The sequence below is a fragment of the Alkalihalophilus marmarensis DSM 21297 genome, assembly GCF_000474275.2.
Classification (GTDB): Bacteria; Bacillota; Bacilli; order Bacillales; family Bacillaceae_D; genus Alkalihalophilus; species Alkalihalophilus marmarensis.
Genome location: NZ_ATAE01000008.1, coordinates 173,014 through 288,356, shown reverse-complemented (window position 1 = coordinate 288,356; position 115,343 = coordinate 173,014). Strand labels below are relative to the sequence as shown.

The 115,343-nt window shown below is 38.0% G+C and carries 128 protein-coding genes, 1 tRNA gene, 1 other RNA gene and 3 pseudogenes (2 of these 133 only partly in view); 53 read left to right on the top strand and 80 right to left on the bottom strand.

All coding sequences use genetic code 11. The annotated features are described in order from the left end of the window. A protein-coding gene (locus tag A33I_RS05040; protein ID WP_022627377.1) for an STAS domain-containing protein crosses the window boundary here: on the bottom strand, positions 1 to 59 show its 5' end (the start). 754 nt of this gene lie to the left of the window's left edge; 59 of the gene's 813 nt are visible here — the first part of the coding sequence; its start codon is at positions 57 to 59; its stop codon lies beyond the left edge, outside the window. A 202-nt stretch (positions 60 to 261) separates the two neighbouring features. Between A33I_RS05040 and A33I_RS05035 the strand changes: the two genes are divergently transcribed. Then, positions 262 to 696, top strand: a complete 435-nt coding sequence (locus A33I_RS05035; RefSeq protein ID WP_022627376.1) for a hypothetical protein — start codon at positions 262 to 264, stop codon at positions 694 to 696. Positions 697 to 815: 119 nt separating this feature from the next. Here A33I_RS05035 and A33I_RS05030 read toward each other — a convergent pair whose 3' ends face one another. Beyond that, positions 816 to 1,793 (bottom strand): helix-turn-helix transcriptional regulator, encoded by a 978-nt coding sequence (locus A33I_RS05030; RefSeq protein WP_022627375.1) that lies wholly within the window; start codon positions 1,791 to 1,793, stop codon positions 816 to 818. A gap of 107 nt (positions 1,794 to 1,900) precedes the next feature. Between A33I_RS05030 and A33I_RS05025 the strand changes: the two genes are divergently transcribed. From A33I_RS05025 to A33I_RS04955, 15 genes are all read left to right on the top strand, one after another. Then, the gene (locus tag A33I_RS05025; RefSeq protein WP_022627374.1) at positions 1,901 to 2,812 is read left to right on the top strand and encodes an SDR family oxidoreductase; all 912 of its coding nucleotides are present in this window, start codon (positions 1,901 to 1,903) and stop codon (positions 2,810 to 2,812) included. 141 nt (positions 2,813 to 2,953) lie between these two features. Continuing rightward, entirely contained in the window at positions 2,954 to 3,679 is a 726-nt protein-coding gene (locus tag A33I_RS05020; protein WP_031311426.1) for an alpha/beta fold hydrolase, read from the top strand. 17 nt (positions 3,680 to 3,696) lie between these two features. Then, complete coding sequence (locus A33I_RS05015) at positions 3,697 to 4,317, top strand: NUDIX hydrolase (RefSeq protein ID WP_022627372.1); 621 nt, start codon at positions 3,697 to 3,699, stop codon at positions 4,315 to 4,317. Beyond that, positions 4,314 to 4,937 (top strand): class I SAM-dependent methyltransferase, encoded by a 624-nt coding sequence (locus A33I_RS05010; protein ID WP_022627371.1) that lies wholly within the window; start codon positions 4,314 to 4,316, stop codon positions 4,935 to 4,937. The genes A33I_RS05015 and A33I_RS05010 overlap by 4 nt, the downstream gene beginning before the upstream one ends. Before the next feature lie 11 nt (positions 4,938 to 4,948). Continuing rightward, positions 4,949 to 5,485 carry a GNAT family N-acetyltransferase gene (locus A33I_RS05005; protein ID WP_022627370.1) on the top strand — a complete coding sequence of 179 codons (537 nt, stop codon included), beginning with the start codon at positions 4,949 to 4,951 and terminating at the stop codon, positions 5,483 to 5,485. A gap of 3 nt (positions 5,486 to 5,488) precedes the next feature. Next, on the top strand, positions 5,489 to 5,941 hold the full coding sequence (locus tag A33I_RS05000; RefSeq protein WP_022627369.1) for a DinB family protein: 453 nt from the start codon (positions 5,489 to 5,491) through the stop codon (positions 5,939 to 5,941). Further along, complete coding sequence (locus tag A33I_RS04995) at positions 5,938 to 6,300, top strand: DUF4181 domain-containing protein (RefSeq protein WP_022627368.1); 363 nt, start codon at positions 5,938 to 5,940, stop codon at positions 6,298 to 6,300. The genes A33I_RS05000 and A33I_RS04995 overlap by 4 nt, the downstream gene beginning before the upstream one ends. A gap of 15 nt (positions 6,301 to 6,315) precedes the next feature. Further along, on the top strand, positions 6,316 to 6,666 hold the full coding sequence (locus A33I_RS04990) for a cupin domain-containing protein (protein ID WP_022627367.1): 351 nt from the start codon (positions 6,316 to 6,318) through the stop codon (positions 6,664 to 6,666). An 85-nt stretch (positions 6,667 to 6,751) separates the two neighbouring features. Further along, positions 6,752 to 6,952 carry a hypothetical protein gene (locus A33I_RS04985; protein ID WP_022627366.1) on the top strand — a complete coding sequence of 67 codons (201 nt, stop codon included), beginning with the start codon at positions 6,752 to 6,754 and terminating at the stop codon, positions 6,950 to 6,952. Positions 6,953 to 7,180: 228 nt separating this feature from the next. Beyond that, positions 7,181 to 8,725 (top strand): pyridoxal phosphate-dependent decarboxylase family protein, encoded by a 1,545-nt coding sequence (locus A33I_RS04980; protein WP_022627365.1) that lies wholly within the window; start codon positions 7,181 to 7,183, stop codon positions 8,723 to 8,725. Beyond that, on the top strand, positions 8,712 to 10,559 hold the full coding sequence (locus tag A33I_RS04975) for an IucA/IucC family protein (protein ID WP_152976434.1): 1,848 nt from the start codon (positions 8,712 to 8,714) through the stop codon (positions 10,557 to 10,559). The genes A33I_RS04980 and A33I_RS04975 overlap by 14 nt, the downstream gene beginning before the upstream one ends. Then, on the top strand, positions 10,534 to 11,112 hold the full coding sequence (locus A33I_RS04970) for a GNAT family N-acetyltransferase (RefSeq protein WP_022627363.1): 579 nt from the start codon (positions 10,534 to 10,536) through the stop codon (positions 11,110 to 11,112). Before A33I_RS04975 ends, A33I_RS04970 begins: the two co-directional genes overlap by 26 nt. Then, positions 11,081 to 12,394: a lysine N(6)-hydroxylase/L-ornithine N(5)-oxygenase family protein gene (locus A33I_RS04965; protein WP_022627362.1), complete on the top strand. Its 1,314-nt coding sequence runs from the start codon at positions 11,081 to 11,083 to the stop codon at positions 12,392 to 12,394. The genes A33I_RS04970 and A33I_RS04965 overlap by 32 nt, the downstream gene beginning before the upstream one ends. Further along, positions 12,391 to 13,566 carry an MFS transporter gene (locus A33I_RS04960; protein ID WP_022627361.1) on the top strand — a complete coding sequence of 392 codons (1,176 nt, stop codon included), beginning with the start codon at positions 12,391 to 12,393 and terminating at the stop codon, positions 13,564 to 13,566. Before A33I_RS04965 ends, A33I_RS04960 begins: the two co-directional genes overlap by 4 nt. Before the next feature lie 21 nt (positions 13,567 to 13,587). Then, positions 13,588 to 15,417, top strand: a complete 1,830-nt coding sequence (locus tag A33I_RS04955; protein WP_022627360.1) for an IucA/IucC family protein — start codon at positions 13,588 to 13,590, stop codon at positions 15,415 to 15,417. Between the two features lie 73 nt (positions 15,418 to 15,490). Here the strand turns inward: A33I_RS04955 and A33I_RS04950 are convergent. Both A33I_RS04950 and A33I_RS21240 read right to left on the bottom strand, forming a co-directional pair. Continuing rightward, a pseudogene (locus A33I_RS04950) lies at positions 15,491 to 16,140 on the bottom strand (PTS sugar transporter subunit IIB domain-containing protein). Between the two features lie 15 nt (positions 16,141 to 16,155). Beyond that, positions 16,156 to 16,788, bottom strand: a pseudogene (locus tag A33I_RS21240) (BglG family transcription antiterminator); the annotation flags it as partial. Between the two features lie 503 nt (positions 16,789 to 17,291). Between A33I_RS21240 and A33I_RS04945 the strand changes: the two are divergent. The 16 genes from A33I_RS04945 (at position 17,292) to A33I_RS04870 (ending at position 33,047) form a co-directional block, all read left to right on the top strand. Beyond that, positions 17,292 to 17,840, top strand: coding sequence for a hypothetical protein (locus A33I_RS04945; protein WP_022627358.1), 549 nt, complete (start codon positions 17,292 to 17,294; stop codon positions 17,838 to 17,840). 14 nt (positions 17,841 to 17,854) lie between these two features. Then, positions 17,855 to 18,427, top strand: coding sequence for a sugar O-acetyltransferase (locus A33I_RS04940; protein WP_022627357.1), 573 nt, complete (start codon positions 17,855 to 17,857; stop codon positions 18,425 to 18,427). 217 nt (positions 18,428 to 18,644) lie between these two features. Continuing rightward, a complete protein-coding gene (locus A33I_RS04935; protein WP_022627356.1) occupies positions 18,645 to 19,976 on the top strand; it encodes an aminotransferase family protein in 1,332 nt (443 codons plus the stop codon). 21 nt (positions 19,977 to 19,997) lie between these two features. Further along, a complete protein-coding gene (locus A33I_RS04930; protein WP_083477589.1) occupies positions 19,998 to 21,422 on the top strand; it encodes an aldehyde dehydrogenase family protein in 1,425 nt (474 codons plus the stop codon). 240 nt (positions 21,423 to 21,662) lie between these two features. After that, positions 21,663 to 23,090 carry a sigma-54 interaction domain-containing protein gene (locus A33I_RS04925; RefSeq protein WP_022627354.1) on the top strand — a complete coding sequence of 476 codons (1,428 nt, stop codon included), beginning with the start codon at positions 21,663 to 21,665 and terminating at the stop codon, positions 23,088 to 23,090. Between the two features lie 153 nt (positions 23,091 to 23,243). After that, positions 23,244 to 24,224: an agmatinase gene (gene speB / locus A33I_RS04920; RefSeq protein WP_031311423.1), complete on the top strand. Its 981-nt coding sequence runs from the start codon at positions 23,244 to 23,246 to the stop codon at positions 24,222 to 24,224. A 15-nt stretch (positions 24,225 to 24,239) separates the two neighbouring features. Further along, positions 24,240 to 25,691, top strand: a complete 1,452-nt coding sequence (locus A33I_RS04915) for an aldehyde dehydrogenase family protein (RefSeq protein WP_022627352.1) — start codon at positions 24,240 to 24,242, stop codon at positions 25,689 to 25,691. 27 nt (positions 25,692 to 25,718) lie between these two features. Next, the gene (locus A33I_RS04910; RefSeq protein ID WP_022627351.1) at positions 25,719 to 27,086 is read left to right on the top strand and encodes a purine-cytosine permease family protein; all 1,368 of its coding nucleotides are present in this window, start codon (positions 25,719 to 25,721) and stop codon (positions 27,084 to 27,086) included. Positions 27,087 to 27,088: 2 nt separating this feature from the next. Further along, positions 27,089 to 27,889, top strand: coding sequence for a carbon-nitrogen hydrolase family protein (locus A33I_RS04905; RefSeq protein ID WP_022627350.1), 801 nt, complete (start codon positions 27,089 to 27,091; stop codon positions 27,887 to 27,889). 50 nt (positions 27,890 to 27,939) lie between these two features. Further along, complete coding sequence (locus A33I_RS04900; protein ID WP_031311422.1) at positions 27,940 to 28,563, top strand: cyclase family protein; 624 nt, start codon at positions 27,940 to 27,942, stop codon at positions 28,561 to 28,563. A gap of 57 nt (positions 28,564 to 28,620) precedes the next feature. Beyond that, positions 28,621 to 29,085 (top strand): DUF1801 domain-containing protein, encoded by a 465-nt coding sequence (locus A33I_RS04895; protein WP_051320803.1) that lies wholly within the window; start codon positions 28,621 to 28,623, stop codon positions 29,083 to 29,085. Between the two features lie 170 nt (positions 29,086 to 29,255). Then, a complete protein-coding gene (locus A33I_RS04890) occupies positions 29,256 to 29,603 on the top strand; it encodes a DUF1904 family protein (RefSeq protein ID WP_012958655.1) in 348 nt (115 codons plus the stop codon). Positions 29,604 to 29,636: 33 nt separating this feature from the next. Next, complete coding sequence (locus tag A33I_RS04885; RefSeq protein WP_022627347.1) at positions 29,637 to 30,374, top strand: sulfite exporter TauE/SafE family protein; 738 nt, start codon at positions 29,637 to 29,639, stop codon at positions 30,372 to 30,374. Between the two features lie 130 nt (positions 30,375 to 30,504). Beyond that, a complete protein-coding gene (locus A33I_RS04880; protein WP_022627346.1) occupies positions 30,505 to 31,392 on the top strand; it encodes a TIGR01777 family oxidoreductase in 888 nt (295 codons plus the stop codon). A gap of 342 nt (positions 31,393 to 31,734) precedes the next feature. Continuing rightward, positions 31,735 to 32,313 (top strand): histidine phosphatase family protein, encoded by a 579-nt coding sequence (locus tag A33I_RS04875; protein ID WP_022627345.1) that lies wholly within the window; start codon positions 31,735 to 31,737, stop codon positions 32,311 to 32,313. Beyond that, positions 32,310 to 33,047: an alpha/beta fold hydrolase gene (locus A33I_RS04870; protein WP_022627344.1), complete on the top strand. Its 738-nt coding sequence runs from the start codon at positions 32,310 to 32,312 to the stop codon at positions 33,045 to 33,047. Before A33I_RS04875 ends, A33I_RS04870 begins: the two co-directional genes overlap by 4 nt. 16 nt (positions 33,048 to 33,063) lie before the next feature. Here A33I_RS04870 and A33I_RS21050 read toward each other — a convergent pair whose 3' ends face one another. Beyond that, complete coding sequence (locus A33I_RS21050; protein WP_012958650.1) at positions 33,064 to 33,255, bottom strand: YuzK family famiily protein; 192 nt, start codon at positions 33,253 to 33,255, stop codon at positions 33,064 to 33,066. 147 nt (positions 33,256 to 33,402) lie between these two features. On the opposite strand from A33I_RS21050, the gene A33I_RS04860 reads away from it, so the two are divergent. The 8 genes and pseudogenes from A33I_RS04860 (at position 33,403) to ytvI (ending at position 38,936) form a co-directional block, all read left to right on the top strand. Continuing rightward, entirely contained in the window at positions 33,403 to 33,759 is a 357-nt protein-coding gene (locus A33I_RS04860) for a SpoIIAA family protein (RefSeq protein WP_022627343.1), read from the top strand. Positions 33,760 to 33,904: 145 nt separating this feature from the next. Beyond that, positions 33,905 to 34,517, top strand: a pseudogene (locus A33I_RS20165) (MBL fold metallo-hydrolase); the annotation flags it as partial. Between the two features lie 41 nt (positions 34,518 to 34,558). Next, on the top strand, positions 34,559 to 34,711 hold the full coding sequence (locus tag A33I_RS21045; RefSeq protein ID WP_022627340.1) for a hypothetical protein: 153 nt from the start codon (positions 34,559 to 34,561) through the stop codon (positions 34,709 to 34,711). A 94-nt stretch (positions 34,712 to 34,805) separates the two neighbouring features. Next, positions 34,806 to 35,003 carry a hypothetical protein gene (locus A33I_RS04855; protein WP_235806157.1) on the top strand — a complete coding sequence of 66 codons (198 nt, stop codon included), beginning with the start codon at positions 34,806 to 34,808 and terminating at the stop codon, positions 35,001 to 35,003. A gap of 18 nt (positions 35,004 to 35,021) precedes the next feature. Beyond that, positions 35,022 to 35,321, top strand: a complete 300-nt coding sequence (locus A33I_RS04850) for a spore coat protein (protein ID WP_022627338.1) — start codon at positions 35,022 to 35,024, stop codon at positions 35,319 to 35,321. Positions 35,322 to 35,443: 122 nt separating this feature from the next. After that, a complete protein-coding gene (locus tag A33I_RS04845) occupies positions 35,444 to 36,292 on the top strand; it encodes an alpha/beta fold hydrolase (RefSeq protein ID WP_022627337.1) in 849 nt (282 codons plus the stop codon). A gap of 134 nt (positions 36,293 to 36,426) precedes the next feature. Continuing rightward, a complete protein-coding gene (locus A33I_RS04840) occupies positions 36,427 to 37,188 on the top strand; it encodes an LAGLIDADG family homing endonuclease (RefSeq protein ID WP_022627336.1) in 762 nt (253 codons plus the stop codon). 623 nt (positions 37,189 to 37,811) lie between these two features. Continuing rightward, the gene (ytvI, locus tag A33I_RS04835; protein ID WP_022627335.1) at positions 37,812 to 38,936 is read left to right on the top strand and encodes a sporulation integral membrane protein YtvI; all 1,125 of its coding nucleotides are present in this window, start codon (positions 37,812 to 37,814) and stop codon (positions 38,934 to 38,936) included. A gap of 32 nt (positions 38,937 to 38,968) precedes the next feature. Here the strand turns inward: ytvI and parC are convergent, their stop codons facing one another. Beyond that, positions 38,969 to 41,401 carry a DNA topoisomerase IV subunit A gene (gene parC, locus A33I_RS04830; protein WP_022627334.1) on the bottom strand — a complete coding sequence of 811 codons (2,433 nt, stop codon included), beginning with the start codon at positions 41,399 to 41,401 and terminating at the stop codon, positions 38,969 to 38,971. A 2-nt stretch (positions 41,402 to 41,403) separates the two neighbouring features. Beyond that, on the bottom strand, positions 41,404 to 43,395 hold the full coding sequence (parE, locus tag A33I_RS04825; RefSeq protein ID WP_201783208.1) for a DNA topoisomerase IV subunit B: 1,992 nt from the start codon (positions 43,393 to 43,395) through the stop codon (positions 41,404 to 41,406). A gap of 252 nt (positions 43,396 to 43,647) precedes the next feature. Between parE and A33I_RS04820 the strand changes: the two genes are divergently transcribed. Next, positions 43,648 to 44,205: a GNAT family N-acetyltransferase gene (locus A33I_RS04820; protein ID WP_022627332.1), complete on the top strand. Its 558-nt coding sequence runs from the start codon at positions 43,648 to 43,650 to the stop codon at positions 44,203 to 44,205. Between the two features lie 38 nt (positions 44,206 to 44,243). Here the strand turns inward: A33I_RS04820 and A33I_RS04815 are convergent, their stop codons facing one another. Further along, positions 44,244 to 44,657, bottom strand: coding sequence for a CoA-binding protein (locus A33I_RS04815; RefSeq protein WP_022627331.1), 414 nt, complete (start codon positions 44,655 to 44,657; stop codon positions 44,244 to 44,246). Between the two features lie 139 nt (positions 44,658 to 44,796). Between A33I_RS04815 and A33I_RS04810 the strand changes: the two genes are divergently transcribed. Further along, positions 44,797 to 46,116 (top strand): DUF2254 domain-containing protein, encoded by a 1,320-nt coding sequence (locus A33I_RS04810; protein WP_022627330.1) that lies wholly within the window; start codon positions 44,797 to 44,799, stop codon positions 46,114 to 46,116. A 50-nt stretch (positions 46,117 to 46,166) separates the two neighbouring features. Here the strand turns inward: A33I_RS04810 and A33I_RS04805 are convergent, their stop codons facing one another. The 12 genes from A33I_RS04805 to A33I_RS04750 all read right to left on the bottom strand — a co-directional run bounded on the left by A33I_RS04805 (position 46,167) and on the right by A33I_RS04750 (position 61,140). Beyond that, positions 46,167 to 47,708 carry an ABC transporter permease/substrate-binding protein gene (locus A33I_RS04805; RefSeq protein ID WP_022627329.1) on the bottom strand — a complete coding sequence of 514 codons (1,542 nt, stop codon included), beginning with the start codon at positions 47,706 to 47,708 and terminating at the stop codon, positions 46,167 to 46,169. Next, positions 47,705 to 48,682, bottom strand: coding sequence for an ABC transporter ATP-binding protein (locus A33I_RS04800; RefSeq protein ID WP_041203335.1), 978 nt, complete (start codon positions 48,680 to 48,682; stop codon positions 47,705 to 47,707). Before A33I_RS04800 ends, A33I_RS04805 begins: the two co-directional genes overlap by 4 nt. A 159-nt stretch (positions 48,683 to 48,841) precedes the next feature. Next, positions 48,842 to 49,612, bottom strand: a complete 771-nt coding sequence (gene fadH / locus A33I_RS04795) for a 2,4-dienoyl-CoA reductase (RefSeq protein WP_012958633.1) — start codon at positions 49,610 to 49,612, stop codon at positions 48,842 to 48,844. A gap of 173 nt (positions 49,613 to 49,785) precedes the next feature. Next, positions 49,786 to 50,526: a 3-oxoacyl-[acyl-carrier-protein] reductase gene (gene fabG / locus A33I_RS04790; RefSeq protein WP_022627327.1), complete on the bottom strand. Its 741-nt coding sequence runs from the start codon at positions 50,524 to 50,526 to the stop codon at positions 49,786 to 49,788. A gap of 37 nt (positions 50,527 to 50,563) precedes the next feature. Further along, positions 50,564 to 51,850, bottom strand: coding sequence for a GntP family permease (locus tag A33I_RS04785; RefSeq protein WP_022627326.1), 1,287 nt, complete (start codon positions 51,848 to 51,850; stop codon positions 50,564 to 50,566). Between the two features lie 21 nt (positions 51,851 to 51,871). Further along, entirely contained in the window at positions 51,872 to 53,449 is a 1,578-nt protein-coding gene (locus A33I_RS04780; protein ID WP_022627325.1) for an acyl CoA:acetate/3-ketoacid CoA transferase, read from the bottom strand. Between the two features lie 344 nt (positions 53,450 to 53,793). Next, positions 53,794 to 55,497, bottom strand: a complete 1,704-nt coding sequence (locus tag A33I_RS04775; protein ID WP_022627324.1) for a sigma-54-dependent Fis family transcriptional regulator — start codon at positions 55,495 to 55,497, stop codon at positions 53,794 to 53,796. Between the two features lie 109 nt (positions 55,498 to 55,606). Beyond that, positions 55,607 to 56,788: an acetyl-CoA C-acetyltransferase gene (locus A33I_RS04770; RefSeq protein WP_022627323.1), complete on the bottom strand. Its 1,182-nt coding sequence runs from the start codon at positions 56,786 to 56,788 to the stop codon at positions 55,607 to 55,609. 134 nt (positions 56,789 to 56,922) lie between these two features. After that, positions 56,923 to 57,882: a D-2-hydroxyacid dehydrogenase gene (locus tag A33I_RS04765; RefSeq protein ID WP_022627322.1), complete on the bottom strand. Its 960-nt coding sequence runs from the start codon at positions 57,880 to 57,882 to the stop codon at positions 56,923 to 56,925. Positions 57,883 to 57,940: 58 nt separating this feature from the next. Next, a complete protein-coding gene (locus A33I_RS04760; RefSeq protein WP_022627321.1) occupies positions 57,941 to 59,149 on the bottom strand; it encodes a cytochrome P450 in 1,209 nt (402 codons plus the stop codon). Further along, positions 59,136 to 60,356, bottom strand: coding sequence for an 8-amino-7-oxononanoate synthase (gene bioF / locus A33I_RS04755; RefSeq protein WP_022627320.1), 1,221 nt, complete (start codon positions 60,354 to 60,356; stop codon positions 59,136 to 59,138). Before bioF ends, A33I_RS04760 begins: the two co-directional genes overlap by 14 nt. Then, positions 60,319 to 61,140, bottom strand: coding sequence for a 6-carboxyhexanoate--CoA ligase (locus A33I_RS04750; protein ID WP_022627319.1), 822 nt, complete (start codon positions 61,138 to 61,140; stop codon positions 60,319 to 60,321). Before A33I_RS04750 ends, bioF begins: the two co-directional genes overlap by 38 nt. A gap of 182 nt (positions 61,141 to 61,322) precedes the next feature. Between A33I_RS04750 and A33I_RS04745 the strand changes: the two genes are divergently transcribed. Together A33I_RS04745 and A33I_RS04740 are read left to right on the top strand one after the other, a co-directional pair. Further along, positions 61,323 to 62,411 carry a tyrosine-type recombinase/integrase gene (locus A33I_RS04745; protein WP_022627318.1) on the top strand — a complete coding sequence of 363 codons (1,089 nt, stop codon included), beginning with the start codon at positions 61,323 to 61,325 and terminating at the stop codon, positions 62,409 to 62,411. A 109-nt stretch (positions 62,412 to 62,520) separates the two neighbouring features. Next, positions 62,521 to 63,201 carry a YwaF family protein gene (locus A33I_RS04740; RefSeq protein ID WP_031311416.1) on the top strand — a complete coding sequence of 227 codons (681 nt, stop codon included), beginning with the start codon at positions 62,521 to 62,523 and terminating at the stop codon, positions 63,199 to 63,201. 87 nt (positions 63,202 to 63,288) lie between these two features. Here the strand turns inward: A33I_RS04740 and A33I_RS04735 are convergent, their stop codons facing one another. Continuing rightward, on the bottom strand, positions 63,289 to 63,582 hold the full coding sequence (locus tag A33I_RS04735; RefSeq protein WP_022627316.1) for a hypothetical protein: 294 nt from the start codon (positions 63,580 to 63,582) through the stop codon (positions 63,289 to 63,291). A gap of 167 nt (positions 63,583 to 63,749) precedes the next feature. Continuing rightward, positions 63,750 to 65,267, bottom strand: coding sequence for a carboxypeptidase M32 (locus tag A33I_RS04730; protein WP_022627315.1), 1,518 nt, complete (start codon positions 65,265 to 65,267; stop codon positions 63,750 to 63,752). 182 nt (positions 65,268 to 65,449) lie between these two features. Between A33I_RS04730 and A33I_RS04725 the strand changes: the two genes are divergently transcribed. Beyond that, a complete protein-coding gene (locus tag A33I_RS04725; protein WP_022627314.1) occupies positions 65,450 to 65,776 on the top strand; it encodes an iron-sulfur cluster biosynthesis family protein in 327 nt (108 codons plus the stop codon). 19 nt (positions 65,777 to 65,795) lie between these two features. Here A33I_RS04725 and A33I_RS04720 read toward each other — a convergent pair whose 3' ends face one another. Further along, positions 65,796 to 66,050 (bottom strand): DUF2564 family protein, encoded by a 255-nt coding sequence (locus A33I_RS04720; RefSeq protein WP_041203333.1) that lies wholly within the window; start codon positions 66,048 to 66,050, stop codon positions 65,796 to 65,798. Positions 66,051 to 66,487: 437 nt separating this feature from the next. Beyond that, positions 66,488 to 66,700: a hypothetical protein gene (locus tag A33I_RS04715; RefSeq protein WP_022627312.1), complete on the bottom strand. Its 213-nt coding sequence runs from the start codon at positions 66,698 to 66,700 to the stop codon at positions 66,488 to 66,490. Between the two features lie 239 nt (positions 66,701 to 66,939). On the opposite strand from A33I_RS04715, the gene A33I_RS04710 reads away from it, so the two are divergent. After that, positions 66,940 to 67,155 carry a helix-turn-helix domain-containing protein gene (locus tag A33I_RS04710; RefSeq protein WP_022627311.1) on the top strand — a complete coding sequence of 72 codons (216 nt, stop codon included), beginning with the start codon at positions 66,940 to 66,942 and terminating at the stop codon, positions 67,153 to 67,155. A gap of 21 nt (positions 67,156 to 67,176) precedes the next feature. Here the strand turns inward: A33I_RS04710 and A33I_RS04705 are convergent, their stop codons facing one another. The 4 genes from A33I_RS04705 to A33I_RS20760 form a co-directional block, all read right to left on the bottom strand. Next, complete coding sequence (locus A33I_RS04705) at positions 67,177 to 67,734, bottom strand: hypothetical protein (RefSeq protein WP_022627310.1); 558 nt, start codon at positions 67,732 to 67,734, stop codon at positions 67,177 to 67,179. Further along, entirely contained in the window at positions 67,718 to 68,101 is a 384-nt protein-coding gene (locus tag A33I_RS04700; protein ID WP_022627309.1) for a hypothetical protein, read from the bottom strand. Before A33I_RS04700 ends, A33I_RS04705 begins: the two co-directional genes overlap by 17 nt. Before the next feature lie 119 nt (positions 68,102 to 68,220). Beyond that, positions 68,221 to 68,427 (bottom strand): hypothetical protein, encoded by a 207-nt coding sequence (locus A33I_RS20155; protein WP_083477586.1) that lies wholly within the window; start codon positions 68,425 to 68,427, stop codon positions 68,221 to 68,223. Continuing rightward, positions 68,387 to 68,536, bottom strand: a complete 150-nt coding sequence (locus tag A33I_RS20760; protein WP_022627308.1) for a hypothetical protein — start codon at positions 68,534 to 68,536, stop codon at positions 68,387 to 68,389. The genes A33I_RS20155 and A33I_RS20760 overlap by 41 nt, the downstream gene beginning before the upstream one ends. A 197-nt stretch (positions 68,537 to 68,733) precedes the next feature. On the opposite strand from A33I_RS20760, the gene A33I_RS04695 reads away from it, so the two are divergent. Next, positions 68,734 to 68,934 carry a helix-turn-helix transcriptional regulator gene (locus tag A33I_RS04695; RefSeq protein ID WP_022627307.1) on the top strand — a complete coding sequence of 67 codons (201 nt, stop codon included), beginning with the start codon at positions 68,734 to 68,736 and terminating at the stop codon, positions 68,932 to 68,934. A gap of 139 nt (positions 68,935 to 69,073) precedes the next feature. Continuing rightward, entirely contained in the window at positions 69,074 to 69,547 is a 474-nt protein-coding gene (locus A33I_RS04690) for a hypothetical protein (protein WP_152976433.1), read from the top strand. Positions 69,548 to 69,589: 42 nt separating this feature from the next. On the opposite strand, the gene A33I_RS04685 is transcribed toward A33I_RS04690, so the two are convergent. Together A33I_RS04685 and A33I_RS04680 are read right to left on the bottom strand one after the other, a co-directional pair. After that, a complete protein-coding gene (locus A33I_RS04685) occupies positions 69,590 to 69,841 on the bottom strand; it encodes a DUF3006 domain-containing protein (protein WP_022627305.1) in 252 nt (83 codons plus the stop codon). 15 nt (positions 69,842 to 69,856) lie between these two features. Then, positions 69,857 to 71,488 (bottom strand): S-layer homology domain-containing protein, encoded by a 1,632-nt coding sequence (locus A33I_RS04680; RefSeq protein WP_022627304.1) that lies wholly within the window; start codon positions 71,486 to 71,488, stop codon positions 69,857 to 69,859. A 478-nt stretch (positions 71,489 to 71,966) separates the two neighbouring features. On the opposite strand from A33I_RS04680, the gene A33I_RS21405 reads away from it, so the two are divergent. Both A33I_RS21405 and A33I_RS04675 read left to right on the top strand, forming a co-directional pair. Next, positions 71,967 to 72,095, top strand: coding sequence for a hypothetical protein (locus A33I_RS21405; protein WP_022627303.1), 129 nt, complete (start codon positions 71,967 to 71,969; stop codon positions 72,093 to 72,095). Between the two features lie 120 nt (positions 72,096 to 72,215). Beyond that, positions 72,216 to 72,536 (top strand): hypothetical protein, encoded by a 321-nt coding sequence (locus A33I_RS04675; RefSeq protein ID WP_022627302.1) that lies wholly within the window; start codon positions 72,216 to 72,218, stop codon positions 72,534 to 72,536. A gap of 76 nt (positions 72,537 to 72,612) precedes the next feature. Here A33I_RS04675 and A33I_RS04670 read toward each other — a convergent pair whose 3' ends face one another. The 19 genes from A33I_RS04670 to A33I_RS21500 all read right to left on the bottom strand — a co-directional run bounded on the left by A33I_RS04670 (position 72,613) and on the right by A33I_RS21500 (position 89,206). Beyond that, complete coding sequence (locus A33I_RS04670) at positions 72,613 to 73,605, bottom strand: hypothetical protein (protein WP_022627301.1); 993 nt, start codon at positions 73,603 to 73,605, stop codon at positions 72,613 to 72,615. Between the two features lie 148 nt (positions 73,606 to 73,753). After that, positions 73,754 to 74,110 carry a hypothetical protein gene (locus A33I_RS04665; RefSeq protein WP_022627300.1) on the bottom strand — a complete coding sequence of 119 codons (357 nt, stop codon included), beginning with the start codon at positions 74,108 to 74,110 and terminating at the stop codon, positions 73,754 to 73,756. Between the two features lie 112 nt (positions 74,111 to 74,222). Continuing rightward, complete coding sequence (locus tag A33I_RS04660; RefSeq protein WP_022627299.1) at positions 74,223 to 74,801, bottom strand: hypothetical protein; 579 nt, start codon at positions 74,799 to 74,801, stop codon at positions 74,223 to 74,225. Positions 74,802 to 74,946: 145 nt separating this feature from the next. Next, entirely contained in the window at positions 74,947 to 75,999 is a 1,053-nt protein-coding gene (locus A33I_RS04655; protein WP_022627298.1) for a stalk domain-containing protein, read from the bottom strand. Between the two features lie 93 nt (positions 76,000 to 76,092). Next, positions 76,093 to 77,238 carry a restriction endonuclease gene (locus A33I_RS04650; RefSeq protein ID WP_022627297.1) on the bottom strand — a complete coding sequence of 382 codons (1,146 nt, stop codon included), beginning with the start codon at positions 77,236 to 77,238 and terminating at the stop codon, positions 76,093 to 76,095. 291 nt (positions 77,239 to 77,529) lie between these two features. Further along, complete coding sequence (locus tag A33I_RS04645) at positions 77,530 to 80,868, bottom strand: phage tail tape measure protein (RefSeq protein WP_022627296.1); 3,339 nt, start codon at positions 80,866 to 80,868, stop codon at positions 77,530 to 77,532. Positions 80,869 to 81,047: 179 nt separating this feature from the next. Then, positions 81,048 to 81,425, bottom strand: coding sequence for a phage tail assembly chaperone G (gpG, locus tag A33I_RS04640; RefSeq protein ID WP_022627294.1), 378 nt, complete (start codon positions 81,423 to 81,425; stop codon positions 81,048 to 81,050). A gap of 75 nt (positions 81,426 to 81,500) precedes the next feature. Then, positions 81,501 to 82,055, bottom strand: a complete 555-nt coding sequence (locus A33I_RS04635) for a major tail protein (protein WP_022627293.1) — start codon at positions 82,053 to 82,055, stop codon at positions 81,501 to 81,503. A gap of 18 nt (positions 82,056 to 82,073) precedes the next feature. Further along, entirely contained in the window at positions 82,074 to 82,397 is a 324-nt protein-coding gene (locus tag A33I_RS04630) for a hypothetical protein (RefSeq protein WP_022627292.1), read from the bottom strand. Beyond that, positions 82,394 to 82,759 (bottom strand): HK97-gp10 family putative phage morphogenesis protein, encoded by a 366-nt coding sequence (locus tag A33I_RS04625; protein WP_022627291.1) that lies wholly within the window; start codon positions 82,757 to 82,759, stop codon positions 82,394 to 82,396. The genes A33I_RS04630 and A33I_RS04625 overlap by 4 nt, the downstream gene beginning before the upstream one ends. A 5-nt stretch (positions 82,760 to 82,764) precedes the next feature. Beyond that, positions 82,765 to 83,112 carry a phage head closure protein gene (locus tag A33I_RS04620; protein WP_161808674.1) on the bottom strand — a complete coding sequence of 116 codons (348 nt, stop codon included), beginning with the start codon at positions 83,110 to 83,112 and terminating at the stop codon, positions 82,765 to 82,767. Then, on the bottom strand, positions 83,099 to 83,404 hold the full coding sequence (locus tag A33I_RS04615; RefSeq protein WP_022627289.1) for a head-tail connector protein: 306 nt from the start codon (positions 83,402 to 83,404) through the stop codon (positions 83,099 to 83,101). Before A33I_RS04615 ends, A33I_RS04620 begins: the two co-directional genes overlap by 14 nt. A gap of 48 nt (positions 83,405 to 83,452) precedes the next feature. Beyond that, complete coding sequence (locus A33I_RS04610) at positions 83,453 to 84,607, bottom strand: phage major capsid protein (RefSeq protein WP_022627288.1); 1,155 nt, start codon at positions 84,605 to 84,607, stop codon at positions 83,453 to 83,455. A 50-nt stretch (positions 84,608 to 84,657) separates the two neighbouring features. Next, the gene (locus tag A33I_RS04605; protein ID WP_022627287.1) at positions 84,658 to 85,248 is read right to left on the bottom strand and encodes an HK97 family phage prohead protease; all 591 of its coding nucleotides are present in this window, start codon (positions 85,246 to 85,248) and stop codon (positions 84,658 to 84,660) included. After that, entirely contained in the window at positions 85,214 to 86,464 is a 1,251-nt protein-coding gene (locus tag A33I_RS04600; protein WP_022627286.1) for a phage portal protein, read from the bottom strand. Before A33I_RS04600 ends, A33I_RS04605 begins: the two co-directional genes overlap by 35 nt. Before the next feature lie 4 nt (positions 86,465 to 86,468). Continuing rightward, positions 86,469 to 86,642, bottom strand: coding sequence for a hypothetical protein (locus tag A33I_RS20525; protein ID WP_022627285.1), 174 nt, complete (start codon positions 86,640 to 86,642; stop codon positions 86,469 to 86,471). 2 nt (positions 86,643 to 86,644) lie between these two features. Further along, positions 86,645 to 88,357: a terminase large subunit gene (locus A33I_RS04595; RefSeq protein ID WP_022627284.1), complete on the bottom strand. Its 1,713-nt coding sequence runs from the start codon at positions 88,355 to 88,357 to the stop codon at positions 86,645 to 86,647. Beyond that, the gene (locus A33I_RS04590; protein ID WP_031311410.1) at positions 88,354 to 88,851 is read right to left on the bottom strand and encodes a phage terminase small subunit P27 family; all 498 of its coding nucleotides are present in this window, start codon (positions 88,849 to 88,851) and stop codon (positions 88,354 to 88,356) included. Before A33I_RS04590 ends, A33I_RS04595 begins: the two co-directional genes overlap by 4 nt. A 163-nt stretch (positions 88,852 to 89,014) precedes the next feature. After that, entirely contained in the window at positions 89,015 to 89,206 is a 192-nt protein-coding gene (locus A33I_RS21500) for an HNH endonuclease signature motif containing protein (protein ID WP_420796749.1), read from the bottom strand. Positions 89,207 to 89,815: 609 nt separating this feature from the next. Between A33I_RS21500 and A33I_RS04580 the strand changes: the two genes are divergently transcribed. After that, the gene (locus A33I_RS04580) at positions 89,816 to 90,373 is read left to right on the top strand and encodes a hypothetical protein (RefSeq protein ID WP_022627282.1); all 558 of its coding nucleotides are present in this window, start codon (positions 89,816 to 89,818) and stop codon (positions 90,371 to 90,373) included. 130 nt (positions 90,374 to 90,503) lie between these two features. Here the strand turns inward: A33I_RS04580 and A33I_RS04575 are convergent, their stop codons facing one another. The 3 genes from A33I_RS04575 to A33I_RS04565 form a co-directional block, all read right to left on the bottom strand. Next, positions 90,504 to 90,752 (bottom strand): hypothetical protein, encoded by a 249-nt coding sequence (locus A33I_RS04575; RefSeq protein ID WP_022627281.1) that lies wholly within the window; start codon positions 90,750 to 90,752, stop codon positions 90,504 to 90,506. 84 nt (positions 90,753 to 90,836) lie between these two features. Continuing rightward, positions 90,837 to 91,169 (bottom strand): hypothetical protein, encoded by a 333-nt coding sequence (locus A33I_RS04570; protein ID WP_022627280.1) that lies wholly within the window; start codon positions 91,167 to 91,169, stop codon positions 90,837 to 90,839. Beyond that, on the bottom strand, positions 91,162 to 91,473 hold the full coding sequence (locus A33I_RS04565; protein WP_022627279.1) for a hypothetical protein: 312 nt from the start codon (positions 91,471 to 91,473) through the stop codon (positions 91,162 to 91,164). The genes A33I_RS04570 and A33I_RS04565 overlap by 8 nt, the downstream gene beginning before the upstream one ends. 616 nt (positions 91,474 to 92,089) lie before the next feature. Here A33I_RS04565 and A33I_RS04560 point away from each other — a divergent pair. Next, complete coding sequence (locus A33I_RS04560) at positions 92,090 to 92,500, top strand: helix-turn-helix transcriptional regulator (protein WP_022627276.1); 411 nt, start codon at positions 92,090 to 92,092, stop codon at positions 92,498 to 92,500. Here A33I_RS04560 and A33I_RS04555 read toward each other — a convergent pair. The 25 genes from A33I_RS04555 to A33I_RS04455 form a co-directional block, all read right to left on the bottom strand. Then, a tRNA-Ile gene (locus A33I_RS04555) sits at positions 92,501 to 92,576 on the bottom strand. A gap of 114 nt (positions 92,577 to 92,690) precedes the next feature. Then, positions 92,691 to 92,852, bottom strand: coding sequence for a hypothetical protein (locus A33I_RS20755; RefSeq protein WP_022627275.1), 162 nt, complete (start codon positions 92,850 to 92,852; stop codon positions 92,691 to 92,693). 67 nt (positions 92,853 to 92,919) lie between these two features. Next, positions 92,920 to 93,045: a hypothetical protein gene (locus tag A33I_RS21400; protein ID WP_022627274.1), complete on the bottom strand. Its 126-nt coding sequence runs from the start codon at positions 93,043 to 93,045 to the stop codon at positions 92,920 to 92,922. Positions 93,046 to 93,140: 95 nt separating this feature from the next. After that, the gene (locus A33I_RS04550) at positions 93,141 to 93,566 is read right to left on the bottom strand and encodes a hypothetical protein (RefSeq protein ID WP_022627273.1); all 426 of its coding nucleotides are present in this window, start codon (positions 93,564 to 93,566) and stop codon (positions 93,141 to 93,143) included. A 1-nt stretch (position 93,567) separates the two neighbouring features. After that, positions 93,568 to 93,969 (bottom strand): hypothetical protein, encoded by a 402-nt coding sequence (locus A33I_RS04545; protein WP_022627272.1) that lies wholly within the window; start codon positions 93,967 to 93,969, stop codon positions 93,568 to 93,570. Positions 93,970 to 94,216: 247 nt separating this feature from the next. After that, positions 94,217 to 94,402, bottom strand: coding sequence for a TniB family NTP-binding protein (locus tag A33I_RS04540; RefSeq protein WP_022627271.1), 186 nt, complete (start codon positions 94,400 to 94,402; stop codon positions 94,217 to 94,219). 244 nt (positions 94,403 to 94,646) lie between these two features. Next, entirely contained in the window at positions 94,647 to 97,520 is a 2,874-nt protein-coding gene (locus tag A33I_RS04535) for a hypothetical protein (RefSeq protein WP_022627270.1), read from the bottom strand. 259 nt (positions 97,521 to 97,779) lie between these two features. Next, positions 97,780 to 98,838, bottom strand: a complete 1,059-nt coding sequence (locus A33I_RS04530) for a hypothetical protein (protein WP_022627269.1) — start codon at positions 98,836 to 98,838, stop codon at positions 97,780 to 97,782. An 11-nt stretch (positions 98,839 to 98,849) separates the two neighbouring features. After that, entirely contained in the window at positions 98,850 to 99,440 is a 591-nt protein-coding gene (locus tag A33I_RS04525; RefSeq protein WP_022627268.1) for a hypothetical protein, read from the bottom strand. 54 nt (positions 99,441 to 99,494) lie between these two features. After that, complete coding sequence (locus A33I_RS04520; protein ID WP_022627267.1) at positions 99,495 to 99,884, bottom strand: hypothetical protein; 390 nt, start codon at positions 99,882 to 99,884, stop codon at positions 99,495 to 99,497. Continuing rightward, positions 99,884 to 100,261, bottom strand: a complete 378-nt coding sequence (locus A33I_RS04515) for a hypothetical protein (protein WP_022627266.1) — start codon at positions 100,259 to 100,261, stop codon at positions 99,884 to 99,886. Before A33I_RS04515 ends, A33I_RS04520 begins: the two co-directional genes overlap by 1 nt. Positions 100,262 to 100,676: 415 nt before the next feature. Continuing rightward, positions 100,677 to 101,198 (bottom strand): hypothetical protein, encoded by a 522-nt coding sequence (locus A33I_RS04510; protein WP_022627265.1) that lies wholly within the window; start codon positions 101,196 to 101,198, stop codon positions 100,677 to 100,679. Between the two features lie 504 nt (positions 101,199 to 101,702). Further along, positions 101,703 to 101,999: a hypothetical protein gene (locus tag A33I_RS04505; protein WP_022627264.1), complete on the bottom strand. Its 297-nt coding sequence runs from the start codon at positions 101,997 to 101,999 to the stop codon at positions 101,703 to 101,705. A gap of 111 nt (positions 102,000 to 102,110) precedes the next feature. Beyond that, positions 102,111 to 102,929, bottom strand: a complete 819-nt coding sequence (locus tag A33I_RS04500) for a helix-turn-helix domain-containing protein (RefSeq protein WP_022627262.1) — start codon at positions 102,927 to 102,929, stop codon at positions 102,111 to 102,113. 172 nt (positions 102,930 to 103,101) lie between these two features. Continuing rightward, positions 103,102 to 104,007 carry a tyrosine-type recombinase/integrase gene (locus A33I_RS04495; RefSeq protein ID WP_022627261.1) on the bottom strand — a complete coding sequence of 302 codons (906 nt, stop codon included), beginning with the start codon at positions 104,005 to 104,007 and terminating at the stop codon, positions 103,102 to 103,104. A 95-nt stretch (positions 104,008 to 104,102) separates the two neighbouring features. Continuing rightward, positions 104,103 to 105,257: a THUMP domain-containing class I SAM-dependent RNA methyltransferase gene (locus A33I_RS04490; RefSeq protein ID WP_022627260.1), complete on the bottom strand. Its 1,155-nt coding sequence runs from the start codon at positions 105,255 to 105,257 to the stop codon at positions 104,103 to 104,105. Between the two features lie 144 nt (positions 105,258 to 105,401). Beyond that, positions 105,402 to 105,790, bottom strand: an RNA gene (gene rnpB / locus A33I_RS20150) — RNase P RNA component class B. Between the two features lie 65 nt (positions 105,791 to 105,855). Continuing rightward, positions 105,856 to 106,248: a reverse transcriptase-like protein gene (locus A33I_RS04485; RefSeq protein WP_022627259.1), complete on the bottom strand. Its 393-nt coding sequence runs from the start codon at positions 106,246 to 106,248 to the stop codon at positions 105,856 to 105,858. Positions 106,249 to 106,279: 31 nt separating this feature from the next. Next, positions 106,280 to 106,591, bottom strand: coding sequence for a cell division regulator GpsB (gene gpsB, locus A33I_RS04480; RefSeq protein ID WP_012958615.1), 312 nt, complete (start codon positions 106,589 to 106,591; stop codon positions 106,280 to 106,282). A gap of 102 nt (positions 106,592 to 106,693) precedes the next feature. Continuing rightward, a complete protein-coding gene (locus A33I_RS04475) occupies positions 106,694 to 107,254 on the bottom strand; it encodes an SLOG family protein (protein ID WP_022627258.1) in 561 nt (186 codons plus the stop codon). A 73-nt stretch (positions 107,255 to 107,327) separates the two neighbouring features. Then, entirely contained in the window at positions 107,328 to 107,882 is a 555-nt protein-coding gene (locus A33I_RS20145) for a spore coat protein (RefSeq protein ID WP_022627257.1), read from the bottom strand. A 77-nt stretch (positions 107,883 to 107,959) separates the two neighbouring features. Next, complete coding sequence (locus A33I_RS21040; protein WP_158305558.1) at positions 107,960 to 108,118, bottom strand: hypothetical protein; 159 nt, start codon at positions 108,116 to 108,118, stop codon at positions 107,960 to 107,962. A 206-nt stretch (positions 108,119 to 108,324) separates the two neighbouring features. Continuing rightward, on the bottom strand, positions 108,325 to 109,650 hold the full coding sequence (locus A33I_RS04465; RefSeq protein WP_022627256.1) for a ribonuclease H-like domain-containing protein: 1,326 nt from the start codon (positions 109,648 to 109,650) through the stop codon (positions 108,325 to 108,327). Next, a complete protein-coding gene (locus tag A33I_RS04460) occupies positions 109,650 to 111,941 on the bottom strand; it encodes a DEAD/DEAH box helicase (RefSeq protein WP_022627255.1) in 2,292 nt (763 codons plus the stop codon). Before A33I_RS04460 ends, A33I_RS04465 begins: the two co-directional genes overlap by 1 nt. Positions 111,942 to 112,049: 108 nt before the next feature. After that, complete coding sequence (locus A33I_RS04455) at positions 112,050 to 112,961, bottom strand: ketopantoate reductase family protein (RefSeq protein WP_022627254.1); 912 nt, start codon at positions 112,959 to 112,961, stop codon at positions 112,050 to 112,052. 275 nt (positions 112,962 to 113,236) lie between these two features. Here A33I_RS04455 and A33I_RS04450 point away from each other — a divergent pair, with 275 nt between their 5' ends. Continuing rightward, positions 113,237 to 113,683 carry a hypothetical protein gene (locus A33I_RS04450; protein WP_022627253.1) on the top strand — a complete coding sequence of 149 codons (447 nt, stop codon included), beginning with the start codon at positions 113,237 to 113,239 and terminating at the stop codon, positions 113,681 to 113,683. A 90-nt stretch (positions 113,684 to 113,773) separates the two neighbouring features. Here the strand turns inward: A33I_RS04450 and A33I_RS04445 are convergent, their stop codons facing one another. The 3 genes in view from A33I_RS04445 to A33I_RS04435 are tightly spaced (each overlapping or abutting the next) and all read right to left on the bottom strand, a layout consistent with a single transcriptional unit that may run on beyond the window. Next, positions 113,774 to 114,496, bottom strand: coding sequence for a P-II family nitrogen regulator (locus A33I_RS04445; RefSeq protein ID WP_022627252.1), 723 nt, complete (start codon positions 114,494 to 114,496; stop codon positions 113,774 to 113,776). Continuing rightward, entirely contained in the window at positions 114,486 to 115,220 is a 735-nt protein-coding gene (locus A33I_RS04440; protein WP_022627251.1) for a DUF1538 domain-containing protein, read from the bottom strand. Before A33I_RS04440 ends, A33I_RS04445 begins: the two co-directional genes overlap by 11 nt. Beyond that, positions 115,217 to 115,343 carry the 3' end of a DUF1538 domain-containing protein gene (locus A33I_RS04435; RefSeq protein ID WP_022627250.1) on the bottom strand. 566 nt of this gene lie beyond the right edge of the window, so 127 of the gene's 693 nt are visible here — the last part of the coding sequence; its start codon lies beyond the right edge, outside the window — the gene reads right to left on this strand; its stop codon occupies positions 115,217 to 115,219. Before A33I_RS04435 ends, A33I_RS04440 begins: the two co-directional genes overlap by 4 nt.

Below are 115,343 nucleotides of genomic sequence, written 5' to 3'. Positions count from 1 at the left end.
TCGGCAAGCTGTGATGCATTTTCTTTAATATGACCTGCAAGTTTATTTATGTGCGGCATAAAAGAAATACCTCTCTTTTTAGCTATAATTATAATAGAATATGAACAAATGTAAAAGATATTAAACAAATTTTAGTATATTCTCCTTGTTGAAACCGTAAGCGCATGATTTTAAGACTGTATTTCTTGAATAATTTCATAGTAACGCACCTTTTTCCTATTAATACCGTCTATACTTACAAAGGGAAGAAGGGTTAGCATTATGAATGATCACGACCTAATTCGTGAAATTCTATCAGGTGATGAAGAAGCTGTGAATGAGCTGCATAACCGCTATGTCGACCGGTTATTTCATTTTACCGAGTGGCGTTTTAGCGAAGAAGGGGTATCAGAAAACAGCTTTTACGCATTTGGAAAGTTAGAAGCTGACTTCCCGTTTCAACGCAGCATGCAAACGATGTTTGGGGCATTCGATATTGATCTTTCCTATTATGAAGATTTAGGGGGCGGCACTCCTTACCATTATGGCTATTACAGCGGTATGGAAGAAGCTTTTATCGATGGTTATATTACTCTTCTAGAAACCCCCGATGGCTGGTATTACAAACATAGCCATGCTGACCGACAAGATTATAACGGAATTCATTATTCTCAAAAGTTACAAATGTTTTTAGAATTCATGGAGTGGCATGATTAGATATAAATGAACTGTATGATGCAAGCCTGCTTGAAGATGGGGAGTACAACCCTGAAGATAGTTGTAGTAAGTAAATGTTAATGCAAATCAATAACATAGCGAACAGGAATGAGCTTATTTCATTCCTGTTTTGCTTTTTCATACATACGAAGCACAGCAGCTGCCATTTGTGTGACTTTTATTTTTAGTTCCTCCGGTTGATTAATTTGAACATGATCACCAAAACCAAGCACATACTGGGCTGCTTCTTCTTTTGTATCAAAGGAAAGAATAGCAGGAAACCAGCCGTCTTCATTTTCCTCGTCTAAGTGAATCACCTGTACAAATCGCCCAGTAAACGTTAAGCGCTTCACAATAGAAGGTGATATGAGAGCTTCTACCTCATAGTTAGGCAGATTCTCGATGAATGACTGTTTAGATTCTTGCCAATACTCAGCAAGATTAAAATCTACAGGCCGGTTAAACGATTCACTTAACATGGTAACAGAATGAATTCTTGAAACCTTAAAATTCCTCAGCTGCCCATTTGATAATGCCACCACATACCATGTGCTTCCTTTGGCCACTAATCCGAGCGGGGAGATAACTCTAGTGCTTCGTTTGCCATCAGCTTTTTCATAGTCAATCTCTACGTTTACGTCATTCCAGACAGCCTGCTGCAATTCCTTAAGCCCATCTTCTTTCGTCATAGCATTCCTTTTTCTCCAAGTACTTGAATCAATATGGACGCGATCCCAGTTGTGTGTTAATTCATGTTTTTTCTTTGCTGGATATGTTGCCAAGAGCTTTTTTCTCGCTTCACTCCATTCATGTTCGATTCCTAAATCAGTCAGCAAGTGAGAAGAAGGGGAGAGGAATAGTGTTTTAAGTTCACTCTCTTTTAAACCTGAAAAAGCCTTCTTATATTCCTCGACTACTTTCCATCCGCCATACTTTCCTCTTTCTGCAAACACAGGAATCCCTGCTGCACTTAATGCGTCCATATCACGATGGATCGTTCTTTCCGTCACTTCTAATTGCGTTGCCAGTTCTTTTGTGGTCATTTTTTCATTCTGCTGTAGAGAGAATAAAATAGATAGTAAACGATCAGCTCGCACAATAACAACCTTCTTTCGCTTCGTACATAAATAAATTTTTAAATATGACATAAGGTGTCAACATTAATAGGTATACTTAAGATAGTTCAAGAAGGAGGAGAATGCAAATGACACATTTAAAAGGCAAGGTCGCTTTAGTTGCTGGTGGTACTAGGGGGGCTGGACGCGGAATCGCGATGGAGCTTGGAGCAGTTGGTGCGACTGTCTACATTACAGGCAGGACAACAAGAAAGGAACGCTCAGAATATAATAGACCAGAGACAATAGAAGAGACAGCAGAACTTGTTAATAAGCTTGGCGGAGTCGGTATTGCTGTGCAGGTTGATCATCTTATTCCTCAAGAAGTAGACGCTTTAATCAAGAAGATAGAAAAGGAGCACGGTAGACTTGATATTCTCGTAAACGATATATGGGGCGGGGAGCATCTTGTTGAGTGGAATACACCTATTTGGGAGCATTCACTTGAAAATGGCTTGCGTCTTCTAAGGCTGGCCATTGACACTCATCTCATCACAAATCATTATGCTCTTCCGCTTCTAATTAAACAAAAAGGAGGCTTAGTTGTTGAAGTCACTGATGGCACTGAACACTATAATAAAGAGAATTACCGCCTATCGATGTATTATGATTTAGCAAAAATATCAATCAATCGAATTGCAAAATCCCTCGCCCATGAACTCGGTCCACATGGTTGTACTGCTATCTCACTCACCCCGGGATGGCTGCGTTCTGAGTTGATGCTCGAACTTTTCAATGTAGGAGAGGAGAACTGGATGGATGCTACAGATGAGGAGCCCCACTTTGTCATTTCAGAATCACCGAGATATATCGGACGAGCCGTTAGTGCACTTGCATTGGATCAAGAAAAAGAGAAGCTTAATGGTCAATCCTTTTCAAGCGGAGAACTCGCTAAAAAATATAACTTTACCGATATCGATGGCTCTCAACCTGATTGTTTCAGGTATTTAGTTGAGGTACAGGAAGCAGGTAAGCCAGCTGATGCGAGAGGATATAGATAATGTTTTTAGGCTGCCAAACTTCTATGGCAGCTTTTTATTTAGATGAATAATGTCGAATCAATGGTCAAATCAATGAAGGATTTAAAAGATTAGAAGAGAAAGGTATACTATACATATATTGGTTTCATTGTGGAGGTAACTATTTTTAAGGAAAAGTACATAAAAGCAGCAGGTACTACTTTTTATACGAAAAGAATAGATGTACCTGAAAGTGATTTAACCATTATAATGGATGCTGGTTACGGTGATGATTCCTCCACCTGGGAAAACCTTTTACCTAACATGAAGATCAAAACATCCGTATTTATGTATGATCGTGCAGGTTTAGGAAAAAGTGAATCTACTCCATCTCCTAGAACGAGCTTACATATGATTAAGGAATTAAAAGACGTCTTAGAGAAAGCTGGTCTAAAGCCACCGTACCTATTAGTGGGGCACTCATTTGGCGGTGTAAATATGAGCCTTTTTGCTTGTACATACCCAAGTGATGTATATGGGCTGATTCTAATTGATTCAACACCAGCTGATTATCAAAAGAGATTTCTGCCATTAATGCCTTCTGAATTTCAGCAAGCGTATAAGAAACAATTTACGCTTGAAGGAACTTATGATGAGTTTGCAACAAGTCTGGCTCAATTAGAAGAAAGTAAGTACAAACTTACCATTCCTGTAGCCATTCTTTCAGCAGGCAATAAAACACATTACACAGAGGAAACACAGGAAATTTGGCATGATTTACAAAGAGAAATGGCAGCAATCTCAACCCGAAGCAAATTCATGATTGCCGTGAACTCTTCCCACTACATTCATCAAGATGAGCCGGAGTTTGTTATCAATACCATCTTAGAAATGATTAAAAGTAAATAAACTAGGAGTTTACAATAATGGATACAGAGCATATAACAATCGTTGATGAACAAAGAAAACCAATCGGGGTCGCCTCACGGGCAGAAATACATAAAAATGGTCTCTGGCATGAAACGTTCCATTGCTGGATTGCAGGGAGGGAAGGAGACCATTATTATATTTATCTTCAGCGAAGAAGTGACCACAAAAAAGATTTCCCAAGTCTGTTCGATATAACGGCTGCCGGTCATATTTTGGCCAATGAAACAATAGAAGATGGTGTGCGTGAAGTCCATGAAGAATTAGGAATTGAAGTGACAATGAATGAACTGATCCCTCTTGGTGCGATAGAAGACTGCATCACAACGGAGCAATTTATTGACCGTGAATTTGCACATGTTTATTTATATTTTTTAAAGAACAATGACCTTTTCACTTTACAACAGGAAGAAGTTTCAGAGATTGTTAAAGTTGCTTTTATTGATTTCTATGATTTCTGTCTAGGATTAAAAAGCACCTTGGAGATTCAGCATGTAACAAAAAAAGGGAAAGAAAACGAAATCATAGGGATAACAGACTTTGTACCGCATCCCGACCAGTATTTAATTGAAGTTGCAGAAGCGATTAAAAAGGAGCTAGAAGAGGGGGGAGACGGGTGAACCATACTTGGAATAAGGTCATCTATAAGATATGGTCGCCTTTTTATGATTCGTTCTTTAACTCAGGGCTGTTTCTTAAAGCTCGCAAACAAGTATTATCAGATATTCCTTTTAAAGAAGGACAGAAGGTATTATTTGTCGGGGTGGGTACGGGGGCCGATTTAGAATTAATCGAATCCACTAAAATTGATATTACTGCCATTGATTTTTCTCCTGATATGCTGAATAAAGCTGAACTTAAATTTGCGAATTCATCGATTACATTTATTCAAATGGATGCTCTGAATATGGACTTTGTTGAGAATTCTTTTGACATCGTTGTGGGCAGTCTTATTTTATCGGTCGTCCCAAATCCAGATGCCTGTTTTAGCGAGATGAAACGAGTATTGAAGCGTGATGGAAAAGTCATCCTGTTTGATAAATTTGCACCCGAGACGAAGCAGCTTTCTTTACCGAAAAAAATAATAAGACCTATCGTAAAACTCTTAGGAACTGATATTGGGTTAAAGTTTGAGAGTATTTATATGCATCATAAAGAACAGGTCCAGATTATATTAGATCAACCCGTTATGCTAAATGGCATGTACCGAAAAATTATCCTAAAGAAAAAAGCTAATTAGGGGGCTAATAGATGATAGAAACGAGCAGATTACAATTGCGTCCGGTAGTATTAGAGGATGCCTGGCGTATCGAAGAGTTAGCGAGCGATTATGAGCTAGCTAAAACGACTTCAAATGTCCCGCACCCCTACCCAAAAGGCGGTGCCATAGACTTTATTAAAATAGTTGGCGAAAAAGAAAAGAAGGGCGAGATCATCCTTCTATCTGTAATAGAGAAATCTTCCAATCAGCTAATTGGTTTAATAAATATTAATATCAACCTCACCCATAATAGAGGAGAATTAGGCTATTGGATTGGAGTGCCTTATTGGGGCAAAGGCTATGGAACAGAAGCTGCCAAAGCTCTCTTAACATATGGATTTGAAGAGACTGGACTTAACCGAATCTATGCTGCTGCATACACAATCAATCCAGCTTCTTGGAAGGTGATGGAGAAAATTGGACTTAAGAGAGAAGGGGTCTTAAAGCAGCATTTAGCAAGGGCTGGTACATATTATGATGTCGTGTATTATGGCATGACGAGAGATGAATATGATGAAAGGAGCTAACTCATGAACAAAACCTTAATCTCCTATCACCAAACGATAGAACCTATTAAGAGCTTAGCTGTTCATCCTGCTAATGTACTTACTGACCCTATTGGCAAACACAAGTGGGCCATCAGGGAAATTATCGCACATATGTATTACTGGGATCATTTTATTCTTCAGAAAATGGTCCCACACATGGAAGACGGGGCTGATTTAGTCCCATTCCCTGACCATGATTCACATAACAGCGAAGGATTAAAATTGCTTGAAAATGAATCCATTCGATCGATTATTGACCGTTTTTCTAATGTACGTGAAGAGCTTGTTCAACGTTTAACAGAGCTAGAGCCGGATGTTCGGTTTACAATCGGTGGAGGCAAGCGTCAATTCTCCCCTGAGAGCTTCGTGAAGATTTTTGTGAAACATGATCAACATCACTTAAAGCAAATCAATGAAAAACTAAATAACTCATGAAGTTTTTTCTATATTTAATCATTGTTGCATTGATCATTTTTTTAGTAGAGAGAATGTTGCGTAAGAAGCTTGGTATTAAACATCGATATTTCAGTGAAACGAATGGGGAAAAAATTTATAACTGGGTGAAGCTTAGCATGCTCATTGTATTTATTATTGGATTAATTCCAGTGGTAAGCCTGGATGAATATGGCGAACTTTTCTTGTGGTATATCTTTAGTTATTTAATCCTCTCTAATGCTTTTGATACTTTCATGGAATGGAAGTACTTGAAGAGGTCTAAACAATATGTAATCAGCAGCACGATTTGGGTTATCGGTCTTTCAGCTATGCTTATATATGTGTTTGTATTGCAATAATAAGGGGGATCTCATTTGCAACTATTCCGTTTTGAAAAAGAAACTGGTCAAAAAGTAACACATTTTAACTCAAACTTCATTATGACAAAAATCGCAAAACTTGATTCTCCTGCACAAATTGGCTGCATGAATTTGGGTGAAGGAGGACTTATTGGCTATCACCAAGCGGCTGTACCCCAGCTTTTTTTGATAATAGAAGGGGAAGGCTGGGTTCGTACGGAGGATGAAAGGCTTTCCATCAAAAAAGGAGATGCAGTGTTTTGGGAGAAAGGCGAATGGCATGAAACCGGGACAGATAACGGACTGACGGCTATTTCGATAGAATCTCCGGGGTTAAACCCTGAGGAGTTTTTGGTGAAAAGATGATAAATCATTAAGAAATGTTGTTTATATACACTTATCTTTAATGATACACTTACATAAGATAAAGAATGTATAAGCGAGGTTTCCAATGATTGATTATGTAATTCGTGCAGCAGCTGGTTTTGTTATTTTATTGATTTTATTATTTTTGGGGCCATATACGAATATTGAATGGCTTCAACCGACCAGTCCTTACCGGTTTCTCATTGTTCCAATTGCCTTAATTGGCAGCTGGGTGTGCCTATACCTGTTCCGTAAGCTGAAACAAAAAAAGAGTGCAAGTGCTTAGAAAGAACGTGTGTTGATCAGTCAACACACGTTCTTTCTTTATGAATTTAGGACTGTAATGATAAGCATGAGTGTAAATAATCAAAGTGCTTTTCTAAATAGGTGACCATTTTACTGAATTTTCATTTTCAATTGACAATGATTATCACTTAAACTAACATAGCCAACAAGAGTTATTGATAATGATTTTCATTATCTTTTGATTTTTAAAATACTAGGAGGGATAAAAATGGGATTGACTCAGCTTGAGGAATTCAAAACGACCCTAATAAACAATGACCACTTTAAACGTTTTTTTCCGCAACAGGATATTGAAAGTATGTCTGAATATAATGCAGCGATCCAAACAGCAAAAGACGTGTTTTCACAAATAGTAACTAGTCAACCTCATCCATACACCGGACTTTCTCAAGCATCCATAGAGCAAGGCTTAGAATTAGCTTTCCCGGATGTCGTACCAGAAAGAGGTCTCTCAATCGATAAAGTAATGGAGAAAATCGGGGAAACCGTTATTGCTCACTCCATTCAAGTGACGAATTTAAGATGTTTGGCCCATTTGCATTGCCCGCCGTTAACATCAGCTTTAGCAGCAGAAGTACTGATAAGCGCATCCAATCAATCAATGGATTCATGGGATCAAAGTACATCTGCTACGGTCGTAGAAGAAAAAATGGTGAAGTGGCTGCGTGACCTCTTTTATGAAGATAAAACAGCAAATGGTGTTTTCACAAGCGGGGGTACCCAATCCAATTTAATGGGACTATTACTTGCACGGGATCATTTTTTACATAAGAAGTTTCATTGGGATACCCAACAAAATGGACTTCCAAAAGAAGCTGGGAGAATGAGAATTTTCTGCTCAGCTGATGCCCATTTTACTGTACGTCAATCAGCCTTCTTGCTTGGTTTAGGTGAACAAGCCGTGATTCCTGTAGAGACGAATCAGCATCACCGAATGTCCATAGATAAACTTAAAGAGAAGCTGCATCAAGCAGAAAAAGAAGATCTTATTCCATTTGCAATCATCGCAACTGCTGGTACAACGGACTTCGGCAGCATTGATCCTCTGAACGAATTAGCACGAGTTGCTGATCAATACAATGTTTGGCTTCATGTTGATGCTGCATATGGCGGGGCATTGATGCTTAGCGAACAACATAGTCACAAATTAGAAGGAATTAAACAAGCTGATTCGATCACGGTTGATTTTCACAAATTATTTTATCAACCAATCAGCTGCGGGGCTTTTCTATTAAAAGATGAGGAGCATTTCAATTACCTTAAACTTCATGCCGATTATTTAAATCCTGAAGAAGATGAAGATGAGGGTATACCTAATCTTGTAACCAAATCTATCCAAACAACAAGACGATTTGATGCACTTAAATTGTTTGCTTCTCTACAAGTGTTAGGAAAGGACACATTTGCTCAAATGGTAGATTACACAATAGACCTAGCCCAACATACAGCTGCTTTATTAGAAGAGGATTCCAACTTTGAAATCATTCATCAACCTGAAATAAATGCAGTTGTATATCGGTACTTTCCCAAAGAGCATAGAGAGGACCCTGTTTGGCTTAATGATACAAATGCATTTATACGTTCAAAGTTATTTGAAGCAGGAGCTGCAGTCATAGCAAAAACCCGAGTGAACAAATCTATTTACTTGAAATTCACCCTTTTAAACCCGTTGACAACAATAGAAGATATCAAAGAAATCATAAATCAAATGAAACAACTAGGAGAAGAAAGGGGTAGACATAATGATCGCTAAACAAATAGCTGAAAAAGCCACGATTCAAAGCTTTTTGAACTGCTACCTGCGCGAAACAGGAAAGGGGTCTTTAATTAATAAAAGTCAATTTAACGAATTAACAAATGATCACCTCTTTGCACATAGTGAAGTGAGCCAGGTAATCCATACCAAGCTCGCTTATCAAAATATGGATTTATTTATCCCGCTTGAATATTGGTCGCTCACTGGGAGACATCTTTTTTCCTTCCCGCTATATTATGCACAAAATACAGAGCAGAGCGACCTGCTTGAACTTGATTATCTGACTCTTGTAAGTCTTGTCATTAAGGAATTAACACTTGAATCTGGCGGGGGATCAACACGTGAGCAAGATGAACTCATGATGAGAGTCATTTTAAGTTGTCAAAATATCGAGATGTTTGTACGAGAAAGATTAGAGGAAGCCGATGAACTAACTGCTTTCGATATGGATTTTATTGATGCGGAACAGGCATTATTATTAGGCCATTTATTGCATCCCACACCTAAAAGCCGCCAAGGGATCAGCGAGTGGGATAGAGCCCAATATTCTCCAGAGTTAAGAGGATCGTTTCAACTGCACTATTTCCGTGTTCATCGCTCGCTCGTTTATGAACGATCAGCCCTGCAGCATTCAACTACTCATTTAATAAAGCAGAAGCTTATAGATCATTCAGATACATCAAGTGATTTTAAAGAGAAATACTGCGAGAAAGATGAGTATTCATTAATACCTGTTCACCCATGGCAGGCTGACTATTTAATGAGAAAACCACAGGTACAGCGAGCCATTAATGACGGATTGATTGAAAATCTAGGTAAGCAGGGGGCAGCGTATGAGCCGACTTCCTCCGTTCGAACAGTCTATCATCCCAACGAGGATTATATGTATAAATTCTCTTTAAATATAAAGATTACGAATTCAGTTCGTGCCAATAAAAATATGGAGTTAGAACGAGGAGTTGAAGTAAAGCACTTATTAGACACAGAGATAGGAAAAGATTTAAAAAGACGATTTCCTAATTTTGAAGTAATTAAAGATCCGGCCTTTATAACAGTAAAACTAGATGGGGAAAATGAATCAGGCTTTGAGGTCATATTGCGAGAAAATCTATTTAAAAAAGAAGAAGCTAGGAATGCCACACCAATTGCCGCGCTTTGCCAAGATACAGTCAGCGGACCTCCTTCGAGACTTGCTGCTATTATTCAACGTTTGGCTGAGAAGGAAGGGCGTTCTGTTGAAGCAGTCAGCATAGATTGGTTTACTCGTTATCTCAATAGGTCCCTTAAACCTATTTTTTGGCTTTACTTAAATCATGGCATTGCATTAGAAGCCCATCAACAGAACAGTGTCATCCATTTAAAAGATGGGTATCCTGACCGGTTTTATTATCGTGATAATCAAGGCTACTACTTTTCGGAATCCTTCTATGAAAAGTTAAGCCACGTGCTGCCTGGCATTAGTGAAAAGAGTAATACAGTTTGCTCGGATGCTATAGCTGATGAAAGGCTGCGTTATTATTTTTATTTTAATAATATTCTCGGTTTAATCAACGCTTTCGGGGTAGCTCGGTTAGTAGATGAAAGTATTCTTTTAGAGACATTACGGGAAGCGATATTAGAGATAGAGATTCCGGCTAAAAGTTCTTCAATGCTTATTGAAAGTTTATTATATGAAAAAACACTTCCTTGCAAAGCGAATTTACTTACTCGCTTTCATGATATGGATGAATTGACTGGTTCACTAGAAACTCAGTCTGTTTACGTCGAAATTGATAATCCTCTTGTCAGAAAGGAGCTTGTAACCAGTGAATACCCGAGAAGGAGAGTTTGATCATCTCATCACGTTTCGGGAAGTTGAGTTTGATAAAGACGTTGCTCGTTTGCATGAGTGGCATCATAAGCCTCATGTTATTCCTTTTTGGCAGCAGAACTTTCCGTACGACCACTATCAAATACATTTAAAAAAGCTTTTAGCAGATACACACCAGACTTTGTATATTGGCGAACTTGATGGTATCCCAATGTGCTATTGGGAAAGTTACTGGGCTAGTGATGATGCGATTGCCAATTATTATGACGCAGACGAAACAGACCAAGGCATCCATTTATTAATCGGCCCTGAATGTTATCTAGGTAAAGGATTATCCTTGCCTATACTTCGCGCAATGACAGCCTATCAGTTTACTGAGGAACAAACGATGAGAATCGTAGCGGAACCTGATATACGAAATAAAAAGATGATCCATGTTTTTAAAAAATGCGGATTTACACCTATAAAAGAGATCGATTTGCCAGATAAAAAAGGACTTTTAATGGTTTGTGAGCGAGAGGTGTTTTTCAGGAGGTGGAAGGATGTCCCATTTAGAAACGGACAATGTGTATGACGTAATAGGTATAGGCCTTGGCCCCTTTAACTTAGGCTTAGCAGCGCTTATTGAGGAAGGAACAGACCTTAACACAATATTCCTAGAACAAAAACCAGAATTTGAATGGCATGGAGGCCTTTTGATAGAAGAGACAACTTTACAAGTCCCTTTTTTAGCAGATGTGGTTACCATGGTGAACCCAAAAAGCCACTACAGCTTCCTTAATTATTTGCATGAAATGGACAGGCTCTATAAATTTTACTTTCTTGAAAGATTTCACATCCCAAGAAGAGAGTACAACCATTATTGTAAATGGGTTTCTAAACAGCTTTCCAATTGTCAATTTGAAACGCGTGTAGAATCAATTGAACATGATAAGACACAGCAGCTCTTCAGAATAGAAACGATACAAATGAAAACGGGGAAAAATAATACTTTTTACGCGAAAGACGTGGTACTGGGTATCGGGAGCTCTCCAGTCATGCCAGCAAACTTAAAGGCACAAGAAGGGAAGGACTTGTTTCACTCTGCACAATTTTTACATCACCGTGAGCGATTAAGAGAAGCCAATTCCATTACAGTCATTGGCTCAGGTCAAAGTGCAGCAGAGGTATTCCTTGAATTGTTAAAGGAGCAGCCTAATTATCAGTACAAGCTTGATTGGTTCACACGATCAAAAGGATTCCACCCAATGGAATACTCAAAGCTTGGTCTTGAACATTTTTCACCTGAATATATAAATTATTTCTATAAACTTCCGCAATCAGTAAAAGATGTGCAGCTTCCAAAGCAAGACCTGCTGTATAAAGGGATCAGCGCTCAGACCATATCCGATATTTACGACCTGTTGTATGAACATTCAATCGGCGGGGATAAACCTGATGTCCGCTTGCTTGCTAAAACAGAAGTAACTGATGTAGTGAGAATTGAGAACGGATTTACACTTCATTGCAATCAGTGGGAACAAAATGAGAGGTTTGAGCATAAAAGCGAGGTTATCATAGCGGCGACGGGATACTCACACCCGATCCCTCCTTTTATTAAGAATGTAGAGTCGATCATTAATTGGGATCAGGAAGCTCGCTACCTAATTACACACGACTATGAATTGAAATTAAAAGAATTGACCGATAACAGATTATTTGTTCAAAACGGAGAAATGCATACTCATGGGGTTGGTGCACCTGACTTAGGGTTAGGAGCTTATCGTAATGCTGTGATAATAAACAAGCTGGCACACAAGGAAGTGTACCCTGTTCGCAAGCGAAATGTGTTTCAGCAATTTGGAGTTCTTACGTGACTTCAACTAAAGTCCAGCAAGCTGTGCTCTTTCTATTAATCTACTATTTCATCTTAGCTGATGTCATTTTATCACCATTTTATCCACAATTTTTTTCTAAGGTGTTTGGAGTAGAAGACTTAGAATTTACGGCTCTGTATATCTTCATTTCTAGATTGACAGTCGTCATTTCCGTCCCAATATGGGGGATTTTATCTAAGCGTTTTGAAGTAAAGCACCTCATTTATACGGGGCAATGGATCTCAGCTGTGATGCTTTTATGCATGGCTATTTCACAGCATGAGATTCAATTCATGATATTCACCGTTTTATTATTAATAGGAAAAAGCAGCTTGTTTCTTATTTATCCGTTATTAATTCAATTAAATGAGGAAAAAAAGCGCACTCGAGTAGTTGGTATGTATCACATGGTATTTCATGCAGCAGTAATCACCGGCACGTTGACTGGAGCTTGGATCATTGCGCTAGAACAACCCTTATACTTGTTCATCGGTTTAGCAGCCATTGAACTTTTATTATGGTTCACTGCCTTTGTCACATTAAGATATTTAAATACACATACGACCCGCCCTCCAAAAGGTAAGCAGGGCTTTAGCCGAAAGCATGGATTTATACTAGCGGGCATAGGATTGATTTTGCTGCTCTTTCACACAGCAAACAACATGATCCGTCCCTATTTCACTCTTTATACTATGAATGAATTTCAGCTATCTAGCTTTGAGGGCAGCTTATTGTTTATGATGCCAAGTGCAATGGCGATCCTTGCTTTTCCTTTCATACAAAAGGGATGGTGCAAACACCGTGCACCGCTGATCTTTACCGTATCACTCACAGTATTAGCATTTACTCTTATTGTGCAAGGCTTGACAGATCAACTCATCTGGCTATGGGCGAGTAGAATAGTGTACGGCTTTTGTTTAATCATCTCACAAGCCGCACTAGAGCTGACCATCTTTAATCGAAGCACAAATCACGTTCAAATGTACGCTGCAGCTTCAACGTTTCAGAATGCCGGACTTCTCATTGCACCGCTCGCAGCTTCTAGTACAGCCGCTGCATTCACTCTAGCTTCACCACTTACCAGTGCAGGACTAGTATGTGTAACAGCCGTAATCGTTGCGTTATTCACATTTAATATGAGTGCTCAAACCGAAAAAAACAAAGCAGCTTAATTTTTATAAGGAGAGTGGAAAATGAATACTCAAACTCGTATACAGGATATAGTGACTGAAGAAGTATGGACCGAAGCAGGAAGACAGCTTCTCACTAAAATGATTACCGAATTTATGTATGAGGATATGATACACCCCACTGTAGTTCGTGAGGAAGAGGGGGGCGCTCTGTATCAGCTTTCTTTAACAAAGGATAACGGTAAGAAAGCGCAATATCAATTTAAAGCGAAGAAGCGATTAATGGGCAGCTATCATATTTTTCCAGAATCTATAACGTTCTTAAAAGACGGTGAATGGATTCATGCAAAAGATCCTATTCAATTTATTTTAGATATACAGCATGATGTCGGAATGAACCCCGTCACAACAGGCCACTTAATTAAAGAATACAACAATACTCTTTTAGCTGATGCTCACATTTTGCATAAGAAAAAAGCGACTACAGCTGATGAGTTGGTTGATCTTGATTATGCAGAGCTTGAAGGAGAGATGGAAGGGCATCCTTGGATCACCTATAATAAAGGACGGATTGGTTTTAATTATAATGACTATCTCTCGTATGCTCCGGAACAAAAAAAGGAAGTACAGCTCTCATGGATTGCTGCTCACCTGGATCACGCAACGTTTCATTCCGTCTCATCTGTAGATTATGAATCGATGATTAAAGGTGAGCTAGGTGAGGATAACTATCAACATTTTGTACAGATGATTGAATCTGAGGGAGTGGATGCAAGTAAGTATTATTTGATCCCAGTTCATGAATGGCAGTGGAATGAGATGATTGTATATTATTTCGCATCAGAAATTGCTTATAAACATATCATTCATTTAGGAAAAAGCGATGATCTCTATCTGCCCCAGCAATCGATTCGTACTTTTGTGAACCGTAGTGCCAAGCATAAGCATCATGTAAAGCTGCCGATGAGCATACTAAACACACTTGTCTACCGCGGTTTACCAGGTGAGCGGACAGTAGTCGCACCTACGATCACGGAGTACATTCACGACATACGCGATAAAGATACATTTTTAAACAAAGAATGCCGTATCATTTTACCTGGAGAAATTGCAAGTATGAATTATGAGCATCCTTACTTTTCCAAATTAACTGGTGCTCCTTATCAATACCATGAAATGCTCGGAACGATCTGGAGGGAGAGTATATACAGTTTCTTAGATGAAAACGAGCATGCTGTTACATTAGCGTCTCTTCTTTATGTAGACGATAAAAAGAAGCCGTTCGTAGCAGCACTAATCGAACGATCCGGCTTAACAACCAAAGAGTGGATGAATGCATTATTTGATGTGGTCGTGCAGCCGCTCCTTCATTTCCTCTACAAGTATGGTACGGTTTTCTCGCCGCACGGACAAAATACCGTGGTTGTGTTAAAGAATCATATCCCGCACCGCTTAGCGATGAAAGACTTTGTTGATGATGTAAATGTCAGTGATGAGCCTCTGCCTGAACTTGAGCATTTGCCAAAAGAATTGAAACCCGTTCTTCGCAGCGAGGGAAGAGAAGGTCTTTGCCAGTTTATATTTACCGGGCTGTTCGTCTGCCACTTCAGGTATCTCGCTGATATTTTAGATACTTTTGAGTACATGGATGAAGAGCAATTCTGGCTTTCGCTCAGAAACACGATCATTGACTACCAGAATCGTTTTCCGGAGTTAAAAGACCGCTTCACACTGTTTGATTTGCTTAGACCTCAATTCACAAAATTATGCTTGAACCGTAACCGTATGATTGATTATGGATATGAGGATGATGACGATCGTCCCCATGCTTCAGAATACGGTAAAGTCCAAAATCCATTGCATATAGCTGCAACTAGGTTAGCAGCTTTTTAAGCACAATCGGGCTGCCCCTGAGATCTTTAATGACCTATTGGGACAGCCCGATTTTTTTAAACTTTATTAAATATTAATTAAACAAACTCATTAACCAACCTAGTAGAATTCCTACAACTCCGAAATCAGAATCACCGAATGTTGTTCCTTCAAATCCTATAGAACCAAGGACTGGTAGTAAGAGGGCAGGTAAGAAACTAATAAGAATACCGTTTGTGACCGCTCCTAAGATCGCACCGCGACGGCCGCCCATTGCATTACCGAAAACTCCGGCAGCGGCTCCTGTAAAGAAGTGAGGGACTAAGCGGGCACGATTAAAGCAAGACCGAATACTGGTAAGATGAACATACTTCCGAGTCCTGCAAGAAAACTAAAGAGGAAACCGATAATTACTGCATTAGGTGCAAACGGAAAAACAACAGGTGCATCCAAAGCAGGTTTTGCATTTGGAACAATTTTATCAGCAATCCCTTTAAAGGCAGGAATGATTTCAGCGAGTAACATACCTACCCCAGCAAGAACCGTTTGCTTCTGCAGTGAAACTGTCGTAAAAATCAGATCGGCATTTGTTATAGATTCTTCTATTGAAGTCACTACTTCAAAATCAAGTGTTGAAAATAAGGTTTCTAACTGACTTTTCAAGATCTGAGAAGTTCCAATACCGCTTGAACATACAATCAACGCATGTTTTCTTTCAGCTGGCTGACTTCCTTCTTTTCTCATCCATCCCCCAAAGTGCATCGTGATGTAAGCTGCTTCATCATCATTAATGGCTGCGCCTACAAAGCGTTCTAAATGAGGAAGGACTTTTTTTGTCAGTTCAAAGACATCTCCATATTTCTCTTTTATCGATTTCGTTAGAGGGTTCTTAGCTGAAATCCCATATTTTAACCGATAAAAGGCTGGCCTGATATGAATTAAAAGATTCTCTTCAACCGCTCTGAAGTGCTCAAACTCAATACATGCATACCTTTGAAAATCAATCACCATTTTTCTTACGACGTCTTCAAGCCCATTTACAGTACTCATTGGACTGTCAGAGAGCGATCGTAAACTCAACAAGAAGATGGTCAAATAATAAATTTCATCCTCAGGGACCGACAGTTGGTTCGAGTTGAATAGTTCTTGACTAAGAAGTTCTGCTCCTTTGTAAGCACGATTATTCTCTAAAGCCAATTTTTCATCTTTTGTTAAAAAGACATATTCCCCTTGCTTCATTCTCTCTAAGAAAAATGCTATATGCCATGTTAGCTCTTCAATAGATTCTGGATTTAACTGCACATCTAAATCGTTTTGAAGTACTTGCAACAACTGAACATTATGCTCAACTGTTTCTATTAAACATGGATTTGCTTCCTTCCAAATAGACATCAATTCTGTGGAAAAATCATTATCTTTTTGAAAAGTAAAAGCATTCACAAACCATTTTCGAAGTTCAAATTCCGGTCCATGGATATAGTAACCTTTACTTCGCTCATAATTGATCGTAAGGCGATATTGCCTAGCCTGCTGTTTAATCGCTTTCAAATCATTTAAGCAAGAATTCCTGCTAGCTTTAGTTACCGTTATTAGGTCTTTCACATAAATAGGTTCATAGCTGGTAAAGAGTAGGATTAAAATTAATTTTTGCCGCTCATGAGCCGTGTACTCATACTGGATTTTTTTATTAAGCTTCACATGCTCTGGAATCTTTTTCTTCGCTGATGTTGTAATAAATATACCTACAGACTTTACTTGTTGAACTTGATCAAGTTGATTGTCTTTTAACAAATCATTTATTTTTTCAAGATTGTAATAGATGGTTCTCCTTGAAACCTTCTATAAATTTCCTTCGTCTCATTTCTAGTAGCAAGATAAAGAAAGGTGGGTTCTAGATGAAACTTTTAATGGTTATATCAGCCGTTACTTTGCTTACTGCGTGTGGCACTCATAAGGTTGATGTTGAGAGAGAACTAGAGGAGCGAACGTTTGTTCATTCAGAAAAACAAACAGAAGAAATCAGGTATACCATCTATACAGATAAAGAGGTTTATCAGGAAGGGGAAGTCATCAAAGCATGGACAGAGAGTATGTATGTGGGTGAAAAAGAGGAAATAGTGATAGGGCATGGCGGAAGGATCTATTACAATCATATTAAGCCGTTGGATGGTGATTTTGAGCTTGAGGGAGCAATGGTGTTGCCACTACTCTATACCACCTTAACAAAAGACATACCGCACAGAGAGGATTTTGTTAAAACAGGGGCATGGGATGCAGACTCCAAAGAAAATGAATTTTGGGAAGATTTCTTTGCTGATGAGGATCTCATGTTGCCGCCGGGCGTGTATGAGTTGATTGCTGAGCCTTCTTTTCATTATAGTAAGGAAGGGAAAGAAGTTCATGTAAGTGAAGGAATCAGCAGGATCATAACAGTAGAGGACTAACGGAGGGGTATGGGATGAAAACGGAGAAACAAAAGATGATAGACGGTGAACTTTACGAACCTTGGGACCCAGAACTCATGCGAGACCGTGAGCAGGCAAGATATTTAACTCGAATGTTTAACGAAACGACTGAGTCACAGTATGAAAAGCGCATCCAAGCCATCAAAAATTTATTTGGATCGACCGGTGACGATATATATATGGAGCCTAATTTCAGATGTGATTACGGCTATAATATTCACGTTGGCAACCACTTTTTCGCTAATTTTGACTGTGTCATCTTGGATGTATGTGAAGTTCGTTTCGGTAACAACTGCATGCTTGCACCAGGGGTACATATTTACACAGCCACTCATCCAATTAATCCATTTGAACGGATCAAAGGTCCAGAGTACGGTAAGCCTGTCACAATTGGAGATAACGTTTGGATTGGCGGCAGTGCGATCATCAATCCCGGAATTACGATTGGTGACAATGCGGTGATCGCAGCCGGAGCGGTTGTCACAAAAGATGTTCCTGACAATGTGATTGCAGGTGGCAATCCTGCACGTGTGATTAAAGAAATTGATTTGAATGACAAGAGGTAGAAGACAAGTTGAACACTTGTCTTTTTTTGTATCAATTAATTTAACGATAAATCAAACACACTCTTTCGATTAATATTTTAATCGTATTTCAACTTATCCGATCTAATATTAAATCAATCAGGCACAAACTCTTGATTTACCAAGCATTTAAAATTGGCACAAACTTTGCACTATATTTAGGTACAAGAAGAATTGCAGATAAAGGGGAGTGTTTGTGATGTCACAACAAACAAGTAAAATCGAAGAGCTTCGTGAATTGGATAAGAAACATTATTTACACCCTACTTCACCAATTGGCGCACAGCAAGAGCATGGTCCTGCTTTTATATTCACAAAAGGCGAGGGAATTTATTTAACAGATATGTCAGACCAAAAAGTCATCGACGGAATGTCTTCTTTATGGAATGTCAATATCGGTCATGGACGCAGTGAAATTAGTGAGGTAGCAAGTAAACAAATGTCGACATTAGCGTTTAGTTCCTCTTTTGCGACATTCAGTAACGAACCAGCTATCAGGCTTTCAGCAAAGCTTGCAGAAATTGCTCCAGGAGATCTAACTGCCACCTTTTTCACTTCTGGGGGCTCAGAATCAAATGATACGGCCTACAAGCTGGCAAGACATTACTGGATATTAAAAGGCGAGCCTAAGCGTAAAAAAATCATTTCACGGACACATTCCTATCATGGTGTGGCTATGGGAGCAACAAGTGCCACAGGAATTCAAGCTTTTCGTGATTTTACAAACTCACTTGCTCCAGACTTTCATTATGCCGATCATATGTCATCTGAAGCGTTAAGACAGGTGATTGAGTCAGAGGGGCCAGAGACGATTGCGGCCTTTATTTCTGAACCGGTTCAAGGAGCAGGCGGTCTTCATATCGCAACAAAAGAATACTTTAAAGCGGTGAGAGAGATCTGTGATGAGTACGGAATTTTGTTTATTACAGATGAAGTTATTACAGGATTCGGGCGCACAGGTACGTATTTTGGAATGGATCATTATGATGTTGCTCCTGATATGATGTGTTTTGCAAAGGGAGTCACAAGCGGTTATGCCCAGCTTGGCGGGGTTATGATCTCAAGCCGTATGCATGAAGACTTTACAAAGCTCTCAACTGGCACTCTCCTTCACGGGTATACGTACAGCGGGCATCCAGTAGCATGTGCAGTCGCTCTTCGGAACCTCGAGATCATTGAGCGTGAAAATTTGATAGCTAATTCAAGCCAAATGGGTGTAGAGATGTTAAATGGATTTAAAAACTTGCAGGATACTTTTGAAAGTATTGGTGATGTCCGTGCGCTCGGCTTAATGGGTGCGATTGAGTTTATGAAAGATAAAGAAAAAGGAGATAGATTTCCGCAGCCGCTAGCACCTATGGTTGTTACGGAAGCCGCAAAGCGTGGATTGATTCTGCGTTCGGTTGTCTTTAACGGACAGGATACTCTCGTTTTCTCTCCTCCATTAATTATCACAAAAGAGCAAATCAATGACATGATAAGCATATTACATGAAGCAATCAAAGCAGTAGAGACATCCATAATACAATAATTAAAAAAGCGAGGGATCAAGGTGAAAAAGCATCTATATATAAATGGTCAATGGGTGGAAGGACATTCCTATACAGAATTATCCTCTCCTTATACGGGAGAAAAGATTGCAGACATTGCATCAGCTAATGAAGAACAGGTAGAGGCAGCTATTGAAGCGGCTGAAAAAGCGAGCAAAGAAATGGCTGAACTCGCTAGTCACAAACGGGCAGCCATTTTAGAAAGAGCTGCAATAAAATTAGAAGAGCGTAAAGAAGAGGCAGCTCAATTGATTGCACTTGAAGCAGCAAAGCCGATTAAAACGGCCCGTGCTGAAGTGGCAAGAACCATTGCGACCTACAAATTCTCGGCTGAGGAAGCGAAACGGATTCACGGTGAAACCTTGCCGCTAGATGCTCAAGAAGGCGGCGAAGGGAGAACAGCCTATACGGTACGTGAACCACTTGGGGTTGTCGCAGCTATTACTCCCTTTAACTTCCCAATGAACCTTGTTGCCCATAAAGTAGGTCCAGCAATTGCATCAGGAAACGCAGTTGTCCTTAAGCCTGCAGGTCAAACACCACTATCCTCACTGTTTCTAGCAGACCTTTTTGAAGAAGCAGGTCTTCCGAAAGGGGCATTAAATATTGTTACGGGGAGCGGAGCTTTAGTCGGTGAAAAACTTGTTACAGATGACCGTGTGAAAAAGATCTCCTTCACCGGAAGCCCTGAAGTAGGAATAGGCATTCGTAATAAGGCGGGTCTTAAGAAGGTCACGCTCGAGCTAGGCTCAAATGCAGCTGTCATTATTGATAAAAACGTAGATATAGATAAAATCATCTCTCGTGCCGTTTCTGGAGCCTTTGCTTTCCAAGGCCAGGTGTGTATTTCCTTGCAGCGTATCTATGTAATGGATGAAGTGTATGAGGAGTTTGTTGAAAAGTTTGTTCAAGAGACTAAGAAGTTAACCGTCGGTGACGCATTAGATGACCAAACGGACGTATCAGCTCTTATCAGCCCGAAAGATGTCAAGCGTGCTCTAAGCTGGATTGAGGAAGCGAAGGAAAACGGGGCCGAGGTTGCTTGCGGAGGAGAAGCAGAAGGGAATATTCTTTATCCTACCGTCCTGCTCCATGCAGGAAATGAATTGAAAGTATCGTGCCAGGAAGTGTTTGCACCGATCGTTCATATTAACAAAGTGACATCCATTGATGAGGCAATCGATGAGGTTAACAACTCTAAATACGGTCTGCAAGCTGGTATTTATACAGAAAACATTCATACCGCTTTTGCAGCGACAAAAAAGATCCATGTCGGCGGTGTGATGATTAATGATATTCCAACATTCAGAGTCGACCATATGCCTTATGGCGGTGTCAAAGAAAGTGGCGTTGGCCGCGAAGGCGTAAAATATGCGATCGAAGAAATGACCGAGCAAAAATTGATCGTTTTCAATCATAACTATTAAGCTAGGTATGGCGGGCGCAGATGCCCGCCATTTTTTGTTTGTGTAAAGATCGGCGCAATTATGAGGCAACTGACGCAATCATTTTTTGAAAGAAGTTAATTCTCTCAGCAATAAATCCAATTCCGAATAGAAGTAACGTAAATCTTGACTGAACAGACGCAAAAACACTCTTAACCAGCACAATCCAGCACAAAAAATGATATATTTGATGGTACAAACTCCTAGAAGGGAAGGTTTTCTATGGATTCAGGAAATAACTTCGTTGAGATAGAGTTACAGGCAATTTTAAAAGGGTCAAAGGACAATATTGTTATTACAGACGGGGATGGCAATGTGTTGAAGGCTAGCCCTAATTGTCTTGATATATATGGCGTAGAGTTTAACCAGATCCTAGGCCGCTCTGTATATGATCTTGAAAAAGAAGACATCTTTTCCCCTTCAATTACGGTAAAAGTATTAGAAGAAAAAAAAGAATGCCAAGTGCTTCAGCATACAAAAGGAGAACGAACGGTGCTTGCAACAGGAGTGCCGGTGTTTAATGAGAACGGAGCACTCATTCGTGTCATCAGTTTTTCATACGATTTAACTGAAATTGAAGAGCTGAGAGAAAACTACCATACGCTGCAGGAGAAAATGGGGCTATACGAATCACAGATAGAAGAGCTGCTTGAGAAAGAAGGACAAGATCGTAATGTCATCTTAAAAAGTAAAGCAATCAAACGCGTATGGGAGCTTGTTAAAAGAGTATCTGATTCAGAAGCAACTGTCGTATTTTTAGGGGAATCAGGCGTTGGGAAAAATGTATTTGCGAAGTCGCTTCATAGTGGCAGCAGCCGAGCTTCAAAGCCTTTCATTGAAGTAAATTGCAGCGCCATACCTGAAGCGTTATTTGAATCAGAAATGTTCGGGTATGAATCGGGTTCATTTACCGGAGCACATAAAAAAGGCAAGCCCGGCATGATTGAATTAGCAGACGGCGGCACATTATTTCTTGATGAAATTGGGGAATTACCTTTATCTATGCAAGCGAAACTCTTAAAAGTGCTGCAAGAAAAGACTGTCACACGAGTGGGCGGATTAAAACCTCATAAAATTGATTTCAGGCTGATTGCCTCAACTAATCAAAACTTAGATGAAATGGTCAGAAGCGGTTCATTCAGGCAAGATCTATACTACAGGCTTCATGTCATACCGATCGAAATCCCGCCGCTGCGCAAAAGAAAAGATGATATTCTACTATTAATTCAGCACTACCTCCACAGCTTTAATAAAAAATACAATGTACATAAGCATCTTCAAGCACTTGCGCTCGATGAATTACTTGCCTACGACTGGCCAGGAAATGTGCGTGAATTAGAAAATACAATGGAACGATTGGTGCTTACCTCAGAGAAGGACCGTATTGAAATAAGTGATTTGCCGATTCTGATTCACAAGCAGCAGCATAACTCAATGGAGGAGGCTACAGCCAGTCAATCCAATGAGGCAATCAACGCCTCCACCTATAAAGAAGCAATGGCGCAAGTAGAAAAACATTGGCTTGAACATGCTTTAAAACAATGCAAGACGACGTATGAAATGGCTGAACTTCTTAGATTAAGCCAATCAACTGTTGTGAGAAAGCTCCATAAATACAATCTTAATTCAAAAATGCATCTTAATTCATAAAAAACTTAAATTCAGCCCATTTAATTCAATAATGAATTAAATGGGCTTTTCTTGTATGTTTTACAATGAAATGAAACTGGCACAGGTCTTGCAATTAAAAGATAGTATCAAACTTTTTTAATGATAGCAGGAGGTTATTCGATGACTAAACCTATGTACCAACCAAAAGATTCTTCTCAGTCACCTCGCTTTTGCGGAGTGCGCACATTTATGAGACTTGAGGCAATTAAAACGACAGAAAATGTAGACTTTGTTATTTTAGGTGTTCCTTTTGACACAGCTGCATCATTTCGCACAGGGCAAAGATTAGGTCCGCAGCATATTCGAGATTTTTCAGTGCTGCTTAGACCATACAACCCAGATCAAGATATTAATATTTTTGATTATGCATCGGGAGTGGACTATGGAGATGTGAACGTTGTACCAGGAAATGTTCATCGCACATATGAGGCGATTCAAAATGAGCTTCGTCCCATCCTTCAGCATAATATTACACCAATTATACTAGGCGGCGATCACTCTATCAGTCTTGGCCACCTGCGTGCCTTTGCAGAAAAATATGGGCCTGTAGCTCTAGTACTGTTTGATGCACATGCCGATACCTGGGATCACTATTACGGCGAAAAATACATGCACGGGACACCGTTTAGACGCGCTGTAGAAGAAGGGCTGATTGATGTTGAACATTCAATCATGGTTGGAATGCGAGGCTCGTTATACGGTCCTGATGATATGAACGAAACACGTGATCTAGGTTTTGAAGTTATAACCATGCAGGAGTTCCGCCAAATCGGTTACGCAGAAACAATAAAAAGAGTGCATAAACGAGTAGGTGATGCGCCGCTATTTGTATCTTTTGATATAGATTTTGTCGATCCAGCCTATGCTCCTGGAACCGGCACTCCTGAAGTATGCGGTGCGACCAATTACGAAGCACTGGAATGCGTTCGTAAATTAAATGGGTTGAATATAGTCGGATTCGATTTAGTTGAAGTACTCCCAACCTATGACAGCGGGGAAGTCACTGCGGTTATGGCTTCAGCAGTTGCACACGAAATGATGTCTTTAGTGGCATTAAAAAAGAAGCGAGAACAGCAGGAGAGCAAGATAGAAGCAGGAATAGTGAAGGAGTAGAAAGGTGGAAGTACTTTGAAACAACAAAATTTTATTAACGGAAAGTGGTTAACCGGAGAAGGATACAAACGAGATATAATCAATCCTTCTACCGAAGAAATACTCGAAACCGTCTATGAAGCTTCTAGCAAGCAAGTAAACCAAGCGGTAGATGCCGCACAAGCAGCTTTTGATCAAGGCATTTGGAACAGTGATCCACTACTTCGTGCTAAGACATTGCAAAAGATAGCTGATAAATTAGAAACGCAATCAGAAGAATTCGCTGTAATTGAAACAGAAAACACCGGAAAACCGATTCGTGAAGCACGTCTTGATATAGAAGATACGGTTGGGTGCTTAAGATATTATGCCCAGTTAATTAAACAACAAAAAGCAGAAGAAATTACGCAGTGGGACGGGTCTATCAGTCAAGTTAGGAACGTGCCTATCGGTGTATGTGCTTTAATCGTTCCTTGGAATTTCCCTTTGCTTCTTGGAATGTGGAAAATTGCTCCTGCTCTTGCAGCTGGGAATACCATTGTCTTTAAACCTTCAGAAGTGACTCCGTTATCAATGATTAAAATGACAGAAATTATTGATGAATCCGGTATGCCTGAAGGTGTGTTCAATTTATTGCTAGGTGACGGAAAAGCGGTAGGAGAAAAACTTGTGATCCACCAAAATGTTAGCAAGATTTCTTTTACTGGCGGGACAGAAACTGGAAAAGCCATTAATGAACAATGTTCTCGTACGTTTAAAAGAGTGTCACTTGAGCTTGGTGGAAAATCACCTTTGCTTATTTTTGATGATGCTGAACTTAACCTTGCTGTTGAATGGGCAATATTTGGTGCTTTTTTTAATCAAGGGGAAGTATGTGTAGCTTCTTCTCGAATTCTAGTAGAAGAGAAGATCTACCCAGCCTTGTTAGAGAAACTAGTTGAAATGACTAAAAATATATCTTTAGGTGACCCGCTTCTGGATGATACAGAAATGGGTCCCTTGGTGTCAGAAAATCATCTTAAAAAAGTTGAATCCTATATACAAACGGGCCTTAAAGAAGGCGCAACTTTAGTTACCGGCGGAAAGCGCATAAAAGAGAAAGGATATTACATGACACCTGTTATTGTTACAGATGTCACTAGTGAGATGGATATTGTACAGGAAGAAGTATTCGGACCTTTTTGTGTCATTCAAACATTTAAAACCGAAGCTGAAGCCATTTCTCTTGCTAATGGTACAAAATTTGGTTTAGCTGCAGGCGTCCTAAGTGCAGACGTTGTTCGAGCCGAACGGGTTGCTGCTCGTATTCAAGCAGGGACAATTTGGATCAACAGCTATCATACACCGTTTGTAAATGCACCTTGGGGAGGGTTTAAGCAAAGCGGATTAGGCAGAGAACTAGGACCACAAGGGCTAGCCTCTTATTCTGAGCCTAAACATATAAATGTCACACAACAAGTAAATAAGCTAGGTTGGTACAGTTCTTAAAAATTCGAAAATTGGGGGAGCTGCTCAATGAGTACATTAGTAAACCAGTTCGGCAATGATAGTATTCAACCAACACAAAAAAGCGATCGTACGATGTCCTTTTTCTCCACATTTGCCCTATGGCTAGCGGCAAATGTGGTGATCACTTCTGTTTTAACTGGAATGTTTTTTGTTCCTGATATTGCTTGGTCAACTGCCATTTGGGCAATTATCATCGGTTCAGCCATAGGTGCGATTCCTCTAGCATTGACTGGGAAAATAGGAACACGAACAGGATTATCAACAATGGTGATGACAAGAGCTGCCTTTGGGCAAAAAGGAGCAATTCTACCTTCAATAGTAAACACTATTATCCTGATTGGCTGGAGCTGGATTCAAGCATATCTTGCAGGTTTAAGTTTAAACTACGCTGTAAGCTATGCAACAGGGTACAGTAATGTGGTATTATTTGTTATTCTGACCCAAGTGCTTGTAGTAGGCATTACGATTTACGGTCATCGCGGTGTTGAGAGCTTAGAAAAGTACGTTTCAATAGGTATGCTAATTTTATCTACTGTTGTCTTTTATAAGTTATTTACAACTTACGATGTCACTTCCCTTATTACGATGCAGCTTAACGCGAATCCTGAATTAACCACAATTATTGCATTTGATATCGTTGTAGCCACTGCCTTTTCATGGATGTCAACGGTATGTGACTTTAATCGTTATGCTAAGGATGAAAAATCGGGGATGGCTGGGACCTACTTTGGTTACGTTTTAGCTTCCTTAATTGCTATGGGACTAGGAGCAACAGTGAGTGGATTTAGTATTTTAACCGGTATGGAGCAGACATATGACCCAACCTTGTTACTAGTGGCGTACGGATTTGGATTTGTTGCTTCTATTGTCGTCTTTTTATCTGTGGTATCAACCAACGTAATGGCATTATATAGTGCTTCTATGTCATTCATGAACGTGTTCTCAAAGATCTCCTTCTGGAAACCTGTAGCAGCGATTGGGATCATTACTGTTATTGGAGCTTTGCTGCAAGAAGCTTTAATGAATAACTTTTTTAACTTCATTCTTTTGATAGCGACGCTGTTCATTCCCGTCTTCGCCATTATTCTTGTTGACTTCTTTATCATAAAAAAGGGAAATTACGATGCCGATGATATTGTTTCAGATAGAAAGGGAACATACCGTTATCAAAATGGATTTAATCTTGTAGCTTATACAGCCTATATTCTTGGTGCCGTGTTTGCTTATTATTTCACATATATGCAGCCACTGTTTATAGGATCTACCATTCTAACGTTCTTTTTCTCAGGTGCAGTGTACTGGATTGGTATGAGAGTATCAAATCAAATCCAACAGCCTGTTGATCAGAATGCAGATAGGAGCGTGAATCTTTAAGTATGAAAAGTGAATGTACAATTGCAGCTATTCAAACAAGTTTTAGTCAGGACATACACGTAAACCTCAAAAGTATGAAAGAACATATTAATTCATGCGTCAAAAAACAGCCAGAGGTACAATTAATCGTGTTTCCTGAACTTTCATTAACCGGATATTATCTATCTCAGCATGTGAAGGAAGCAGCATTAACTCACGATAGTCCAGTACTAAAAGAAGTAGCCGGCTTAGCTGCTGAACATAAGATTTATTTAGCTTTCGGGTATGTAGAGCTCGGTGAAGATAAACGTATTTATAACTCTATACAATTAATCACCCCAACTGGCAGGTGCATTGCGAATTATCGGAAGATTCATTTAACTAAACTTGAAAAGGAATTTTTTACAGCTGGTAATGAGGTTGTCACCGTTGAAACAGAGATTGGGAAAATCGGGCTTATGATTTGCTGGGATTTAGCTTTTCCTGAATTAGCACGCATGCATGCACTTAACGATGCGGATATTATGATTGCTCCTAGTGCCTGGGAAGTTCCTTTTGATAAACCTTTTCAACATTTTGGTGTCTCAAGAGCAATTGATAACTCTGTATTTTTAGTGGCAGTTAACCATATTGGGAACTCAGACGAGCTAGAATTTTTTGGTCAATCAGCCATTTACGGACCTGATGGAGAGGCTATTACAAGATCATTAAACAATCAAGAAGACATTCTATACGCTAAACTGCTTTTTAATGAACGTGAAAAATTGAAGCAAACATTTTTCAGTATGCTAAACGAGCGTAGAACAGATCTGTACGGGACATAAAAAGGAGGAGTAAGGTTTTGCGAGAAGTTGTTGAAATTGTGGATCTATCAATGGAAATTAAAGGAGATACACCTGTTTATCCCGGTGATCCTATTCCAAAAATTAAATCAGCAGCAAATATTTCGGAGGATGGCTATAACGTTTCGCATCTAGATATAGGCTCTCATACCGGAACTCACGTAGACGCACCTTTTCATTTTCAGGAAAAAGGGTTGATGATTGATGAAATTGACCTGAACCGCTTCGTTGGCAATGGAATCATCATTGATGTAACTCATAAATTAGAAAAAGAAGCAATTATGCTAGATGATGTAGCTGGATATTTACCTAAGATCAAATCTGGAACCATTGTTCTATTTAAAACAGGCTGGTCAAAGTATGCAAACGAAAAAAGATATTTTGACCATCCGTACATTCATTTAGAAGTAATAAACAAGCTGCTAGAGAGCGGTGTTCGAACATTTTTGATAGATGCGTTAAATATTGACCCTCCTGATGGCTCATCTTTTGCAGGGCACGATGCAATTACTAACGTGAATGGAATTATTGGAGAGAATTTAACCAACTTGGAAGCAATTGATTTTCTAGATCCATTTATTATGGCCTTACCTTTAAAACTAAAAGGGGGTGACGGCTCTCCTGTAAGGGCTGTTGCCATTAGATTTAAAAAATAATCTATGTAGCGGTGTCCAAAAGACATCGCTTATTTCTTCATCACTCAAAACCATGATATGATCAGTACAATATATACGACGGGGGTGCTGCGGGTGGCATATGAACTTAAAACAAAGGAAAATGATGCAAGTGTTTTAGAATTCATTGAAAAAGTAGAAAGCCCTAAGAAACGTGAAGACGCCTATCAATTATTAGATCTTTTCACAGAAACGACAGGCTTTGAAGCAAAAATGTGGGGTTCAAGTATTATTGGATTTGGGTCTTATCATTATACATATAAAACAGGTCATGAAGGCGACGCACCCCTTGTTGGATTCTCTCCACGTAAAGCAAAAATAAGTTTATACTTTGCAACAGGAGATCCAGACCGCGAAAAGCTATTAGAATCATTCGGCAAGCATACATCCGGTAAAGCATGTGTTTACATCAATAAAGTAGCTGATATAGATACGAATGTGCTAAAAGCTTTAATTAAACAATCCGTAGATTTTCTACACACATTGTATCCTGACCATCGTTAATAGGTACGCTGCACTTCCTGTTTGGGAAGTGTCTTTTTTTGGGACATGATCTGACAAACTATGATACAATTATCTAGATATATTATTACGTACCCAGGTAATTATAGTAGAGCAGACAAGCTAGCAACTCTCCACTTGTTTAGTAATCCTGTTTGAAAGGAAGAGGCATAATGCCATTTTTACGGTTTAAAGGAATTGACAGCGATATTGTAAGACACGCAGCACCTTATTTAATAGATCAGATGTCATTGATTGCAAACCTGCCGAAAGAAACGGTGAAGATTGAAGTTATTTCTGTTGTACAGATTACAGAAACACCTTCTTCGGTCGAGATCTTTATGTTTCAGCGGGACCAAGAAACCCACGATTCTTTAGCTTCAATGATTAATCAAAAATTAACGGATTACGGGTATGCGAATGTGCATGTATTCTTTGTCATTTTAAATCCAGATCTATACTACAAAGAAGGTAAACCTTTAAAAGAGATTCCAAGAAACGTCGAAACAACATTTATGTAATAACGATAATCAAACGAGCAAGGATCGGTGTCTATGTTTTTTGAGTTACTCATTATTTTTCTTATTATCTTAGTTGGAGGCTTTATTCAAGGAGCAAGCGGATTTGGCTTCGGACTTGTCGTCATGGGGTTTCTGCCCCTTTTCTTAAGCATTAAAGAAAGTACGTTAATCGTCGTTACGCTTTTATTAGTTGCCGCATTAAGCATTATTTTCAAAGTGTATCGTTCAATTGATTTAAAAGGAATAGGTATTTTGATCGCCTCGGCCATGATTGGTCGAGTTTTCTCTTTTTTCTTCTTAAGTACATACGGAGAAATGGATAGTTTAAAGAAAGTTTTAGGCTTTTTCTTAATCGGAATGGTGATCTTCCTTCTTCTAAATAAAAAGAATACAACTCCTGACCAGAGAATTCATCCCCTCATTCCAATATCATTAGGTTTTTCAGGTGGGTTTATAGGCGGGATCTTTGCTGTTGGCGGACCATTTTTTGTCTTCTATTTCTTAATGATCTATCTTAACGAGAAACATAAGTATCAAGCTAATTTGCAGCTGATGACGATCATTACCAGCCTATCTACGATTACATTGCATGGGATAAATGGAGATTTCAACTCCAACATGATGATCTATATATTTATCGGGATTATTGGTGTTTGCATTGGTACATCACTTGGTATGAAGTGGTTTGAGAAGCTTCCAAATCACCTTATTAAAAGGCTTGCAATGATCATTGTATTCATAGCCGCATTAAACTTGATTATTCTTTCTTAGCTTGTTAGATTCTATGATTCTAGCAAGCTTTTTTCAATTATATTTCGGAAACGTTACAATTGGTTTATAATGGGAGTCACATCAGGTCATCCACCTTATTTGGAAATCACCATTGATAGGAGAGATTCATTTGAAAAAGAAAGTTGTTTTAGCCGGTGGTACAGGATTTATCGGTCAGCATTTTGCCAAACTTTATAAAGAGCTTGATTATGACGTACATATTATTTCTAGACAAAATGAACATATTTCTTGGAAGGATAAAGAACGAATGCAAGAAGCTATAGATGGCGCTGAATTACTTATTAATTTAGCAGGGAAGTCCGTCAATTGCCGTTACAACGAGGTAAATAAAAAGGCTATTATGCAGTCTCGTACCGAAACAACAAAAGCATTAGGCGAAGCCGTACTTTCATGTGAAACCCCTCCTAAACTGTGGATTAACTCGAGTACAGCAACTATTTACCGCCATGCAGAGGACCGAGCGATGACAGAGGCAGACGGCGAAATCGGCACCGGGTTTTCAGTTGATGTTGCAACGACTTGGGAAGACACTTTCTTCGCCTATCAGCTGTCGCATACTCGTCAAATTGCCTTACGTATTGCGATTGTTCTTGGAAAAGGCGGAGGAGTCATGATCCCTTACTTGAACCTTGTAAAATTTGGCCTCGGCGGTGTGCAAGGGACTGGCGATCAAATGTTTAGCTGGATTCACCTAGATGATTTATTTCAGATTGTAGAGTTTTTACGAGAGCGAGAAGATTTAAGCGGGGTATTTAACTGTTCTGCACCTGAGCCTGTGACCAATCACGAGTTGATGAAACAATTACGCACGAAACTCAATGCGCCGATTGGTCTGCCTGCCCCTAAATGGATGCTAGAAGCAGGTTCTATCCTTATCAGAACTGAAACCGAACTCGTCCTAAAGAGCAGATGGGTCATTCCTGAGCGACTAGAGCAGGCTGGTTTTACATTCACCTATCCTACGCTAGATCAAGCACTTAGTGAGATCATTCATTAAGAACGCTAAAGGAGATAAGAATACCCTTTCTTATCTCCTTTTTGCTTTACAACAAATTATGTATTTCTGTATCAAAATATAAGGTAGCGGTACAGCTATAAAATCAGCAATAATACTTAGTGTTTAAATAGAAGGTGGGACGTATTTTTAGTTCAACATTGCTAATAAACCCCTTTGATAACCCTGTTTCCTCGCATAACTGTGCAATGGTTATATATTTTTGGCCGGCAAGAGTCATAGTGAAGTACCCACAGCTTCTTTATTATAAGCAGCGGTTTTTCATGCAGGAAATTACCTTTTGATGGTAAAATTTATAAGGGATCATTTAAAAGGGAGGCTTCTATGACTACCATCTATTTTGTCCGCCACGCTCATTCCAGCTATTCCACAGACGAGTTAGGTCGTCCTTTATCAAAGCAAGGAATGGAGGATGCGAAGGAAGTCACGAACGTTTTAAAAGGAGAGAAAATTGATATTGTCCTATCAAGTCCTTATAAACGGGCTATACAAACGGTTAATGGGATTGCTGAATGTACGGGGAAAAGCATTGGGATAGTGGAAAATTTCCGTGAACGCGTTTTAACGACCACACCAGCTGAAGATTTTTCTCGTGCTATTCAAAGGGTATGGGGAGATGAAACATTCTCTTGGCCAGGAGGAGAGTCCAATCTAGAAGCCCAGAAAAGAGGCATCTCAAGCTTAAATAAAATATTGAATACATATGAAGGTAAACACATTGTTATTGGAACTCACGGAAACATCATGGTATTAATGATGAATTATTTTGATACATCATACGATTTTTCATTTTGGAAGACGCTTGACATGCCGGACATTTTTAAATTGACCTTTTGTAAGAAGGAATTGAAAACAGTTGCCCGAATCTGGGAGCCTGCTATTAAAAAGGAGCGAGAACGATGATCTTACATACAACAATTTGTGGTGAGGGAGTCCCTCTGTTATTGCTGCATTCTGGGGGGATGACGGGCGAAACAGAATACGATGAGCAGTCGGCTTACTTCTCACAACGTAATTATAAGGTTATTAGGCCGGACCTTAGAGGACATGGGAAGTCAGGTAGATTATCGCGTGATTATTTCGATTATTGTGCTAAAGACATAATAGAAACGTTAGATTATTTAGAAATAAAAACGTGCCATGTAGCTGGTGTATCTCTAGGCGGGTTGACCGCGCTTATTTTTGCAAACAAATTTCCTGAGAGAGTTAGAAGCTTAACATTCACAGGGATCTTTCCAGAGAAGCCGCTAAATTGGGAAGCTCAACTGAAGGAAGAAGAAGAAAATCTTACATCACTTTCAAACGACCCAGAAGCAGTGTCTTATTTAAATACTATACATGTAAATAATGATTGGCGTGCTTTATTTAAATCATGGACAGCACCGAATTGGTATCCGTTTCACGAAACGAACAATGTAGCAAGCCTCGCCTGTCCGACATTATGCATTGCTGGTGACGGGTTATCCGATGAAATAGAAGCAGCCATAACGTTCAGAAAGCTGAATTCAAACATACAACTTGCTATCATCCCTTTTGCTAACCACCTCGTTCATAGGGAGCAGCCATCTTTATATACTGAAACTTTAAATCTTTTTTTACAAGAGGTAGATAATAGTCAAAAAAGACAATCCCGCTAAAGATTGTCTTTTTTATCTATTTTGGAATATTGTTATTTAATTGTTTCTGAAGTTCCTTATTCTTGCGATAATCTTCCTCACGTGCTTTTTCAACTTCGATCTTCTTGTCTAAATCATTTACATACTCTTCATGTGTAATCCCATGAGCATGCTGCATCCCTTTTTCCATTACTTCTGGTATATGTTGTTTTTGTGCGTTTCTATCCATTATTAACACTCCTCAATTTTATCGATATGCATACAATTCCCGCATGAACTAAGAGTTAAACATGAAATATAACCTGCTATTTCCACCAAGTTTATCCACTATGAGCAAAGGGAATAACAACTTAAACAAAGTTTGGAGGGAATGTATATGATTCGTAAACTGTCTACAAGCACAGAAAACATTATTGAGTATGAAGTGGATGATACCTTAACGGAGGAAGAGAATAAGGAAGTACTTGATGAATTAAAAACAGTGATCAACCAATATGGTAAAATTAAGATTCTTGTGCGTTTAAACGAGATGGCCGGAGTCGAATTATCAGCCATAGATGATCGTCTTGCCTTTGCGAAAGAGCATTTATCAGATATTGAGAAATATGCACTAGTCAGTGATGCAAACCTAGCTGAATATATATCAAAACTAGCTGACAACATGACTCAAATGGATATGCGCCACTTTGCTAAGGATGAAGAAAAAATGGCAAGGTCGTGGATAAGAGACTGATTAGAGCCATCTTAAGCATTCTTTCTTAATTTTAGAAAGGATGCTTTTTCTATGATTTTTCACTTGTAAATAATTAGGATAATTTTATATGCAGGAGACACACTAAGAGGGGTTTTTAAATATTTTTCTAAATGAGGTTAAAAGTATGGATAAACAAATGTCATATGGCGACGACTATAAACCGCTTCCTGCACATCGATTGCAGATGATGTATGTATTCAAGTAGTACCTGATGTGTTCAGTTATACAAATAAGATCGTTAACTTAGTCTTTATTGGCCACCCTGATGAAAACGAATTTGTTTTAGTAGATGCCGGAATGCCTAACTCTGCGCCCGCTATTATTAAAGCCTGTGAACGCGTGTACGGGTCTGGTGCCGGCCTAAAGCGATTATCTTAACACACGGACATTTTGACCATGTAGGATCGATTATTGAGCTTTTACAGCATTGGGATGTATCTGTTTATGCTCATGCTTTAGAGCATCCTTATTTAAATGGTGACCAACAGTATCCAGAAGCAGATCCAACAGTAGAAGGAGGAATGCTCGCAAAACTCTCTCCGCTGTTCCCAAATGATCCAATTAACATTGAAAGTCATTTAAAACCTTACCCTGCAGATGGAACAGTGCCCTAATTAGAGGATTTCAAATGGGTGCATACACCAGGGCATTCACCTGGTCATGTGTCCCTTTTTGGAGAAAATGACCGCACGTTAATTGTTGGCGATGCATTTGTCACAGTGAAACAAGATTCACTAAAATTAACTCCTACATTCATTTGAAAGTGAGGATACGTTATATGAATGAGAAAGAGTACATGAGCACAAAAGAAACAAGAAGAGAAATATTTAAAAGAGAATTAGAAGAACAATTTAAAAAGCCCTTAATTCACAAAGCAATAGCTACAAAAGAAGTCTTTGTGCCATTAGATACAACAAGGATTTGGAATTAAGTAACAGTCACTATACAGATTTATAAATAAGTTACATCGTATAAGGGTAAGCACTTTAACGAACGATAAGTTTACTCGTATTTAGGGAGGAATCATGATGTTTACTACAAAAGAGCTTGCTCTCATTGAAGATGAAATTAGAGCTGAAGAAATCACAGCCAAGACAATGAATTGGTGTGCTGCTCATTGTGTCGACGATGAATTAAGATCACTTATCGAACATATGGCAGAATCTCATCAAAAAAATATCATTCAAATCTCTACTTATTTAAATCAAGCTAAACTCCAATAACAGCAGGGGGTACATGATATGCCTAACAACATAGAACATAGAGGACTCACAGATCGTGAAATGCTGCAGCTTTGTCTTGAGCTTGAGAAAGGCCGATGCCGAAGCTTAGTCTCTACCATGCTTGAAACGAGCCACACAGATCTCCGTCAAGTGTATGAAGAGTGCTTACAGACTGCAAATGATCAGCATGCTCATTTATATGAAGTGCTGAATGATAAAGGCTGGTATGAAACGCTCCATGCAACACCTGAAGCGATTAATCAGACTCAAGCGCTCATGCAAAATAATCTTCATCCTGATGACCAATTTAAAGCTTAAACATTAAAACACAAAAGTGCATGGCATATGCTATGGCTTTTGTGTTTTTCCCATGTATTAAAGGTTTAAGCTGATAATTAAAAGAGAATAGAAAAATAGGCGTAGGTAAGGAGGAGATTGAGATGGAGAAGGTGGATTTTGTTATTATTGAGACTAATGGTATAAAGCTTCACACAGCTATAGCAGGGCCGGAGGATGGACCGCTAGTCATTCTTTTACATGGATTCCCTGAATTTTGGTATGGCTGGCGCAATCAAATTGATACACTTGTTAAAGCTGGTTATCGTGTAGTAATACCCGATCAGCGCGGCTATAACTTAAGTGAAAAACCCCTTGAGATTAGAGAATATACGATCGATCATTTAAGAGATACTACCGGTTTGATAGACTACCTTGGCTATAAAAAAGCAAACATTATTGGTCATGATTGGGGAGGGATTGTTGCTTGGCATTTAGCATCCACTAAACCTGATTATGTTGAAAAACTAACGGTTATTAACAGTCCGCATCCTGCTGTGTTTAAATCAACCATCTTTAAGATTCCAATGCAGCTTTTGCGCAGCATGTATATGATGTTTTTTCAAATTCCTAAGCTGCCGGAAACTCTTCTAAGTCAAAGCGATTATGATTCGGTGAAAAAGGTATTAAGGCAAACAAGTCTTCCTGACACATTCACTGACAAAGACTTATCAGTGTACGTGAACGCATGGCAGCAGCCAAATGCCCTTACAACGATGCTTAATTGGTACCGAGCCATGACAAGAACGCCTCTTGTAAAACCATCAATCATTCAAATTCCAGTGCAAGTATTATGGGGACAGAAAGATGCCTTTTTATCGTCACAGTTAGCGAAGGATAGTGCAGCTTTATGTGATGATGCAGAGCTTATTATGATTGATGGGACACATTGGGTGCATCTTGAGAAGTCAGAGCTGGTTAACTCCATGATAGGAAAGTTTTTAGCAAAATAGAGTATCGGACAGCTTGTTGATGTTTTCAACAAGCTGTTTTATCAAAGTGTCGGTTACATAATTTTACATATACTTAACCCCACCACACCGAACGTATGTACTATAATAGAATTATAACAAAAGGGAGGGATGTTATGGAGCGGAGAAGCAGGTACTGTAAATTAACTTATGAGGAGATTGCTGTACGTTATTTAAGCGGGCAAAGCTCAGCGGAAATCAGTGCAGCAGCAGGAGTGACGAGTCGATCAGTAACAAGAATATTAAATAAATTAAACGTTGAAATGCGACCACGGGGCAGTTGGAAACAAAAGCATACTCTAAATGAAGACTATTTTAAGCATTGGTCAGATAAGATGGCTTATGTGCTAGGATTTTTTGTAGCAGACGGATGTGTATCGGGCGAACTGCAGACTATTTCTTTTTCTCAAAATGATAAAACTATACTTGAAGACATACGCAATGAACTTGGGTCAACTCATAAAATCTATACTGATAAGAGAACTAACGTTCATACTTTATATATTCACAGCAAGATTATGAAAAATGATTTAATGAACCTCCATGGAATACAGTCAAATAAATCTAAAACTATAGAATTTCCGCACATTCCAGACCAATATATCAGCCATTTTATACGAGGATTATTCGATGGAGATGGACACTTATACAAAACTAAATATTATATATGTTTTGTAGGTGGTTCTAAATCATTTATGGTTAAACTTTGTCAGATCCTAAATGGCTTCAACTTTAATTCTAAAGTGGTTCAAACCAGCAGCTATTATAGGGTCTACGTTTCGGGGAAAGATGATGTTAAGAGGTTCGGTGAATGGATATATACAAATAAATCAATTTGGCTAGATAGAAAATATAAAGCATTTAGCTTTGATAACTAGATTTTTATAAAGAGTAGAGGTATGTAATATTAATTAGGTTTTTCTTTTTTAGTTAGAAGTAGACATAATATATCTTATAGGACGTCATGTAAATAATTCGGATTACGTATCATATCAAAAGTATACTTTAAGTTTTGAGACAGAAAAGAAATTTAGATGAAATGACTGATTATCTAACTTAATTGCATTTCTAGTGGTTACTTATCATCTATAAATAATTTAATCTTTATTACTTAGTCAAGTTACTATTTAATTCTAAAATTTCTTTAGGCAATTTAATAATACATCACATTTTTTTATCACTAAATTATTTATGCTATATCGAAACTTTCATTGAGTTTTCCAAGCCTCATTTTATAATTATCACAACAACTGTAGTCCTCATTCATCCCTCATTAAACCGACCATAAGTTTACATAATCAATTTATTGTCTATTCTTTGTAATACTCCTGTTTTTTTATACTTGTTCTATTTTTATTGCTTGCTGCATATATACCTATATTAAATACTTAGCACTCATCTGCCGCAAATTGACACGGACTTAACTTAGACTTAAAATCATGGTATATGTTACCAAATTCACATGCAGTTATGATCTCTTTTTTTCGAAAGGAACGTATTTATGACACGTGAACATGGCTTAATGATTCTTCGTACAGTTATTATTGCTATTGCAATTATTGTATTTGGCTGGTTATTTATTAATTTCTTTTCGTTAACCTATCCGTTTTGGATTGCTGCTGCGATCGCCTGGTTTCTTCAGCCGTGGGTTCGGTTTATGAGAGAAAAGCTTAAATTCAGCTCTGGATTTGCAAGTTTTTTCGGCTTATTAGGAAGCATTATTTTAGTCAGCTCTGTCATAACCGGCGCGATTTTTCTTATCGGCTACAGCCTGCGCAACTTTTTTCAACAAATCCCAGGGTGGATTGAAACGTCATCTGTTTCTTTGCAGCAATTTTTCAATCAAGTCATATTTCCTTTCTGGCAGCAAATTTTAGGCATCTTTGATACATTCAGCTACGAGGAGCAAGAAGCTCTCCGGCAAAGTATTGTGCAGTTGGGATCTCAAGTTGGAAGTTTGCTCGGACAAGCAGGCCAATCTCTTGTTGATCGAATCACTCATATTCTGATGGGCGTACCAACATTCTTAGTCGCTTTTGTCTTTATCATCTTGAGTATTTACTTTATGGGGAAACAGTGGACCTTTTATAGAGAGAAGACACGTGAGGCCCTCCCTCCTTCCTTTTTGCTTCTTATTAGAGACTTTGGGGCCGCTGTTCGGACTCGGTTATTCGGCTTTGTGAAGGCTCAATTTATATTAATGATGATTACTGGCTTAATAGTTCTTGTTGGACTCTCCATCCTGCGTGTAGAACATGTTGTTACACTTGCCGTCGTAATTGGAATCGCTGAGCTCTTGCCTTATTTAGGTACAGGAACGATTCTGATCCCTTGGTTTGTTTACTTATTTATCGTCGGAGACTTTTCGCTAGCAATAGGGTTAACAATTCTTTACGGCATTATTGTGATTGTAAGGCAGCTCATTGAGCCTAAAATTTTATCATCGAATTTGGATCTAAACCCTGTAGCCGTCCTTATTTCTCTTTTTGTAGGTTTACAGCTCTTCGGTGCGCTAGGGCTGTTATTTGGACCAGTGTTACTTGTGTTCCTTATGATTTTAAATGATATCGGCGTGATCCGCTCAATTACCCAATTTATCAAAAATGGATGGGCTAAAGAAACATAAAAAAGCTGAACCTTTTAGGGTTCAGCTTTTATTTATTCACTTGCTTCACGTTTCGTTTGTCTGACTTCCGTTACAGAGCCTGCCTGTGCTGAATCAATGGCAAAGGATCCATTTGAGTAACGATCACTCATCCGGTAAGCGGACGGGTCGATTGTTTCTTGCTGGCCTTTTTCAGTAAGTATTTCAATTGATGATTCTTTTGAAACACGCTTACACCCAATGACTCGATGTGGATTCGACTTTAACTCTCGCAACATCACTAATCCGCGTTTTGCACGTGATGATTTATCAAATTCACTTAACGGCATTTTCTTTACAGCACCGCGATGCGTGACTATAAATAGATCAACTTTGTCGTCCGGTTCGAAAGTGAAAGCATCTACAACTTTATCGTCGTCTTTGAGGTTGATTGCTTTTACACCTGCTGCCCTCTGACCAACAAGGCTTACTTCTTCTTCATCAAACCATAATCCGTACCCTAAATGAGTTGCAATAAATAATTGTTTCTTTCCATCTGTCCGCATAACAGATACCACTTCGTCATCAGCCTTTAACTTTAACGCCATAAGCGGCTTTGAAAAACGCTGTGCTTGATAAAGAGATAACTGAGAGCGTTTAGCCATTCCATTTTTCGTAATAAATAAGAGTGACTCGGCCTCACTGAATTCTTTGACTGGCATCGCTCTCAAAATACAGTCGTCACGATCAACACTAACTAAGTTTGCAATATGCTGACCGTTGTCTTTCCAACGGATATCAGGCAGCTGATGAACCGGTACATACAAATAGCTGCCAAGCTTAGTGAATAACAGCAGCGTGTCTGTCGTGTTCATTTCAAGACGGTCAAGCAGCCTGTCTCCCTCTTTCATCCCTGGCGGCTCCCCGTTTGAAGCAGTATAGGAGCGGATACTCGTTCGTTTCACATAACCTTCTTCTGTAACGGTAACCATCACATCTTCAGAGGCCACTAGAACATCCATATTAATCTTTATTTCTTCAATTTCTTCTTTAATCACTGTACGTCTTGGATCGGCAAACTGCTTTTTCACAGATTGAAGACCTTTTTTAATCACCGTGATCAGCTTTTTCTCGCTGCCTAAAATGGCTTCTAACTCATGAATACGGCGCTCAAGCTCTGCTGCTTCTTCTTCTAGGGTTGTAATATCCGTATTTGTTAAACGATAAAGCTGCAATGTCACGATTGCTTCTGCCTGTGCTTCTGAAAAGTCGTATTCACGAATTAAATTCTCTTTTGCGTCTTTCTTATCTTTTGATGAACGGATCGTCGCAATTACCTCATCTAAAATAGAGATCGCTTTAATTAAGCCTTTTACGATATGCTGACGGTCTTTTGCCTTTTTCAAGTCATATTGGGCACGACGAGTCGCAACTTCCTTCTGGTGGTCAATATACGCTTGAATAAGAGGCTGCAATCCCATGAGCTTAGGCGTTTTGTTATGGATTGCTACCATATTAAAATTATACGTCACTTGTAAGTCAGTATTTTTGAACAGGTAATGAAGGATCGCCTTAGCATCTGCTTCTTTTTTTAGCTCAACAACAATACGTAAGCCTGTACGGTCTGTATCATCACGCACTTCAGCAATTCCATCTACTTTTTTATCAAAACGCAGCTCGTCCATCTTCTTTACGAGATTGGCTTTAACGACTTCATAAGGAATTTCAGTGATCGTGATTTGCTGGCGTCCGCCGCGCAGCTCCTCAACTTCCGTTTTCGCACGGACAATGACTTTCCCTTTTCCTGTACGATAAGCCTGCTTAATCCCGTCAATCCCTTGAACAATCCCGCCTGTTGGGAAATCAGGTCCTTTAATGACGGTCATTAAGTCCTCAAGCGTCGTTTGAGGCTTTTCCATTTGCATGATCACACCATCGATAATTTCACTAAGATGATGCGGCGGGATATCTGTTGCATACCCCGCTGAGATCCCAGTTGATCCGTTTACTAAAAGATTCGGAAACATTGCCGGCAATACGACCGGCTCATCTTCTGAATCGTCAAAGTTAGGAATATAGTCAACTGTTTCTTTATCAATATCACGCAGGAGCTCTGCTGAGATTTTAGATAGTCTTGCTTCTGTATAACGCATCGCTGCAGGAGGGTCGCCGTCAATCGATCCGTTGTTTCCGTGCATATCGACAAGAAGGTTACGAACCTTCCATTCCTGACTCATCCGAATCATCGCATCATATACAGACGAATCACCGTGCGGATGATAGTTACCGATCACATTACCAACCGTTTTCGCTGATTTACGAAACGGTTTATCCGCTGTGTTTCCATCACGATACATCGCATATAAAATACGACGCTGCACAGGCTTTAACCCGTCACGTGCATCCGGCAGGGCACGCTCTTGTATAATGTATTTACTATAACGACCGAACCTATCACCAATAACGTCTTCTAAAGGAAGGTCTAAGTAACGCTCTGTTTGTGACACGCTTATTCCTCCTCAACTACTGCTAAGTTTTCATTTTCTAAGATGTTTGTTTCTTCCTCAAGACCGAAGGCAACATGAGTTTCGATCCATTTACGGCGAGGTTCAACTTTATCACCCATCAACGTAGTTACTCGTCTTTCTGCTCTAGCGGCATCATCAATTTTGACACGGATCAACGTACGTGTTTCAGGGTCCATCGTTGTCTCCCATAGCTGAGTCGCGTTCATCTCACCTAGACCTTTATAGCGCTGCAGCATATATCCGCGTCCGACCTTCTTAATTGCTGTATCAAGCTCCCGTTCATCCCATGCATACTCAATAACTTCTTTTTTACCTGTTCCTCTGCTTACTTTGTAAAGAGGCGGAAGCGCAATATATACTTTACCTGCTTCAACAAGCGGGCGCATATAGCGATAGAAGAATGTTAAGAGGAGCACTTGAATATGCGCGCCATCCGTATCAGCATCGGTCATGATAACGATTTTATCGTAATTCACATCGTCGAGGTCAAAGTCTGCCCCTACACCCGCTCCGATCGTATGAATGATCGTGCGGATCTCCTCGTTTTTCATAATATCTTCAAGCTTAGCTTTCTCCGTATTAATCACTTTCCCGCGAAGAGGCAGCACCGCTTGGAATTTACGATCACGTCCTTGTTTAGCAGAACCACCTGCAGAATCACCCTCAACGAGGTATAATTCGTTGCGTTTAGGATTTTTCGATTGAGCTGGTGTTAATTTCCCGCTTAGGAGAACATCCTTTCGCTTGCTCTTCTTACCGTTACGCGCATCCTCACGGGCTTTTCTTGCTGCTTCTCTTGCTTGAGCTGCTTTTACCGCCTTTTTGATCAGCATCGTGCTGATATCAGGATTCTCTTCAAAGAAATACGATAGCTTTTCTGAAACAATCCCATCTACAGCCGAACGTGCTTCAGGTGTCCCAAGCTTGCTTTTTGTCTGCCCTTCAAACTGCAGCTTTGCTTCAGGCACTCGAACAGACACAATAGCCGTAAAACCTTCACGAATATCAGATCCATCCAAGTTCTTCTCTTTTTCTTTTAGAAGCTTCACCTTGCGAGCATATTCATTCACTGCTCGTGTCATCGCAGCTTTGGCACCTAATTCATGCGTACCACCGTCTTTTGTTCGCACATTATTAACAAACGATAAGACACTCTCTGTATAGCCATCGTTAAATTGAAATGCTAGTTCTACTTCAATCTCTTGATGTTCCCCTGAAAACGAAACAACTGGATGCAACGTTTCTTTATCCTCATTTAAATATTCAACAAACGCTTCGATCCCATTTTCATAATGGAAAATCTCGTTCTCTTGGTCACTGCGCATGTCACAAAGCTCAATTTTCAACCCTTTTAAAAGAAATGCAGCCTCGCGCAGACGCTCTGATAACGTTTCAAAGTTATATGTGGTCACGCTGAAAATCGATGGGTCTGGTTTAAAATGAATGGTGGTACCAGATTTTCTAGTCGTCCCTTGCTTTTCTAGGGTTGTCACTGCCTTACCGCCGTTTTCAAAACGCTGCTTATATACCGTTCCATCACGTTTGATTTCGACAACGAGCCATTCTGACAAGGCATTTACTACAGACGCCCCTACGCCATGCAACCCGCCGCTCGTTGCATAGCCTCCTTGACCGAATTTACCTCCTGCGTGTAATACAGTTAAAATGATCTCTGGAGTTGGCTTGCCTAATTTATGCATTCCAACAGGCATACCCCGGCCTTCATCTGTGACTGAAATACTATTGTCACGGTGAATCGTAACTTTTATGTATGATCCGAATCCTGCAAGAGCTTCATCTACTGCATTATCTACGATTTCATAAACGAGATGATGCAGTCCTCGTCCATCCGTGCTTCCTATATACATACCTGGGCGTTTTCTAACCGCCTCTAATCCTTCTAATACTTGTATTGCGTCATCGTTATAATCAAGATGTTGTTTCTTAGCCAAGATTGGTACTCCTTTCAACATGCTACTTGTATTGTAGCACAAACGAACACACGTTTCCATTCGGTCTTTAACCTGTGTTCATTTAGTGGTTTAATGCACGTTCACCATTGCCTTTACTATTGTAGCTGTTATTTCAGTATTCGCAACCTCTTTTGGGGATTCCTGCTTTTTCTATGAAAAAAGTCATAGCGGATTTTGACGAAAGATTGACGATTGGCCATTGATCTCACATGCTATAATAATTGAAATAACAAATGTAGAGGAGATTAATGCGTGCAGACTTTTCAACTATCAGGGTTCACCGAACGTTTGATCGTAAGACCTTATCAGTACCATGATTATATGAATTGGTTTAACCAATACTCGAGCCGGAAGCCTTCTGTGCACCTCTATGATGAGGGGCAGGTTGATATGAGTATGTGCACAGAACAATGGTTTTATGACTTAGTTAACCGGCATCAAGGGATGGCCATTGAGGATTCATTATATGTATTTGGTGTTTTTAACAAGAGCGACCATACTCACTTAGGCGTGATCGATGTATCAACTTTAATGAGAGAAAACTTTCATTGGGGCAGAATCGGCTATACGATCCATAATCAGCACTGGGGGAAAGGATATGGTACGGAGTCCGTAAAGGAAGTGCTGCGTCTTGCTCATACGGAATTAAATTATCACCGGATCGAAGCACATATCAATATAGATAATTCCGCTTCCATCGCCCTAGCTAAAAAAGCAGGCATGCAGTACGAGTGTATAAGAAAAGGATTCATACATGAGTTTGGAAAATGGACCGATTACCTCATCTACTACTCTCAATCAAACGAATAAAAACGTGCCTAGACAATAAGGCACGTTTTTATTTAGGCTTATTTAAATTTAGCGTGCTCTACTTTAATGCAGCGGTCCATAATAGTTTCCACACCATTATCTTTTAAATAATCAAACGCTTCTTGATTTGCAACCCCTAGCTGCGCCCAGAATGTTTTCGCACCGATTTCAACCGTATCACGAGCGACTTCGGGTAGAAATTCACTTCTTCTAAATACATTCACAATATCAACTTCACCGTCAATTTCTTTCAGGCTTGCCACTGCTTTCTCCCCAAGGACTTCATCTACAGTAGGGTTGACTGGAATAATCGTATACCCTGCATTTTGCATCGCTTCAGACACCATGTAAGACGTTCGGTCTGGGTTTCCTGATAATCCTACAACAGCAATACGCTTACTCGTATGTAACACCTCTTTAATTTTCTCATCTGTCGGATTTTGAATAGCCATCGTTATGCACTCCTTTTTATCCTAAAATCGTATATAGACTTCTTTACCTTCTTCAAGATTTGCTGCTCTTATTCCTGCCAAAATAAGAGATAACCTTTTCGTACATACTACATAAAACGGGTTAAGAGGGGGAGGAAATGTGCATCCGCTATTAATAAAACTGCGAAATCAATTTTGGTTTATCCCTGCTGTCTACAGTATCGCTTCAATTATTTTAGCGGTGATAAGCTACTTAGCAGATCAATATGTTATCACACACAGCACTCTGCTCACCAAGCTCCCTGCAATTCTTATAACCGATATCTCCCTAGCTCAAACACTGTTAAGTACGATCTCTTCTTCCTTGCTTACAATGACAACGATCTCCTTTTCGACAATTATGGTCGTCTTAACAACATATTTATCTCAATTTTCACCGCGCACGATGCAAAACTTTATGACAGATGTTCATACACAGCGAATACTAGGTGTGTTTATTGGTGGATTTCTTTTCTCCCTTTTACTATTACTTATATTAAGAGCTAATCACCCAACAGAAATGTTTATTTCACCAACGATTGCCGTAGCGTATGCGTTTGTCTGTGTCGGCTTCTTTGTTTATTTTGTTCATCATGTCGGTAAATGGATACAAGTGAGCAACTTGATTCACAAAATCACTGAAAATACAATTCACTCGATTGAACATTATTACGAGGACACTCAATCAGGCAGGGATGATGAGCCATGGCGGGATTGGGAAAGTGAAGAATTAATTCTTCATAACCCGCATTATATCTTTGCCCATAAAAACGGGTATGTTCAGGTCATTGACGTGAAAGGCTTAACTAATCAAGCGGAAGCGGATAATATAATCCTCAAAGTTGAAGCGGGTCTTGGGAGCTATATTGAGCAAGGAGGCGTATTATTTGAAACATACGGAGCCTTGCCAAAAGAAAAGCACTCCCTATACGAGAAACACATACTTGTGGGCGGGGAGCGAGCCACCATTCAGGATATTGATTTTGGTCTTACAAAATTAGTAGAGATCACGCTGCGTGCCCTATCACCAGGGATAAATGATCCCAATACGGCAGTCAGCGGTGTGCGTGCACTAGCGAGAGTATTAACGGTTCTATCAAGAAAAAACCTGCATAGAGCTTATTATAATGATTCGAACGGAAATCTGCGTGTGATCTTTCAGCAGCGCAGCTTTAATGACTACCTATATCGCTGTTTCTATCAAATTAGACAGTATGGCTGTGAAGATCTCTCGGTGCTCAATGCATTAATTGAATCTCTTAAAATGATCGCCATTAATAACTCAGAGGAGATTAAAGAATCTGTATGGGATTTTGCGGCCTATATTCGCGCAGGGCTGCATCCAGATGAAATCCTTGATCTTGATAAACGCTATCTGAATGATAAATGGCAGCAGCTGGCGATTCACACAGATAAAAATGAGCATTTTATTCCACTATAAAAGCGGCAGCCTCATGTAAGCTGCCGCTTTCCCTCTTATTTAATTATACCTTATTGAATTAACCCTTTTTCTTGGAGGAATTCTCTTGCAACATCTTCAGGGTTTTCATCATCATAATCGACACGATAATTCATTTGCTGAATTTCTTCTTCCGTAATCATGCCTGCTAGTTGATTCAGAATCTCCTCAAGTTCTGGATGTTCTTCAAGTGTTTCTTCTCGAAGTAATGGTGCTCCTTGGTACGGAGGGAACAATTGTTCGTCGTCTTCTAAAACCACCAAATCATACTCAACTAAGTAAGCATCTGTTGAATACGCATCGATCACATCCACATCTCCTGACACAAGCGCACGAGAGCGAAGAGCAGCTTCCATTGATTGAACGCTGGAGAATGAGATGCCGTACTTCTCTTGCAGGCCAGGGTAACCATCATGACGATCGACAAATTCAAACGTAAATCCTGCCGAGAGCTCATCCTGATAAGGCTCTAAATCCGAAATCGTTTCAACCCCTGATTCTTCGGCAAATTCATTTGTAACAGCAATCGCATACGTATTGTGATAGTCCATCGGCTCTAAGAATACAAGCTGTTCGGCTTTATAGATGCCATCACGAGCCTGCTCATAAGCCTCACGTTCATCATAGCTAAAGTCCTCAATATTTAAGAGGTCGCCGACTACCGTTCCAGAGAATTCAAGGTACATATCGATGTCACCCACACGCAAGGCATTGTAGACAAAATCAGTACCGCCCAAATTCCCTTGAACATCTACCATCATATCTGTTTGATCTTCAATTAATAGTTTATACATATTACCGATAATAATCGGCTCTGCTCCTTCTTTACCACCCACAGTAAGTCTTGTACCTGCATCACCGCCTCCTTGGCTAGAAACGATTGGAGGGATAACGACAATTAATAAGGCAAGTGAGACGACTGTTACAATCGGCATGAAGGATGAGCCTTTTGAACGGCTTTCAGTTATCCTCAGCACAAAATCAAAAAACAAGGCGAGCAGAGCAGCTGGTATTGCACCGAGCAGGATATATTCATTATTTGCACGCTGAATTCCCGTCATAATTAAATCCCCTAAACCTCCTGCGCCGATCAAAGCCGCAAGAGTCGCTGTACCGACAATAAGGACCATTGAGGTTCTGATACCAGCCATCACTGTAGGCATGGCAATTGGCATTTCAACGCGCATCAGTCTGCGGTATGAATTCATTCCCATCCCACGCGCAGCCTCCCGGATAGCAGGGTCAACCTCGCTGATCCCCGTATAGGTGTTCCGTAAAATAGGAAGCAAGGCATACGCTGTAAGAGCAATAATTGCTGGTGTTGTCCCAATACCTACAAATAAGATCATAAATCCGAGCAAAGCAAGGCTAGGGATCGTTTGTAGAACGGCTGTGATCCCAATGATGAATTCAGCCATTTTCTGCTTTCTAGATAAAAGCACGCCAAGCGGAACCGCAATAAATACAGCAATTAAAAGGGAGATTAAAGAGAGCTGAATATGTTCCCATAAGGCAATCCATAAAAGATCCTGCCTTGCTAGGAAGAGGTCATATAAATTTGTTAAGGTGTTCACTGTGCCTCACGCTCCTTCATCCACATACGAGCGAGATCCTCATAACTTACTGTACCGACAACTTCTTCGTTCTCTTTTACTAAGAGATAAGGAACTGATCCTTCGTTAAGCCTCAAAAAGGCAGTCTCAATCCATTCATTCTGAGAAATCGTATGTTTTTCTGACAGAGCTGAGTGATTAACTAAATTGACGTTTCTATCCATTACATCTGCTACAGTCAGCTTTTCGCTCGCTTTGTTCTCCGCATCTACTTGACGATTGCCAAGAAACTGTGTCACAAATGGGTCAGCTGGATTATTCATCAGCTCTGAAGGCGTTCCTATTTGAATGATTTTGCCCTCTTTCATCATACAAATTCGGTCTCCAAGCTTTAATGCTTCATCCATGTCATGGGTAACAAAGACGATCGTTTTTTGAATCTTATGCTGCAATTGCTGGATATCCTCTTGCAGCTGCTCGCGGCTGATTGGATCAAGGGCACTAAATGGTTCATCCATTAATAAAATGTCTGGATCAGCAGCAAGTGCTCTTGCTACACCGACACGCTGCTGCTGGCCTCCTGAGAGTTCATTCGTCATACGATCGCGATACGTCTCCGGTTCAAGTCCAACTAGATTTAAAAGCTCATCTACCCGTTTTTTTATTTTTTCTTTTGACCACTTTTTCATTTCTGGAACTACTGAAATATTTTCAGCAACAGTCATATTGGGGAAAAGGGCAATTTGCTGGAGAACATATCCGATGTTCCAGCGCAAAGTATGTATATCTCCTTCTTTAATGTCTTGGTCATTAATGCGGATGGTTCCATCTGTTGGGTCAATCAGCCGGTTTACCATCTTCATTGTAGTTGTTTTACCGCAGCCGCTTGGTCCAATAACAACAAAGAACTCACCTTTATTAACGGTGAAATTAAGGGTATCGACTGCTTTTGTACCGTCTTCATATTGTTTTGAGACGTTGTCAAATGTGATCATTCCTTCAATTCCTTTCACGTATAATTCTACAAGCAGATTATGTTCATACCCGATTCGCTGATTATTTAAACATTTTCTTTATAAATAGTGTCCCCAAAACCATTGAAAACCACACGAAAAAACCAAGAGTCCATAAGAACTCTTGGCATGTTCTAACTATTACGATTGAAAAGAGGCACTGTTTAACCATTGGCCGCCATCGATTGTGATGCAGTCACCGTTAATGTATTTCGCTTCCTCAGAAAATAAGAACGATGCAAGACCTGCTACTTCTTCTACTTTCCCAAATCTTCTCGCAGGGATACTGTTAATCACTTTTTTATGAGCTGCTTCATTCATAATTAAGCGCTCAGCACCGCCCGTATCCTCAATTGGACCTGGGGCAATCGCATTTAAACGAATGCCATACTGGCTGCCCCATTCTACGGCTAACGTGCGAGTCATTGCAAGGACACCTGCTTTTGCACTAGCTGAGTGCACTACACCAGGGCCTGCTGTCCAAGCGTATGTCGCAATGATATTTGTGATGGATCCTTGCTGCTTATTAGCAATCCATTCCTTACCTACAGCTTGTGTGCAATACCATGTACCATTTAACACAATATCAATGACAGCCTTCCATCCATTTTCAGAGAGCTCTTCAGCTCGTACGAGGAAGTTTCCTGCTGCATTATTTACTAAATAATCAATTTGACCGAATGTTTCTTTTGTCACATCGACCATATGCTGTACTTTTTCCGGGTCACGTACATCCATTACAACAGGGAGGACTTGTCCCTCAAAGGTCTCAATTTCCTTTTTAGCTTGTAATAAACGTTCTTCATCACGTCCGCTGATTGTGACGTATGCACCTTGGCTTGCAAATTTCTTAGCCATTGCTTTACCCATTCCATTACTGCCGCCTGTAACGATTACTGTTTTCTTCTCCATAGACCATACCCCCATCAATTATTACATAATTGACTCCGATCTTATCTCCATCACTCACTCTCTCATTCTATTATGACGAACTATTCAGAATTATGAAAGGGTTTTCTTGCTCATTTTAGGAAAAAATAAAACAGCTGCTTACTCAACAGCTGTTTTATCTATACGTATTGAAATTAGATGACTACCCCGCCATCAATACTAAGGATCGTTCCTGTAATGAAGCGAGCTTCATCAGATGCAAGGAAAGCATATCCATTAGCAATATCTTCTGGCGTTCCTAAATCGTTTAGAACAGACTTATCTTTCATCATATCTAGAACTTTTTCAGGCATTTTAGCTGTCATTGGCGTTAAGATGAATCCTGGAGCTACTGCATTAACACGTACATTGAAACGGCCAAGTTCTTTTGCCCATGTTTTTGTCATACCGTTAACGCCCCATTTTGTTGCAGCGTAGTTTGTTTGACCGAAGTTACCATAAGAACCAACAACAGAAGAAGCATTTAAGATTACGCCGCCTTGCTGCTCTTTCATGATCGCTGCTGCTTCTTGCGATACCATGAATACACCTTTAAGGTTTACATCAATCACACGGTCCCACTGTTCGTCTGTCATTTTTAGAAGTTGTGCATCAGCTGTAATCCCAGCGTTATTTACAACAACATCAACACGGCCGAATGTCTCTACCGCATGAGCCATTAAGTTTTTCACTTCTTCACGCTTTGTAACATTCACAACAAAGCCAGTCGCTTCTGCACCCATTTCTTTTACTGCTGCAACCGTTGCGTTAATTTCATCTTCGTTCATATCAGCTACAACCACTTTTGCGCCTTCTTTAGCAAATTTAAATGCTGTTGCTTCACCGATTCCACGGCCTGCACCTGTAATAACTGCTACTTTATCTTGTAATTTCATAATTATTCCTCCTAGAAATGATTAAATGATCGTTTTATTAAATAATACCGATTGAACCAACAATGATTGCGACAATAACACTTAATACTGGAATCGCACAACCAACGACGAAAATATCTTTATATGAATCTTTGTGTGACATGCCTGTAATCGTAAGCAATGTCAAAACAGCTCCGTTATGCGGCAGCGTATCTAAACCACCTGATGCGATCGATGCGACACGGTGGAACGCTTCAGGGTCAATGCCTGTTTGAGCCGCTAGCTCCATGTAACGGTCACCTAATGCTTCTAGGGCAATACCCATACCGCCTGATGCTGAACCAGTTGAACCAGCAAGAATGTTAATCGCTACAGCTTGAGAGATTAGCGGGCTTCCTTGAATCCCCATTACAAACTCAGTCAGCCTTTCAAATCCAGGAACGGCTCTTACAACCGCACCAAATCCTACAGCAGCACTTGTGTTAACAATAGCAATAACAGATCCGCTTGCGCCTTTGTTGACAGAGTCAATAAACTTAGAAACCATTTTAAAGTTGAACACGATGATCATCAAAATACCTGTGATTAAAGCCACGACGATATCCCAGTTGAATACATTCAATGTGAAAATTACAGCAACTAAAGGTAAGAACGACAAGATTGGATTTGGAAGCTTAGCTTCGTCAATTTCCTTAATTTCTTGGCCTTTAGGCTCAGTGAACACTTCGCCTGCAGCGCGTGTTTGCTTTTCTCTCCAAGTTAAATAAACATATCCGCCGACACCCATGACAAGAGCTGCGATGATCCCCATAAAAGGTGCTGCCATCGCTGTTGTACCGTAGTACTCAGTCGGAATAAGGTTTTGAATTTGCGGTGTACCAGGAACAGCTGTCATCGTAAACGTAAACGCCCCAAGCGCAACCGTACCAGGAATTAAGCGGCGTGTAATATTTGCTTCACGGAATAGCGCAATCGCTAAAGGATATACCGCAAATACGACAACGAATAAACTAACTCCGCCGTATGTTAATACTGCACAAGCAACAATTACGCCTAAAATCGCACGTTGTTTACCAATAACTTTAGTAATCATCGAAGCTACTGAACTAGCAGCACCAGTATCCTCCATCAGTTTACCAAAAATTGCTCCAAGCATAAATACAGGGAACCATAATTTCGCAAAGTTTACGAAGCCTTCCATGTACGTATTTTTATATGCATCTAAGAGATCAAGGCCGCCGAATATTGCTACAACACCAGCTGTAATTGGTGCAACCCAGATGATTGACCAGCCGCGATATGCAAGAAACATTAATAATACAAGACCTAAAACGATACCTAACATTCTTTCTCCCCCTTAGTAAACTTAATTAGAAAGAACAGCTTTTCCGTTTGTGAGTTCAAGACCCATCTTCTCATCACGGAAAATACGTTCATCCATTGTTTTAAGATTTTCAGATACGATTGGTTTAAAGTCCATTTGATCTAAGATGTCACGCTCTAGATCAACACCTGGTGCAATCTCAGTTAAGACGACACCATTTTCTCCAAGTTCAAATACCGCACGTTCTGTAATATAGAGGACGGTTTGGCCCGTTTCATTTGCATACTCTCCGCTGAATGTGATGTGCTCCACATCTGCTAAGAATTTCTTGATTTTGCCTTCATTATTGATGGAAAGCTTGCCATCATTCACGTCTACCTTTAAGCCGCCTGCTGTGAACGTGCCGCAGAATACCACGCGTTTTGCATTTTGAGTGATATTAATAAATCCGCCTGCTCCAGCAATTTTCGGCCCGAACTTACTAACGTTAACGTTTCCGTTTCCATCTAGCTGTGCTAGACCAAGGAATGCAACATCGAGTCCGCCGCCATCGTAGAAATCAAATTGATAAGGCTGATCAACGATACATTCTGGATTAATAGAAGCACCAAAGCTCATTCCGCCAGCTGGAATTCCGCCGATCGGACCTGATTCAACTGTTAAGTTAATCAAGTGATCGACACCTTCTTCATTTGCTACCATTGAAACACCTTCAGGCATGCCGATTCCAAGATTTGTTACAGCATAAGGCTCAAGTTCCATTGCAGAACGACGTGCGATCACTTTACGCTCATCTAGTTTCAACTTAGGAAGGTCACGATTCACTGCTTTAATTTCTCCACAGTATGACGGATTGTACTGCTCAGCAAAAGTTTGCATATGATGCTCTGCATCGGCTACAACAACTGCATCGACTAAAATACCAGGTACTTTAACAAGACGTGGGTCCAGGCTGCCTTTAGCTACGACTTTTTCAACTTGAGCAATGACAATGCCGCCTGAGTTTTTCGCCGCTTGTGCCATGGATAGAATTTCAAGTGTTCCTGCTTCTTTGTGAAGCGTTAAGTTTCCTGCCTCATCAGCATAAGATCCGCGGATGAGTGCAACATGGACTGGAATGGTTTTGTAGAATAAATATTCTTCTCCGCCAACTTCCATAAGAGACACAAGATCTTCTGTAGTACTCTCATTTAATTTACCGCCTTGATTTCTCGGGTCAACAAATGTCTTAAGACCGACATGTGTTAACGTACCAGGCTTACCTGCTGCAATATCACGGAATAAATGTGAAATAACTCCTTGCGGAAAATTATACGCTTTAATTTTGTTATCAATTGCCAGCTTTTGCAGCTTTGGTGCAAGTCCCCAATGTCCTCCCACGACACGAGATACAAGCTTTTCATGTCCGAGGTGATTCAATCCCTTTTCTTTCCCATCACCTTGTCCTGCTGCATACATTAACGTTAAGTCTTGAGGCATTTGCTCTTTAACGAAACGCTCTTCAAGAGCAGAAGTTAGTGCTTCAGGGTGTCCATTCCCAACGAACCCTCCTGTTGCAACCGTTGAACCGTCTTTAATCATTTTAACGGCTTCTTCTGCAGTTTTTACCTTATTAATCATACCTTTCCCTCCTACAACATCTATGAATACGCTTTCTCTACCTTACATAAAGAAAAGTACGCAAGTTGTATATGCAAGAGGTGTGCCAACTTTTATTTTTTTAAAAAAGACGGAATGATAGGGCTTACATAAAGATGGAGTGAAGCAAATGTTCAGTAAAGCAGTCACTATGGCCCTTTTTGTCTGATTTTCCGAACACACCTCCAATACCAACGTATTTTTTTCCGGACACTTTTTCCGAAAACGCTTTATAGTGTCTTGTTATCCGAACACTTGGTAAATACAGGTTACATTTTCTCAGTATAATAATAAAAAAACACCTTGGAATTCCTCCAAGGTGCAGTCTATAGTTGATATTTCGTTAACTTTTCATAAAAGGTAGATCGGCTGATTCCTAGAAGTGAGGCAGCTTTTGAGCGGTTGCCTTTTGTTTGTTTTAAAGCATTCATAAGGGCTGTTTTTTCTGCCTTCTCAATCGAAACAGCCAACAATTCAACCGAATGATTACTAGGTGTATCCGTTAGCTTTGCCGGAAGATGCTCTGAATTAATAACCGTACCATTATCTAACATATTTAATGCTCTCTCAATCACATTTTCAAGCTCCCGAATATTTCCGGGCCATTTATATTGATGAAGAAGGCGCTGCGCATCTTTTGAGATGCCATCTACTTTCTTCTTCATAATCGGATTTAATTTTTCAATGAAATGGAGGCATAACTGTCCGAGATCCTTTTCTCTATCTCTAAGAGGAGGAATGTGGATCGCAACTACATTCAGCCGGTAAAATAAATCTAATCTAAATTCACCTTTATCCACCATTTCTTCTAAATTTCGATTGGTGGCCGCGATGACACGCACATCAATCGGTTTGCTCGTCGTTGATCCGACACGCTCTACTTCTTTTTCTTGAAGCACTCTTAAAAACTTCACTTGCATATGAAGCGGAAGCTCACCTATTTCATCTAAGAAAATCGTTCCCCCATCGGCTGCTTCAAACTTCCCTTTCTTTCCGCCTTTTTTCGCACCAGTGAAGGATCCTTCTTCATACCCGAATAGCTCAGATTCAAGAAGGTCAGGGGGGATCGCAGCGCAGTTTACTTTTACAAATGACCCAGGCGCTCGACTTCCGGCATTATGAATCGCATGGGCAAAGAGCTCTTTTCCTGTACCGCTCTCCCCGAGCAGCAGAACATTCGAGTCACTATTTGCGGCTCGTTCCGCTTGGTGCTTCGCCTTTATAATAGAATCACTATCACCTACTATATGATGAAACGTATAGGTAGCTTTATTTTGTTCGCGAAATTCACCTTTATATTTCTTCAGCTCAGTCTCCATCAGCTTGACTCGTTTATATAAAGAATTAAAACCGCCTACATTTTGAAACAACACCCGGCCCACAGCACCTGTAATTTCACCGTTCTTTATGATCGGTACACGGGTTGCAATCATGTAGTCACCTTTAATTCGCTGCAAATCAGCTACTTCAGGCTTTCCCGTTTTTGCAACGATATGCATCCGTGTATTTTCAATGACGTCGGTTGCATGTTTGCCAATCACATCTTCAACCCGGACATTAAGAAACTCAGCATATTCCTTGCTCAGCATTGTGATGTAACCATCTTTATCAACCATAACTACGCCGTCAAACGCAAACTCCATAACTGTTTCTAACAACTCGGTTTTTTCACTGCTAGCTGAAAGAATTTCTTCTAATCCTTTAACGGAGGAAAATAAGTAGACGTAGTAAAGCTGGTCATTTATCGTCGTATGTTCTTTTCTCAATACAAATGTGTGACCACGAAAATCAATATGAATATTGGTGCCTTCCGCTATCCCGTCTAATAAATTCGGGTCGACGTACGTCGTTAACACTTCGCCATTGATTCCGTCGGCAGGACGTTTAAATATTTTTTGCACCGTTTCATTATGAAAGAGAATAGTTTGATCTAAATCAGTGAGAATCGTACCAAATGGAAGAGAGCGAATGATCGCCTCCATCTGCTCATAAGATCTCTCAATCGCACCTACAAAATCTTTCATGTTCATAAAGCAATCCCTCATCCCTTACTAACAATCATGTAAGATCTAGCATCATACCCAATAGTATAGCACAAAAAAGAGAGCTCCATGATGGGCTCTCTTTTTGGCAGATCGATTATGGACGTTCTACAATTAATGCTGTTCCTTGTCCGCCGCCGATACACAGCGTTGCAAGACCGCGCTTAGCATCACGGCGCTTCATTTCGTGCAGAAGGGTAACAAGTACGCGTGTACCTGAAGCTCCTACAGGGTGGCCTAAAGCAATCGCTCCGCCGTTTACGTTCACTTTCTCAGGATCAAGCCCTAAGTCTTTCACTACTGCAAGTGATTGTGCTGCAAATGCTTCGTTTGCTTCTACAAGGTCAAGATCTTCAACTGAAAGACCAGCTTTAGCTAATGCTTTTTTCGTTGCAGGTACTGGACCATAACCCATGATCTTTGGATCAAGAGCCGCATTACCGTAAGATTTAATCGTTGCTAATGGCTCAATGCCTAGCTCTTCTGCTTTCTCTTTAGCCATTAGTACTACCATTGCAGCACCATCGTTGATACCAGATGCATTACCAGCGGTTACGGTACCGTCTTTTTTGAATGCAGGACGCAGCTTAGCAAGCTTTTCAAGAGTTAAGCCGTGCTTAGGATGCTCATCTGTATCGACCATTACTGGCTCGCCCTTACGCTGCGGTACAGGTACAGGAACGATCTCTTCTGCAAATACGCCTTCTTTTTGTGCTTTTTCAGCACGATTTTGACTGCGAAGAGCGAATTCATCTTGCATCTCACGTGTAAGTTCCCATCTCTCAGCAATATTTTCTGCTGTTACTCCCATATGAATGTTATTAAATTTATCAGTTAAAGCATCATAGATCATCGTATCAACTAATTTGCCATCACCCATACGCTGGCCCCAACGAGCGTTTGGCATTACGTAAGGCGCTTGGCTCATGTTTTCTACACCACCAGCTAAGATCACATCAGCATCGCCTAAAGCAATAAACTGTGCTCCCATACTAACGGTACGAAGACCAGATCCGCATAATTTATTAATTGCCAGGGCTGGTGTTGTTTCCGGAAGACCAGCATAGATTGCTACTTGACGAGCAACGTTCTGCCCAAGACCAGCTGATAAAATGTTACCAATTAGTACTTCATCAATGTCCTCCGGCTGGATATTTGCACGCTTAATTGCTTCCTTTGCCGCAACGGCACCTAGATCGACTGCAGGTACACTTGATAATGCCCCTCCAAATGTTCCGACCGGCGTACGCGCAGCACTTACGATTACTACTTCTCTCATAACTCTTGTCCTCCTTCATGTTGTGAAACGCTATATTAACACTTTCTTTTTTCATAGATTCATTCGACAATACGACAACGAATCCTGCCCTTATTTTTAATGCAATTTTTATGCCAATATATTAAAACCTGCGACTAATATCCTTTTTTAATATCCACTTGATTAACAAGCGCCTCGTTTCGTTCTATATTACGTAACGTATCAATAAAACAAGCAACAGCCTCATCAGCCGTTGTCACAGCAGAGATATGAGGAGTAATCGTAATGTTAGGATGCTCCCAAAAAGGGTGCCCGGAAGGAAGCGGTTCTTCTTTAAATACATCAAGAACAGCAAAGCGCAGCCTATCATCATCTAATGCTTCAATAAGCGCTTCTTCGTCTACCGAGGCCCCGCGACCGACATTGATAAAGCCGGCTTCTGTAAATTGTGAGAAGAATTGTCTATTAAATAGAGCTTCCGTCTCAACGGTAAGCGGCAGGGTGTTAATGATGTAATCCGCATCCTTCCATTCGCTTTGATCTGTATGTTCCTGTTGATCGATAGTAAATACTTTTTTGAAAAAGTCTTTTTTCCTCCCGCTTCGCGAAACCCCGTATACTTCCATGGCAAATTGGGAGAGCACTTTCGCTGTTACCTGTCCAATTTCACCTGTACCGTAGATAACTGCTTTTGAATTTTTTAATAAACCAGGTGTGCGCGGCTTCCACAGTTTTTCCCTGCCATCCTTTTGAAATAATTGATGGTGCTGCAGGTCTTGTAATACATAGCTAAGTGTATATTCTGCGATTCTTTGACCAAATGAACAAATCGTTCTTGTGAGTAATACCTCTTTATCCCAGGTTTTATTATGTAAGAAACGATCAACACCAGCTCCAAGCGAATGAACCCATTTCACTTTACTGTAGTTAAAATCCGTTTGAGTGTTAAAGCAAGCGACGGCATCTGCCCAATCTAAATCTTCGTCAGTAACCTCATCTTCAGGCTTAAATCGAAAGCTCTGCTCTACATTCTCTTTTTCTATCAATCTTTTTAATTCACCATACATAGGGCTAATTATTAAAACAGTAGAAATATTCAGATCTCTATAACTCATCTTAATCCCCTCCATTGTCTTTGATTCTACCATTTAGCTAATCAAGAGACAAAGAGGACTAGTTAGACGTTTGCACTGTGATTCTTAGTTCTTCAAGGGCCCGAAATCCTGTCAGCGGCCGCCACTTAATTTCTGCCTTTGTTTGGTTGTACGTGTGAACACGTTTACTAAACTGAGATAGGGCAATCTGTGCTTCTAACCTGGCAAGTGTGGAACCTAGACAAAAATGAGCACCTAATCCAAAAGAGAGATGCGGCACCTGTTTTCTTGTAATGAGAAATTCATCAGGCTCATCAAATACGTCAGGATCTCTATTCGCTGCCCCGAGCATAAGATATAGCTGCTCTCCGCATGTGATGTGTTTGCCTGCCACTTCTGTATCCTTCATCGCCACTCTGGCCGTTAGCTGTGTTGGACTTTCGAACCTTAGAACTTCTTCAATTGCATAACCAGCCAAAGAAGGGTTTCGCTTTAACACCTCCCATTGTTCAGGGTGCTTTAGAAAGGAGTGAATGGTATTGCTAATTAAATTGACTGTTGTTTCGTGACCAGCAATGACAAGCAATATAAATGTAGAAATTAATTCATCTTCCGTACAATCATTTTCTATAATCAGCAGACTAATAAGATCGTCGCCCGGCTCCGCTCTTTTTTTGACGATTAATGAAGAGAAATACTCGCTCAGCTCTTCAGCCAATTGATCACTTGCTTCTAATGTTTTATGAGAACGTGAAAAATCTATTGATTGAAGTAATAAAGCTGCCCAATCTCGAAATGTTTCCCGGTCCTCTTCCAGCACTCCTAAAATGGTCGCAATGACCAAGCTCGTAAGTGGAAAGGCGAAATCTGATACAACATCAAATTCTTCTTTTACAATAAGTTCGTCTAAAAGAAAATCAACGACTTCTTCTATTAAAGGTCTGAATCCCGCTATTTGCTTGGGTGTGAACCCTTTGTTCACAAGCAGCCGCAGCTTGCGGTGATCTTCTTGGTTCATATAAAGCATCATCTTGCTTTGAATTTGTTTTAGGTGGCTGTATTTTTCTGTCGATTCAGGTAAAGGAATGCGAGTAAAAAAAGATGGATCTTTTAGGATATGGGCTGTTTCTTTGTATCCTGTTACAAACCATCCGGGCTGCTTTAGTATACTTCCTTTATAAATCGAACCTCTCTCGCGTAATCGTTTATACAAGCCATACGGATTTTTAAATAAGTCATCTCTTTTAAGACGAATCTGTTTTGCTTTCGTTTGGCTAACGGTATTCATGATGATCCTCTCCTTTAGATGATCCTATCTTTGTATTTTGTATAATATCCATCTCTCTTCCTATTAAATAGAAACTATGTAGCAAGTAGTTAACATCTTCTTCGGTATGATCAGCTGTCACTGTCAGACGGATTCGTGCTTCCCCTTCCGCTACAGTAGGAGGTCGTATGGCTGGTGCGAATATGCCTTTTGCTTTTAGCTTTTCTGCGAATTGAGTAGCTTTATAAGTATCACCTATGATAACAGGGATGATAGGCGTTTCTTCCCCGCGGATACAAAAGTCCATTTCTACTAATACTTTGCGAATGTGATTTGAAAGCTTCTTTAGTTGTTGCATACGGCTTTTATCAGATTCAATGATTTCTAATGCAGAGTAAGCCGCAGCACAGCTCGCTTGGGGGATCGACGTTTGAAAGATAAAGCTTCGCGCATGATTTCTGAGAAAATCAATAAGGATTCGTGAACCAGCTGCAAAGCCTCCTTCACATCCGACAGCCTTGCTTAATGTGCCAATAATTACATCACAGGCCACCCCAAAACGTTCACATGTCCCTATGCCAGTTTCTCCGGTTACACCTGTTCCATGAGCATCATCAACAACAAGATAAGCATCATACGTATCAGCTAATTGCCTGATCTTATCAAGGGGCGCAATCGTTCCATCCATACTGAACACACCGTCTGTTACAATAAATCGATGGTTGTAATGCATGCTCTCTTTTAATAGATTTTCGAGCATTTCCATATGTAGATGAGGGTAGATCCTTTTGTCTGCTTTTGATAATCTGCAGCCATCAATCAGACTTGCATGATTTAACTCGTCACTTAAAATAATATCCCCTTCTTGAGGGATAGATGATAGAACACCAATATTCGCTAAGTAACCGCTTGAAAATAGTAATGCTGCCTCTGTTTGCTTAAAAGAAGCGAGTTTCCCTTCCAGTTTTTCATGCCACGATGCATTGCCAGTCGTTAATCTAGAACCAGTACTGCCAGTACCGAACTCTTCTAACGCCAGCTTTGCAGCCTCACTTATTCTTACATCTGCTGCTAACCCTAAATAATTATTAGATGAAAAAACAAGCTGCTTTCGTCCATCAATGATATTCGTGCGACTCGGAGCTTGTTCCATTTTACGTAGGGTCCGGTATAAACCTGCGTTCTTTGTATTACTCAGCCGCTCGGCCAGCCATTGATCGAGACTCATCAGCTATCACCTCCTGTTTCCAACGAATCAGCACTGGCTGTGTTGTTAAATAATTTATATAGGCATCCAAGTCTTTCATTTTTGATTGATCAACAAAGAATATGCGGCAGCCTTTCTCTTCGCCCAATTCTTTTAGCTGAGATATTCGCTGATATCCAAACTTCTGACTTGCCACATATCCAGTAACATAATCAGGATCATCTGACCAGCATAATTCAGCGATGGTTGCAGGGTGTTGAGTGACCTTTGTTGCTAAGGTCAAAGCTTCTTTCATTCGTATGTTAGGCGACAGTTGGTATTCGTTTGACCAGCAGCTAAAGTCATCCAAAGGCCAATCCATCCTTGATACTCTGACTCCATTTTTTATAGGGTCGTCCAACCTTTGACCAGTAGCAGTATCTATGAAAAGAGCCCCTTGTAATTCAGTTAGGTGTGATATCACATGATAGGACTTTTCAATTACCAGAGGTTCAATCCCAGCTTCAGTTAGTAATGATCGAGCGGTCGCTTGCCCGTCAGTCACTGAAGATACAACGTGGGTACCAACAGGCAATGGTGACACGTATGTTACCGTCTCTTCAATTCGTTCAAATTGAATGTTCATAAAGTCAGGCTTGCCACGCGAATGATTCAGGCCTTTTTCAGCTAATTCTGCCATACATGGGGAGAGGTCATGATACGGAACAATCCTTTCCCCGCCTGAGATATGCTTGCCTCCTTGTTCATGAGATCCACCTTGTGCTGCTCTCATTCTGACGCTGAAATATATATGCTCAAGTTGCACTCTATCACCTTCAATTCAAGTATCAATTATTTGTTAACCTATTTATATATTAAGTTAACAATTTATTCAGGTAATTGTCAATTGCTCTTAGAAGTATCTTCCAAACTAATTATCTACGTTCCATGAAATCAACATTTCACAGAACGTAGATTTTACGTTAAACTACTAATGAGGTGAATACTGTGTCATTCTTTGCAAAATTAAATGAGTTACATAAGAAGACTGATATAAAGACAGATTTCCTGCCAGAGGCAATTAAACAGCAATATAGAAAAATAGAACAGCTTCCTCTATTTATCCAGCAATATCTCATAAGCCGTGTATCACTCGGTTATTCTAAGCAGACGATTCAAAGATATATTTATGACTATCATTATTTTTTCCATTACGTAAAAAGAGTCTCAGAAGATCCTTCTTTCCAACCAGCAGCTGTCACATTAGAAGATTTTTTACAAATTGAAAAAGCAGCGATTGAACACTACATTACCTCTCTCTCTCTTGAGGTTGAAAATGAGCCGAGAACGATTAACCGAAAAATTTCTGCCTTGCAATCGCTATTTGATTACCTTGTAAAAAAAGGAGAGACTACAACGAACCCAGTTCTTGGTGTCGAGCGTCCAAAGGTCGGGAAGCGAGATCCTGTTTTCTTGACAATCAACGAAGCTCAGCTATTGTTAAAAGCAGTTAAAGACACTAGCAGTCTATCATTCAGACAAAAAAAGTATGCAGAAAAACTATTAGCGCGTGATTATGCCGTTATTTATTTATTAATAAGTTCAGGCTTACGAATTTCGGAGTTAGCCAATGTAAAGATGAAGGATTTTGATAAAGGAGAGAACATTCTAAAAGTACAAGGGAAAGGAAATAAAGAGCGCAGCATTCCGCTCTCCTATGAAACAATTGACGTATTAACTTACTATCTTGACTCCCTGCCAATTAAATCGCGACCTAAGCAAAGTGAAGACCATCTGTTTATTGGGTACGATTTTCAAAGCCAAGAATATACGAAGCAGGTAACAGTCAGCGCATTGCAAAAGATGATTCAGCGTCAATTACACCGAGCAAAACAATATGCACCGTCTCTGCAACATAAACCGATCACTGCTCATAAACTACGCCACAGCTTTGCTACAGCACTTGTATCAAAAGGAGTGGATGTCTTAACCGTTCAAAGTCTTCTCGGTCACGAATCGGTTGCCACTACACAAGTTTATGCCCATGTTCAAGACGATGCTAGAAAAGAAGCGATCACAAGACTCTCCATTTCATAAATGAAAATTGTTTTTTTATGGTAAACTAAAGCGAACAACTTATTACTTGAGGTGATGTTTTATAGATACGATTTTTGCTCCAGGGCAGTATGCAGAGGCGCCTCTCTTTTTGTCTACAGCCCATTTACTTTCTATAGGTATCTTACTTATTCTATCGGTTCTGCTCTATCTACACCGCCATAAACCATACATGCAATCATTCGGCAGATATGCACTGATATGCTTGCTGATTTTATCAGAAGTGAGCTTTCTCGCCTGGACAGTCCTATCCGGAATTTGGGATGTGAGATTTCATCTGCCTGCACAACTTTGTACGATCAGTTTATTTATTTGTATTTATATGCTGATTACGCGTCAGTCATTTATATTTGAAATCGTCTATTTCTTTGGGTTAGCTGGTGCGCTGCAGGCCATTATTACACCAGATTTATTTTATACGTTTCCTCATTATCGTTTTTTTCATTTTTTCATCGCTCATGCCGCGATTATTCTAGCCATTCTCTATATGGCCTGGGTTGAAAAATACCCAATCACTTGGAAATCAGCTTTAAAATCATTTGCTGCCTTAAATGTAATTGCACTTCTCGTTTTTTTCATTAACGTTCTAACAGGTGCAAATTATATGTTCTTAGCTCACAAACCAGTAGGACCAAGCATTCTTGATTTCCTCGGTCCTTACCCATGGTATATTTTTCAGCTTGAGTTCATTGCTCTCTTTATGTATGGACTGCTATATGTACCTTTTCTATTAGTTAAACAACCATCTCACCAAAAACAAGGAGCTGATTAGTCAGCTCCTTGTTCTGTATCTACCTCAGGCTGCCCTCACCCTTTTTGAGTAAAACAACCTATATAAATATAGAAACCTCTCTAATTTTTAATGAGCGATTTCCCACTTCTCAATTTCCATCCCGTTGTTAAATAAAAAATGTTTATCCTCATCTTCCAGTCGGCTGCTTCCTGCTGCAAGAATAACCGTTCCATATACGGCTGCCACTTCATCTCGATGCTTTCTCCAGCCTTCTTTATGACAAAAAGCCGCATACTCTTCTCCATTTGATTTGTATATAAACTCACTGTATGGACCGCCAAGAATTTGTTCGATTTCTTGTTTATTGTTTATTTTTGTTTTAAATGGCTCTTTTCTCGGTTCGAAAATCACAATATCCATCTACATGATCACCTCTAGCACAAGTATAGGATAACTTGCTATATTCTATTCAATTTGGTTGTTCTTTGTTTAGTTACCTGTCCTATAATTCAGAATTTAATAAGGTATGTGAAATTATAATAATTTAAGCAAATTAAAAAGAGCTGCAATATATGCAGCTCTTTTGCTTAGAGTTTGTATAGACGGCGATATTTTTCTTCTAAGTAGCGAACAAGCGGTTTGGAGTCAATGCCGCCGCCTGTTGTATCTTTAATAATATCAGCTGGCTTCTTCATTTTTCCAAACTGATGAACATTATCCGTCATCCAGCTCTGAATTGGTGCATACTCTCCTGTACGGATCAGCTCATCAAATTGAGGAAGATCGTTTTCCAACGCTTCTTTTAATTGCGCTGAATAAATATATCCTAATGCATAAGACGGGAAGTAGCCGAATGCACCAAACGACCAATGTACATCCTGAAGTACTCCTTCGCCATCATGACTCGGTCTGATCCCTAAATACTCTTCCATCTTCTCATTCCACAGACCCGGTAGATCACGCACTTCAATATCCCCCTGCATTAATGCTTTCTCAAGCTCATAACGAAGAATAATGTGCAGGCAATAAGTCAGCTCGTCACTTTCGATGCGGATTAATGAACGTTTCGACTGATTAACAGCAAAGTAGAAATCTTCAAGCGACACATCATCAAACTGGCCAGATGAATGCTTTTTCAGCAAGTCATAATTACGCTCCCAGAAGCCGAAGTTCTTCCCAACAAACTTTTCCCAGAACAATGACTGTGATTCATGAATTCCCATTGACGTGCCGTTACAAAGAGGTGTACCGATCAAGTCTTGAGAAATATTTTGTTCATACAGCGCATGACCGCCCTCGTGAATCGTGCCAAACAACGCAACACGGAAATCAGCTTCATTGTATTTTGTTGTCACACGTACATCATTCGGATTAATGCCTATAGCAAACGGGTGTACCGTTTCATCTAAACGCCCTGCACCAAAGTCATATCCGATTTCCTTTAAAATATCTTTACTTAACGCTTGTTGAGCTTCACGAGGAAAGTTTTCAAATAAAAAGTCTGTCTTTGGCTGATGGCTTGATTCAGTGACACCTTTGACTAGAGGAATCAGCTGATCGCGAAGCTCGCCAAACACTTTATCGATCGTATCAACAAATACACCTGGCTCATAATCATCTAACAATGTATTGTATGGGTTGCCGTTATGTCCTAAGTAGCCGACAAAACGTTTCTTAAACTCTACAAGCTTCTCTAAGTTCGGTTTGAACATCTCAAAATCAGCTTTATCCTTAGCTTCCTCCCAGATTGATTCTGACTGCGATTGAAGCATCACATATTCCTTATACTCATCTTTTGGAATTTTTAAGTTCCGCTCAAATTCTTTATGACACTGCTCTACACTTTTACGAGTAATTTCTGATAGATGCTCTTTTGCACCCTCTTCTCGCAATTCACCTAAGAAGCTTCCCATCTCCTCTGATGTTGATAATTGAAACAATTCTGATGAGAGCGTTCCAATCACTTCTGAACGCTGCTGGATTCCTTTTTTCGGAGCACCTGTTCTTGCATCCCAAGCTAGGAGAGATAAAGCCTGTCCGTAATCCTCCATCTTCTTAGTGTATGCTAGAAAATCTTGTTCTACTTTTTTGATACGTTCACTCATCTTTTATCCACCTTTCAATTATGTAAGTATTTTACATTTAATTATGCAAGTTTAAATTTCAACATTTGTTCCTTTCATTCAATTCGTCATCCGAATCAAATTTCCTGCTTCTTAGCAACGTTTTTTCTAGGAACTTGTCGAATTTTATGATATTGTGGAAAGGATTGAAGGGGGTACATTAAATGAATTTGAAATTAACAGAAAGCGCAAGCACTTTTTATATAAATGAGATCCCTTTACAAAAAGGAGATACTCTTCGTTTGTTTGTTCGAGTCGGCGGAGTTGGCTCAGGCGGCTTCTCAGTTGGAGTCATTAAAGATTCACCACAAAAAACATCTTATACGTTAAACAAAAACGGAGTTACTTTTTTTGTGAATGAAGACGATTTTTGGTATTTGGACGGGATGACAATCGATTACAATGAAGATTTGGGATATCTCGATTTTTACAGTCCTAAATTTGAGCAGACCGATCATCCAGATTTAGAAGACGAACAAATAAAAAAATAACCGGCTCAATGGAGCTCGGTTATTTTTTTGCTTCATTTAATTGTGTATCTGCCTTCTCAAGCAGCTCTTCTGAAAATTCAAAGAAAGCAGCGTCTACGCCTGTTTGATGGGAAGCCGCTTTTTTGTATTGTTCCCTCGCTTGATTTACAGCATCTGTTGCTGCTTGAAGCTGATCAGGGTCCATACTCATTGTCGCTTGACCGACCATGCGCTGCGCAGACTTAATCGCCATTTCTACTTGCTTTAACTCATTATACGGCTCACTCATTATCATCCCTCGTTTCGATGTTCTCCTTACATACTATGCACCTTTTTGGGATTAAATATTCATTAAGCAATTACTTGTTTACATAATAATATTATAGTGAAATATATAAAAAAAGCTGCTCATTATGAACAGCTTTACTGCGTTGATTAGTTTATTTCTTCCTTACGAGGTGGACGAGGCCCAAAAAATTGATAATAATCCGTTTTAATATTCCCGTTATAAAGCTTCCGTTTTTTATTTGCCAAGCCTTTATATATCAAGGGTTTGTTATGTATTAACCATATTCTTATTCAGTTTATGAGTAACTTAATATTTAGTATTTCTAAGACTATTTTAAGGTCTTAATGATACTAAATATAGAGCAGATATCCACAGAAATCAAGTGGTTTTTATTCATAAAGAGAAATATTAATGAATATAATAAGATTTTTATTACTTAATTACTACCCCTCCACCACTTCTATAACTTCAGCCTGATGACCCATAATCTCCAGCTTAACCTTTTCGCCATATATGTGGTTCATCTCCACATTTCCAACATCAGCAGACTCCATTGACACCAATCGTAAAGCTTCTTGAATGGCTTTCTCGGCAGTTTCTTTGCAGATCCCTTTTAATTGAGCTTCTATTGTGAGTGTTATGTGAGCGTTATACATTTTTATTCCCCCATATTATCATTTAAAAAAATTACATTTAAATACATTTTTACAAAATAACTTAATAATTGTAACATTTTTAAGTATTTTAAAGTATTTCTGAGCACTAATATCTTTAACTTTCTAAAGATATAATAACTCTTTTCAAAGGTTAGGTCAATCGTTATTTTCAACTTTCTAAAGATAAGTTATAATATTTAAAGAAAATCTTTATATAATAAATTAAAGGAGGTCAATAAATGATTACATACGCACCTTTAATGGCAACATTACATAAAAAGCAAATATCGAAAACAGAGCTTCAAAAAGGAATTGGTACTTCATCTGCTACTATTGCAAAAATAAGTAAAGACCAGTATGTTTCGATGAAGATTATAAATAATATCTGTGCTTACCTTGATTGCAATGATATTAATGAGGTTATTGAATATGTTAAAGAAGACCACAAAGCATAAATATGCTCGGTGGTCTTCTTCCTATTTTTTTCTCAATATCTTGGTAGCTTCCCCTTTCTCATATTTAGATACAAAATCAATGAGTAATATCTCCAATACTCTCTCTACGGTGAAATGATGATCAGCATACACTTTACTCATATCTGCTAACAGCACCTCTAACCTTAATACATCCTTCCGTTCAATTCGCAATCTAATTTTTGACCAGTCAACAACTTTTTCTCTATTCATTGGATATAAAGGCTTTATTTCATCAGATAAGTTTTTATAATGTTTTAATCTAACATTGTGGGTAGACTTATCGAACTTTAAAAATAATGAATGCATGTACTTAATGTTTTGTTTCCGCTTCACATAATCAACAATATCTTCCAAGAGGAACTGTACAAGATCATCTAATTTATAGTGCTCCTCAGTTAAATCTGCCACATCTTCACACAAGTTCTTTGCTCTAAATAATAGCTCATTTTGCAGAAACAACTTCACTGAAACTGTTGAAGAGGTCAGTACTCTCCATATTACTGAACGTTGATTCTCTATTTCCTTTTTTATCAAGTTCACTTCACTGAATGCCCTCAAACACAATCTCCCCTCTCTCTAGCTTTAATGAAGACATAAATATCCGGTGTGTAGCTTTTCTGATGCTTCTGCATTGCCATATTGCAGCATAGTAACCTATATCATCATGAATCTCTCTATTAACCTTTATGTGAACTGTAAGACCTGTATTTCGATACTCTGATTCATCAAACACTTTGGTTCTGCCCAATGCACTTTTTAATAATTGCGTACAATATTTTGTTTCAGATTCACCACGTCCAATGGATGCTCTAATGATAAATTCCTTTTCATCAGCAGTTACTGGAATCTTAATATCATACTTGGCATCCGAACGTTTCCTTCTAATTCTCTTCTCACTTTGGTTTAACATTGGATTGATGTACATCCTTCCCCACCTCTCCTTTTTTAAATATTTTATTCAATAAGTTTGGGTAACCAGTCAACTGGGTCTTTATAAATCAAGGGGGGAGAAGGTAGAGGATCAGTAATATGACCCTCGTATGACTAACTTAGATCTAACTTAAATCCCCCATTTTCTGTACGTACAACTTGTTTCTTTACCGAAGACTTCGCTGTTCCCTCTTCCATATCACGTTGTATTAACCGCTTAATATAAGCTGAGAAGTTTGTAAATCGACTTGTATGATCTAGCAAGAGCTGTTCGTATGGATCAGACAGGTTGAATGAAACACTTTTTGTTTTCTTGCTCATACTTTGCTGCCCCCATCTCTTTAATCTTCTTTTTACCTTCCACAGTTAAATAAATTTGACCAGCCTTCTGCATTTGCTTTATCATCTCTTGAAATTGCATTGTATTCATACTCTCATATAACCTCCTTCTTACTGTGATAGTAATTAATACTCAGCAATGCCCAAAATAATAACTGAAAAGTATAAAATAATTTAATATAAATACTATTTTATAGCTTGTTTATATTTTAATTATCTTTATTGATACAAAAGTTAGTTAAGGTTAAAATGATATTAGTGAAGATTCAAAAAAAAGGATGGCAGAGGATGTTAAAACCAAAAATCAAAGTTAGATTGGCTGAATTAGAGATTAAACAAGTGGATATATATAATGAATTTGGTGTCACAAAGATGACGTTTAATAACTGGGCTACTGGTAAGTCTAGACCAAATTTAGAGCAAGCATTTGAATTGGCTAAAAGGTTAAATTGCAAGGTTGATGATTTGTGGGAGTATATAGAGAAATAAGAATTACGGAAAATCTAAAGAAGGAAATTTAAAATATATCTGAGGATAGTGCTTAAAGTAATAAATTATCAAGCTATTAGTTATGGTTTATGACTAATTTTATATTATTTTAAACTGCTTAGAAGGGATTTATTTATTGATGATTAATGGATTAATTAAAGACTTTTTACCAGTTTTCAGTGCTTTGATTGGAATTTATTTAGGTTCATATTTAACGAGCAAAAATCAACGTAATTTATTTAAACAGCAAGTCCTATGGGAAGAACGCAAAGAATATAAAATAAAAGAAGAAAATAAACTTGCGGCTTACAATAAAATACTTTTATTAAATCGAGAACATCCAGTTATTGATCACGATATCCAACATGGTAGCCCAATATTGTTTGATGTTGATAACTATGAAAAATACATGCGCCCCATCCTTTATGATAATTATCACTTTATCGACCAAGACGTTCTCAATTGCTTAGAAAATATAGAAGGATCGCTTAAAATATATGAATACAATCAAGAAATCACTGGAGAAGAGCATTTTGACCTATGTTCTGGATTTAATGAATTATTAAAGCGAGTGAAGGATCATATAAAATTATATAGAGATAAAACTTTATAATGAAAACAAAAAACCTCACCCAATTTAGGTGAGGTTTTTTGATTACTTATTCTTATTCTTTAATTTCTCTAATAATGATTTAGCTTTATTTAAAGCATCCTCTGTTTCAGCTTTGAGAAGATTTGCTTCAATTATTTTACCTTCTTCACTAAATGATACTTCAAGCATATCTCCTTCGCTTATATGGGAAGGTAATTCTGTTACATTTATGTCTCTTTGGACTGCTTCATTGTCCTTAAGTAGTAAGACCGCTATTTGACCATCAACTATTCTGTCGACAATATATTTAGCCAAGCAAACACGCCCTTCTTAATTTACAGTAATTTGATCTTTCATCCTTTCAAATGTAGCATCACCAATTCCGCTGACATTCTTTATCTCTTCAATATTTTGAAAAGCACCGTTTACAGCTCTATAATCAATGATACGTTGTGCAATAACTTCTCCTACACCAGTAATGAACTGAAGCTCTTCTAAACCAGCTGTATTGATATTAATTGGATAAGTAGGAGTTTCATCAATAGGATCGTCAATAATAGGATCTGAACCAGGCTGGCCGTTATCGTTTTGTTTTTCTACTGTATAATTGTTACCATCTGAATACACAACCACACTTCCACCAATTGTTGTATAAATATCCTTAACGCCAATTTCTTTTAGTAAGTCTAAAACTTCTTGATGAGGATGTCCATATGAATTACCTTCTCCCACGCTGATAATAGCTGTTTCAGGCAATACATTTGTAATGAAATATGGTGTCGTGCTTGTACGAGAGCCATGGTGACCTACTCTTAGAACATCAGATTGTACATTAAATTGCTCTACAATACGATGTTCCGCTGTTTCTTCTGCGTCACCAGTGATTAAGTATTTAAATTGATTATGCGTTAAATGAAGTGCAATAGATGAATCATTAAGACTATCTCCCTCAACCCCACTATTTACAATACGGATATTTAAAGATGGATCAAGATTGATTGTACCTCCAATTGAAGCTACCTCAAATGGAATGTCATGATCATCAATGTAAGTTAAGTAATTTAAATACGTTTGAGATGTATGTGGAATCCCACTATCTAACACATTATTCACTTGAAATTCACTCATAACTTGCACTGCTCCACCTACATGATCTGCATGAGCATGAGTGATTACCAAATGATCAATTGTACTTACACCCGCCTGTTTTAAGTAGCTAACGACTTTTTGTCCCGCAGTTTGAGTTCCTGCATCAATTAACATCGTTTGTCCATTTGGAGCAATAATTAACGTAGCATCTCCTTGACCTACATCAATATGATGAATCTCTACATCATCATCAATAGGTAAAGGTTTTGCTACTCTAAAATCTTCATTAAGAGTTCGAGCTAAAAATGCTGAGAACTCATCACGTTGAGTGTTATTGCTCGGTTTAAAAGTCTGGTCTGGATAACCTACTGTGATACTGTTAGAAGCAATTGCTTGGATACTTGAGTAAAATAGATGATCTTTACCAACGTCTTTAAATTCTCTATCCCAAGAACCAGATAAATTAAAAGCTCTTTGAAGGATAGCTGCCATCTGACCTCTTGTTAATGGATCACGAGGAGAATAGTTCCCTCTATAACCTGCAATAATACCTTTTTCCGCTACAGCAGCGATAGCATCATGTGCAAAATAATTCTTTGGCACATCATTAAATGGTGTGTTCTCTACAGCAGGAGTATCTAAATTTAAAGCACCAGCTATCATTAATGCTGCTTCACCACGTGTCACATTTTGAGTCGGAGCAAAGTTACCGTTTGGTAATCCATTAATAATTCCCTTTTCTGATAAATAGTTAATCTCCTGAATACCCCAATGATTTTCAGATACATCAGGAAATTTTGTAGCTGCACTTACAGGTGTAGTAAATAAACATACTACAAGTACGAGACTTAAGAGTGAACTAAAATATTTCATAATTAACCTCCTTATTTTTTATATTCCTCTTAAGTCTATCATCATTTATTTAACAATTTAATAGAAAGTCAATAAGATCCCCCAAACCCTTATGAGTTTTTCAGTATTTAGTTTTTTATAATTACATATTTAAATTAAAGATAAGCACCATTCTTACTTTAATTATAATGAGTTCATCATAGCCATAAAGGGGTCAATTTTCTCCTGAAGTAGAGATTAATCAACTATTCATGTCGCAATAATGAAATTGGTTCAAATTAACGGAAAAATAAAACATAACATCAGTTAACCTCATATTTACTTGTCTTTCTTTACTTTTTGAAGTTTGACAAATCAGGATTAAATTTAATTTAACACAACATGTAGTGGTTATTTCCGAAAAAGGAATACTATATATTGAATCAGGGTATAGACTTGTGGTAAGCTTGTTTCAGAGTTTGGGTGGGGATATTTAACAAAATTATAAGGAGGAATTATCATGGGAGTAAAAATCAAATTAGATCAAAGGAAATTAAAAAGTGCGTTAAAGAAAATCGAAGATCAGGTTAGAAAAGAGGTAAAAATAATGGAAAGGAATATTAACCGAGATATAAAAAAGGGACTCTAAGTACTGGTAATACTTAAAGTCCTTGAGATTTACTGTCGCTAATATTATACAAAAAAATCCTTAATATTTAAATAAGAAATATTCCCAACCATACTCACTTTCTAATTAAAGGGGTAATTTATGGATCACATCTTACTGCAAGTTTTAGTCCCTATAGCTACTGCTGCTATTTCTTACTTTGCTGCAATTAATAAATCAAAAAAAGAGCTAGATATCGTTAAGGAACAATGTAGTAATGAAATTAATAAAATTAAAATTCAGTCTGAACATGAATTAAATAAATTGGAACTAGAAATTGATAAGCAAGCAAGTCTTTATGAAAAAAATACTCAAGTAGATTTAACAAAAGAAATATTATCTGGTGTTTTCAGTTCTTCTAATTTAAACGAATTAGTTTCTAACACCATGTCACGTGAATTCCAAAAGAAATTCAAAAACTAGCCATAACACGCCCACTTGTATTAAAGTGGGCTTAAAAATATATTTAATTCCTTAATTCTTCAGAGGAGGGAGTGGTCTAGTCTTGAATAGCTGTCACTATCCCATCCTCTAAATACACATATTTATAGTTAGGATAGACCCATTGTTCTCTAACACCATAAGCAGTTGTTGTTCTGTTTATCTTTTGAGGTTTTCCCCAATCAGTATTTTTTACTTCTTCTTTAGTCATTCCAATTCTAGGTTTTGCATTCTTAGATTTTTCTATTGCTCTTAACTTTCTATTTTCTTCTACTCTTTCTTTATGCCATGCGTGTTTTTTTACCGCTTCTTCTCGTTCCTCAACTGTTGTATATTTAGCTGCAAAGGCTTGAATTTCATCACTAAGAATACCATTATAATCTGGATCAATTAAAAGTACGTTTCTCCTAGCTTTTATACTTGTTTCTCCATTCTCATATGGTATTAGATCAATTAAAGCTTCCCTATAATTGTTCATAGTTTCAATTGTAAAGTCATCTAAATGTTGAGTATAATCATCGATTAAATCATATTCCTGTTTATCGAAAGCAGATTTAATCAGTGGCAACATTTTTTCAGCTTCTTCTCTCATATTATCTACACCGCTTTGTTTAGAATGCTTCATAGTATCTTCTAAGCCCACTTTAATTAATTCGTCAATATCATCAAATCTTGAGTCAGATAAAACACTATTGAACAAGATACCTTCATCTTTGAGTGTATTTAAATATTCAAATTCTTTATCATCTATAATTTTCTCAATAAGACTCAAATATTGATTCTTTGCTGACTTTTTATTTTGATTATCCTGAATGTCATCATACTGTCTAGGAAAATTCTCAAAATATAAAGTTAGATCATCTTGATTACTTAACACTTCAAAACGATATAGTATTTCATCATCTCTATTTTTTTCAGGACTAGAATTGTTCTCAGCCTGAACTATATCATTTAATTCATCATTTGTTGATTTTCCATTTGTGCTAGAAGAACAACTTATTAAAATTAAACATATCAATAAAATAAATAATGAGTAAAAAATCTTCTTCATTTCTCCCCCACCACTTTCCATTTTTAAGAAAATAATAACATATATACCTATGACATAGTACCTAATATATAGAAATATTTACTAATTTAATGATATGGAAGAAGCGATGTATTATAGGAGTTAATGATTTATTTATCGGGGGATAAAATCATAAATCATATTTACGGCTACGATTTTTAATAGCAATCCTCATCAACTTTAGGCTTAAAGCTATTGTGTCAAACTCCTCTTCAGTTATCTCTTCCATATGACAGACTTTATTTCTAATTGGTATCGCTTTTTCAATAAACATTAAATTTGTATGGGAAATGGCTCGATTGCCCCTGTTATGTTGTTTTTGAAGCAAGTGATAAAGCTTTGTGAGTGTCAATAATGGAGGGATTTCTTCAGGGTCATAATACTTTTTGTTGAGAACAATTATGTCTTTAATGTGATTTTCCAATTCATACAGCATTAGATATGCTTCGAGGTTATAAGACGAGGGTATGTATTCTTTCACTTTCAATTAGGGTCACCGCCTATTTATTTTTGTATTTAAATTCTACAAAAAATGGCAAATTCCTTTATTATTCAAAAAAAGCAATCACATATTTAAAATGTGATTGCTATAATAAAGCTTACTGTAGAGTGTTAATCAAATCTATTTTTTCCTGATTCAAAGCAATATGTCTATTCATATTCTTCTGCCAAGCATCACTTCCTCTTCTTAATGTATCTCTAGTCATTTCTAAATTGTAAATTTCTTTATCAATCTCATCTATTCGTTTCAGAGTTTCTTCATTTTTCTTGAAGCTCTCTAGAGCCTCTTGATCAACTTCGGGTGTATGTACTATAGGCTGACTATTATAATTAATGCTCTGTTGAGCATAGAAATCTGCCTTTTCTTCTTCAAAACTTTTCTCTTTTTTATTAAGTTTTTCAATCTCAGCATCTAGTCTTTCGAATTCTTCTGTGAGTTCTGCGCTTAGTAATTCGTAAGATGCTTCTCGCTCTTCAATATATTTTGTCATTTCCTCTAATGTGCTTTTCTGAAGTTCATTGCTTTCTTCTAATAGTTGCATTTCTTGTTGTATAGACTGCTCTCTCATTTCAATTTCAGTCGCCAAATTCCGATTCGAATCGTACAGATACCAATGTACTCCGATACTAGCTAGGACTAGTAAAGTTGCAAACGATATAAAAAATTTATTTTTCATGTAAACATCTCCTTTTATAGTATTATTTTACCATTACTAAAGATGTTTAAAAACCCTATTTTTTATATAATGATCGTAGAATCAATAAAAATAAGCCCAATATCTTGTGGACTCATCAATGTAATAATTAACAATAGAGGTTTATCTAATACCCATTTCTCTGTAAAACCTCGTATAAATTATTTGGGTGTATAGCACCTGGTAAATAAGAATTCGTTGTTACCCTTCCATAAACAGTACCTTCAGCATCAATTAGAATTGGAGGAGTACTAGTGTAATCATTAAATGCACTATAAGTCGCATAAGGACTGCCATAACTACCATAACTATTCCAAATGCTATATGAACCGTATTTACTTCCATAACTCCCATACTCGTTAAAAATGCTTTCACTGTCATAAGTATTAGTAGTTGCCTTACCTAAGTAAGTTCTTTGACTATTATCCGCAACTAAAGACAATGATTTATTATTAACTGGATATGGCATTGTAGCAGATACAATTTGACTGAAACCTGATTCCACACCATTTTTTACAGCGGTTACCTTGTAATACCATGTTTCTCCTGCTTTGACGCTAGTGTGTTGTATGCCATAATCTAATTTAGCTTTTATTCCATTTAAAATAAAAGGATAATATGTTCCTCCATACGAGTTGCTAAAGTACACATGGTAATAATCCACGTTATTATCATAGTCCCAAGAAACCGAAATAGTACCATCAAAAATCCCAGCGTAGACCCCAGTAGGTGTAGCTGGCTTAATGACATTACTTTTACTGCTGTATATTTTCACACTATTACTCGATCTATCCCAATTTACAGTTGCTCCTAATGCTTCCCCTACAAATCTTAATGGGACTAGCGTTCTACCATTAATTGCTTGTGCTGGTACATCAATATAATGGATATTCCCATTAATTTTAGTTTGATTTGAACCTAACGTTAATTCAATATTACGATTATCTTTAGTTGCTGTTATCCTTTGTTGAGTTTGATTCCATTGAACATTTGCTCCTAGCGATTCAAATATTCCCCTAAGTGGAACTAAGGTTCTACCTTGCTGTATAATTGGATCTTGATCATAGATCTGAATTTGATCATTAATATATATAGTGATTTTTTGTGCATTTGCACTAACAGGGTTAAAAGCTGTTATTACAAATGTAAGAATAATAAAAATCAAAAATATTTTTTTCATGAAATCCTCCTAGTAATTCTGTTAATTACATCTATAAATCTAGATAATTCTTTTGTGTACTAAATAAAACGAATTACTTATATAACCTGATTATTATTCATCTTTAAAATAATCGTAGTCAATCGTTTTAACTACAAAAGTGTGGTTTATATCTACTCCTACATTGTGATCAATCATTAACTTTGAGAGTTCAATTCCATCTATTAGAATGATTTTCTTTGCATCTAATCGTTCCGCATATTTTTTTGCATTATCTGTGAAATATGAAGTCGTAATGAATACACCTTTCCTCGCACCTTTTCCATCTAATGCACCTGAGAAGCTTTGTACAATATCCCGACCAACAGAATTATTAGCTGCATAACGTTTAGCTTGTACATAAATATTATCAAGACCTAATTTATCTTCTTTAATTACACCATCTAGTCCTTCATCATTTGATCTTTGAGTGACTTTTCCGTCTCCATATCCCATTACAGTTAATAGTTCAACTACTATATCCTCAAATTTCATCCAATGAACACTTCTTAATTGTTTTAATAAATTTTCCGCAAGTTCATCTTTAAGTTCATCCAATTTTTCCTTTACTATTGTTAGTGGATCAATGACTTTCTCTAACTCTTCTATTTCCTCATCGATCTCATTAATATTTTCATTTAGTAATTCAAGTCCTTCGTGTGTGATTTCATAAGTCAATTTATTAATCTCGTCGATATAGTTTTCTTTTTTTAAACTGTACCTTATACTTCTTACTCTTGAAAGGAATATTCCATCAGATGAATTTTCATATTTAATAAGGAGTTGTTCCTCTGTTAAACCAAAATGTTTTACAAGCTTTTGGGTAATTTCACTAGCTGAATATGCACTGCCGTCTTTTATCATTTCCAAGTAAGGGATCATCATTTCTTTGGTAGACGGAAGAGAATCTTTAACAGTTTTGTAATCACCATTATGTATATTTTTCAGGAACTCTTCTTCTTCTTTTTCACCTTTTGGAAAACCTTCTGCTTTAATCATTTTTTTAATATCTGGAATTGTAAGTCCAGCCTCGTTCAACTTTTTAAGCAATTTCATAATTCTTAACGACTCCACAGTGTACATAACTTTGTTACCACTTAACTCAGTTGGGATATAATCGTTGAAATTCTTTACCCATCTCCTTCCATTACTTTCTGACCATCCTACTGATTTTGACAATTTAGTTTTAGTTAATAATTCTTTCTTATTTTTCTGCTCCATTATTAACTCCTTCTCCCTAAGTATTAAGATAGAACTGGGCAGTTCACCCTAAAAAATATTTAAATAATATGTTTATTTTAATCTTCTCACATAACACCTTTCTATTATTTTACATTAATTAGTGCCTAAAGTCTTTATTGACCGTTGGGATTTTTTGTGCGAACATCTAAAAAAATAGGCTTATATAATTAGTTCGTTGCTTCGAAACTAATTATATAAGCCTATTTAAATAATTGTATAACTTGTTATATTTAACCTCAAACACTCTTTTAAGTGATTGAGGTTAAATGTTTATAGCCTTCTAAATATCCCACTTTTATTGAATTGTTTTTTAATCTTATTAAGGGTATGGTCTGCAATCTCATCCATCTGTCTTTTCGTTGTTCCCTCTTTGACCTGGAAATGGAATGTATTGTTGAACTTCACTTCAGTAGGATTATTATTGGAGGTTTTAGATTGAGGATTACCACTAAAGCTGTCTGAATTGAATCTTTCCATTATACGATTAAACACAGCATCAGCAAACGGATCCATCTGTCTACCAACTAGAGGTAATGCTGCTTCCTTTCCCGCCTCCCCAATTCCAATAACAGTCGGTTGATTAAAGAATCCACCATTTTTGTACCACTCTATACCAACCCGAGGTACACTAGGTGGCGATAAACTAAACTGACCATTTAATGTGAACCTTGGGAGTTTTGGTCGTTCAATTCTAGGAAACTTTAGTTTCATATTAGTAAAGAAACTCTTAATATTGTTAATCGCTGTCTCAATGGAAGCTTTTGCTTCATTGATAGGTCTTAGCATATTGTCTTTTGTTTCGTTAAACTTTGTTCGAGCGTTGTCTCTAATTTCATTAAACTTTGCGACAGCTTCATTTTTTAGATCAGTTGCAGAACGCTTACCGTCTCTATATGCTTCACTGAAAGCTGTTTTAATATTACTGCCCATTTCTTTCATTTTTGTAATGGTATTGTTCTTTAAAACTTCCCACTTAGAAAGTATTTCACCACTGCTCCAATCCACTTCATTTACATGTTCTGAAGCCTGTGATTTTGCTTCTGCTACTACTCTCTCATGCATACCTTCCGCCCTATTTATAACATCATCTCTTTGTCGAGTGGCTTCTTCAATCAATGTATCAGCCTGTTCAGCTGAGATACTTCCAACTTCATCTCTTTGTTTGATTATTTCAGCAACAGTTTTACTATATTGATCTTCAGCCTCAGCAATTACATCCTCTTTTTGTTTAATTGAATTCTTTACAACTTCTGCTGCTTGTTGAGCTGTTAACTTACTTGAATTTTGTTTCATGGTTTCAAGGATAACTTTTTGCTCTCGCTCATTCTCAGATAATATCTCTATTCCGTTATTAACCATTTCTTGTTGGATCTCATTTATTTGAGTTTGTTCCCATTTTGTTAAACTTCGATTTTCTTCAGCAGCACTATTCATAATCTCTGCTATTTTCGCTGATCCATTCTCAGTTTCAGTTAATCGATCTTCATAACCTTTTTTCACAGATTCAATCATAGAAGCTTGTTCTTCCTCTGTAACAGCAGTGGTATTAGCAAAGAGTTCTTCCATAATTCTTACTGACTCTGTTTTCTTTTCTTCTAAGCCAGCAACTACTTGCATACCCATTTGAGTGAAATTATCAACGATTACAGTCTTCATTTCTTCGGTTACTTCTTGCCCGCTCCATGAGAGTGTATTTAATGCAACTGTTGCTTCTTCATTCAAATCTAAAAATGCTCCTACAGCTTGCTGAGTTGATTCAGAGATTTCATCAGAAAACCTTTCAAATTCATCAATAGAATCACTTGTAGCATGCTCCATGAGCTTAATGCTTTTAACTACATTTCCAATCGGCCCAGACATAGTAATTAATGACATGCCTAAACGGTTTCCTTCAGCGGTCAATTCATCCCAGTTTTTATACATCAGATAACCTGCTGCTGTTGCACCCGCCATAGCTACCGCTATAGCTCCAACTGGATTAACTAATCCTGCTGCTGCTCCAGTTAGCCCTTTTGCACCAATTGCTGCCGTAGCAATACTAGAAGCTTTCGAGATTGCACCAATTGCAGTAGCAACCTTACCTAGACCTAATATTACAGGGGGAATAGCTGCAGTTAGAGCTGCAAATTTAACAATGTTCTTTTGTGTTTCTGGAGGTAGCTCACCAAACTTACGTGCTAAACCAGTAAGCTTCTCAATACCCATATTTACATATGGAAGCATATGCTCTGAAAATGCAATACTGACTCCTTCAATTGCAGACCTAAAAGCTGCTATATTCCCTTTTGTATTATTGGACATTGTTTCAGCAATTTCTGCTGCAGCTCCATTAGCATTGTATAGAGAGTTCTCTAAGTCACGTACTTTATCTGTACCTTCACCAAGAACAACGTTTACACCTTTCATAGCTTCAGTCTGAAAAACATTAGCTAGTGCAGCATCTCTAGTCTCTGCATTCATACCTTCTAACCCAGTTTCAATATCAGCCATAACAGATGTTAAATCACGCATGTTACCTTCTGAGTCGTATAATGCTACGTTAAAGTCGCCAAAGTCAACTGTTCCATCTTTAGCATTGCTTCTTAGATCCCTAAGCATACTATTCATCGTAGTACCTGCCATTGAGCCTTTTAAACCATTGTCGGCAAAAATACCAAGAATAGCAGAAGTTTGTTCAATATCCATACCTGCTGCACTTGCAGTTGCACCAACATATTTTAAACCTTCACCAAGTTGATGAATATTTGTGTTAGCACTGGATTGTACTTTAGCGAATACATCACTTGCTCTAGTGGCATCTTCAGCAGACATTTGAAACATACTCATTGTATCTGTGACGATATCTGTTGCTTGAGCTAGATTCATACTGCCAGCTGCAGCTACATTTAATAGTGCAGGTGTAGCTTTTAACATGTCATTCGCTTTCCAGCCAGCAAGAGCTTGATATTCGTAAGCTGACGCAACTTCTGATGCGCTAAATTTTGTAGTAGCACCTAATTCTTTAGCTTGCTTTTCTAGAGAGCCTAACTCTTGAGTAGTACTTCCAGAGACAGCTTGTACACGACTCATGCCCTCTTCGAAATTAGCTCCAGCCATAACCATACCTGTTCCTAGAGCAACTATAGGAGCTGTAACTTTCATCGTTAAGTCTTTCCCGACTTTTTGCATACTTTCTCCAGCTTTAGAAAACCTATCACCAGCACTATTAAGCTTTTCACTTAATTGATTCCATTTGTTAGACTGCTGATCTATCTGTTTATTTACATTTCCAAGCTGTTGCTCTGTCTTTTGCATGGCTGCTAAGGAGTTATTATAACGTATAAGCAAGTTTTCAGTCTCTTTAGCATCTTTCCCTTTAGTTTTAACTGATTCATCATATTGTCTTCTAAGCTCATTCACTTTAGCTTTTTGTAGATCAAGAGTTTTACTTAATCGATCCTTATTTAATCTTAATGAATTGATATCAGTTCCAAACTTATTGCTTGAGTTGCCAGAGGCTTTAAATTCAGAATCAACGGCTCTAAGTTTACGATTAATATTGGTAATTGACCGATCAAAGTTACTATCATCTAAGCCAAGTGAAACTTTTAAAGCACCTAATTCAGCCATTCATTTACCTCCTTTCTATAAGAATCCAATTTCATCTATATAAGCTTCTTGCTTTTCTTTTTTCTTATAAGATTTATTGAGTTCAAAATAATATCGAGCATCCATTTGATCAATTTCATGTAGCTTATAACCTTGCTCCATTAACGTTAAATAGAGTCTTTTCAAAGACTCATATGGATCTACTTTTTTTCTGTTTTCTTCTCGTTTCCCAATTCAGCATCAGAATTCTTGTCCAGTCCAAATGTCTTATTAATAACTGTATTTACAGTACCTTGGAACACTTTAAAGAATTCATCTAATGGTAATCCTTCGTATAAATCTTGAATGGTAAATTGGTGATTGTACATTTCACAAATGTACTGTAAGTATTCATCGGTTAATTCTCCATCCATTACATCTTCCACAGTCTGTTGAATCTCTAATGTACGTTTATAAGCTCCCATTCCAAAGAATGCATTAGCATATGTTTTCTTTTCAAATGTAGGCATTCCACCCTTTCCAATAAGCACATTTCCATTTTCGTCCTTTTTCGGGAATTTCAAAGTTAGTTTTAGCATTTAATTTCCTCCTATTATTCTAATGATTAAAAAAAGAGACTGTTAAAATACAGTCTCAATACGGTAATTGAAATTTTATTCAGCTGAAGTTGGCTCGTATACTTGCTCAAACCAACTGTCAATCACACTTGGATTAACATTCTCATCATCTGAATCTACTCGTGCTCTCCATTTGCCATCAGCACGGGTTACAAACTTAGCTGTGATAGTCTCAGTTTGGTATTCAATGGACTCTCCTTTGGTATTGTGAGATTCAGATGGAAGCATAAAGCGTCCTTTATATAGCCATACATACCGATTTCCACCTTCAGCTTTATCAGCACAGAAGCCTAGTGCAACATACGGACTACTATCTTTTGAGGTATCTTCAATTACCCCATCTTCATTAATTGTTTTTCCTAATAGCAATGCATATTGCTCACTATTTAAATCTGAAACACCAATTTCGACATCAATGTCACCCATCGACATCATTGAATGAATAGCACGATTATTACCATACATTGTAGTACTTGAAACATTTGGTGTGATGTTAGCTAGTAATGCAGGAGCTAAGCTCACTGGGGTATCATATTTACTTTCACTTGTCATAACTGCTATATGGATATCTTTTAAACCGATTCTAGCCATAGTTAATCATCTCCTAATTTATTTTGTAATATTAAACCTTAAAGCTTTATGAAAATAACTTGTGTCCTTTTCATAATTTTCATATTCACTTGTTCTAGTAAAACCATTAGCTTTCAAAATGTCCTTAACTTGTTTTGAGAGTTCATCGAAATTACCCTTGGTGAAGATATTGACTTGTACAAAGTATCTTGTCTTAATCTCTTCATTATTTGCATTGAGTGCTGAACGCTGATCATACTCAAGGAACGTAATGTAAGTATCTTCATTCTTCTCATTATGTAAGGGATAAACAGGCACACCAATGGGAGACAAAATAGACATTAATAATTGTTTAATAGTCATAATCCCATTCCATTCTTAAGTGCTTGTGCCATTTTATCTTTAGCTTCACTCTTAGTATCATTAAAGGCACGCTCTGCAAACCCTTGTGCTGGTTGTCTCGATGTTCCAAACTCAGGAAATTTTAGATACCAAGCTTCTTTGGCATCCGCTCCAATTCCTGCTTTTCCTTCACTTGAATTATATTCGGCAACAATGTGATCAGCAGCTCTTGAGTTTGATGTACTACCACGTGGAGCATTATCAGAAATGCGTTTACGAATCACTTCAGCTCCTTCCATGACAGCTTTTTCTTTTACAGATTCAGCTTGATTACCTAGCCTTTCTAAGTTGCGGATAAGCTCATCCATTCCTGTGATTTTCATCTACATCACACCCTTTCTCTGGCTACTATAGTAATAGTTTTCTTCGATTCATTATCATGAAGTATTGTTTTAATTTCATACATCTTGCTATGTAATTTCAATCTCATCTGTTTATTAATCTGTTTTGTAAACTGGTTGTATCTCACTTTAAAATGAACTTCGTTTTCAGCTTGAATACTTGCTGCTTGATAATAGTCTCGACCACTTACAGTCTCAACGTTAGCCCATGCTTTTCGCCATTCGATAAATCTCTGATCCTCTGGCAAAGGGAAGCCGCTACTATCTCGTGCATCTGCATCGAACTTTAAGATTTGAACACGTTTATTGTAGTTACCAGAGTTAAGTTGCATCATACTCATCCTCATTGTGAGAATATCGTAGTTGCTCAATCAATGCTCTAGCTGTCATATCAATCCTTGCAACTTGTTTCCCTGTTTGAGTAATCGAACGATTTTCGTACCAGTGTGAGACTAAAAAGAGAGCGATCATCTTTGCTCGTTCGGGTACACTGTTTTCAAACTTAAAACCAGTCGCTGATTTAATGTATTCTTCGGCCGTTGATATAAGTAAGTCGATTAAATTATCTTCCGTATCATCATCTTCATCTAACCTCAGATACAACTTTGCTTCATTTATTGTGATCATTTAATCACTCCTAAACTAAAAAAGAGAGGGATTAACCCTCTCAACTGATTAACCTGCAATTGGTGCTTCAAGTGATAACTGAGCATAAACTAAAGCATCTTTATCAAATACTTTTACATCAAAGCGCTCAATCACACGTACATCTGTTGTGTTCTTTGTGAATGCAGTACCACCAACATCCGTAGTCTTCATTTCTAACTGTTGACGATCAAAGAATGTTACAGCTTCAGCCATATCACCAACAATAAACGGTGCTTTCTTGCTCACAGTTGGTAGTTGAGAGTTAGGGAATACTACAACCTCACGACCTAAGAAGCGTTTTACAGTTGCATTAGAAGGGTCTGGAGTTAACATTGGACGACCATTATCATCAACTAACTCATCTAAATGCTGGAATCCATCTTGGTTAGTATAAATCTTAGCGCTAGTTGAGATAGCTGGATCTAAATCTACGTTAAGAATCTTTTTAATCTCCTTTAGTTCACTTCCTGCAGCTACAGTCTTTTTACTTGTGTAAGTGGACTTAAGTAGACCAAACACTTTATTATTTTCTGTTACTGTTGCTTTCTTACCAAACCAACGAGCCACATATCCAATTAAGTTTTCAGGCGAATCAGAAAGTAGCGTATTTGAAATTGGTAGAATACCAGCATAATCAGATACAGAATAAGCTACTGTCTGGAATTTAGGATTACCAGCTTCTCCAATCGTGTCTAACTCATCAAGATTAGCAAGCTCAGTCATGTCTGCTAACTTCTCAAATACACGTGAACCAGAACGAGTTGTGACAGGCTCTACACGAACGTATGGAAGCACAGATAAAAACTCACGCTTAAACTCATTAATTTTTGTTGAAATGTCTTGTGGCACAATAACACCACCATCTTCAGCTACTCCACCTTGTAATGCACGTTCTTCTGACTCACTTAAACGTTTACCTCGCAGTGTCTTTAAAAATGCATCACGATATTCCACTTCTGTTCCTTGCTCTTTACGTTTTTCCATCTTCTTCTCTCCCATCTTGTTATCTAACTCACGTTCCTCTTCTTTATCTAACTCTTCTTGAATAGCAATTTGTTTTTGTAGTGAGCGAACTTCCTCAAGCTTCGTCTCTGCTTCAGTTACTTTCCCACCGTCATTTAATGAACGAACCTCACCTTTAATTGTTTCTAATTGTTGTTTTAACTCGTCTACTTTACGCATACAAAATCATCTCCTAATATTTTTATAGTTTTAGATACAAATAAACCGACCTAGATTAACTCTAGCTCGATAGCAATTTGTTTTTGTTTTAACTTGTTATGTAATTCATTTTTATAATCATCTAATCCACGCTTGCTTACTACTGACTCAGTAGCTGCATATGCGGGATAAGTTACGACTGAAACATCGCTTATCTTTTTGAATCGCTTAATCGTTCGAACATACACATCTCTATCATCATTGTAATCCCATTCTTCGCCATCATTTTCATAGTCAATTATGAATGCAAATGATGATTGATTAATGTCACCACGTTTCATTGATTCAATTAGATCACGAGCATAACTTGTGTTTGGTGGGTCAATTATGTACTTCAATCCAAAATCATCAACCTCAAGCTTCAATGTTCCTGAAGTAGAACGTCCCAACACTTTATCAGCATCATGATTTACCAACGCTCTCACATCGCTCATATCAGCATTATTTAAAGCATCACGCTTGATTACTTCAACAAATCCACCTAAATCTTCAGATTTACTATCAAAACGTAGAGCATAACCTACAATCTTTTGTGATTCATCATCAGAAGATGAACGGATTTCAATTTCACTGTTCAGTGTTCGAATTTCTTTCTTGTTCAACAACTTCACCTCCTTTCGTATACTGCTCACCAGCCATTGTAATTGGAATGATATTACCGTTTGCATAGAGCTTATCTCCACCTTCTAGAGCTTTTCTTTCTTCTAGCTCACGTACTTCATTAGGTGTGAGAATACCTTTCTCAACTGCAATAGCATAAGCTTCAAAGCGTGTCTTAATGTCAGAACGTAACATAGAATCTACATTAAATCGGAAATAGTAGCCGTTGGCTTTCTCTTTAGTCGTTAAAAGTTTATACGTCAATTCTTGCTCATACATCTCAATAATGGATTGTAATGTGTCAACATAAAACGCTTTCTGCTGCGCTTCGATATTCGTATGTGTAGACCTTTCCATATCATTTAATTGGAACGACTTCACACCGAATGCATTCGCTATTTGTGTCATTGTAAACTTATTCATCTCTAAGAATTGTGCATCAGCCATAGAAGTATTAATTGACTTGTAATCGAACCCTAATGGCATAGCAGCAACTCTTCCGGTGTTTTTCACGCCACTACTCATACTCTCAAAACGTTGACGAATTTTCTCTTCACCTGCAGAATCTAGATCACCTGTGTAAACAATTAATCCCTTGGCTGAGAGTCCATTCTTGAAGAAGTTATTTTGATATGACTGACCATAACTAGCATTTTCAACAATGGTTCGCAAATAATCTTTAATTGAGATACCGCTCAATCCATCAGCAGTCATACCCATAAAATGTAATACTTGCTCATCTTTAAATTTGTACTCATGCTTACCTTGACGATACACGTACCAAACGGACTCATCACCGAGAATGCTGTTATTGTCGTAAATGATCTCTACATTGTTCATGTTTAATGGAATCAGACTCTTAATTCTGCCTTGCCCATTTGTATCAATTGCAACAACTGAATGTCCATGTTCGTTCCGCTGGAACTCCACTACTTTCCAGAATGTAGAAGCACTCATGTATCTGTTCGGACGTAGCTTCAACAAATTATATAAATAATGCCCCGAAGCTTTCTCTTTGCCGTCTTTAATCTCTCGATAAAGTTTAAGTGGCAACTTACTGACTGAATCCGTCATAATACGCATACAAGCGTAATATGTTGCTTCTTTCATTCGATTTGATGAGATACCATCTGTTTCAATTCCTAAAAACTTTGCTAACTTTTCATCCTGTAGAGATAATGTTTCACTCCTCTTTTCAACTTGTTTTCTAAATAGCATTTATTCACCTCCTTTTGCTCGTAGGTGGCTTGTATGCAAAGAAGATACCTAACGCAAATAAGAATGCTCCTAAAACGTATATTGCTGCCACATAGCTTAAGAGATAGGTAGCAAATACGATCAAGAGCATGCCTAAGATAATGAGGACATCTTCAATGTAGTTTTGTAGAATTTTCATGTTCACCATCCTAGATTATCTAAATATTCATCTGTTACATACTTGTCTAAATTAAGCGGTTTATTAATAGGATGTTCATGGTACATGGAACGAGTATGAGCATTGATCACGGCTGCAATTGGATCAATTCTTTGTGCAGCTTTACTCTTATCCAACATAAAGTTTCCATTTACATCAAGTCGTGTTACGGCATTACTGATTGCCCAATTTAAAACTGGATTGCCATCATGAACGATTTTATTCTGGTACACTAACTCCCTAAAGTTCTTTGTAGGTGGTGCTAGTGTCTTCATTCCCTGAATAATTTTAACCATTAAGTATCCTTCATCAGTCATCTCATTTGCAAATTGTTGGGCATTCCATTCATCAAAAGCAATCTCTTTAACTGACCAATTATATTTTTCAACTTGCTTAATTATATAACTCTGTACGGCTCTGTAATCAACTACATCACCTTCGGTCATGGTAATGTAGCCTTGTCTCTCCCAAAGGTCATATGGTACTTTATCGGTGCGTAACTTCTCTTGTAATGTTCCTTTAGGCATAAATGAATGAGATTTAACAATTACTTTTCCACCTTCAATTGGAATTAAAAAAGCCACACTAGTCAAATCAAGTGTCGCTGATAAGTCTACTCCTATATAAACTGCTCGATCGTGTATTTGTATATCTTCTTTGCTTTCACAAGCATTCCATTTTGCCAGATCCATGTAGCCTGATTTTCTATGTTGAACCCATATATTCATGTGCTTAGTTAGAAATTCAGTCATTTTCTCTGGCATTTCTAATGCAACTTCTAATCGACTTCTTAAATCTTCTATTCCTTCTTGGTAAGAGCAAACAATAGGGTTAGCTTTAATCCAATTGCTTTCGTCCTTTATATCGTCACCTTCATCAAGCTCACAAATCATGATGAAATATTCATCATTTTGAAGCTTATTTTCAGAATCTAACACTTTAGAAACATATTGATACTCCTTATAGCAAGGTGCATTTAAGTTCAATCCAGCAGTAGTGATAACAACCATCAACGGTTCTTTACGTCCAATCATACCTGAAAGTAAGACATTATAAATTTCATCTGTTTCATGGGCGTGATATTCATCAACCACAGCAAGACTTGGAAATTTACCGTCACCAGTTTTACGTGCCTCTTTACTGAGTGGCTCAATAACTGAACCGCTTTTTTTGTGAGTTACTTTACCGTAAGAAGACGTGTATTTTCCATTCAAAAAATCAGCACTTGTTAACTGATCAAGCATTTGAGTATAAACAATCTTAGATTGGTCTTTAGTGATCCCAGCTATATATATTTGTTGTTTTTCTTCACTAAGAAACGCTATGTATGAAGCAATTAAAGCTTGTAATTGACTCTTCCCTTGCTTTCTGGCCAGTTGAATATAAACCCTCCTGAACCTTCTTGTATGCTTGCTTTTTTTCTTCCAGCAGAAAATGTTAGCCACTAAGAAAAGTTGAAAGTCATTAAGTTCAATAGGTTTTCCAGCAAGTACACCTTCTTTATGATTGAACATTTTAGCCCAGTCATAAAAATCATAAAGCTCATTACCATCAAAGTAGTACTTGTACTCCTTATCCTCCAATTTAGCTAAATCATTAAGGAACCTTTCACACGCTTGCTTATGTTTCTTGCAAGTAATAATCTCACCATATACAACGTCTTGAGAATATTGATATACACGTTCAACTAAACTCACACCCGATCACTGAACTTATTGTCTTTATCCTTCTCTTCAGGTGGTGTTAAGTTCATAGCTAACTTTGCTCGTGCTGCTGGTGATAGTCCAAACTCACCTGCAATTTTGTTCATCTGCTCAAACGATTGCTTCTTTTTTGTGAAGAGCGGATGTGCTACTTTATTCGTTTCAGCTGCTTTATTGGTGTATTCAACTAGTAAGCCTTCTTCTTCAATGATACGAGTACAATTAATATAATCCATGTAAGCATCTGCATACCAAGCGAGCATGTGGATATCTACATTAACTAAGATTTTATTTGATATGAATTCATTAGTGAGTTGTGTGAAGATTTCTTTAGCTTCAGGGGATAACCAACCAGGGGGAGTAATATTATCTGATTTAAATTGGATGGATTCTTCTGCATCTTTACGCTGCTTAATCTCTTCTTTTGTTAACCTATTTTTATTACCTTCTAATAAATGCAAATTTATTGGTTTTGCTTGTCTGGGCATTTTACCACCTCCTAGAATTACCCATAATGGTCTGAAAAACGAAGTTTATAAAAAGTTGATTCACTCGGCGTCTACCTGTATCCATTCGACAAATTTCCACCCTGCCCCTCCCCTCTCACACGCTCATACTCCACTCTCATCGCCTCTCTCACCACTCTTACTCTCACCCATACTTCTCTCTATCCTCTGCTGTCTTCTTCGCATGACAGCTCCTACACAGGCTTTGTAGGTTGCTCACGTCTAGCCTTCGCTCCCACTCTTGCTTCACAGGTACCACGTGATCTACGTCCACCATTGGCTCTAGTCTTCCATCCCTCTCACACCACTCACACAGTGGGTTAATTGCTCGCTTCATGTCTCTTAATCTTATCCAGCCTCGACTGCTGTAGAATGCTTTCTCTTTCTTATCAGTCCGCTGTCTCTCATACAATCTATATCTCTCTTTATTGTAAGCTGTAACTTTATCTGCACATTCATCGCAGTAAGTTTCTTTAGTTAAATTTCTTTTACAACTAGCACATGGCTTTATTGGTTTACTTGGCACTCTCTCACCTACCCTCATCGTTCTCATCACACAACAAAAAGAAGCATCCAATATTAAAATGCTCCTGAATAATTAAAATATAAAACTAAGAACTTTAAAATTTAAAATAGAGAACTAAAAAGAAAAATTAAAGCAAGAAAAAGAATAATATTAAAATTGGAATCGTAACAAAAATAATTCCGAAACAACCAATAGTAGTTAAAACGCTTCCACCTTTTTGCATGCTATTCCCGAATTGATGTTAAAGATGAGAAGAAATTCTTACTGCAACTAATATGATGAACCATTTGTACATTTACAATAACAAATATTAATTTAGATTCTAATGCATCTTTTGAATTTCTTGATATAGTAATATATTATCAATATGTAGTAGGATAATTCATAATAGAAGTTAGTAATTAAGGAGGTAAATGATAGATGGAGTTAGATGCAGTTTTTTTATCTTTAATTTCCGTAATTATAGGTTTTATGTTAGGGTGGCTTAAAGATTATATTCAGAGTAAACCTAAGATTAGCTTAGATATCGCCGGATTAGAATCAGAATTTGATTATTATTTTAGTCATTATAATAACAATGGGGTGTATGAAAATTACACTTCTGCTCAAGTAGATATTTCGCAAGCCAATTATATAAGTGTCGATTTAAAACTTATTTTTTTCAATACTGGAAAAGGTGACTCGGCAATAAAAGATGTTTTTTTGGAGATACAAAAAGATAATATCATTAGAAATATTTCATTAAAAGATTCTGATAGCGTTAGAGGCAAGCACATTTATTTCAACTTGCCATCTAGAAGCATTCAGTCAATCGATTTTAAATCAATAATCGAAAAAATCGATTCGAATGAATATATTTTCTGTTCTGATATGCTATCAGCTACTAATGGTTATAGTGTGAAGATAGTTGCAAAAACAATTAATAATCAAAACTTGTATTTAGATATTACCCCTGCGTATTATATACCTGCAAAATAACTAAAAACTTAAATCCCCACTTCTATCTTTAAGAGTAAGAAAACTTTTCTTACCATATAGCAGAATTTCCAGTTACACTGCTATATGGTAATGTTGGTAAAAAGTATGTTAAAACCTCATTATCCTTTTCTCAAACTGAAAATAGTTCTGCTTCAATATTGTTGATGTGATCCACTATGTACTTACCTTTATATGAAGCAATAATTTCATTCTTTTTAACGAAATCTACATTATATATGTATTCCCCATCTAACTTCATTTTCTTAAATAAACTTATAAGTTCATCAGATTCGATTACAATGGCAGAACTTACTTCATTAAAAAAGCCTAAGCCAAGATATCTTTCATCGTTAATAATTACATCATCAAAACTCTTCATACATCCAACTCCCTCACCAAATAATTTTACACTTACACAATTCGGCAAAGGTCATCATATATCCTTCTATTTCCTACTATTCAACTAGACCTCTCTAATTAATGGTAATCCTCTTGCTCTCCTCCAATTGTTACTCCTACCTTCTGCAATTGAATTATAATAATCCAACTCCGCCTTCTTAATTAGTCTCTTATAACCGACTGGTGGATTCTTACTGTAATAGATAACAATATTCTTAATGATTTCATAAGCACGTTCCACAAACTTAGAAATGGTTTCTTTCATTTTGCTCCAAATCTTTTTGATAGAAGCTCTAAGGACTACTACATTTTCTTCAGTCGCAGCTTCAGAATTCTCATTGTTAATCATATGTTTCACTTCACTCATATTGTTATCCAGTTCATTATCTTTACTCATTTATTTTACCTCCGACTTTATCTACAAATAATTTCTGCATAGATGGATTATCACGAAATGCCATTGATAAACCATGCCCTAACAGTTTCACTTGCTTCTCTTTCAGACCGATACTAAAATACTCATCGATACTATGTATTAACTCGTGTAAAAAAATTTCACCTTGCTCTTTCTTGCTTCTCGTCTTATCAATACTAATTGCTCGATTTATATAATCACATTCGCCTACTTGGTAAGGGTCTTGCCTATTAACAATTTCAACTTCAGTATATTCATAATCTATATGTCCCACTTTAATTTTCATAATCTTTCACCCCTAAACTAAAATCAATATATTGTACCAAAAAATAGTTTGCACACATATATATTGAATGGTAAAATATTGATGTTAATAAAAATTTATGAAAGGTGGTGAACCAATGCCAAAGAAACCTACTAAATCACAATTATCAAAAGCTGGCGCTAAATTAGCTTCAAATAGCTCATCTAAGAAGGTAAAAAGTAAAGCTGGCTCCACACTAGGTAAAGGCTAAACTAGGTTTTATATAATAGATAGTGATAAATCAATATCACTATCTATCTTGTTCCTCACCCTATCCAAAATCCAAAACATACCGCACAAATAGCAGCCATTATAATTGAAACGTAATGTACTCGCTTGTCTTTATCATTCTCTGATAGTGCAGCCATTCCAAAGAAGAAAATCAAAACAAACATTAATATCTTAAAAGCAATAAGCATCTCTAATCTCCTTTATGACAAAATAAAAACACCCACAGATGAGTGTTTTAGGCATTTTTACCCAATTCGTTAATATTCTTTATTATTGATATTAATTTTTCATCTTTTCTTTTTGTACTCATAGCTAGCTCTCCCCTTTTTCAGTTAATAGTTAAAGTTATTTTTAAGGAGCGGATAAAATGCCAGAATACAAAATTTGTTTTTCTGATGATACTGCTGTAAAAATCAAAAATTATGTTGATTACTATAACTTACGAATTAAGTTATTAAATATAAAAACCGAGGAAGTTACTGAAGAAAATATAATCAAAGGCGCTTTAGTTAAATTTCTTAAAGACACTGAAGTTTCTCTCCAAGGTACTACTTTAAACAAGGAAGTCGAAGAGTTTGGTGTCCTAAGAAACAATTTTAAGTCCTTATCTAAAGAATTAGGTATTAAACAAATAGACTTAGCTAAGTTAACACAAATTGATACTTCCACTCTAAACCTTATCTTAAATAACAAACAACAACTATCATTAGAAAATTTTCTGAAGTTATGGGCTGTGTTTGATTACCCTTCAATAACCGAGGTTCTATTTCGAGATTAATGGACTCAGTGGGACTCGAACCCACAAAATCTTCCTGTTATGAGCAGGATGCCTTAACCAATTTGGCTATAAGTCCGCATTACAGCACCTATCCCACCAATAATCTAATATGTTCTCAATATCGGCTTCCTTAAGGTGCTCATCTTTTTCTAACTCATCTCTAAGCTCATCAAAAGACTCATTTATCCCCTTATTTATCATATCCAAGTATTTCCCTGATCTCTTCTAACTCTTCTTCACGCAGCTTTTCCATTCTTTCCACAATGTCAGCAAATGCCTTTAATCCATCAATAAAGTTATCTTTCTGTTCATTACTCAGCTTAATTGGATCTAAATTCGTCCAATCTCCCATCTCACACTCTCCACATTCCCAGTCACCTAACATCTCATTATTTATCTCTAACTTACATTTGTTGCATTCAAAGCTCATTTTTATCACTCTCTAATTCTTTCATTAAACTATCATATATTTGCTCGCTGATCATTTCAGCTTCATGCAACTCTTTAATCATTAGTTTACGGTTTAGAGCGCTTTTCTCTACCATTTTCTAACTCAGCACCTTTCTGCACGTTTATCACAATATCTCGCTTCTCTTCCTCACACTTATCACAGCTATCTTTTTCATCAATAACCATGCACTTAGTGCAATATTTTAAATTCTTTAATCCCATCAATTTCAGCCACTTTCTTAATATCGTATGAGCACCATTCACCAGATTTAATCAACTTTAACGCTACAAAATGATAAAAGTCTGAACTGAAGTTTGGTTGCTCATTACTGTTTAAATATGTCACATAAGCATTTAAATGTTCCGTATGTTCTCCAAAGAAATGAACCATTTTTTCATATGCTTGATTATTAGTAGTATCATCATTATCAAAAAACAAACTTACAAATCCATCATTTATCGCCTTTTCTTCAATATGTTTTCGAAATATGTAATTAACTGACTCGATCTCGGCCAGTGTGCTTAAACATTCATTTTCATTTTTAGCCACGAATAAACGTATATCATCCGCAGTATCAATATGCATTGGAGTAGCAAGGAATAAAAAGCTTTTCATATTACTCGCTCTCCTCTTTGAGCTTCAATTTTGGTACAAGATTGTTTAATCCAATCATAGGCTTTGTTTTCATATGCTCAGTTAAATTAAACTTTATATGATTAGCCATATCAGGACTCATATTTTCTTTTAATAAATATGCGAATTTATTAATGTCTTCCTTATTATTGTTTTCTTTAATAGGTGGTTGCTTTTCTTTCACTTCCTCATTAATTTGCAAATAAGTCTTAATAACTTGCAACTCTTCAAGTAGCATTTGATTCTCATCAAACAACCGATTCAAATAGGGCAACAAACCACCAAACAGCTGATCATTTGTACGCCTATTCTTCAAGTAAATTAACTCATCTAATTCAGTCTGGCTCAATTCAACAATCATTTTTTCACGTTTATTTTTTCTCATCTATAATCAACATCCTATCTTTTTAAATTTTGTGAGGGTGGTGTTGCGAGGTCACACGAACAGGGCTAGACTCCTGTCTAACCCACTGTCTCTCATGCGATTTAAAAAATAAAATATTAAAAGGAGGCGACAAGCTTTTATGCATGTCGTTATAAATATCTAACCTTATATTTAATAATGACCGAGATTAGCTGGGGCGACTGCTGCTCCATGGCTAAGAGCAGTTAGCCGATACGGTCAGATCAATCTATTTATCTTCAATAATCTTTTTTAATTTTTGCTCGTTCTCGTATGATAGACCAGATTTAAGCCTTAAAAATTGTGAGACTGCTGCAGGTGAAACACCAAGTTCATTAGCAATAGAGGTTGCGGTAATCGCTTTCTTCATTGCTTTAAATCTTAGCTGGTCAATTTCATCGTTTGACATTTTCATATTCCTTACTCCCCTCATTATTAGTTTTCAATTTATTTTATAAGTTTAGTTTTTAAATTCAAAAAAGATGAGAGTATCGGATCTCTCATCTTTTACTTAGTTCAAATGGCGATTGAACATATAGGAAAGCAACCCTTGCTGATCGCTTTGGCTGTTTCCTTTAGTGTAGATTATCTCTCTTAATACAAATCACACAAAAAGTCAAGTAAATCCCTAGAATATTAAAGATATTCCCCTGAATAACTCATGCGGACATTTTTTCACTTTTTCTATATAGCTTTTTCCTCTTTCTGTCCTTCTCTTTTTGCCTCTCTCCTTGGCAATTATCACATCTAATTTGTCGCTGTTTTGTTTTTGGAACAGTAGTTTGACAGTCCTCACACACTATTAAATTATCTAGATTCCGCTCAAGATTATTAACAATCACACGTCCGTAGCAATCCCAGAGGAGACTTCTACTTATACTTTTGTTCACCTTATATAAATAGGAAATCAAAACATCCGTTATGTACTCTTCTCGCTCATCAATCTGCTTAAATTGCTCTTTAATATCATTATGTAATGTTGCAAGCATTGCTTTTTGAGTCTTTTTAGCGTTATCAGCTAACTTCCTTAGCTCATTACTCTTCTTCTTGTTTATCTCGTTATATAACTCTGTAATCATGTCCTCTGTTCCACTCAACTCAAATGACTGATTAAACATGACCTTATTAATCTCAAAATCATCTACGACTTTATTAAAATGGATTCTATCTTTAGTGCTAGGAATAATATCTTCCAAGCGGTTAACCACACTGTCATTCAGTGCTTCAACCTGTTTCACTTCCTTATCTTTAGCGTGAATAAAAAAGTGCGCTAACTTTTCAGAAGTATATCTTTTAATTTCATAAGCAATATTTTGGGGTCTAACTGGCATCCACAAACTTTTGGCATAATCAATCGTAGCGTTATTCTCAAATGTGAGCCATTTGATTATATCCATCGCTTTTTCTTTCTCTTCATCTGTTCCATGCTTCCAGACTTTACTATTCCAAACTTTGCTGATGTTATTGGAATACTCCCCAATATTTTTCGAGTACGCTGAAATTAGATTTTTATAGATATTCTCATTCGTGATCCGCTCTTCTTTTGCCGCTTTCAGCTCATATTGTAAAGGCACAATATCTTTCATTTCTCTTTCAGCGATGCTCACAAATAACGGATCATTAATGATAAGCGCATCGTCACCATCTACGTCAAACATCAAGAGTAATGAAATATGATCATGAATACTGGTGTAAATGCAATTAGAAACGAACCACTCTTTAGATTTCTTATCAATGGTATTCTTCCTGACGCTATGCTCTCTGTATAAGTGGGGGCTGCGTAGCACATCTAGCTTTTCATTGTTCTTATACAGCTTACAGCTCACTTCATCTTTTTTTAACAGTCCTTTTGGCTCCTTATTTTTAATAAACAGCCACTCAGCAAATGCATAAACATCTGGTGCAATATATGTCCTCTTTGCACCTGGCATTGTTAACTTACCAGCTTTAGCACGTGTGATCATGGATCTTTTCACTTCTTTGATTGTTGCTTTTGCATGCGAATCATTAAGCAAATTAGGATATAAAAACAACGCTTCCTGAAGTCCATTTTTATCTTTATTCTCTTGTGTAGCTCCAAGTATTCTCAGCATTGTCTCGGAGTCTTGACCTATCTTTTTGATTGAATCCACTGTGTAGCTTGCTAGTTGTTTTAGCTCACTGTCAGTGGTGCTTGTGAGTGTCTGTAGCACCTGATAAGACGTTGTTTGATTTCTATATGTATATGGCTCTTCTGCAGCTATTGAAGCTTCACAGCCATATTGCTTGAATGCTTGCTTGTAATCTTTCCATGAGTCAAAGAATCTCCACATTTTCAGTTGGCTTTTAGTCAGTATGATTTGTATATCATCTTTGATGACATCGTAAGTATCTCCCCATATATCCTTTACAGTTGGAGTTGCACCCTTATGTAATTGAATAAATTCAGTGTAGTCAAATGGCACAAGCAAACCCTTCAGAAATGGCAGCCTTATCTGTGTGGCTTTATCACTAACACACGGCAAACATATGCCTGCACCGTCTGTATGTGGGATAGATACAGCTTTAGATTGACGTTTAATATCATATGTATCTGAATCAATCACATCCACTTCACCAGTCACCAAAGTTTCAAAGTCATCTACTACAATTGTTTTATCAATTAGCAACTCATCATGAAACTTATCCCACCGCTTGGATGCCGTCATACTAAGAGCCATATAAGCATTGTATTTATTTACGTTCATACCACCCTTGCTGTTAATCTCATCTACCGTCAGGCCAGCAGTAATAGAGTTTATCACAGCATCTGGAATACTACTTCTAATGAATATTGACTTCTTATTTCGAATGTTTCCGGCTGATGAAGTATAGTACTTATAGTGTTCTCCTAGATACGTAAATCCGTTGAGAACTAGACTCTCAAACACTTTGTATCTGAAAGCTCTAATCATAATGATATCAGTTGAGATAGTGTTCTGTTTGATGTTTAACTGCCTAGTCAAAGCTGACTCAAATTGAGAGATTAGATTACTCTTTTTGATCTCGCTTTCTCGAAGTTCTCTCACACTAGAAACTTTATCCGCTTCAGCATCTAATTGTTTCTTTAATCCAGCAATCTTCTTATTTGCAGCTTTAAACAGTTTAATCTTTGCGTTCCGTAACTTTTCGTTTTGCTGAAGTTTAATAATATCTACAACTTCCATAAACTCTCCTTGATCTATGTATTCATTAGCAAAGGTAATTAACTGATGATATTTGCTAATGTTCGATTTACTCGGCTTCTCTTTCTGTTGTTCAATGCAGAGCTTATTATGTAAGCCAGCAATTGAGTATTCAGATACAAAATCTTCAGCAAATTGATTGAGCTTGTCTACGTCATTAAGCTCACTTACTTCACTCTCAAGCTCTTTAAAGCCTTCCTTAAAGTGACTAAGAGAAAATTGCAAATTACGTTTTGCTGAGAAGATCTCGTACTCCACATCATTCAGAAAACATTCAGTCGTTAAACTATAAATTTGAATTTGTTTGTTTAGATTGTTCGTTTCAGTCAATAACAACAACTCCCTTTGATTTTGATTGTTTAATAAAAAGATTAAGACCTTAAGACATCAGGGGCTCCACCATCTAGCCACTTTTTCCGCTGCGCTCCAAAAGTACCTACCTCAGCCGCCCCTCTTGGCTGTCGCCAATTCACCCCGCTGGACAATGTTCGTTTTGTTTCATTGATTTAGAAAAATTTGCTCATTTTCAGAATGCCTATAGTATTAAGTTGTTTCATTATAGGTAGTTTGAAAATGAGCGTTTTTTCATTTATCCAAATGCACATTCTTCTTTAGATCGCTCTTCTGATTCAATTTTTTGTATCTGTTTAACTATGCTTCCATTCTCTTTATCTATAAGCAATCTAACAAGTTTACTGATATCTTCTATGTAATTATTTTTGGCTCTATGAACACCCATTTTCTGTGTGATAGATGCTTTCTCATGTCTCTTTTGTGCATTATGTATTAAATTAAGATAAACAGTTGCATTAAGCTCATCTTTGTATTTAGTTCTTTTTATGTCTTCAAGCAATAAGTCAAATAGTTCTAGATATTCACCTTTTATGTATTTTTCATTTACAGTAATGTTGTAAGCGATAAAGTGAAAATTAATATCACTCTTGATACTTATTACCTTTTGAACTTTGTCTCTGTACCGTTTCCAGTGTCGTGATGACCTCACCTGAGATATTCTTTTGTAACCAAACTCTTCAAGAACAGATTTTTCACATTGGAGTATAAGTTCTTTCTCTTCTTCTGTTGCTAATCTATATTGATTAGTCACTTTCTCACAGACTTTTGTGACCGATTCGTAGAATATAATCCTTTTGTCAACTAATTGTTTTAAAGCCGTTTCAATCGCACTCTTAAAATTACTGTTACTAGTATTGTAAAAATCATAAACAATAGCTTCTTCTGTTTCAGCATACTTGGCTAAACCCTTAACATGTTCACCGCAATAACTGTAATTTGGATTAACCATTTCAATCGTTCGTAATAGTTTACTTCTACTTATTGTGACTTGTCCTCTGTTTTTACCCTGTACCAGCAAATCTAAGATCAATAATTGAATCATGTTACCGTATGTATTATTGTTATTGCGGCTTCCTTTACTCTTGCCTCTATTTTCAGCTTTAGGTAATGGCTCATTGTATATCTGTTTAATAATAAATTGATGACCCATTTTACTGTAATCGCAATATCGAGATAATTCTTTGAGCTGTGCTTTTTTGCTATTCGTATTTTTCTTAATTTCTATTTCTAACTCAGCACACAATGCTTTGTAATTCTTTAATATTTGACCTTCGCTAATGTTATTTAATTTCATTCAATCACTTCCTAAATTCCACACTCATCAAAAAACTGCATAATCTCATCTAATTGATCCGTGTGCTCTTGATTAAAATGCTTATCTTTTGGTAAACTACTTGTCTTTTTGTGCCACGCTTTAGCATTAAGTTCTATTGCTAATAGACTTTTCCATGATGACCGGAAAATGTCTGGGTCATCTAGCGTTAAAATGCTGTTCATTTTAGTTCCAGATATATTGCGAACAATTTTTCCATTTTTAAACTCCACCTTGTATATGTGCTTTTTGCGAGCATTAGGCAGCATATTTTCATGATCGTAGACTTTTCCATCTAGTATGATATAGCGGTATTTAATCCATCTTAAATCTGAGTACAATTTATTAAATTTATAAACAGAATCTTTACCACCATGATCAACGGCTTTGCATAAATTAGAGACCATTTGCTCGGGTGTACTTCCTATTGGATAATATCTAAAATAAAACGGTATATCTTTATATGTAAAATCTATTTGATCTTGATCGTGTCGTGCATAGCCAAAGTGCATATGTTTTACTTCAAACTCGTGACCGTTATGTATGTATGTAAAGTAGTTAGTTTTCAGTTTTTGATTGAACAAGATAGACCTCCTATTGAGTAATGGGGAGGGGCGGTTAGACCCCTCAGTTATGTATTATTTCAATATTTGATTGAATTTCTCTAGCAACGCTTTTTCTATTACTTCTTTTAAAGTTGCTTGTCTCATTTCATTGATAGGTCTCCCAAATCGATCTGCATCAATTTGCTTTACTATATGTTTTAAGTCAAAATCAAAATCAGAATACTTTAGTGTCATTTCAATATTATCTATACTGATTATCCACGAAACTTGGCTATCTTTATGATTTTCTCTAACTGCAGTTTCAAGATTCTCATCAATCTTCAGCTCCTTCATTATTTTACCGAGTGCCGTATTAATATCTTTTATCTTCTTAATCCTTGTAGCAATTATCAACTTCCAGTCACTAGTGTTTGTTCCATATTCAGTTGGAGCTTCTTTATTAATAATTTGGTTATTTTCCATTAGTTAATTCCTCCATCCATCATTTTCATTTCTTCTTGTAACCATTTCTCTGTTTTCTCATCAGCGCCATACTCAGTTAATATATATTCAATACATTCTCTTTCTTCATCTATTTTAGTAGCAGCTTTGCAGCTTTTAAGATGAGAAACATAGTCATCGTGCAAATCTTCATTATTAAAGATGAAATCTGCTGCTAGAGAATAGCTGGTGCTCATGTCTTTCTTATTTTCCTTAAGTAGCTTTATTAATCCATTTTGCATTGTAATAAATTTTTGTTGTTGTGCTACCATCTCTAATAGCTGATCCTCAATTGTCATTACTCTTTCCACTTCTTCCATTGTTGCTGCATCTGCGTTATAAATCTTGTAGTTTGTCATTTTGTATCGTCTCCTTTAAATATATTAATTTTATTTTATTGCCAACATTCAGAATACCCTCTATATAAAGCTGCTTATGTCCACATTGGAATCACCACCTCTAGTTTATCGATGACTATATAATTATTTATTATATTGCCATGTTTTCATTGACTCTTAAAATTGAGCATGTTATTATTTTATTAACAAATTAATAAGGGCTACTCCTACCAAAATATTGTAGAGAGATGGATTAGTTATAACCTATTTTTATAGATAAGTAAATAGGTTTATTTGTCGTTTAATAATAAAATAATTCAATATATAAATATTAGCTGCATCGGCTCTCATATTAAGCCACACAGCAACTTTTGAATGCTTTATGTACATTATGTATACTTATTATCAAATCCTCTTTATGAACCTGTCAGAACCCTCATATACTTTTCAACACTCCAAGGCACTTTTCATCCGATGATACAGCCTTTAATCTTTCAATATTACTAGAGTACAAGTTTTGTTGCCAAAATGCAGCAGATTTATCATAAGAAACCCCCAACCAGTCGTCAGGGATAAAGTAAATACCCTGCCCATCCATCATCTCGCAGAACTCCTTGATCTTCTTATAAGCTAATAAATCATTTCTCATTTGAGTTGAAGTAGGATTGTCTAGCTCCTCAAGCTCATTATCAGACATTCTAATTTGGCGAATCTTACGTATATCAGCTTTATCTTTTTTTGGTCTGCCGTTTGAGATATCCGCGAAGAATGAAACATAATTACCATTGTTATAGCGATGAGCCATTTCTTCAAATTCACCTCTAGTTGCTGGATTACTGAACAATATCTGATGAATAACATCTCTTTCCTCGTCTTTAAGCTTCAGTTTGCGTTGAATCGCAACTCTACCCGAGCCATTAAGAAACAATCTAACAACCTCTTTTTCTATTACACTCATTAACCATCCTCCTTTTTGTATATACAATTCAGAAACCTATGTAACTACTATACAGACAAATAATAAGACAATACATTCAATGTCTGTACAAGTAATATATCATGCCATTTTTTGGTCGTCAACACAATACGCTCAAAATATTAGTTTGACCTTATCTGATTGTTCGTATTTAAAGGGTAATAATGATTTATATAAGGTTAATTTATAATAAATGTTCGTATTTTTTCTAATATGTTAGAAAAAGCACATTCATTCCCGTACGCTAGCAGAGATCTTTTTTTAAATGTTCACCTTCTACATTTCATCTACTGTCTAGTCGACTAGACAAATTTTCAGAAAAATCATCATGTACTTTTATGTGCTCAGGCGCAATTTTCCATATGTCATTTGAGTTGTTCGACTAACGAACGACATACTCTCTATTAAAGTGTGTTTGTACTGATCCTGAGTTAATCATTAAAATTTATCATATCTTCCTATATGCTCAAAGCTTAAAATAAATTTTTACGTTGCTCCACTGCCCCATTGTTCAATCTCTTCAGCGAAAAGGAGATAGTTGGTCTCTTCACCATCTGATTCCTTTACAATCGCACACCATTGTTCTACACCATGCTCATTTCCTATGTTTCTTAGCTCAATTGTTACGTAAAAACCTTTAGATGGTACCGCAATTGTCCAGAATCTAGGCAGCAGTTCTTCTTTTACTACGTTGATCTCATCGCATAAAAAGCCTGTTATAAACTCGTTGTATCGTGTGATGATTTCGTCGTAATTGAATGTTAATACGCTTGTCGAATGCATAGTAACCCCTCCATTTTAATTAGATTAAAAGCGTAATATATGCAAAAGCTAAACTAATAAAGCTGCTTGCTACAACGAATCTTTCTGTGCTATCTAAGCCTCTTAAGTGCTTCATGACGCACCTCCAGCTAACCAAGACATATTAGGTTGTGATGGTGCTGAACGTCTTGAGATTGCTGCTGTGGTGGCTTGGATTGAGCGATATAAGTAGTTGTTAAAGTTCTTAATCTTGCTTGTTTTCGCTTTTAAGATTACTGCTTTAATTGTGCCGGTGAAGTCTTTTGAATGATCCTCAATTTGGATAGACCTGTCGATTAATGCTTTCGCTCTGTATATGATGCCGGTTAGATTGTAAATTTCTTCTGCGTTAAAGATTTTCAGAGTGTTATATAGAGCAGCTGGGAGTGAATCCTTTAGGAAAGATGAATCTGAGTCGAGATTGATAGTATTCGGTGACTCATGCGCGTTTCTAATACGTGTATTTGATTTATTATGCTTTTTAAGAGATTGTTTAGTGTGACAAGCGGTACGACAATCAGCTTTAACTGGCTCCACATTAGCATTTTCAACGTTTTTGATGACAAGGGTATTGGAAGTTTGACCTTTGCGTTTGATGTCTTTTGTTTGATAAACTGCGATAATATCTAATTCGATTAGCTCTTTGATGTAGCGTTGGACGGTACGAGTACTAACGTTTAAATGAGTAGCCATTGTCTGATTAGACATCCAACTCACACCTAGCATTTTGACGCTGTGCTTGCTAATTAGAGAGAGTAATTGCATGATCTGCTCACGACATGAGTTAGCTTTTAATGTTGTCATATGAGTCGATACAGCGTCATTTAGAGCTTTTACATTATCGAATGTAGTTAGTAAGTGACGATCTGTTGATGAGATAAATTGAATGGATGATTTATTGGTTGATTGCATAGTTAATAGTCCTCCTAATTTTCGGCAGGACATAAACACATACTTGATATATCATTTAAAATCAATTAAAATGACATATAGGTTGTAGTAGTGTTTGTCCTGCTTTTAAAGTAGCGATAGACAAGAGACTGTGGGTGTTCCAGCACCTGCAGTTTTTTATTTGTCTAAACGCCTATATGTCCAATGTGTTTAATGGATTGTATTTGTTGTTCTCTTCAGCTAAATCATTCCCCCACATTCGACCATATTTTTCAGTAATCGAGATGCTTTCATGCCTCATGAGCTTTTGAACTGTAAAAGTAGTCATACCTGATGTAATAAGCCGCTTGCAAAAATAGTGCCTGAGCTTATGGCAAGATAGACTATAATCAAAGTCCATCTTCTTACTAAGCTTTTTAAACAATCCTGAGATAGCTTCGTCTTGCAGCGCTTCTCCTTTGCTGTTACAGATCAAATAATCTGATTCGATCCCCTTGAAATCTAAGTAAAGCTTATACTCAGCTATTTCCTTAGAAAGTTTATTTGAAATTGGGACTGTTTCAATTTGCTGCTTCTTTCCAAATATTTGGATTGATTTACCTGCAAGATCAATATCAGACCACTTGATTTCTACCAACTCTCTCCTACGCAAACCAGTGGAAATGAGAACTACCATTATAAAACGATTACGTGTAGGTAAAAAATCACCAACTCTGTAGCCAGTATCTTCGTAATATCGAATAATCTGCCTAATTTCATCGTCCGAGGGAACAGTGATCCGTGTTATCTCTTTACCTGTTTTAATTTTCTTCATTGGATTATTAAAAACAATCTCTTCTTCTTCTAAAAAATTAAAGAAAGCTCGTAAAGTTCTTGTCTTATTGTTGATGGTCGTTACTTTGTTACCTACAGCTTGGCATTTGTATAAGTAGCCCTTCACGTCTAGCGGTTTAATTTTCGTCACATCAATCCGATTAGTGGAGAGACAGTGGTCATAAAACTGGTTGAGATTCTGCGTGTACATTTTGATGGAATATTTAGTGAGATTTTTGAATTTACGATCCTTTATAAATTCTTCTACAGCGAATTTGAGCAACAAAAAAGACCACACCCTCCCTCTCATAACCTGAGAAAAAGAATATGGTCTTACATAGCAATACACATTTTCAGTCAGTACTAAAAACTAAAAACGGTTCAAACCCTTGGTACATCAACATTCTTCGGTGGACGAGGCCCAAAAAATTGATAATAATCCGTTTTAATATTCCCGTTATAAAGCTTACGTTTTTTATTTGCCTTTTTACCATAAAACGTTTCAAACTCTTCATGGGACGTAAGCATGTAAACAGACCATGTATCTAAAAGCTCGAAAGCTTTCCCCATTGAACGGTACATCTCTTCCACTTCTGCCCGCTCTCCTAAACGCTCACCGTATGGAGGGTTACCTACTAAAATTCCGTATTCTCCTCTATGACGGAAATCGCTCACTTGCATCTGCTTAAATGAAATCAACTCACCAAAACCTGCTTCCATCGCATTATTTTGGGCTAACTCCACACTGCGATGGTCGATATCTGATCCCATAATATCTAACGGCTGATCATAATTAGCCGAATCTTCTACCTCTTGTCTAGCGGTATTCCATATCTCTTTACCGATCCAATGCCAATCTTCTGAAACGAAATCACGGTTAAAGCCCGGTGCAATATTTTGACCAATCATAGCGGCCTCAATCGGAAGTGTTCCGGACCCGCAAAAAGGATCAGCAAAAGGACGATCAGGTCTCCATGTCGTTAACATAACCATAGCTGCTGCTAATGTCTCTTTAAGAGGTGCTTGGTTATGCAAGTAACGATAGCCTCTTTTGTGAAGACCAGTGCCGCTCGTATCGATCGTTAAAGTCACGACATCTTTTAATAAGGCGACTTCGATTCGGTAAAATGGACCGTCCTCATCAAACCAGCCGCGCTTGTATCTTTTTTTCATGCTTTCAACGACTGCTTTTTTAACAATAGCCTGACAATCAGATACACTAAATAATTTTGATTTCACAGATTTCCCGATAACAGGGAACTCTGCATGAACAGGAATAAGATCTGCCCATGGCAATGCCTTTGTCTTTTCAAACAGCTCATCAAAAGTGAACGCTTTAAATTCACCGACTTTTAATTTCACACGATCTGCTGTACGCAGCCATAAATTAGCACGTGGAATCGCAGAAATATCAGCGGTAAATTCTACTCTTCCATTTTCTACTTTCACATCAGTATAACCGAGGTCTTTTACTTCTCTAGCAACAAGTGCTTCAAGACCCATCGTTGCTGTTGCAATTAATGTCACTTTACTCATTGTACGTATCTCCTTATGTATACAGTTACCTTATTATAAACACTTTATGATCAAGCTGACAAATACCTGAAAAACTTATGTAAATGAAAAAAACCCCTGTAGAGGGGATTTCTCAACGCGCTTATTCAAGTCATCTATTAACTGTTCGATAAGCCATGTTCTGTACCTTAGTACTACAAGCGGTGATGAACCTCGTACTCCGGTGGTAATCATCTATCTACAAGACCTAAGATCTTGTTCATCTGACCCGTTCATTTCCGGTTCAGAAAATGCCCCTACCATATTTTGGGTTTCTCGCTCGCGGGGTTTACCTCGTTCCACTCCATATGTTTCCACATGGACTCCGTCACTGTGGCACTTTCAAGGCTATCACACCATATCCAAAGACTTAGGTGCGTCACCTGCCGTTAGCCCAGCTTAATGCCAGACTACCCTAGCTTATGAATTGGCTAGGCACGAACACTACTAGCATCTCAGCCAGTGCGAGCATGGACTTTCCTCTACACGTAAACGTGCAGCGATCACCTGAACAGTTAATTCCGTCATAAGCGACAAATCTAATTATACGTTTTATGTTGAGTGAAATCAATGGTAAATTTTACTTTGCCTGTTGAATCGCTCTTCTTGCTAATTGATCTGCATCTTTATTCTGTTTACTTGGTACCCATTTCATAAAAAACAAATCAAATTCATCAATATAGACAAGTGCTTCTTCTAAATACCGATTATAGCGCTTATTTTTAACATAACGCTTCTCAACAGCTTGATCAATCAACTGTGAATCAGTACGAAAAGATACTTGCTTAAACCCTTTTTCATTGCAAATTTTAAGGGCGTGCAGCAATGCCTCATATTCCGCTTCATGGTTTGACATATGGCCAAGTGGAATTGAATAGTGTCCGACACTGCCGTCTTTGTAATTTATAAAAATTCCTGCCCCCGATGGACCAGGATCCCCTGCACTTGCACCATCAATATAGACGTCAATCAATGACCTCTCCCCTTATTGTAGTTACTACTCTCTATTCGTACAGCTTGCTGCCGAATACTTTTTTCTCTAGGTTTGAAAGGCGCTGCAGAATATCATAGTTCGTACTTCCTGCAGTCGGAGCTGCCGTTTGACGCTGTGGTCTTTCCTGAAGCTGTTTCATCTCACGGCGCAATTTTTGATTCTCTTGTTCAAGAGCTGCTACTTTCTTTTGAAACGCTTCATAATCTTGTATAACTGAATCAAGAAACTTGTCTACCTCATCAGGATTGTAGCCGCGCATACTCGTTTTAAATTCTTTATCTAAAATCTCTTTAGCTGACAAACGAACCTCTGGATTATTCATCACAAATCACCCCTACACTTATAAACCAACTTAGGTTATTTCTTTCTATTTTTTCAAAAGTTCTCTATCTTGTCAATTTGAATTATTGCACTCATCCATCCCCTACCAATAATCTGCGTTATTCATTTGTTCATCTTGAATAAGAAAATCAAGATCCATGGGAGTAATATAGTGGATTGGATAATGAGTAGTTAATGCTTTTTGTTTAGCTGGCTCTAAATAATACATAGGCGAACCTGGCTTTTCTTCATCTACTAATAATAAGAGCGCATTCGATTTTTCTATAATAAACTCATTTTTCAAGCGAAGCTGCGCGGGATTATCATAAGGCCGTTTCGTAATACTGTCAACAAAATCCGCTTGATTTACAATGTTTTTATAGTAGTTTTGAGTTTCTTCACTCCATCGTTCTTCTTGATTATAAAATGGAGTCAACACCGATAACTTCAAGTCCGAAAACTCGCTCTTTAATGCTAAAACTACTTCAGCAGCCCAAAGCTCGACACCAAGCTGGCCGCTGATCACCACCCATTCTAGCCCTTCATCTATAAACGAGCGAAGTTTTTGTTCTAATGCTTTTTTTATATATGTAATTCCTTGATGCTTTTGATCAAAAATCCCGAGCTCATGTCCTTTATAACCAGATACAGCCAATACTTTCACCGTTTTCACCTCTTACCAAAGAAATAAGGGCCAAGCCAAAAGATGGCTTAGACCCTACTATAACATGTGAAGATTAACGGTAGCTACAACCGCAATTTCCTTTACCTTTTCCGCCGCTCATTGGTCCAAATCCCATTGGAGCCATATTAGCTCCTGCTTGTGGCCCCATGTTTGCTCCTGCCATCGGCCCCATGTTTGCTCCTGCCATCGGCCCCATGTTTGCTCCTGCCATCGGCCCCATGTTCGCTCCTGCCATCGGCGCCATGTTCGCTCCTGCCATTGGCGCCATGTTCGCTCCTGCCATTGGCGCCATGTTCGCTCCTGCCATTGGTCCAAAACCTTGTGTTCCCATTGGCGGACGAGGCGGCATCATTGCACCTGCTACTTGCGGTCCAGGACCATTTGCAACGAACTGCTGGTTAGAGATCGTTTCCTGGAAAGAATCCGTGTGCGGGAAGCTGTGAACATGCTTATATACATGATTAGTCACATGCGTTGTATGACTTGGGTGAACTTCCGGTACGATATATTCACAAGTCTTTTGAGTCATATTACACTTTGTCGGGTGTACAACCGCAGGCATCACTTTCGTGCAAGTCGGCTGACAATGATTATAATGTTTTTTCATAGGTTAACTTCCTCCTTTTAATGGTGAGTCAATATTAACCTATGTAAAAACGTATGCAGGTGTACTAGTTGTTTCACCTAATTATACGCACTTATCTCGACATTGGGCGTGATTGGGCTGGTGCTGATTAACTCCGCACTATAGAGAGAACTTGATGTCTCATCACGAATCTCACTCATTACAAACACTGTTACACCAATCATTAAAAAAAATAAAATTAACAACGCCTTACTCATTCTTTTATCACTCTTTTCTTCAAATCAAATCCAGAACTACCATATTCAAATGCAGTACATTTCAATTCCAGTACATATTTTACTTCCTTTTAGATAGTCTGACAATTGATTTTTCTGAAGAATTAAGAATAAATGACTAGGTTCACATTTTTGTCACATTTTGTTGATTGATAAGAGTTTATGCGCTTGCCCAGGAAATGTGCAGTTTAGATTACTAATTTCTTTTGCAGACGTTCAATGCGCTTTAACAGCTCTGCCTCTAACCGCTTATTTTCCTTAGTCGTTCGTTGATGTAGCGTAGCGTGGAAATGCTCATACCCATTTTCAGCAAGTTCGAATGCTTTGTAAATGTTCCTATCCTTATGCTCTAAGATCTTTGAGAGCTCAATTGAACTATCAATGGCATATGCTTGATGTTCAAGGAGCCGATAGAAATACAATTTCGCGCTTTCAAAGTCTTTATTCTGTTTCAGAAGTTTTGCCGCTTGATGCATCGTTTTGAATAATATGTCTTTCTCAGCAGGTCTATCGCTTGATAAGATGTCTTCGTATAACTCTAGCGCCTTTTCTTTTTCACCGATATAGTCAAACCAACGGGCGATCTCATATTTTTCAATTAAATGCAGCCGTTCTTCCTTTCCCTCAGCTTTAAATAGACTTTTGGAGAGATGAATGTAGAGTGTAATCAGCGAAAGCATATCCCATTCGTGATGCTTAATAATGCCTGTTACAAAATCTGGATCCTGCTCTTGTAAAAAGTCAAAATAAAGCATTGGAGCCAGGTATCCTGGAGTATCTTCTACTCTAGTAAACCCAAGGATCTCATTTTCAACGACTGAAAGTTTACAAGAGGGCAGAATCTCTTTCCAAAGACGCCTTGACGCATGTAGCAGATCATAGTGCCCGAATTTCGGCAATTTAGGAACCTGATCTCTGACAAACGTATGGCGTGTTTTCACTTGCGGCCAATCAAAAGCTTTTCCATTATACGTAACTAGATTTTTCATGTTGCTTACATCTGTTAAGAAGTGATGATAAAAACTTACTTCTGCTTCTGGACCCGGGAGAAAATATTGCTTAATAATGACTTCTTTATCAGTTACTTGACCAAAACCAAGCAGAAATATTCGATTGCCTGCCCCGCTTGAAAGTCCCGTTGTCTCTGTATCAAAAAATAACAGTTCATCCATCCGTTTTCCTTTTGCAGAAAGTGGATGAGAAGATAAAGGGTGTGCGGCGTCATAGGATTGCCATTGATCAATGATGGACGAAAGCTCGGCAAAGAGATAATGTCCGTGTTTTGTATCGATAGGATAACGGACTTCTCTAACCATCGTATAATGCTCTTCAAACCATTTAGGCGCAGTTTGCTGATCAGTCCACTTGTTCAAAAAAGGAATCTCTTTATGCATGTCTTCTGTTTTGCTAGGATGTTCATTACAATCCTGATCAGCTTGTTCAAAAGAGGAAGAACGCTCAGGCTCGATCTTCATATGTTTTTTAAGACGACCCAATTTACTTTTTAATGCCATTAAAATTCCCCCCTCTCCTTTAGCTGCCGCAGGATCGAAACAAGTCTTAGTACCGTTGATTTTACATTAGTTCCAGCTTCACCCTCGGCTCCGACACATGCAGGACAGCCATTTTCACATGAACATGACCGTACAAGGTCGACCACTTGTTCTAAAATAACATCAATATTTTTATAGACTTCCTTTGCAAGTCCAATCCCCCCAGGGTAACGGTCATATATAAATATAGTCGGAGCCTCTGAATGATCAGCCTTCATCTGTGGAATGACATGTAAATCGCTGCGATCACACATGACAAATACCGGCGCGACATGTTGAAACAGGTGCGCAAGACCAATTAAAGCTTGATCAAAAGCACCTTCACTGTATTCTTCGACTAACTCGTTAGAGAAACTTAACCACATCGCATTTGTATGGAGCTCTTCTTCAGGAAGATGAATCGGACCGGAGCCAATGTTTTCAAAGGTTGAAAGTTTAATCTTTTTGAAGATAGTCGCTTTTGCATTCACCATCACATCTCCAAAAGATACCTCTGCATATTCTTTTCTCTTCTTTTCATCTTCTTCAAGAACTTTTAACTGCACCGCAAGATTGGCATCTGTAAAGTATTCAACCGCCACTTCACGGACGAATGCTTTCTTTTCATCCCAATCCAAATACTCCACTTGATACTGGATTCCTTGATGAAGGTAAATGGCCTCATCATGTAATAAAGTCATGGCACTAAAGCGGTCCATTTCTCCAATGACTGTCGGATGTGCGACATCTGACTGGTCAATAATGATGACATTTTCTTGTGAGGCAGAACGCAGGCTTATCCCATGTGCAGGGAAGGCATCATTCATCCAATACCATTTGTCCGCACGGTGGTGAAGAACCTGCTCTTCAGTAAGAAATTCTAATACTTCCTCAATCTCAACTCCGTCAAACGTCTCTCCTTTTTTAAATGGAAGTTCGTATGAGGCACACTTTAAGTGATCAACTAAGATCACTAAATTATCAGGGTTAATTCTAGCCGATTCGGGTGAACGCTCAAAAAAGTAATCCGGGTGTTGAATCACATATTGATCTATAGGGGTGGAACCTGCCACCATGATAATCACTGATTCATTTTGTCTGCGGCCTGCTCTGCCCGCTTGCTGCCAAGCACTCGCAATTGAGCCGGGATATCCTGTCATAATACACACCTGAAGCTGGCCTATATCTACACCAAGCTCTAAGGCATTCGTACTGACAACTCCAATCACATCTCCTTGGCGCAGTCCACGCTCTATTTCACGACGCTGCTTAGGAAGATAGCCGCCGCGGTAGCCTCTAATGGTATCTGGCCCTAAATTCTTTTTTATCAGCTCTTGTAAATGGCTTAAAATAATCTCAACTCGGACACGGCTCTTAGCGAATACGATCGTTTGGATCTTATTTTTCAAAAACTTCGCTGCTAAATCATTTACTTCTGCTGTAGCACTTTTTCTAATATTTAACGCTTCGTTTACAATCGGAGGGTTATAAAAAATAAAATGCTTCTTACCCCTAGGTGCTCCGTTCTTATCCACTAACCGCATCGGTACACCTGTAAGTTCTTCAGCAAGCTCTTTTGGATTGGCAATGGTTGCTGAGGTACAAATAAAGGTAGGGTAGCACCCATAATAAGCAGCAATTCGTTTAAGTCTTCTAATGACGTTTGCTACATGACTTCCAAAGACGCCGCGATATGTATGCAGCTCATCAATAATGACATACTTTAAGTTTTCAAAAAATGCGACCCATTTTGTATGGTGAGGCAAAATAGCCGAATGAAGCATATCTGGGTTTGTAATGACAACATGACCGGCCTTGCGCACAGCCTGACGAATGGTTGGGGCTGTATCCCCATCATACGTGAAACACTTTACATCTACGCCCATTTCTTCAATCAGTTCATTCATTTCACTTTTCTGATCCTGTGCCAATGCTTTCGTTGGAAAGATATAGAGCGCACGACTCTCATTATCGTTGATGATTTCTTGCAAAACAGGAATGTTGTAACAAAGTGTTTTACCTGAAGCAGTTGGTGTGACTGCTGTAATATTCTCACCTTGATGCGCGAGGTTGATCGCCTCATACTGGTGAGAATATAACTCGCCGATCCCCCGTTTACGAAGAGACATTTGAATCCTCTCATCTATAAACGAAGGAAAAGGCTTCGTTACCGCCTCAACAGCTTCAATTTCTTCCCAATGAAGAATTCGCTCCCTAAATTCCTCACTATGTTTTAAATCATGTAATAGGTCTTGCAAAGATTGTTTAAACATCCGGTCCACCTCGATTTCTGTTAGTTACATTGTAGCGAATGTTTGTTTGTTTTTCTACATTTATCAACGAAAAAAGCTGATCCCCAAAAGAGAAGATCAGCCTTGTATTTAAAGGTCGTTTTCATATAGTTTCAAATTAACATAAATGCTCTTTAAGATAGGAGTTTCTAATTGATGGTGGCAAGCTTTTGTTAGAAGGTAGCCTTGAAGGTGATCTGCTTCTACGGCTGCATGCTTTTCCATATCACGCTGCATGGAAGATTTCATCGCTCCTTCTATCTCCATAAATCTTTCATATTGAACATCCTCAATACTATCAGCAATTGGTGCACCTTCTGCTCGCATGATGGCTGCAATTTCATTAAATAAGCCCTTAACGATCTCACTGCCTTCTTTAAGCTCACGAATCGGTCCGACCGGTTGCCCGTAAAGTGTCGTGACTCCTGACATTGTCGTAATAAATAAGTATTTATGCCACATTTCTTGGAGGATGTTATCACTCACTTTCACCTTGGCATTTGCCCCTTGAAAGGCGTCTTCAATGCTTTTAACCCGTTCGGTATATTCACCGTTTAATTCTCCAAACGTGAAGTGATGAGCACTGCTCGTCTGCTTAATGATTCCATCTTCAGTCACCGTAGACTCAATAAAACATAAGCCGCCGATTACCTGCTCCTCGCTGAACGCCTTTTTAAGCTTATCTACATGGGAAATTCCATTAAGCATCGGAATGATTACTGTGTTCTTATGTACTAATGGTTTAACTGCCTCTACTGCCTGCTCAAGATGATAGGCCTTAGTTCCAATCAATACGACGTCAAACTCGCCTTCCTCACCTTCCACAACCGTTTTTGGCTGAGTTTTAAAATTTCCGTTCACGCTTTCTAACATTAATCCATGATCTAAGAGCTGCTCTTGCCTTTTATAGCGGACTAAAAAGGTGACATCTTCTCCTTTTTCTAACAGTCGCCCTCCAAAATAACCACCGACAGCACCCGCACCGACAACTAGAAATTTCATAAACTCTCTTCACTCCTTCAGCTAGTCTTGTCTAATAGTATACAACTTGTCAGAATATTTTAGTAGTTATATCTCTTCTATAAACTTTTCTTCAAACAGTCACCTGCGTATCTATCTATAATTCTTAAGATCGCTTTTAGATTCCTTTAATAATTTATCCGCAGCGTGCATAAGATGAATTAATTTCGAAAAACAACCCGCCAGGTAAGAGCGGATCATGGTTGTAATATGACCTGAGCTTATACATTACCTTTTAGCTAAACGAGGTGAGAGAGATGTCACAATTTCCAAGAGAGCAGTTTAACAATTTATCGATCCAAGTGAAGAAAAGTCAATTAAATGACATTGTTCAAGAAGTGAATGAACGTAGTTACGGGGTTTTTTGGGGATTTGACCGCGGGAAGATGATTTTAACCATCCATAATACCGACTTAAAAAACAAATTAACATTCGTGCGTCATAAACGGTATATGGAATTAATCAGTGTAGACATTCTCTCAGTTGAAGTGCTTGATATTTTAGACAGGGTCATTGATTATACGAAACAGGTCAAAGAACTGAAAGAACGAGAAGTAAGGACAAAGAAAGTCGTTCAATATCATGAAATTGACTATTACTTATCCGAGCTTCATGAATATCTAGTGCAAGGGGATAGATCGAAAGTTAATGAAACGAAAGCAATTTTGAAGAATTTGTTAATTAATGGGGTTCAACTAAATTAATAGAGCAATAGCACTTTCCACATATACAACACCACAAAAGAAACGAGAGAAGGTCTCCTGCTCTCGTTTCTATCAAATCGATTCCTCTTTTTATTCATTTATTTGTTTCAATTCGTCTATGACATGGTTAATTCCTACAACACGGTCAACATCTAGTACAAAAGCAATCCCCTTACCAGATTCATTAAGCCCAACTCCCGATTCAATGGCATGAAGTACTTCTTTTGTTTTCTTTCTGTGTATTAACGTCAGAACCACTTCCTTTTCTGGTTCGATCGGTATATTAAGAAATGATGCTTTTTCATGTATACCTGAACCACGACCTCCGAGTACTGTGCCCCCTTCTGCTCCAGCTTCTAATGAGGAGTCAATAACTTTACCCGCATCTCCTTTTTTCACAATTGTTACAATCAAATCAAAAGGAATGTCTTCTTTTGGCATTACACCCTCATCCTCCTCTATTAAAGTATCTTCTGCATCTGCTGGATCTTCTAATAAATGGGCAATCCCGGTTAATTGTTTTAAATCCAAAACAAATCCAATACCCTTTCCGCTTTGATTCAGGTTACCTGCCAACGTTACATGGTAAATAATTTGCTCCATGACATTTTTTTTCGCTAGTGTTAGAATGACCTCTTTTTCATAGTGAACAGGTATACCTAAAAACGTTTTTTTCTCACGTATTCCGCTGCCTTTGGCATATAGGATCGTTGCCCCTTCTGCTCCTGCTTTTTTTGCTGCCAACACCAGTTTTTTTGCCTGATTTTTCTTTACAATACTTACAAATAGCTGATGCTCACGTCTAAGTTCCATTCGACTCCCTCCCCTTCCTCTCAAATAATACTCCTAGTATTAGAACGGATAGAATAGGGGCTAGGGCAACTAAAGCAATCATCCCAAAGCCGACCATGAGCGGGTCTCGGCCTTCTGTGACCGTCGCAACACCTACAGCAATCGCTAAAATAAAAGTAACCGTCATCGGACCCGTTGCAACTCCACCTGAATCAAAGGCGATGGCTGTGAACGTATTGCTTGATAAAAACAATAAAATAACGGCCAAGATATAGCCTGGAATGATATAATACCATAACGAGAAACCTACAAGAATTCTAAGCATTGATAAAGCAATCGACACCCCGACACCAATAGATAGGGTGTAGAGCATCACACGTTCTGAGATATAACCGCCCGAAACCTTTTCTACTTGCTCATTTAAAATTCGTACAGCAGGTTCAGCAAAGGTTGCTACGAACCCTAAAACAAACCCGATAGGAATTAAAATCCAGCTGTAAGAAAGGCCGCCAAGCACTTCTCCCATCAATTCTCCTGCAGGAAAAAAGCCAACATGAACTCCTTGCAAGAATAAGGCTAAACCAAAAAAGGATAAAACCATTCCCTTTCCAATATTGATGATCTTTTCTTTTTCAAGTTTTAAAAAGAAAAACTGAAAAACTAAAAAGAATACGAGCAGCGGCAATAGGGCGAAAAATACTTCTACCAACACCTCTGTAAAACCTTCAAAGATTGTAATATTCACCCGTAAATCACCCCTAAGATCTGCACCGAAATAATTGGACCAATTGATGCCAGAGCAACAAGACCAAAACTGTCGCTTGATGAAGACTTGCTTCTAAGAACAGAAGCAACACCTACTCCAAGG

Bases quoted from the DNA above. Each gene is read 5' to 3' on its own strand.
- A33I_RS05035 (WP_022627376.1), top strand. From the start codon at position 262: ATGAATGATCACGACCTAATTCGTGAAATTCTATCAGGTGATGAAGAA.
- A33I_RS05025 (WP_022627374.1), top strand. From the start codon at position 1,901: ATGACACATTTAAAAGGCAAGGTCGCTTTAGTTGCTGGTGGTACTAGG.
- A33I_RS05015 (WP_022627372.1), top strand. From the start codon at position 3,697: ATGGATACAGAGCATATAACAATCGTTGATGAACAAAGAAAACCAATC.
- A33I_RS05005 (WP_022627370.1), top strand. From the start codon at position 4,949: ATGATAGAAACGAGCAGATTACAATTGCGTCCGGTAGTATTAGAGGAT.
- A33I_RS05000 (WP_022627369.1), top strand. From the start codon at position 5,489: ATGAACAAAACCTTAATCTCCTATCACCAAACGATAGAACCTATTAAG.
- A33I_RS04995 (WP_022627368.1), top strand. From the start codon at position 5,938: ATGAAGTTTTTTCTATATTTAATCATTGTTGCATTGATCATTTTTTTA.
- A33I_RS04985 (WP_022627366.1), top strand. From the start codon at position 6,752: ATGATTGATTATGTAATTCGTGCAGCAGCTGGTTTTGTTATTTTATTG.
- A33I_RS04980 (WP_022627365.1), top strand. From the start codon at position 7,181: ATGGGATTGACTCAGCTTGAGGAATTCAAAACGACCCTAATAAACAAT.
- A33I_RS04965 (WP_022627362.1), top strand. From the start codon at position 11,081: ATGTCCCATTTAGAAACGGACAATGTGTATGACGTAATAGGTATAGGC.
- A33I_RS04955 (WP_022627360.1), top strand. From the start codon at position 13,588: ATGAATACTCAAACTCGTATACAGGATATAGTGACTGAAGAAGTATGG.
- A33I_RS04945 (WP_022627358.1), top strand. From the start codon at position 17,292: ATGAAACTTTTAATGGTTATATCAGCCGTTACTTTGCTTACTGCGTGT.
- A33I_RS04940 (WP_022627357.1), top strand. From the start codon at position 17,855: ATGAAAACGGAGAAACAAAAGATGATAGACGGTGAACTTTACGAACCT.
- A33I_RS04935 (WP_022627356.1), top strand. From the start codon at position 18,645: ATGTCACAACAAACAAGTAAAATCGAAGAGCTTCGTGAATTGGATAAG.
- A33I_RS04925 (WP_022627354.1), top strand. From the start codon at position 21,663: ATGGATTCAGGAAATAACTTCGTTGAGATAGAGTTACAGGCAATTTTA.
- speB (WP_031311423.1), top strand. From the start codon at position 23,244: ATGTACCAACCAAAAGATTCTTCTCAGTCACCTCGCTTTTGCGGAGTG.
- A33I_RS04910 (WP_022627351.1), top strand. From the start codon at position 25,719: ATGAGTACATTAGTAAACCAGTTCGGCAATGATAGTATTCAACCAACA.
- A33I_RS04905 (WP_022627350.1), top strand. From the start codon at position 27,089: ATGAAAAGTGAATGTACAATTGCAGCTATTCAAACAAGTTTTAGTCAG.
- A33I_RS04900 (WP_031311422.1), top strand. From the start codon at position 27,940: ATGGAAATTAAAGGAGATACACCTGTTTATCCCGGTGATCCTATTCCA.
- A33I_RS04895 (WP_051320803.1), top strand. From the start codon at position 28,621: ATGATCAGTACAATATATACGACGGGGGTGCTGCGGGTGGCATATGAA.
- A33I_RS04890 (WP_012958655.1), top strand. From the start codon at position 29,256: ATGCCATTTTTACGGTTTAAAGGAATTGACAGCGATATTGTAAGACAC.
- A33I_RS04885 (WP_022627347.1), top strand. From the start codon at position 29,637: ATGTTTTTTGAGTTACTCATTATTTTTCTTATTATCTTAGTTGGAGGC.
- A33I_RS04875 (WP_022627345.1), top strand. From the start codon at position 31,735: ATGACTACCATCTATTTTGTCCGCCACGCTCATTCCAGCTATTCCACA.
- A33I_RS04870 (WP_022627344.1), top strand. From the start codon at position 32,310: ATGATCTTACATACAACAATTTGTGGTGAGGGAGTCCCTCTGTTATTG.
- A33I_RS21050 (WP_012958650.1), bottom strand. From the start codon at position 33,255: ATGGATAGAAACGCACAAAAACAACATATACCAGAAGTAATGGAAAAA.
- A33I_RS04860 (WP_022627343.1), top strand. From the start codon at position 33,403: ATGATTCGTAAACTGTCTACAAGCACAGAAAACATTATTGAGTATGAA.
- A33I_RS21045 (WP_022627340.1), top strand. From the start codon at position 34,559: ATGAATGAGAAAGAGTACATGAGCACAAAAGAAACAAGAAGAGAAATA.
- A33I_RS04855 (WP_235806157.1), top strand. From the start codon at position 34,806: ATGATGTTTACTACAAAAGAGCTTGCTCTCATTGAAGATGAAATTAGA.
- A33I_RS04850 (WP_022627338.1), top strand. From the start codon at position 35,022: ATGCCTAACAACATAGAACATAGAGGACTCACAGATCGTGAAATGCTG.
- A33I_RS04845 (WP_022627337.1), top strand. From the start codon at position 35,444: ATGGAGAAGGTGGATTTTGTTATTATTGAGACTAATGGTATAAAGCTT.
- A33I_RS04840 (WP_022627336.1), top strand. From the start codon at position 36,427: ATGGAGCGGAGAAGCAGGTACTGTAAATTAACTTATGAGGAGATTGCT.
- ytvI (WP_022627335.1), top strand. From the start codon at position 37,812: ATGACACGTGAACATGGCTTAATGATTCTTCGTACAGTTATTATTGCT.
- parE (WP_201783208.1), bottom strand. From the start codon at position 43,395: ATGTTGAAAGGAGTACCAATCTTGGCTAAGAAACAACATCTTGATTAT.
- A33I_RS04815 (WP_022627331.1), bottom strand. From the start codon at position 44,657: ATGGCTATTCAAAATCCGACAGATGAGAAAATTAAAGAGGTGTTACAT.
- A33I_RS04800 (WP_041203335.1), bottom strand. From the start codon at position 48,682: ATGATCACATTTGACAACGTCTCAAAACAATATGAAGACGGTACAAAA.
- fadH (WP_012958633.1), bottom strand. From the start codon at position 49,612: ATGGAGAAGAAAACAGTAATCGTTACAGGCGGCAGTAATGGAATGGGT.
- fabG (WP_022627327.1), bottom strand. From the start codon at position 50,526: ATGAAATTACAAGATAAAGTAGCAGTTATTACAGGTGCAGGCCGTGGA.
- A33I_RS04785 (WP_022627326.1), bottom strand. From the start codon at position 51,850: ATGTTAGGTATCGTTTTAGGTCTTGTATTATTAATGTTTCTTGCATAT.
- A33I_RS04780 (WP_022627325.1), bottom strand. From the start codon at position 53,449: ATGATTAATAAGGTAAAAACTGCAGAAGAAGCCGTTAAAATGATTAAA.
- A33I_RS04775 (WP_022627324.1), bottom strand. From the start codon at position 55,497: ATGAACATGAAAGATTTTGTAGGTGCGATTGAGAGATCTTATGAGCAG.
- A33I_RS04770 (WP_022627323.1), bottom strand. From the start codon at position 56,788: ATGAGAGAAGTAGTAATCGTAAGTGCTGCGCGTACGCCGGTCGGAACA.
- A33I_RS04765 (WP_022627322.1), bottom strand. From the start codon at position 57,882: ATGAGTTATAGAGATCTGAATATTTCTACTGTTTTAATAATTAGCCCT.
- A33I_RS04760 (WP_022627321.1), bottom strand. From the start codon at position 59,149: ATGAATACCGTTAGCCAAACGAAAGCAAAACAGATTCGTCTTAAAAGA.
- bioF (WP_022627320.1), bottom strand. From the start codon at position 60,356: ATGAGTCTCGATCAATGGCTGGCCGAGCGGCTGAGTAATACAAAGAAC.
- A33I_RS04735 (WP_022627316.1), bottom strand. From the start codon at position 63,582: ATGGATATTGTGATTTTCGAACCGAGAAAAGAGCCATTTAAAACAAAA.
- A33I_RS04730 (WP_022627315.1), bottom strand. From the start codon at position 65,267: ATGAGTGAACGTATCAAAAAAGTAGAACAAGATTTTCTAGCATACACT.
- A33I_RS04725 (WP_022627314.1), top strand. From the start codon at position 65,450: ATGAATTTGAAATTAACAGAAAGCGCAAGCACTTTTTATATAAATGAG.
- A33I_RS04720 (WP_041203333.1), bottom strand. From the start codon at position 66,050: ATGATAATGAGTGAGCCGTATAATGAGTTAAAGCAAGTAGAAATGGCG.
- A33I_RS04715 (WP_022627312.1), bottom strand. From the start codon at position 66,700: ATGTATAACGCTCACATAACACTCACAATAGAAGCTCAATTAAAAGGG.
- A33I_RS04710 (WP_022627311.1), top strand. From the start codon at position 66,940: ATGATTACATACGCACCTTTAATGGCAACATTACATAAAAAGCAAATA.
- A33I_RS04700 (WP_022627309.1), bottom strand. From the start codon at position 68,101: ATGTACATCAATCCAATGTTAAACCAAAGTGAGAAGAGAATTAGAAGG.
- A33I_RS20155 (WP_083477586.1), bottom strand. From the start codon at position 68,427: ATGAGCAAGAAAACAAAAAGTGTTTCATTCAACCTGTCTGATCCATAC.
- A33I_RS20760 (WP_022627308.1), bottom strand. From the start codon at position 68,536: ATGAATACAATGCAATTTCAAGAGATGATAAAGCAAATGCAGAAGGCT.
- A33I_RS04695 (WP_022627307.1), top strand. From the start codon at position 68,734: ATGTTAAAACCAAAAATCAAAGTTAGATTGGCTGAATTAGAGATTAAA.
- A33I_RS04690 (WP_152976433.1), top strand. From the start codon at position 69,074: ATGATTAATGGATTAATTAAAGACTTTTTACCAGTTTTCAGTGCTTTG.
- A33I_RS04680 (WP_022627304.1), bottom strand. From the start codon at position 71,488: ATGAAATATTTTAGTTCACTCTTAAGTCTCGTACTTGTAGTATGTTTA.
- A33I_RS21405 (WP_022627303.1), top strand. From the start codon at position 71,967: ATGGGAGTAAAAATCAAATTAGATCAAAGGAAATTAAAAAGTGCGTTA.
- A33I_RS04675 (WP_022627302.1), top strand. From the start codon at position 72,216: ATGGATCACATCTTACTGCAAGTTTTAGTCCCTATAGCTACTGCTGCT.
- A33I_RS04670 (WP_022627301.1), bottom strand. From the start codon at position 73,605: ATGAAGAAGATTTTTTACTCATTATTTATTTTATTGATATGTTTAATT.
- A33I_RS04660 (WP_022627299.1), bottom strand. From the start codon at position 74,801: ATGAAAAATAAATTTTTTATATCGTTTGCAACTTTACTAGTCCTAGCT.
- A33I_RS04655 (WP_022627298.1), bottom strand. From the start codon at position 75,999: ATGAAAAAAATATTTTTGATTTTTATTATTCTTACATTTGTAATAACA.
- A33I_RS04650 (WP_022627297.1), bottom strand. From the start codon at position 77,238: ATGGAGCAGAAAAATAAGAAAGAATTATTAACTAAAACTAAATTGTCA.
- A33I_RS04645 (WP_022627296.1), bottom strand. From the start codon at position 80,868: ATGGCTGAATTAGGTGCTTTAAAAGTTTCACTTGGCTTAGATGATAGT.
- gpG (WP_022627294.1), bottom strand. From the start codon at position 81,425: ATGCTAAAACTAACTTTGAAATTCCCGAAAAAGGACGAAAATGGAAAT.
- A33I_RS04635 (WP_022627293.1), bottom strand. From the start codon at position 82,055: ATGGCTAGAATCGGTTTAAAAGATATCCATATAGCAGTTATGACAAGT.
- A33I_RS04630 (WP_022627292.1), bottom strand. From the start codon at position 82,397: ATGACTATTAAACAATTATTAATGTCTATTTTGTCTCCCATTGGTGTG.
- A33I_RS04625 (WP_022627291.1), bottom strand. From the start codon at position 82,759: ATGAAAATCACAGGAATGGATGAGCTTATCCGCAACTTAGAAAGGCTA.
- A33I_RS04620 (WP_161808674.1), bottom strand. From the start codon at position 83,112: ATGATGCAACTTAACTCTGGTAACTACAATAAACGTGTTCAAATCTTA.
- A33I_RS04615 (WP_022627289.1), bottom strand. From the start codon at position 83,404: ATGATCACAATAAATGAAGCAAAGTTGTATCTGAGGTTAGATGAAGAT.
- A33I_RS04610 (WP_022627288.1), bottom strand. From the start codon at position 84,607: ATGCGTAAAGTAGACGAGTTAAAACAACAATTAGAAACAATTAAAGGT.
- A33I_RS04600 (WP_022627286.1), bottom strand. From the start codon at position 86,464: ATGCTATTTAGAAAACAAGTTGAAAAGAGGAGTGAAACATTATCTCTA.
- A33I_RS20525 (WP_022627285.1), bottom strand. From the start codon at position 86,642: ATGAAAATTCTACAAAACTACATTGAAGATGTCCTCATTATCTTAGGC.
- A33I_RS04590 (WP_031311410.1), bottom strand. From the start codon at position 88,851: ATGCCCAGACAAGCAAAACCAATAAATTTGCATTTATTAGAAGGTAAT.
- A33I_RS21500 (WP_420796749.1), bottom strand. From the start codon at position 89,206: ATGAAGCGAGCAATTAACCCACTGTGTGAGTGGTGTGAGAGGGATGGA.
- A33I_RS04580 (WP_022627282.1), top strand. From the start codon at position 89,816: ATGGAGTTAGATGCAGTTTTTTTATCTTTAATTTCCGTAATTATAGGT.
- A33I_RS04575 (WP_022627281.1), bottom strand. From the start codon at position 90,752: ATGAAGAGTTTTGATGATGTAATTATTAACGATGAAAGATATCTTGGC.
- A33I_RS04570 (WP_022627280.1), bottom strand. From the start codon at position 91,169: ATGAGTAAAGATAATGAACTGGATAACAATATGAGTGAAGTGAAACAT.
- A33I_RS04565 (WP_022627279.1), bottom strand. From the start codon at position 91,473: ATGAAAATTAAAGTGGGACATATAGATTATGAATATACTGAAGTTGAA.
- A33I_RS04560 (WP_022627276.1), top strand. From the start codon at position 92,090: ATGCCAGAATACAAAATTTGTTTTTCTGATGATACTGCTGTAAAAATC.
- A33I_RS20755 (WP_022627275.1), bottom strand. From the start codon at position 92,852: ATGGGAGATTGGACGAATTTAGATCCAATTAAGCTGAGTAATGAACAG.
- A33I_RS21400 (WP_022627274.1), bottom strand. From the start codon at position 93,045: ATGGTAGAGAAAAGCGCTCTAAACCGTAAACTAATGATTAAAGAGTTG.
- A33I_RS04550 (WP_022627273.1), bottom strand. From the start codon at position 93,566: ATGAAAAGCTTTTTATTCCTTGCTACTCCAATGCATATTGATACTGCG.
- A33I_RS04545 (WP_022627272.1), bottom strand. From the start codon at position 93,969: ATGAGAAAAAATAAACGTGAAAAAATGATTGTTGAATTGAGCCAGACT.
- A33I_RS04540 (WP_022627271.1), bottom strand. From the start codon at position 94,402: ATGAAAATGTCAAACGATGAAATTGACCAGCTAAGATTTAAAGCAATG.
- A33I_RS04530 (WP_022627269.1), bottom strand. From the start codon at position 98,838: ATGAAATTAAATAACATTAGCGAAGGTCAAATATTAAAGAATTACAAA.
- A33I_RS04520 (WP_022627267.1), bottom strand. From the start codon at position 99,884: ATGGAAAATAACCAAATTATTAATAAAGAAGCTCCAACTGAATATGGA.
- A33I_RS04515 (WP_022627266.1), bottom strand. From the start codon at position 100,261: ATGACAAACTACAAGATTTATAACGCAGATGCAGCAACAATGGAAGAA.
- A33I_RS04510 (WP_022627265.1), bottom strand. From the start codon at position 101,198: ATGAGTGTAATAGAAAAAGAGGTTGTTAGATTGTTTCTTAATGGCTCG.
- A33I_RS04505 (WP_022627264.1), bottom strand. From the start codon at position 101,999: ATGCATTCGACAAGCGTATTAACATTCAATTACGACGAAATCATCACA.
- A33I_RS04500 (WP_022627262.1), bottom strand. From the start codon at position 102,929: ATGCAATCAACCAATAAATCATCCATTCAATTTATCTCATCAACAGAT.
- A33I_RS04490 (WP_022627260.1), bottom strand. From the start codon at position 105,257: ATGAGTAAAGTGACATTAATTGCAACAGCAACGATGGGTCTTGAAGCA.
- gpsB (WP_012958615.1), bottom strand. From the start codon at position 106,591: ATGAATAATCCAGAGGTTCGTTTGTCAGCTAAAGAGATTTTAGATAAA.
- A33I_RS20145 (WP_022627257.1), bottom strand. From the start codon at position 107,882: ATGAAAAAACATTATAATCATTGTCAGCCGACTTGCACGAAAGTGATG.
- A33I_RS21040 (WP_158305558.1), bottom strand. From the start codon at position 108,118: ATGAGTAAGGCGTTGTTAATTTTATTTTTTTTAATGATTGGTGTAACA.
- A33I_RS04465 (WP_022627256.1), bottom strand. From the start codon at position 109,650: ATGGCATTAAAAAGTAAATTGGGTCGTCTTAAAAAACATATGAAGATC.
- A33I_RS04460 (WP_022627255.1), bottom strand. From the start codon at position 111,941: ATGTTTAAACAATCTTTGCAAGACCTATTACATGATTTAAAACATAGT.
- A33I_RS04455 (WP_022627254.1), bottom strand. From the start codon at position 112,961: ATGAAATTTCTAGTTGTCGGTGCGGGTGCTGTCGGTGGTTATTTTGGA.
- A33I_RS04450 (WP_022627253.1), top strand. From the start codon at position 113,237: ATGTCACAATTTCCAAGAGAGCAGTTTAACAATTTATCGATCCAAGTG.
- A33I_RS04445 (WP_022627252.1), bottom strand. From the start codon at position 114,496: ATGGAACTTAGACGTGAGCATCAGCTATTTGTAAGTATTGTAAAGAAA.